The following is a 115343-nucleotide window of genomic DNA, read 5'->3' on the forward strand; positions in this document are numbered from 1 at the left end:
CGGTCGCGCTGATGTGCCAGTGGGCCGGAGTATCGAAGTCCGGCTACTACAGCTGGCGCAGCAGGCCGGAGTCGGCGACTACCACCAGAAGACGCAGACTGGCCCTTTTCATCAGGACTGAGTTCAGTGCCTCGGACGGAACCTACGGGTACCGGCGCATCACCGCGGCCCTGTGGCGCAGGGGCGTGGTGGTGGACCGCGACACGGTGCGCTCCATCATGCGTGAGCAGGGCCTGGTGGCCGCACAGCCCCGCCGAAAGGTCCGCACCACCACCCCGGCCGCGGACCTGGGCTCGCGTCCCGACCTGGTCAAGCGGGACTTCACCGCCAGCCAGCCGGGAGTGAAGTGGGTAGGCGATATCACGTATATCAGAACCTGGGAGGGACTTGTCTATCTGGCGACCGTCCTGGACTGCTGCACCAAGAAAGTGGTCGGTTATGCGATGGCGGACAACATGCGCACCGACCTGATATGCGAGGCGATCGATATGGCGGCCCGCAGGTGCCCGACGAGGAGGGGGAAGACGATCTTCCACCCCAGGCCGCGGCAGCCAGTACACCTCCGAGCAGTTCGCCAGGCACCTGAAAGGCTACGGCATTCATCCTTCGGTGGGCAGGACCGGGGTGTGCTGGGACAATGCCTGGGCGGAGTCGTTCAATGCGACCCTGAAGAACGAAAGAGTCCACCGAATGGCGTACCCCACGAGACGCAAGGCCATCAACGATATTGCCTCGTGGATCGAGCTGATATACAATCAGACGCGTCTTCACTCGGCGCTCGGGTACCGGACGCCCAACGAGGCCGAACACGATTTGGTAAGCAGTAACAAAGCCGCCTGACCAACACAATCAACCACAGTCCGAGACACGCCCGGCAGTCCAGTGGGCGGTAGGCGGGGGAGCCGGCCCACGAGCGCCCCGCGAGTCAGATTTTGGTGTCAGTAGTGGCAGCGATATCGTCGGTGGCGGGCCCGCCCCGACATCGCCCACGGACGTGGTAAGGGGGGCCTCGGCCTTTGCTTCTCCTGAAGAAGCTAGTAAGCATCTCAACGGGTGGGCTCACCGTCTGCCCGCGGGCAGTGAGCTTCCGGAGGGGGTGAGCGTCCACGCCGACGGCAGAGATGTGGAGGGGCTCAGGGCCCCTGGGCACCGGACGATCCACCCAACTCGGGAGATGACGTTGGACGAGTTCCGCAGGAAGTTCGAGTCATTGGATTGGCAGAAGGATGTCAAGATCAAGAAACAATCATGATTACGCTAGCGTCGCCGAGCTTGCGGTGGCGGCTGCGGACAAGGGGTATGAGGCTGAGCGTCTTCTGGGGTCGCCTGGGGCCGTGGAGGAGGTCATGCCGGTACTGAGGGAGTGGCTCGACCCCCATTACCGGCGACGAGCCAAGCCTGGGGAAGGTTCTGCGACCGCCGCTCTCGCTGTGGCGGGTTTTCTCGACTGCTCGCGGATCCGGGAGCTGGCCCCCTCGCTGATGTACTGGACGGACGTTATTGCGGACCGTATGAGGGTGTTGCGGCTGCTGGGGCACCTCGACCACTCCGACATCCGGAGACTCGAAGTCGCCTACGTCAGGGACAAGCTGAGAACCTCGAGTGTTCCTGACTGGGTGGATTACCGGGATGCCGCTGACGTGCTGTATCACTTCGGTTTCTATGATGAGGTGCGCTGGGTCATCGACCAGGCCCTGGCCCACGAGGATCCGCAGATACAGCAGGAAGGTCGCGAGATGGAGGAGGACTTCTCCGCCGCCCTGGAGGCCGGGGGCGAGTAGGCCCGCTCGCGGCCGTAGGGAATGTCCTTCAAGACGCTGAACAATCCGCTTAACGACAAAAGGGGGTGGGCAGCCCGGCCGCGTTGCCGGGTCGCCCGCCGCAGGATGGGAGCACCACCGTGTCAGAACCAAATGACGACAACACCGGCGGGGCCGCCGACCTGGCCCTAGCCGTCATGCAGAAGGATTGCGAGGCCGGGAGCCTTATCTACTTCCACGGGGATGTGGAGCAAATTATTCCGGTTCTGGAGGAGTGGCTGGATCCTGCCCGTCGGCCGCGGGACAGCACGGGGAGGGACCCGGTCATGGACGCGCTGTCCGCGGCGAGGTTCCTCGAGTACGGCGACATCCACAGGGTGGCTCCCTCGTTGATGCCGTGGCTGTACTGCGACCGGTACCGTGTGAGGGTGGTGGAGCTGCTGGGGCACCTCGACCACGCCGGTGTCCAAAGGATCGTGGTCCCCTGGGTCAGGACCAGGCTCACCACCAGTACGGGTGGTCTCGGCCCGTCGGACTACCGGGTATCCGCCGCTGCCCTGGAGCATCTCGGCCTCTACGACCAGGCGCGCTGGGTCGCCGACCAGGCCCTGGCCCACGAGGACCCGCAGATCCAACAGGCCGGACACGACATCAGGCAACAGCTCCCGACCACACCGGGTAACCACACCGAGTAACCATGGACCCAACCACCAGCAGACCACCAGAGGAGATGAGCTGTCCAGTGTTTCTCGGACAGTGGTGGAAAAAAAGACGAATTTGAGAAGCGAGGTTGAATCGGTGGGCTGTCGGGCGGGTGCCTGGGCGGAGTCGTTCAATGCGACCCTGAAGAGCGAGAGAGCCCACGCCGATGGTGTACCCCACGAGACGCAAGGCCATCAACGATATTGCCTCGTGGATCGAGCTGATATACAATCAGGCACGTCTTCACTCGGCGCTCGGGTACCGGACGCAGGGCGAAGCCGAACACGATTTGGCAAGCAGTAACAAAGCCGCCTGACCAACACAATCAACCACAGTCCGAGACACACCCGGCAGTCCAGTCAATCTTGCTAGCGAGTTACGGAATCACGACATCCTCTACGGCGATAGCGGTTCCTCCACCAACATTCAGGGTCGCAAGTGGCCCGGAGGTCCAGGTAAGACATCATTCCCGGAAGAGTGGTCTGATGGCCAGATCATGCACAATGTATCAGACGAACCGACCCGAATGCACTTTGGGGGCAACAGACTGGGCCGGTGAAGTCTTTGTACACCAAAGGCGTCACCCCTGCCCGCGTTGTGAGTGTAGGAAAACGAGAGGGGGTAAATATTAAAGCTGTCGCAGAGCCGGCGGGGCAGGAGATAGTCACCGCATATCCCGTTCCGGGGGGCTATAAATCCTCCAAATCCTTTTTGATTAAGCATCAAAGCCCAAGGATTGTTGGCACTAAAAGGAATCGAAAGGAGAGGCATTTTGACGTCACGCGATATTCGAGACGCCCTCATAGACTGCGTCATTATCGCGGACGAGTTGCTGCCCGGACTGGTTGCGCAGATTTTAGAGTATGTTGCTCACGGAGAATTTGAATTGGCGGCAGATCTTCTGTTCGAGTACGCGGAGACTCCGCCCAAGGATCCGCTGTTGCGCAAAATGGTCAAGTTGGCCGACGAGCTAGATGTGAAGACCGGCCAATACTTTAAGTATTGGCGGACCGCAAATAACTCTCCAAGGGTCTATGGACCAGATAATCCTGTAGCGGTCCGCAACACATCGCTCCCCGTGTCCTGGACGCAGGAGGACGTGGACGCTTGCGTGGACCTTATGTTGGAAGATGGTCTGGATAATTTTAAACAGATTCAACTGACTGGACGAATAGGTGAACCTTTTGCCAAGAACGGCACAAGTCCTCTTTACTGGATTATTGCAGATCTACTGGGAGAACAAGTTAGCATTGTCGCAGATCCCTTGCACGGCAAGGTGATTAGCAATAATCAAGTATTTATAGATGCGTCTTCTGTTGGCAAGCGGGTACGAAATTTGCTGCTACAGGTCGTCAAGAATCCCGAACTGCAACAGGGAGATTTCTCCGTCATGCTTCATCTTATCGGAAATGGGGAGTGGGGCGCCGCTCTCGCCATTCTGTGTACACAACTGTATGAACGAGGAGCCGCTATTGGCAAAGATGAATTACGCATCATATGCGATGCTGGTCAACTTGTTTGCGTCGATGTCGACACCTTATTGGGTGGCCTTGAGCCTTAATTCGTAGAGTGCGCTTAAATGTGATTTTACGGATGGCCTGGAGGTTTCCGGAGGGTTTTTAACGGATTACCGGCGTGATAGACATTAAACAAACAGCCCTCCGAGACTCCTTTCGTGGGTTAATCGATATGGGATTACTTCACGCAGATCGGCATGACGTGGGGAGCGGGGTATTCTCTTCAGATGGGGGGGCGTTCGGACGTCCTGCAAGCCAGCGGGGACTGAGGGCGGGGGCGGTTGTGTGCGCCGTCCGCGGTGTCGGCCTGGATGCTGTCGCGGAGATGGCCAAGCGGGTCGGGGGAGGCGGTGCACGAGTGCCTGTCGCGGTGGCGGAGGGGATGGGCCGGGCCCTCGTGGTGACCGGGCACGCCGTGGGTGAGAACACGATTTGGCAAGCAGTAACAAAGCCGCCTGAGCAACACAATCAACCACAGTCCGAGACGCACCCGGCAGTCCAGTCCACGTCGACGGCGGAGATGTGAATGGGTACGCCGTACGGGGGCACCGGACGATCCACCCTACTCGGGAGATGACGTTGGACGAGTTCCGCAGGAAGTTCGAGTCATTGGATTGGCAGAAGGATGTCAAGATCAAGAAACAATCATGATTACGCTAGCGTCGCCGAGCTTGCGGTGGCGGCTGCGGACAAGGGGTATGAGGCTGAGCGTCTTCTGGGGTCGCCTGGGGCCGTGGAGGAGGTCATGCCGGTCCTGAGGGAGTGGCTCGACCCCCACCACCGAGGAGGAGCCGACTCCAGGGAGGATTACGTGATGGATACGCTTGCTGTAGCGTATTTTCTCGACTGCCCGCGGATCCGGGAGCTGGCCCCCTCGCTGATGTACTGGGCCTACGTTATCAGGTACCGCATGAGGGTGTTGCAGCTGCTGGGGCACCTCGACCACTCCGAGATCCGGCGGGTCGTGGTCCCCTACGTCAGGAATGAGCTGACCACCTCGAGCAGTCTTGAATGGGAGGATTACCAGGATGCCGCTAACATACTGTACTACTTCGGTTTCTATGATGATGTGCGCTGGGTCATCGACCAGGCCCTGGCCCACGAGGATCCGCAGATACAGCAGGAAGGTCGCGAGATAGAGGAGGACTTCTCCGCCGCCCTGGAGGCCGGGGGCGAGTAGGCCCGCTCGCGGCCGTAGGGAATGTCCTTCAAGACGCTGAACAACCCGCTTAACGACAAAAAAGGGGCGGGCAGCCCCCGACCCTGGTGTCGGGGCGCCCGCCGCGGAACTGGGAGCACCACCGTGTCAGAACCAAATGACGACAACACCGGCAGGGCCGTCGACCTGGCTCTCGCTGTTGCGGAGAAATTTTATAAGGGTGGGCATTTCCTGTACTTCTACGGTGATGTGGAGCAAATTATTCCGGTCCTGGAGGAGTGGCTGGATCCCGCCCGTCGGCCGCGGGACAGCACGGGGAGGGACCCGGTCATGGACGCGCTGTCCGCGGCGAGGTTCCTCTCATACAGACAGATCTACAGGGTGGCTCCCTCGTTGATGCCGTGGCTGTACCATGAGCGGTACTACGTGAGGGTGGTGGAGCTGCTGGGGCACCTCGGCCACTCTGATATCCGGAAGGTCGTGGCCCCCTGGGTCAGGACCAGGCTCACCACCAGTACGGATGGTCTCGGCCCGTCGGACTACCGGGTATCCGCCGCTGCCCTGGACCATCTCGGCCTCTACGACCAGGCGCGCTGGGTCGCCGACCAGGCCCTGGCCCACGAGGACCCGCAGATCCAACAGGCCGGACACGACATCAGGCAACAGTTCCCGACCACACCGGGTAACCGCACCGAGTAACCATGGACCCAACCACCAGCAGACCACTGGACTGCCGGGCGTGTCTCGGACAGCTCTGAAAGCGGTCTTTCAGGCTGCTTGTCTTGTTGCTCGGTGCTCCTCCTCGACCTCGTTGGGCGTCCTGTACCCCAGGGCGGAGTGGAGTCGTTTCTGATTGTATTCCAGCTCGATCCAGGAGGCAATATCCCGGATGGCCTTGCTTCTTGTGGGATACACCATCTGATAGACCCTCTCATTCTTCAGGGTCGCGTTGAAGGATTCTGCCCAGGCATTGTCCCAGCACACCCCGGTCCTGCCCGTGGAAGCGTTGATCTCATATCTCCCCAGATGCTGGGAGAACTGCTCGGAGGTGTACTGGCACCCCCGGTCCGAGTGGAATACCGTCTCTCCTCTTGTGTACGGGCACCTGCGGGCCGCCATATCGATCGCCTCGCATAACGGAGTCGGTGCGCATGTTGTCCGCCATCGCATAACCGACTGCTTTCTTCGTGCAGCAGTCCAGGACGGTCGCCAGGTACACGAACCCCTCCCAGGTGCGGATATAGGTGATATCGCCCACCCACTTCACTCCCGGCCTGTTGGCGGCGGGAGTCCCGCCGGACCAGGTCGGGGCGCGAGCCCAGGTCCGCGGCCGGGACGGTGGTGCGGACCTTTCGGCGTGGCTGTGCGGCCTCCAGGCCCTGGGAGCGCATGATGGAGCGCACCGTGTCCGGGCTCGTCTCAACGCCTCTGCGGGCCAGGGCGGCGTGAGTACGGCGGTACCCGTAGGTGCCGCGGGAGCTGTTGAGGACCCACTCGATCAAGGCGCTGAGCTCCTTTCTGCGTCGCACGGTTCTTGATGGCTCCCGGCCCAGCCAGGCGTAATAGCCTGATCGAGACACTTTCAGGCAGCGGCACATCATGGTGATCGGGTAGCTTCCTGTCTACCGCGGTGGATGAACGTGTGCCGGGTGGTTACCGGGACTCCTGCGCGAAGAAGGAAGCCGCTTTTTTCAGGAGCTCGATCTCCATCCTGGCCTCTCGCAGCTCGGCGCGCAGCCTCCTGTTCTCCGCCGACTGCTCCGCACCGACCTCGGAGTCCACGGACTCCGGGTGGTCCTTCCTCCATTTCTTGACCCAGTTTCCCACCGTCTGAGGAACCAGGCCGTAGGACCTCGCCACCTCGGCTATTGTCCGGTCCTTCTCCACGACCTCGCGGACCACTTGCTCCTTGAGCTCACTACTGAATCTCTGCGCCGACATAATCAGATTATACCTCATCTCTCAAAACAGTACTCTTTCCACCACTGTCCAAGAAACACCAGGCACCTCAGTTCGTCCGGGCCTGACCCGCCTTGTCCGTGTGGAGGCTGGGTGTGGAGGCTGGATACGCCCAGGATGTTCACTTTCGAGTTCCACTTCGGCATGTTGTCCTCGAAGAAGGATTCGGGGGGGTCTCCCGGGTACCCATAGGAGGGCAGTGGCTCTATGAGTCCGGGGATCTCGAGGGCAAAGAAATCCAGACCCGTGGCCGAGAAACTGAAATCCCATTGGTACCTCAGGCCCATCGTAGATATGAAGAGAAAGGAGTTTGGGCGGGGGACTATCCAGTAGGAGTTGATGGGCTCTCCGATGGGGCCCTGGCGGTGGCGGGGGTAGGAGTAGTCGAGGTTGTGAAAACCCCTGCCGACTATGAGGCAGGTGTTGCCCTCGTGGAAGTTGTCCGTGCTCCGGTTGTCCAGGAGTAGGAGGATCTCGGCGCGGCGCGGGTCGATGAGGATGTCCAACAAGCCTGCCAAGAAGAGAGTGTTGTCGCCGCCCAAAGGGTCGTCGTATCCCTGCAGTTGCGGCAGTGCCTTGAGGTCGTCTGTCGACAGACGCGGCAGCTGGCGGATCTCGATCGTGTCGGTGCCCATTTGTTCTCCTTCCGGGGAGTGGGGCTAGCCGGTCAACTTGGCCAGAGAGCCGGGTACTGTCCGAACTCCAAGGGTATATGCCATGCCGGATCGGATGGGGAGAGCGTCCTTCCGGTGGCGGAGTGAACGGCTTGGTTGCCCTTATTAAGGTAGTTCACGTAACTGTTAGGATAAGGGTACCTCCCTCCCTTGGGGACCATCACGCGCGTCTCCACCACGTTGGGGCGAAGTCCTGGCGTTCCCTTCGGTACGGTGAACACTGTCCCGGCTCCCCGGTTTGCAGGCCAAGTTGCGGTTCTGGAGATCGCTGCGGGGTATTCCGTTCCATTGAGTGTGACGGTGGCCGGTGACTTGGATGCGGCTGCGCCGCCCGCCAATCCGCCGAGAGCTCCGCGTCTTTGGCGCCGTTCCAGGCGCCTTGGCGGATGCCCTGCCAAACGTCTCCTCCGGTGGCCAGGGAGCCCAGGCCCCCGGTGGCGGCACCGGACAGGGAACCGGTAGCGGCTCCGGAGACTGAGCCGACAGCGCCTTGGGCGAGGTGCTGACCGATGGGAATCATACTGGCGTGCTTGGTGGCGCGGACCATGATGGTTTCACCGACCTTGGTCTTGGCGGCCCACTGGAAACCTTTGCCCGCTCCAAAGCCGATGCCTCCGCCCAGGGCGCCCAGGGCCCCGCTCATGAGAACCTCGCCGGCGTTGACGGGGTAGTCGGTGCAGAGCTGGTCGATGAGACTGGCTCCGCCGCCCAGGACGGCTCCGGCGATGAGCGCGACCCCAGGCCTTGGGCGCCGGGGACGAAGGCCAGGCCGACCCCGGCGACGATGGCCAGGGCGGTACCCCACTTGGAGGAGTTGGCCTTTGGCCTTACGGTAGCCGTCGAGTTCCTCGGCGGTGACGGGGTGCAGGCTGGCGATGTCGAGGTGTGCGATCGGCCGACGTTATCCGTCTGGCGAGAGATTCGCCTACGGCGACTGACCAGGTGCTGTGATGTGTGTTCAGTTGGCCAGGCCGAGGCGGGTTCGGGCTTGGGCGAGAGTGTAACTGTAGGGGGTGCGTGTGCGGTTGGTGATGAGGTAGGAGGGGTTGTGGTAGAAGGATTCCTCCTAGGGGTGCAGTCCTACTGCGGTCGCGTAGCTGGTGAGCATCTGCTCGGTGAAGCGGTCGACGTACCTGGGTCGCTTGTAGGCTTCGAGGTCCTCGTAGGGCTGGATCTCGCCTCGGGTCTCGAACTCCCATTGGTCGGCGTCGTTCTCAATGAGATTGATCGTGCGGATGTAGCCGAGTTTCGCCTCCGGGCCGAGCACGTAGAACTGGCAGCCGCCGAGCCCGTGGGCGGGATTGGCGGCGGGCGAGGCGGTTGCGATGTAGTAGCCGCGCGTTCTCATTGCGCCTGCCAGGTAGGCAATGAGTTCTCCGACACCGTGCCCGTGTGCGTGGCTGTCGAACATGGCAGTCCAGCCTTCCAGCGCTGTGGAGGTCAGCAGGATCTTAGGCCGAGCCGCGACCATCAGAGGCTGAAGCTTCAGGAGATTGCCCTGCAGCGTTCCGTTGAGCTTGGTGGCTCGTCCCCACATGGTGGGGCCCCCTCGGAAGTATCGTGTCACGGCGCGTGCCACTTTCTTCGGCGTGGCGTCCAGGAAATCGATAGAGTAGGTCAGTGGCGCGAGTCGACCGTCGAAAAGCGTTGTCATCACGGTTCTCAGTCCACCTCCCAAAGGTACACTCTGCCAGCGGGGTCGTCGGTCAGGATGTGGTCCGAATGCTCCGAACACCTGTTCGAGATGGTCGTGTCGACCACCTCGTAGTAACGCGTCCCTCTGTGGGTGTACTGAATGGTCGGCACGCTCATTCCCACACGCCGTCCCTGTGCGTTGACTTGCTGCTGATATAGTCGAAGATCATCGGCCTTGATCGATCGGAGATACTCGATCCAGGCGTGAATCCACTCGTTCTGTGTGCGGCTTTCGCCGACTGTGTGGTTCGCTGGGAGTGGCCGAGGAGGGTCGGGATTGATAAGGCTTGTCATTTCTTCGATTCTCATTCACTCAGTCAGACTCAACTTGGCTCGAGTTGGTAATGGGCTGTCATTTTCGCTTACAGTCAACTTTTCGGTCATGCTGAGGGCGGGTTCTGGTGGTTGTGTCGTGGGGGCGGGTCGGGCCAGAAGAAGATGTCGTCTTCCGAGAATTTCATATCCTCACCCAGCTCCGTCAGTACTTGCTTCTCCTCGTTTGTCGGCTCTATCGCCCCCTCGTAGAGACAGACTATGAGAAGCTCGAATGCGACTCCTTCTTCGCCGTGTTTATGCAGGTCCTCGATCTCGGGCTTGATATCTGGGGACCATCGGTCCTGGTAGCGTTCGGCTATATCGACGATGGCCCTGTAGTCCGGACGATATTTCTTGCGCTTGCGGAAGAAGATCATGTCAATTGTCTCCAGTGATGTTGTTCCTCTAAAATGAGGTATACAATGTCAATCATATCATATCTTGAGTTTTTGCCAGGTTGGGATTGTTTGTAGGGCAAGAGCTGTGGCGGTGATGGCTGTGATGCGTGGGAGGATGGCGTGCCGTGTCGCAGGGGTTTGCGGTGTGTGAAGAGGACGGCCCACTCCGGGTGAGTGCTCGCACGCCGTTGATGAAGCGGCTCGGCCGCTTGCTGTACGAGTCTCTGCCCAGGCTCCTTGGTGGGGACGAGGATACCGATTCCGGCTTCCCGGTGGCAGGGTGGGCAGGATGTGGTCGCACGCGGCGGTGACGATAATGGGCCGGGTCCGGTTCGACTTCGCCGGTCCATACGGGGAACCCTGTGGAACTGGCCGGGACGAGGATCGCCGGTCGGATCTGGGTGGTGATCCTCGAGCGCGCCTGGCGGGCCTCGCGGCGGGTACCGGTAGACAGTGGCCGGGAAGGCCTTGATATCGCGGGCCGAAGTCTTCAAGAAGGCGGCCTTGATTATATCGGTGTAGCTGCCAGGATAGTCTGAGCCCCGCGCGTCGCCGCTCGCCACCAGGAACGTGTGTTGTTGCGCCTGCGTTGCTCAACCAGCTGGCCGGACACGGTGCGATTGGTGGACTTGGGAACTTCAAGGGGACAGCAGGAAAACACGCGGGATTTCCAGTACAGGTTGATTCTTCGTCGAAATCGATACTGCACCGGGCCTCGTGGACGGGATCTATGAGGATTCTGTCGAGTGCCAGTCTTCGGTTTAGCCGTGCGATCTCGCCCTTACTGTCAATCGCGACTGGTTTTCTCATTGATTTGAGGGCCGGAAGAGCGGGCTTCTCGATGTTGAGAGTATTGATGATGGAGTGCTTCCTTCTTTTGTCGAGTTGGGTAGTCCAGGTCGACCAGATGGGAGTCGAGAGGGGCGGGCTGTCAAAATACTCAGGATCGCCGAATTCGGACATTGTGAGGGGGACTGAGTGTTGGCGGTTGAATATTGATAATGTCGCCATCGTGAGTTCCTTTCAAAAATTATTGCCATGTGAACTCGTTGTAGTGGAGGATGGATGCGCCTCGGATCTTCGCTTTCGACGTCCAGCGTGGCAGTGGCATGTTCTCTTCGATGAAGGCCTCGGAGAGGTTGTCATCGGGGTTGCTACAGGATGGCAGCGGGTCGATGAGACCTGGGATGTCGAGAGCGAAAAAATCCATACGTGTGGCGGAAAAGCTGAAATCCCAAGAGACGTCTCCTCCCATTTTTGCGATGAAGCGAAGGCTGCCGCGATACGGGATCATCCAGTGGGAGTCGATGGGCACTCCGATTGGTTCTCTCTGACGGCGGGGGTAGGGGTAGTCGAGGTTGCTGAATCAGCGTCCGATCAAGAGGCAGGTATTGGCCCTGCGGAAGTTGTCCGCTTCCCGATTGTCTAAGAGCAAAAGAACTTCGGCTCGGCGCACGTCGATGAGTATGTCCAACAGGCCGACCTTATTGAGAGCCTCGCCGTCGAAGAGTAAGGGGATTCTTTTCCCTGTCAGTCGAGGAAGCGCGCGCAGGACGGTTGGCGTCAGACGGGGCAGCTGGCGAATCTCGATTTTTCGGTATCGGTACAGAATATGAAATGGGTTCCAAAGAGGTTCGTCATAAGAGGCCTGTTGAATTGTCATGTTTTGTTGTTGGTGTTCAGTCGCTCCGATCCAATCTGTTTTGGTTTCGAGCGAGGATGTCGATTGTGGATGGTTCTGTCAATCTGTGGCGAGCGACACGGGTCTCGGTGTCATGTGGATTCGTCGTGATGACGGCTGGATACGCCCAGGATGTTCACTTTCGAGGTCCAGCGAGGCATGTTCTCTTCGATAAAGGCCTCGGAGACCTCGTCCGCGGGGTCGCCATAGGATGGCAGCGGATCGACGAGACCCGGAACCTCGACAGCGAAGAAATCCATGTGTGCGGCGGAGAAATTGAAATCCCACTGCTGTAGTACCCCCATGTTTGCGATGAAGAGGAGGCTGTTGCGGTAGGGGATCGTCCAGTGGGAGTTGATGGGCTCGCCCAAGGGGCCTTGCGCGTGAGGGTAGGGGTAGTCGAGGTTGTTGAAGTCGCGTCCGACCAGAAGGCAAGCGTTTCCCACGTAGAAGTTGTCGGTGGTTCGGTTGTCCAGGAGCAGGAGGATTTCGGCGCGGCGCACATCGATAATGATGTCAAACAGGCTAGCCAGATCGAGCACCCCGTCGGTATGCAAGGGATCCTCTTCCCCCTCCAGTTGTGGAAGGGCCTGGAGGTCGGCTTGCGTTAGACGCGGCAGCTGGCGGATCTCAATCATGTTGCGTCCATTTGGGCATATTTACTCGATGTGGTCTGGATCTTGAGAGGGTGCCACCGATCATTTTAGTCATTTCGGCCAAAACGGTGGATACTGTCCGAACTCCAAGGGTATGTGCCATGCGGGATCTGACCTTGAGACAGATCTTCCTGTTGCCGGGTGAACGGTCTGGTACTTTCCGTTTGGCAAAGCCTTGGAGTAATTCACGTAACCAGTAGGGTGGGGATATCTTCCTCCTGTAGGCGCCATGACACGCACGGTTGTCACGTCTGGATGAAGTCCTTTTGTCCCTGGTGGTACCGGTGGGCTGCTGGGCGTGTCTCGGACGGCCCTGAAAGCGGTCTTTCAGGCTGCTTGTCTTGTTGCTCGGTGCTCCTCCTCGGCCTCGTCCTGCGTCCTGTACCCTAGAGCGGAGTGGAGTCGTTTCTGATTGTATTCCAGCTCGATCCAGGAGGCAATAGCCCGGATGGCCTTGCTTCTTGTGGAATACACCATCTGATAGGCCCTCTCGTTCTTCAGGGTCGCACCCGCCGACTTCCGCCCAAGCATTGTCCCAGCACACCTCGGTCCTGCCCACCGAAGGGCGAGTGCCGTAGTTCTCCAGGTGCCTGGCGAGCTGCTCGAAGGTGTACTGGCACCCCCGGTCCGAGTGGAATACCGTCTCTCCTGTCGTGTACGGGCATCTGCGGACCGCCATATCGATCGCCTCGCATAACGGAGTCGGTGCGCGTGCTGTCGCCCCAATCGCGTACCCGACTGCTTTCTTCGTGCAGCAGCCTGGGACGGTCGCCAGACAGATCGAGTCCCTCCCCGGGTGCGGATACAGGTGGATGTCGCCCACCCGCTTCACCCCCGGCTCACTGGCGGCGGGGACGGTGGCGCCGGGCCTTTCGGCGTGGCTGCGCGGCCTCCAGGCCCTGCTCAGGCATGACGGAGCGCACTGTGTCCGGGCTCGTCTCAACGCCTCTGCGAGCCAGGGCGGCGTGGACCCTTCGGTACCCGCAGGGTAGCGCGGGAACTGTTGAAGACCCACTCGATCAAGGCGCTGAGCCCCTTATCTGCGTCGTGCGGGTCCTGATGGCCGCCTCCCCGTCCAAGGCGCAGTACCCGGACCTGGATACTCTTAGACAGCGGCACACCGACGGTGATCGGGTAGCCTCCTGTCTACCGCGGTGGACTCAGCGCGGGGCGCCTACCGGGACCCTCTGGGCGAAGGAAGGAAGCCGCTTCTGCCCAGGAGCCCACCTCCCAACTCCTGGCCTCCCGCAGCCAGGCGCGCAGCCTCCTGCTCCCCGCCGACCGCTCCGCACCGACCTCGGAGTTCACGGACTCCGGATGGCCTTTCCGCCATCTCCTGACCCAGCCCCCCACCGCCCCAAGGAACCACGTAAGGCCCCGCCACCTCGGCTATTGTCCGGCCCCTTCGCCCACGACCTCAAGGACCACCCGCCACCCCGAGCTCACTGCCGAGTCCCTGTGCTGCCATGAGCCGATTCAACCTCGCTTCTCGAAACCGTCTTCTTTTCCATCACTGTCCGAGAAACACCAGGCACCTCACCCGGCAGTCCATAGTCTGGGTTTTGAAGGGTGTGCGATCGGCCGACGTTGTCCGTCTGGCGGTGATTCGCCTACAGGGCGGTGCTTGTGTGGACTGCCCTGGCGCTGTGGTGTGTGTTCAGTTGGTCAGGCCGAGGCGGGTTCGGGCTTGGGCGAGGGTGGCGGGGTAGCGGATGGTCTCGCCGTTGGTGATGAGGTAGGAGGGGTTGTGGTAGAAGTCCTCCTGCCAGGGGTGCAGTCCTAGTACGGCGGTGTAGCTGGTGAGCATCTGCTCGGTGAGGCGGTCGGTGCGCCTGCGTTTGGTGTAGGCCTGGAGGTCCTCGTAGGGCTGGGGCTGGCCGGTGGTCTCGAACTCCCACCGGCCGGGGAAGTTCTCGATGAGGTCGATGGTGCGGACGTAACCGAGCTGTTGCTCGGGGCCGAGCACATGGAACTGCCGGCCTCCCAAGGACTTGTTTCCGGTGGCCGCGGCGGGCGGGGCGACGGCGACGAAGCAGCCGCGGGCCTTGAGTTCGCAGGCCATGTGTGAGGCTAACTGGCCCACTCCCTGACCATGAGCGTCTCCGTCGAACATTGCTGTCCATCCTTCCAGGGCGGTGGAGGTCAGCAGGATCCGGGGGCGCGAGGCGATGACCAGGGGCTGGAGCTGGAAGAGGTTGTCCTCCAGGGATCCAGTGAGTTGTGTGGCTTTTCCGCCGTGGTGGACCCGCCGGAAGAATCTGACCATGGCTTGCGCCACCTTCTTGGGTGGCACGTCCAGGAAGCCTATCGAGTAGGTCAATGGCGCGAGCCGGTTACCGAACAGCGCTAACATTATTCCTCCTAATCCACTGTCCACAGGTACACGACGCCGTCTGGATCATTGGCCAGAGTACGGTCGGCGTGCCCTGGTCCTCTGCTCGACACGTTCGTGTCAACCTCCTCGTAGTAGCGCGTCCCTTCGTAAGTGTACTGGATATCCGGACGGTTCTGCCCCACGCGTTGCCGCTGGGCGTTGACTTGGTGCTGGTCCACCCGGAAGTCCGTAGCGCCGATCGACTTGAGATAGTTGATCCTATCCTGCACCCATTGGTTCTGTGTAGGGCTCTTGCCAATCCCGCGGGTTGTCTGTTTGGCGCGAGGGGCAATCGGATTAATACCAATGTCGTTGGGGTTTCGCGCCACTGAGGTGCTGGTGCAGACTTTTGCCGTAGCGCCTTTAAACCTGGTCGACGGTCTCGGGGGTCTGCCAGCTGTTCCTCCTGCGAAGCCTGAGATGGCTCCGTCTTTGGCGCCGTTCCAGGCGCCTTGCCAGAAGTCGCCTCCGGTGGCCAGGGCGCCCAGGCCTCCGGTGACGAAGCCGGAGACTCCGCCAGATCCGGCGCCAATGCCGCCTTGGGCGAGGCGCGATCCGATGGCGGAAGTGCTGAGTCGTGACAGGGGGCCGCCTGCCAGCGGCCCGAGCAGCCCGGCGACCTTGGCGCCGATGCCTCCGCCCAGGGCGCCCAGGGCCCCGCTCATGAGAACCTCGCCGGCGTTGACGGGGTAGCCGGAGCAGGCCTGGTCGATGAGGTTGCCGCCCGCTCCCAGGGCGGCGCCGATGGCGATGGCCGCTCCGATACCGGCCGGGCCGCCGAAGACCGCCAGGCCGACCCCGGCGGCGATGGCCAGGGCGGTACCCCACTTGGGGGAGTTGGCCTTGCGGTACTCGTCCAGCTCTGCGGCGTAGACGGGGTGCAGGCCGGTGGGGTCCAGGAGGTTGGCGGGGTTGTTGCCGGCGTAGGAGTAAGGGTTCCCCGTCCAGCCGGCCCCGGTGGTGGGCTCCATGGGGTCGGGGGACAGGAAGCCGCTGGTGGCGGGGTCCAGGACCCGGGCGCCAGTCCATTCCAGGCCGGCGACGCGCACCTCGCCGCCGGCCCCGATGCCGATGGGGCCGGTGGTGGCCTGCGGGGCGGGCGGCCGGTAGGGGTCGGCCGGGTCGGTGGGGCGCTCGGGCCGCCAGGAGGCGCCCAGCCAGCCCGCCCGGGCGTGGGCGGTCAGGGGCCCAGCGCGCACGACGGAGTCCCGGCCGGTCTGGAGCAGGCCGCCGGAGACGTCGTCGAAGAAGACCCGCTCACTGTTGACCCTGGCGAGCCGGCCCAGAGCATCGACCGTGGTAGTGGTGCGCACCACCCGGTCGTGGTGGTGATCGGTGACGGATGCCAGGGTCCACAGGGGCCCCCATTCCAGCTCCCGGCGCCGCCCGTCGGAATGCTCCTCCCCGGTGCGCCGCCCGGAGCGGTCGTAGGTGTAGGTGACGCTCTCCCGGTCGCTGGTGGCCCGCAGCAGCCGGCCGGCCGCGTTGTAGGTGCGCTTCCAGGTGGTCCCGTCCACCTTCTCCAGGGTCAGGCGGCCCCCGGCGTCGTAGGCCCAGGTATTGGTGCCCTTCGGGCCCGCGGCCGCGGTCAGCTGGCCGGAGGCGTCGTAGCTGTACGCGGTGGTGGCCCCGTCGGTGGTGACCGAGGCGAGCCGGCCGTCCTCGGTGTAGTCCATGACCGACGCCGATGAGCCGCCGTCCCCGGTGCGGGTATGGCGCGTAATGAACCCGTCCGTGAAGGCCCACTCGTGGCTCGTGGCCCCGACGGCGGCGCCCACCAGGCGCCCCGCCTCATCGCGCTCCAGCACCGCTGCATCCATGCCCGGGTGCTCGACGGCGACCACCGCGCCGGCGGCGTCGCGCCGGTAGGTCGTGGCCTCCCCATTGGGGGCCGTGACCCTCACCGGCAGGCCATCGGCGTCGTAGACCCAGCTGGTGGAGGCCGCCGACGCGCCTTCGCGGTCGTGGCGCACCAGCAGACCGCGCGGGTCATAGGACAGGGTGTGCGTCACCGCGCCCCCGGGGTCGGCGAAGTCCTCCACCGTGCTGGTCCGCTTCAGCGCATCCCGCCTCGTGCGGGAGACCAGGCGCCCGTCAGCGCTCAAGGAGGACTCCAGACCGGCCTCGTCGTAGCCGACCTCGATGACGTGCCCGTCGGCGTCGACGTTCTTGATGAAGCGCCCCGCGGCGTCGTAGGAGGCGTAGGAGGTGTTGCCCAGCTGGTCGGTCTCGCTGGTGCAGCGGCCCATCGCGTCGAAGGTGCGGTGGGTCACCCCGCCCATCGGGTCGGTGATTCGGACCGCCCGGCCGTTCTCGTCGTACTCGTAGCGGGTGGTGCCGCCGGCCCCGCCCATGGCCGCCACGAGCTGGTCGGCCTCGTCGTAGCGGAACTGGCGCACCCCGTTGTAGGGGTCCCTGGTCTCCACCACGCGGCCGGCCTTGTCATAGGTCAGCGGAAGGTCCCCGATCCCGGCGCGTGGCGCGCGACCACACGACCGCACGCGTCGTAGCGCGTCCAGCCCCGCTCCGCCGTGGGCCAGGTCTCGGAGACGACCCGGGAGTCGACGTCGTACCCCAGCTCGGTGCGGAAGCCCATCTCGTTGCGCACCCCGGCCACGCGCCCGCAGGCGTCGTAGTCGTAGCGCACGCTCGAGCCGCCGGGGCGGCGGACCCGCACCGGGCGGCCCGCCAGGTTGCGCTCAATGGTGGTGCGCCCGCCGACGGCGTCGACGAGCTCCACCGGACGCCCGACGCGGTCGTAGCGGATGGTGACCTGTGAGCCGTCGGGCAGGACGGTGGCGCTCTCGCGCCCCCACCTGTCCATCTTCACGGTGGCGGACGAAGCGGCATCGCCCACGGTGATCTCGCGGCGCGCAGTGCTGTGGCGCTGGAAGGTGCGCACACCGGCGGGATCGACGGTCTCGTTCAGCCTGCCGAGCTGGTCGTAGTGGCGCGTCCACACCCCGCCGGTCGGGTCCACGGTCTGCCTCAGCCGCGACATGGCGTCATGGGTGAGCTCCCACACCGCGCCGTCGGGCAGCCGCACGCGGCTGACATTGCCCAGATCGTCCAGCTCCTGCTCGACCCGGCGCCCCAGCGGGTCGATCGTCGCGCACAGCTCGCCGTGCTCGCCGTACTCCAGGCCCGTGCGCGCCCCCAGCGGGTTCACCATCGCGGTCATGCGACCGCCGGCGGTGTACTCGTAGCTCCAGCGGCCGCCGTCCGGGTCGGTACGGGAGGCCAGCAGGCCCGCCGGGGTGTAGGAGAAGCGCGTGGTGGCGCCGGAGGGCATGATCATCTCCAGCGGCCGGCCCGACCCGTCGCGGACAATACGAGTCGTATTGCCCTCGGCGTCGATGCAGGCCACGAGATCGCCGTGCGCGTCGTACTCGAAGCGCGCCGTCACGCCGGTCGGGTCGGTGGCCTCCAGCAGGAGGCCCGCGTCCCAGACCATCCGGGTCCGCCCGCCCTCGCCGTCGATGATCTCCGAGGGCTGCTGCTGCGCGCCGGTGTAGGACATGGTGGTGCGGGCGACCTCGGTGCCGTCCTCCAGCGAGACCATGTCGGTCAGACGGTCCAGGTCGTCGTAGGTCAGCCGGGTCATGGCCCTCGACGGCGCCAGCTCGGTGATCAGGCGACTGCGCTGGTCGAACTGGCGTACGGTCCGCCGTCTCTCCGGGTCCGTGGACACGACCAGGTTCCCCAGCCGGTCGTAGGCCATGCGGGAGCAGTTGCCGTCGGAGTCGGTGACGCTCAGCAGCCGGCCGCGGGCGTCGGCCACCCACGTGTTCGAGCGGCCGCCGTCCATGTCGGAGACGGCGGTCACGCGGCCGGAGAAGTAGGCGAAGCGCGTGACGCGCCCGAACGGGGACGTCTGGGTGGACACCCGCCCCTGATCGTCGTAGGTGTTGCGGGCCTCGACCACGCCGTCGGCGTCGATCACCGCGCTGATCAGCCCGTCCTCGTCCCACTCGTAGCGGCGCGACCCCAGGGGGCCCGCGGCCTCGACCAGCCGGCCCTCCTCGTAGCGGTAGACGACCCGCCGACCGTCGTCGGCCTGCACGGCGGCAATGCGGTCCCCGTCCCACTCCACGCCGATCTCGTGCCCGCGCACGTGACGGATGCGCACCAGCCGGTCGGCGTCGTAGTCGAAGGTGATCGTGGCGCCGTCGGTCAGGGTGAAGGACGTCGGCCGTCCCTGCGGGGTGAACTCCCAGCGGGCGCCCGCGCTATTGGTGATGACGCAGCCGTCCTCGGTGACGGACAGCCAGAAGCTCTCATGCGCGGCGCGATCGAAGCCGTCCCTCATGCGCGGGAAGACGACCTCTCGCCCGTCCAGCAGCGTCCAGGAAGCGCCGTCGTCGTCGAACCGCAGGCCGCAGCCGTCGAAGGAGGCCCAGCCGGGGCCGTGGCCGCCGACCTTCTGGCTCAGCGAGGAGTAGGAGCGGGTCCAGCCCAGCAGCGCCGTGCCGCCCTCGTAGCGCAGGTCCTCCTCGTTCTTAACGAAGTTGCCGGTCGCGGTGTTGACCGGGTCGTTCGCGTACCCCGACGTCGGGAGGTTGCCGGTCGCCTCGACGGCCGGGATCTCCAGCTGCGGGCGGTGCAGGGACATGCCGTTGGCCTCCAGGCTCGCGGTGATGGCCGCGTCGGACACCGTGGAGATCGTGCCGCTGCCGCCGGCGGCCTCGAAGTTCGACGCGACGATGTCGGTGCGGGTGCAGTCGTCGTCGTTGGCGGTGATGTAGTTGGCGAACCCCACCAGGACCTGGCTGCAGTCCAGAGTGCCCCACTTGCACGTCTCCTGGAAGGTCTCGACCAGGCCGCCCAGCGTGGCCGGGGTGTTGCGGATCTCATCGGTGGCTCCCCGCTCCTCCGAGGTGAAGCTGCGCAGGTCGTCGGGCAGGGCCGAGGACACCCTGGTGATGCTCGTCCCGACGAGCTCCTGGCGCGCGCCCGCGGGCGAGGAGTCGTATGTCTGGTGCATCTGCTCGACGGGATCGGCCTTGGGCGGGTTCTCGTCGCCATGGAACAGGTGCAGGACGTCGATGCTCTCGCCCAGCTTCTCCAGGTCCGAGCGCCTATCGCGCCTGCTCCTCCACTCCCTGGCCGCGTCGATGCGCTCCTGCTCCTGGCGCGCGTCCTCCTCCAGGTCCCGCACGCCGGTGGCCACGTCCCGCAGGCGGCCGGCCAGCAGATCCGCGTCGTTGTTGGCCGTCTGGATGTTGTCGGCCCACAGCTCCGCGTAGTACCCCTCGAACTTGGTGCCGTACCTGGACTTGCGGTTATTGCGCGGCTCGACCTGATCCTCCACCGTGGTCGCCGCCGCATCGAGCTTGGCGGCGAGGTCGCCGCTGACGCCGTAGTCCCACACGACGTCAGATGCCGCCTTAAGGTCTTCAAGGCTCGGGTCGCTCACGTCGGATCCTTCCTGAGGCAGGGCTGAAGGGATCTCACCCAGCCTAACCGAGTCGTCTCCGTATGCCTAGGGGCTTGACTCCGGGACTCCGGGGCGGTCTGGGCCGGGCTGGGTCCCGCCGCCGCTGCCTCCGCCGCCCCCCTCGTCGAGATCGGTCCGGTTCCGCACCGATCTCGGTGAGGGGAGCGGGGCTCCGCCCCTGCCCGGCCTCGCCCGGCTCCGCCCCTGCCCGCCCTTTCGCCACGTGAGCTCATGTGGCAGGCTCAAGTGCATGGCAGGTCCTGACCAGTCTCAACCGGTCTCTTACGGCATCGTGCCCGATCCGAGTCAGCCCGGCCAGGCGGCCTCGTACCCGACCGGGCAGTACCCGCCCGCCGCGGGGCGATATGCGGCGGCTCCCGCGTCTCCGACCGGCTACGGCGAACCGAAGCCTCCTCGGAGGAGGCGCACGGTCCTCGTGGTCTCGCTGGTGGTGGTGCTCGTACTGGCCGTCGTCGCCGGTACCGGAGCCGTCCTGCTGCTGCGCAATAGGGTCGGCAGCAATGACGCCCCCGGCTCCGACAGTACTGCCAGTGCCGACAGCACAGACGCAGCGAGCTCGGGCGGCCGCTGGTCGAGCGCCTGGCTCGACGGGTTCGAGGAGGCGTGGGCTCTGGACGCCCCGCCCGCCTCCGGCAAGAAAAGGGCTATGTCCGTTAAAGTCGCGGAGGACAAGCTCATCCGCACGGTAAGCGCTTCCAAAACCACCACTGTGACGGTGTTTCAACTGGGAGACGGACAACCCGATCAGCTCTGGGAGGAGGATGTCAGTGGCTCGACTCTGTGGATCACCGTCTGGAAGAACTGGATCGTCGTCGGAAACACCCTGGTCGACATCGACTCCCGTGAGCACACCACGGCGCCGTGGGCCGAGAACGCCCTGGTGTCCTCCTCACACGAGAGCGCGATCGCCTGCGTCGACACGACATGCACCATGTGGACCTCCCCGACCGAGAAGAAGTGGGAGGCCGAGCTCCCGGAGACCACCTCGGTTCGCGTCCTAACGGACAGTGAGGTAGGAGGCTATGCCTGGGCCGAGGGCACCGGCAAGTCCCCTGACTACATAGTCGACCTCGATGCCGGAAGCTCCAAGAAGCTGGAAGGTGCTGAAGGAGGGTCGTCGCCCTACGCGCTCGCCGACGGGTGGGTGGTCTACGGGGCCGGCCGGCAGTCAGCGGCCGTTACCCTCTATGAGCCCGACGGTACTCTCCGTGAGACGTTCCTCTCCGATGCCGGTGGATCGGACGACGATTACCCCTGGTCCCCCGAGCCTTTCACCCTTGACCAGGCGCGCAGCTGGCTCAAGGACGGGGACACGTCCTGGGCTCCGGGCACGTACTCCGTCTCACAGACGGATGCGTCATGCGAGTCAATCACCGTTGCCGGTAACGATATCGACCTCGGAGAAGACAACTCGTTGACTGGGCGCAAACGGGGCGGGTGCTCCGTAGCATCTCCGATTCAGGTCATCTATCACGCAGGAGACGGCCAGATCGCCACCTTCTATGAGCATCGGCACCGGGACGATGAGGTCTTCCTCCACCTCGTCGACATGGCCACCGGCCGGGCATCAGACCCGATCCCCCTCGGTGATTACTCGAGCTACGACGTCAAGAACGACGTGCTGATCGTGCACGACGAGGCCGGCGGCATCAAGGCCTACCGACCGGCATAGCGGCCGGGCGGTGCAGCGAGTCCTCGAGAACAGGTTGAGGAGCTGAAAATGGGCCGACCGCCGTCGACCACCCGTCCCGTCGGCTTGTTCTGCGGGCTCGCCGTCGTCGACGTGATCCAGCTCGTCCAGGCGCCGCCCGGCCCCGACGACAAGATCATCGCCCTGGACCAGCTCATCGCCGCTGGTGGCCCGGCCACCAACGCCGCCGTCGCCTTCGCGGCCCTCGGCGGCCGCGCGATCCTGGCCGCGCCCGTCGGCGCCGGGCCCCTGGCCGAGCTCGTAGGCGCCGACCTGGCGGGCACCGGCGTCGAGCTCCTCGACTGCTCTGACTGCTCCGACCGCTCCGGAGGCTCCGACAGCGCCGGACCCGCCCCGGGCCTTTCGGTCTCCTCATGCACCATCACCGCCGGGACCGGCCGGCGCTCCGTGATATCCACCAACGCCCGCGCCGCCGTCGACACCGCCCCGCTCGACCGGCACGCCGCGCGGATGGCCTGCGGGCAGGAGCCCCCGCCCGACGTCGTCCTCATCGACGGGCACAACCCGGCCCTCGCTTGCGCCGCCCTCGACCTGGCGGCCCGCGCGGGCGCGCTCACCGTCATGGACGCCGGGTCGTGGAAGGACCCGGCGGCGGACCTGCCCGCGCGCTGCGACGTCGTTGCGGCGTCGGCCCGCTTCTACCCGCCTGGGCCCGCGGGCCCCGTGACGGCGCCGCAGGACGTCGCGCGCTGGCTGCTCGACGCCGGTGCCCGCGGCGTCGTCATCACCCGTGGGGAGCGCTCGGCCCTGTGGTGGGCGGCCGGCGCCCGAGGCTCCGTCCAGCCGCCGCAGGTCGAGGCGGCCGACACCCTGGGCGCCGGCGACGTCTTCCACGGGGCGCTTGCCCTCGCCCTGGCCGGCGCCCGGCGAGACCAGGTCACCGGGCCCGTGCTGAGTGCCGCCGTGGAGCGCGCCTGCGCCGTCGCCGCGGCCTCGACCACGGCCTTCGGGACGCGCGCCTGGCTGCACCAGGCCTGAATGAGTGGTCCCAACGGGGCGTGGGCCTGGCTCATGGCCCTTCTTCGTCGAGATCGGTCGTACCCCGGCTCGAGATCGGTTCAAGACGCCGGCCTGACGCCGGCCTGACGCCCACCGTGCGCTGCGGCCCTATCAAAAAGGTGGCTCCTACGCACTTTTAACCCTGACCCTCGCCCCGTCCTCGCAGCAGAATCGCAGAATCACGCCGATCTTCGCCGCGCCCAAGACCGCGGCCCACCTTAAAAGTGCGTAGGAGCCACCTTTTTCCGGTCGAGGCCGGCTTCTCGGGGCCTCCCGGGGCTCTCGGAGGGCCCCGGAGAGCCGATGGAGGTCCGGCGGCGGACACTCGCTGAACTTCCGGGACCGAGTTCGACGGAAGAGGCCGCGGAGGTCGGGTCAGGAGCGCCCGCGGCGCCTCAACCCAGCCGGTGCGTGACCCAGTCGATCGCCAGCTGGGCGACCTCGGCGTGCGCAGCCTTGGCGTTGTCGCAGCGCACCTGCTGGAGCCGGCTACCGTCGCGCAGCAGAGGGAAGCCCTCGGTGGCGGCTTCGGCCGTGCCGGGGAACTCGTCGGTCAGGGCCCCGTAGAGCATGAGGATCGGCCACGGCAGCCCCGACATGGTCTTGTCCGGCGACTGCAACGAGACGTCGGCCAGGGTCTCCTTGCTCAGCACGTCCCAGCTGCGCGAGTTGGGGTTGTCGTCGGGGAGGCGCGTCAGGCCGTGGCGGTCGAGCTCGTCGAGCTGGGCGGGGGAGAAAACGTTCTCCCACAGGATGGAGTGCGGGCCCACCACCGCACCCACGACAACGACGGCACTCACCTGCTCGGGCCGGGCCAGCAGCGCGGCGGTCGCCCCGAGGCCGTTTGCGTGGATGGCCTGCCGGGTGAAGCCCCGGTCCGCCAGCCAGCCGCAGACGGCCTGGATGTCCTCGACCTCCCCGGCGAGCGTGATGACGTCGTCGTCAGACTCGCCCAGGCCGGAGAAGTCGAACTGCAGCGTGGTCAACCCCGCCTTCCGGTACCGGGCGGCGAGATCATCGAGACGGTGGGCCAGCCCGTGCCGGTCGGTGAGGAAGTCGTGGGCCAGGACGACGACGCCCTCGGATCGGACGGGCACGTCCCGGTCCGCCTCCAGGGCGGCATCGAGCGCAGGGACGTCCAGCGGGTCGGCTGTATTCGCCACACACAGGGTCGCGGCGAGGGTGATGCCGCGCGCTGTAGCGATACTGATGTCCGTCATGCGGTAAACCTAGGGCAGGCGCCCACAGCGGTCACGGCCCCTGGATGGGGAGCACTTGGATTGCGCTGGCAGCGTGAAGTGTTTACAAGACGCGATCGACCACATACCGACTGCTCGATCATTATCCCGACTGACGGACGCCGGCATCCGACCCGCTGGGGCGCGGTACACTCGTGTTGTTCCATCCAGAGCGGCTGAGAGACCCGGCTCGACGACGCCGCAGCAACCCCATGTGGCGGGTGCTTCCGCCGGGACCGATGGAGACCGAATGACGATCGAGCCCACCGACCAGACGAGCGACGCCGACGGCGCCCTGCCGCAGACGGCGCGCCCTGCCGCACCTGGCGCCGTGCCCGCCCCGCACGCGCCGCAGACGGCGCGCCCTTCCTTATCCCTTGAGCTGTTTCCGCCGCGGCCCGGGCGCCACGTCACCCAGACCTGGGGCGCCCTCGACCGGCTGCTGGCGACGGGCCCCGACTTCGTGTCGGTCACCTACCGCCCCTCCTTCGTCATCGGCGGCACCGGCTCCCGCACTGCCGGCTCCGGCGTCTCCAGCGCCGCCGGCGTCGCCGGCGCGGCCCCGCCTGTGCGCGTGCGCCGCGAGCGCAACCCCGCCGAGGACGTCGTCGCCCACGTGCTGTCCCGTTCCGACGTCCCCCTCATGGCTCACCTGACCTGCATCGGCTACCGCAGGGACAGCGTCGTCGAGATCGTCCGCCGCTTCCTCGACCTGGGCGTGCGCCGCTTCCTCGCCCTGCGCGGCGACCCGCCGCGGGGCCGCGCCGCCGAGGACGTCGCCGGCGAGCTGCCCCACGCCGACGACCTGGTGCGCGTCATCCGCGAGGTCGAGTCCGACTACTTCGGCGACGGCACCCGCCACATCCAGATCGCCGTGGCCGCCTACCCGGCCGACATCGACCACGGCACCGGCGTCGAGGTGCTGGGCGCCAAGCAGGCCGCCGGGGCGGACCTGGCCATCACCCAGGTCTTCTACGACCCCGAGGACTACCTGGCGCTGCGCCGCGCCGCCCTCTACTCCGGGGTCACCATGCCGATCCTGCCGGGGATCATCCCGCTGACCGACCTGAGGCGCCTGACCCGCCTGGAGGCCCTCACCGGCGTCGGCGTCCCGCCCGACCTGGTGCGCACCCTGGAGCGCTCCGACGGCGCGGCCGCGGCCGCCGCTGGCATCGACGCTACCCTCAACCTCGCCTCCGCCGTGCTCGACGGCGGCGCCCCCGGCGTCCACCTCTACACCTTCAACCGGGTGCGCCCGGCGCTCGACGTCATCTCCCACCTGCGGCTGGGCGGCATCCTCACCGGCTCCTCCCCGGACACCGCCGTCCAGCGCGAGGTCCGCCGCGACTACCTCAACGCCACCCCCGGCGGCGACCGGGGGCCGAGCGGTCGAATGCCCGGGGCGGCGAGGTCCTGAGGCGGTCGCCCGCCGCGTCTCGCCGCCCCTGTGACCCGGACCGCGTCCGCGCCGCGCCCGCGCAGGCTCCGCCCTCGAGCCAGGCCGGCGCCTAGGCTCTGGTCGCGTACGCGGTCGTCCCGCACCTTCGCCGATGAACCCCAAGGAAGCAACGCTCATGACCGTCCCCATCAGCCCCCTGCCCGCCGCCACGATCCTCGGCTACCCCCGCATCGGCCCCGACCGCGAGCTCAAGCGCGCCGTCGAGTCCCACTGGAGGGGTGCCCTGGACGTCTCCGGGCTGCGCGAGCGCGCCGCCGCCCTGCGCGCCGCCACCCGCGCCCGCCTGCGCGATCTGGGCCTGACCGGCGCCTCCGCCGTCCCGGCGGACTTCACCTACTACGACCAGGTGCTCCAGGTCACCACAGCTTTCGGGGCCCTGCCGCGGCGCTTCGCGGACCTGCGCGGCGGCGCTGGCGGCGGCGCACAGGGCGCTGGTGGGTTCCCGGGCACCTCCCTGCCGGGCTTCTTCACGGCCGCCCGCGGCGAGGGCGAGCGCGCCGCCCTGGAGATGACCAAGTGGCTCGACTCCAACTACCACTATCTGGTGCCCGAGCTCGACGCCGACACCCCAATCGACTACGTCCCCGGCTTCGGCGCCGTCGACCCCACCGACGGCCCGGTCGCCCAGGTGCTGGAGGCGCTGGGCGCCGGCGAGGAGGCGCCGCGGCCCGTCGTGGTCGGCCCGGTCACCTACCTGCTGCTGGCCAAGGCCGCCGACGGCGCCCGGGCCGGCTTCCGGCCCCTGGACCGCCTGCGCGACGTGCTCGGCGCCTACGGGCACCTCCTGGCCGACCTGTGGGCCGCCGGCGCCGAGTGGGTCCAGCTCGACGAGCCCGCCCTGGTCAGCGACGCCTGGGACGTCCCGCGCGAGGCGGTGCTGGCCGCGCTCGCCGACGCCTACACGTGGATCGCCGCCATCACCGAGCGCCCCCAGGTGCTCGTGGCCGGGACCTACGGGTCACTCGGCGACGCCCTGCCCGTCCTGGCCGGCACCGGCGTCGAGGGGGTCGCCCTCGACCTCGTGGCCGGCCAGACCCCCCCGGCCGACGACCTCGCGCTCCTGGAGGGAAAGACCGTCGTCGCCGGCGTCGTGTCGGGCCGCAATATCTGGCGCACCGACCTGGAGGCCGCCCTGAGCGCCCTGGAGTCCCTGCGCGACGCGCTGCCGACGGGTGCGCCCGTGGTCGTGGGCACCTCCACCTCGCTGCAGCACGTCCCGCACGACGCCGGGCGCGAGACCTCCCTGCCCGACGACATCCGCTCCTGGCTCGCCTTCGCCGACCAGAAGGTCGCCGAGGTCCGCATCCTGGCGCGCGGGCTGGCCGAGGGGCGTGGGGCGGTCGCCGGCGAGCTCGCCGAGGACACCCGCCTGCGCGCCGAGCGCGCCGCCCATCCCGGGGTCAACCGCGGCGAGGTGCGCGCCGCCGCCGTCGCCGTGACGGACGCCGACCGCGCCCGCGCCCCCTACGCCGAGCGCAGGGCCGCCCAGGAGGCGCGCCTCGGCCTGCCGCTCCTGCCGACGACGACCATCGGCTCCTTCCCCCAGACCTCCGAGATCCGCAGGGCGCGCGCCGCCCACCGCCGCGGCGAGCTGGGCGCGGCCGGCTACGAGGACGCCATGCGCGCCGAGATCAGGCGGGTGGTGCGCCTCCAGGAGGAGATCGGCCTGGACGTGCTGGTCCACGGTGAGGCCGAGCGCAACGACATGGTCCAGTACTTCGCCGAGCTCCTCGACGGCTTCGCCGCCACCGAGCACGGCTGGGTCCAGTCCTACGGGTCGCGCTGCACCCGCCCGTCCATCCTGTGGGGCGACATCTCCCGGCCCGAGCCCATGACGGTGGCCTGGAGCTCCTACGCGCAGTCGCTGACCGACAAGCCCATGAAGGGCATGCTCACCGGGCCGGTGACGATCATGGCCTGGTCCTTCGTGCGCGACGACATCCCGCGCGCCCAGGTCGCCGACCAGCTGGCGCTCGCCCTGCGCGCCGAGGTGGCCGACCTGGAGGCAGCGGGCATCGGCGTCGTCCAGGTCGACGAGCCCGCCATCCGCGAGACCCTGCCGCTGCGGCTGGCCGACCGGCCCGACTACCTGGGCTGGTCGGTGGGGGCCTTCCGCCTGGCCACCGGCGGGGCGGCGCCCGCCACCCAGGTCCACACCCACCTGTGCTACTCCGAGTTCGACGTCGTCATCGACGCCGTCGACCACCTTGACGCCGACGTCACCAGCATCGAGGCCTCGCGCTCGCGCATGGACATCCTGCCGGCCGTGGCCGCCCACGGCTTCGAGCGCCAGCTCGGCCCGGGCATCTGGGACATCCACTCACCGCGCGTGCCCAGCGTCCAGGAGTGCACCGAGTTGCTGCGGCGGGCCGTGGCGGCGCTGGGGGTTGAGAAGCTGTGGGTCAACCCGGACTGCGGGCTCAAGACGCGCGCCTACGCCGAGACCGAGGCGAGCCTGCGCCACCTGGTCGCGGCGGCCCGCGCCGTGCGCGCCGGCGCGGGCGGCGCGCACGGCGCCGTGGGCGTCCCCGCGGCGTCGCCCGCGGACGCCCCCGCTCGCGAGATCGGTTGATCTCCGCGTCGAGATCGGTTCACTTCCGGCTCGAGATCGGTTCGTTCGATGGCGAGTCGATCTCGGCGAAGGGGGGAAGGGGGTCAGTGCAGGGCGCGAGCCACCTCGACGGCGCGCCGCACCTGCGCCTCCTCGGTGCGTTGCGGCTCCTGCCACGTCGCTCCGGGTACGGAGCAGCGCATGTGGACCTCGCGCACCCCGCTGGCCTCCACCACCTGGGTCACGGAATCCGGACGCACCGAGCCGGCCGCGACCACGCGGGGTCCGCCATTGTCGTGACCCGCAGCGACCATGCCGCGCAGGGTCTGCGCGCCCTCGACGGCGGTAGCAGCCCCGCCGGAGGTCAGCACGTAGTCGACCCCGAGCCCGCCCAGGTCCCCGTAGGCCTCGATCAGGTCGCGCGTGATGTCGATGGCCTTGCTGAAGGCGACGGGCGCGCCCTCGGCGAGGTTGACCAGCAGGCGCAGCAGACCGCGGTCGATCGTGTGCTCCTCGGTCAGCGCGCCCACGACGAAGCCGAGATCGACCGCCGGGGGCAGCTCCGGCCCGGCCCCGCCGACCCGCTGGGGGCGCGTGAACTCGCTCATCTGCCGCGACAGCGCGGCGATTCGCCGCACGTCGGCCATCATCGCCCGGGCCTCGTCGGCGTCGAAGACGAAGGAGCCGCTGCGCGGGCGGATCATCACGCGCAGGCCCAGGGGCGTTGCCGCCGCTCCGGAGGCCCAGTGGGCGCCCGCCACCGCCCGGCGGTGCTCGATCTCCTCGGCGGCGGCGAAGATGGCGGCCTCGACCGCGCCGATCGACGGCGTCGTCCCGCCGGCGGCGAGGTTGTCGCACAGCTCGGCTCGGTCGGCGCCCGCGCGCGCGGAGACCCGGACGCCTTCGACGTCCTCCACGCAGGTCTCGACGACGACGTGCGACGGCTCCCTCCACGAGAACCGGGAGTCTGCGGCAGAGGGGTGGCGGAGGGAGGGTGCGGCCAGTGAAAGCGTCGTTGCATTCATGGGCTGAGTCTGACATGTCTGGGCACGAGACGGAACTGCCCGCTGGCCCCACGGGGCCCGGCGGGCGGCGCCTGCGCCCGAGGCCTTGAGCCCCGGGTCCGGAGCCTCAGACCTGGCGGGAGCTCGCGGCGGGCTCTCGCGGCTCGACCGTGTCGCTGGCGGCGATGACGTCCGTCGGCTGCGAGACCAGCTTGTCGGTGTCGACGGCGGAGACGTAGTTGCGTCCGCCGAGCAGGACCCCGAACAGGACGAGCAGAGTTGTGCCGAGGAGGACGAGCACCTGGAGGACGCTGATCCCTTCAACGGCGGAACGGATACGGGCACTGCGTGTCAGTGACGCGGACATGAGAGCCTTCCAGTCGTGATCAGGCGGAGCGGGCGCCCCGCTGCTCCACTATGACAGCGAAGCAGTCTGTCCAGTGGGAGGAGCGGCGCTGAGTGTCGGCTGTGAGCCGGTGGCGCCGCCAGGGCCGCGACGCACCGCTGAACGATTGACTTTCAGCACAGGCGCGGGGCGGCGTCGTGCCCGGCCCCGCAGGATGCGGGGCCGACCGACCTGCCCGCCGGCGACCGGGTCAGCCCCGGCCCGTGCGGCGCAGGATGCCGTCGGCGAACGCCGGTGCGACCGGAAGCGTCCCGATCACCATGGCCTGCAGGGCGTGGTAGATGTCGGGCTTGCCGGACCAGGTCCCGCTCGCGGGACGGTTCTTCGAGTCGAGCTCCTCGCGCCACTCGCCCGGGCGCTCGATGAGGTAGGTGCGCGCCCAGGATGCGAACGCGTCGACGTCGAGGTCGTAGGAGGTGTCGCCCGTGCTCTCCCGGAGCGTCTCGGCGGCGCCGATCGCCTCGCACAGGACCCAGTACATGCGCTGCGCCACCACCGGGCGGCCGTCGAAGTCGACCGTGTAGACGAATCCGGGCTCCCCGTCCGGCCCCCATCCCTCAAGCAGCGCCTTGCGGTACATGTGCTGGGGGATGACGTCCAGCCTGGCGGGGCAGGCCAGGCCCCGGGCGGCGCAGGCGGTGCGCACCTCGACCATCAGGCGCGACCACTCCAGCCAGTGCCCGATGGTCGAGCCGAACGGGCGGAAGGCGTCGGCCGGGACGTCCCGGTTGTAGTCCAGCAGCGGCGACCACGACTCGTCGTAGTGCTCGGGGAGGCGGAAGTCGTGCTTCTCGAACTGCTCGGAGATGCGCGAGGTGATGCGCAGCGCGCGCTCGAGGTGGAGCACGTCCCCGGTGGCGGCGTACGCCCCCAGGAGCGCCTCGACCGTGTGCATGTTCGCGTTCGCCCCCCGGTAGGGGTCCACCGCCATCGTCCCGGGCGCGCGGGAGTCCACGACCATCCCGGCGTCCTCGTCCCACCACAGGCGCTCGAAGGCCTCCAGCCCCGCCTCCAGCAGCTCGTCGGCCCGCGGCACCCGGGCCAGGAGGGCGGACGCGGCGGCCAGGACGACGAAGCTGTGGTCGTAGGAGACGAGCGGCCCCGCCGCGGGGGCGCCCTCCAGCGCGACCTGCGATCTCCACGCCCCGGCCTCCCGGTCGCGCAGCGGCCCGTCGAGCAGGGCGACGACGCCGTGCGCCGCGAGGTCGGGCCCGCCCACGTTGTCGGGGTCCCCGCACGCCCCGATCAGGCGTCCCAGCGCGAAGCAGTGGGTCATCCGCCCGGTGATCCACAGGTGGATCCCGCGGGAGGAGTCCACGGAGCCGTCGTCGGCCAGCCAGCCGAAGCCTCCCGGCACCCGTGAGCGGCTTCCGAAGCGCAGGAGCCGGCGGGCCTCCTCGTCGAAGAACCGGCGGGTCGTGGTACTGGTCATGAGTCCTCCTTGACTCGGTGCCTGTCCCGGCGGGCGGCGTCGGGCACCAGGACCTCGACGGAGCTCTCCGCGAGGGCCTTGCCCAGCGCGCCGGTGGGAGCCGTGCTGGTGATGAGGTAGTCGGCGATCTCGAGCGCCCCGATCGTGGCGAACAGGCGGCGGTCGAGCTTGGTGGAGTCGGCCAGGATGGCGACCTTCCTGGCGCGGGAGGCCATCTGCGCGAGCATGGCGGCCTCGTCCAGGTTGGTCGTCGAGATGCCCCCGGCGTCGATGGCGCCGACCCCCAGGAGCGCCAGATCGACGCGGATGTCCGTGGCGACCCCGGACACGGAGCTGGCGAAGACAACGGGTCCCACCGTCACCTGCCCGGACAGGCGGACGTGCCCGCCGATCACGTACAGGTCGCGGCAGGCGTCGGCGCTGATCTCCGCGGGCACGCGCAGCGAGTTGGTCACGACGATGAGCTCGCGCCGGCTGCTCAGGTGCCGCACGAGGGCGAGCGTCGTCGTCCCCCCGTTGATGAAGAGCACGCTCCCGTCGGCGACGAGCTGGGCGGCCGTCAGGCCGATCTGCTCCTTCTGACCGGGCTGGAGCCGCGAGCGGTCGTCCAGCCCGGTGTCGTGCCAGGGGATCGCCGAGTTCGACATGGCGCCCCCGTGGGTGCGGATGATGACCCCTTCGGAGTCGAGCTGGTCCAGGTCGCGGCGGATGGTGTCGGCGGAGACGGCGAAGTGCTCGGCGAGGGCCGCGACCGTGACCTGGCCGTGCCCGACGACGTACTTGGCGACGTCGGCCTTGCGGCCGGCCGGTAGTCGTGATGCATCGCTCATGGGGGCAGCCTAGCGGATGAATGCATGTATGTGCCGATCACTGCGGGTGTGATACGGAAGTTGCGGTCGACAAGCGCAAAAAGTTGCGCTATCGTTTCCATTGGCGGCAGGTTCCAGCAAAGAAGCGCACTATGCCGCGAGTCGGATCAACGATGATGGAGCGAACGATGCGTCGACGTGAATTTGGGCAGCTCGCTGCTGCCGTGGCCGCCATGGCGGCGATGGGCCTCGCGGGCTGCGGCGGCTCTCAGGGCGGTGCGGACGGGGAGGTCACACTCGAGTTCGCGCAGTGGTGGGAGCCCGAGCTCCCCGACGGCGCCTTCCGCGCCCTGATGGACAAGTTCGAGGAGCAGAACCCCGGGATCAAGGTCGAGCTGCTGTCGGGGCCCTACGCCTCGACCAAGGAGCAGCTCGTGGCGGGGGCGGCCGCGGGCACCATGCCCGACGTCGTCGGCATTGACGGCGCCTGGGTCAACGACTTCGCCAAGCAGGGGGCGATCGCCGACCTGACCGCCCTGATGGGGCAGGAGGGCTACGACGACTCCGAGCTGGCCAGCCAGATCCAGTACCAGGGCGCGACCTACATGATCCCGGTGGTGAACTTCGTGTACCCGCTGTTCGCCAACACCAGCCTGCTGACCAAGGCGGGGGTGGCCAAGGTCCCCTCCACCCGCGAGGAGTTCGCCGCGGCCGCCAAGGCCGTCACCGGCGGCGAGGTGTCCGGGTGGGCGCTGCCCCTGTCCCTGGAGGCGCCCAACGGCATCCAGAACGACGTCATGTCCTGGGTCTGGGCCTCGGGCGGCTCGATGCTGACCGGCGACGGCAAGCCGAACCTGAAGGGCAACGCCGACGTCAGGAGCGCCGCGGAGTTCATCAAGAAGCTGTGGGACGACGGCGTCGTCTCACCCGGGGCCTTCACCATGAAGGAGCAGGACAAGGTCGAGGACTTCACGAACGCGCGCACCGGCCTGATGATCGACTCCCTGGCCCACGTCAACACCATCCGCGAGGCCAGTCCCGACCTCGCCTTCGACATCGCCGCGATCCCCGCCCGCAGCGGCTACACCGGCCAGCGCGGCATGCCGTACGCCTCGTGGGGGATCGGCGTGTCCGGGACGACCGAGCACGCCTCCGCGGCCTGGAGGCTCGTGGCCTTCCTCATGGGGGCCGACGTCAACGCCGAGCTCGCCAACGACGCCAAGGCCTTCCCCGGCAACAGCAAGGCGACGCCCGACTTCGTCAACAACGACGAGATGTTCAAGAAGGCCTTCGACATCTGGGGCTCGGGCACGCCCGCCAACGAGTTCACCGGCCTGCCGGTCTCCGAGACCCTCATGCGCAAGTTCGACGAGCAGCTTCAGACCTACCTCAGCGGCGGGATCGACGTCGACACCATGCTGGCCAACGCGCAGGGCGCCTGGGATGAGGAGTTCTGAGCCCGGGTGCGGGGCGCGGCCTCGCAGCGCCCCGGGGGCCCAGGGGGCCGCGGGTGCCCAGGGCGGTGCGGGCGCCCCGGGTTCCGTGGGCGCCCCGGGGGCCGCGAGGGCTGTGAGGACGTCGGGCGCCGCGCCCCGCGCCCTGTCGCGGCGCGAGCGCATCGGGCGCGCCCTGGTGCCCTACGCCTACCTGTCCCCGACGATCCTCCTGCTCGTCGTCCTCATGGTCGTACCGATCGTCATGGTCATCGGCTACTCCCTCATGGACGGCGTCATCACCGCCCGCGAGTCCCACGTCGTGGGGCTACGCAACTACGCCGAGATCCTCACGAGCGCGAAGTTCCGCACCGCACTGTCGAACACGTTCTGGTTCGTGTCGATCAGCGTCGTGGCGCACATGCTGATCGGCCTCGGCTTCGCCATGCTCCTGAACTCCGAGCTGGTCTCGCGCACGACCAGGGCGGTCTTCCGCACGCTGTTCGTGCTCCCCTGGCTCCTGACCATCGCCATCGTCGCGGTCCTGTGGCGGCTCCTGCTCAACCCCAACGGGATCGTCAACGCGATCCTGTCCGGCATCGGACTGGTGGCGAGCCAGCACGAGTGGCTCTCCGACCCGGGGTCGGCGCTGGCCGTGGTCACCGCCATCAACATCTGGTCCGGGTACCCGTTCTTCATGATCTCGATCCTCGCGGGCCTGCAGGGGATCCCGCGCGACCTCTACGAGGCCGCGGAGGTCGACGGCGCCGGGCCCGTGCGGCGGTTCTGGTCGATCACCATTCCCCAGCTCCGGCCGATCATCGTCTCCATGGCGCTGCTGGACCTCATCTGGACATCCCAGCAGTTCGCGCTGATCTGGATGACGACCGGCGGCGGGCCGCTGAGCGCCACCGAGATGCTCTCGACATTCACCTACAAGCTCGCCTTCTCCGAGTACGACTTCGCGGGCGCCTCCGCCAGCGCGGTGATCGTCCTGGTCCTGTCCATGGTCCTGGCGTTCTTCTACGTGCGCAGCCAGAAGGCGAGGGACTGACAATGATCTCACGACGAACCTCAAGGCAACGACGACGGCTGGCGAGCCGGATCGGGGTGTGGGCGGGCCTGCTGGTGGGCGGCGGCTTCGCCGCGTTCCCGGTGCTGTGGATGCTCGTGTCCTCCTTCAAGCCGAACTCGAAGATCTTCTCCAGCCCTCCCAGGATCATCGAGGAGGGGTCCTCGCTGGCGGCGTACACATCGATCTTCCACGACGCGGGCAAGATGCGCTTCTTCGCCAACAGCTACTTCGTGGCGCTGTCGGTGACCGCGCTGACCCTCATTGTGTCCATTCTGGCGGCCTACGCCTTCAGCCGCTTCGACTTCCCGGGGAAGAGGGCGATCAACGTCGTCGTCATCTCGGTGCAGGCGGTTCCGCCGATCACCCTGCTGATCCCGTTCTTCGGGCTGATGGTCGGTCTCAGGCTGTACAACACCTACCAGGGCCTCATCCTGACCTACATGGTGTTCACCCTTCCCTACGCGATCATTATGCTGACCGGCTACCTCAACACGCTCCCGCGCGAGCTCGACGAGGCCGCCAAGGTCGACGGGACGTCCTCGTTCGGGGCCCTGTGGAGGGTCCTGGTGCCGATCTCCGTGCCCGGGGTGGTCTCCGTGGGGATCTACACCTTCATGATCGCGTGGAACGAGTACCTGTTCGCGCTGACCCTCACCAGGACGAACAGCATGCGCACGGTCCCGATCGGGATCCAGCTGCTCATGGGGCAGCACTCCTATGAGTGGAACGAGATGATGGCGATGTCCGTGCTCGGCTCCATCCCGGTCATTCTCCTCTTCGTATTCTTCCAGCGCTACTTCATCGGTGGTATGACCGCTGGATCCGTCAAGAACTGAGCTTGGCGCCCCCTAAAGAAAGGCACAACCCATATGCTGACCACGGGTAACGATATCCTTGCCGTCGCCCATGAGCACCGCTTCGCGGTCCCGGCGTTCAACATCTCGAGCTACTCGATGCTCCGCGCCGTCGTGGACATCTGCGAGGAGAAGCGCTCGCCGCACATCATCGCGATCCACCCCGACGAGCTGAGCCACATCCGCCCGGAGATGCTGGCCTCCATGATCCTGGTCGCGCGCAAGTCCACGGTCCCCACCGCCATCCACCTGGATCACGGCGCCACCTACCAGCAGGTGCTGCTGGCCATCCAGAGCGGCTTCACCTCCGTCATGATCGACAAGTCCTTCGCCCCCTTCGAGGAGAACATCGCCGAGACCTCCCGCGTCGTCCAGGCGGCCCGCGCCGTCGGGGTGTCCGTGGAGGCCGAGCTGGGCACGATCGGGGTCTCGGACAAGTACGGGGAGACCGGCTCAGAGGAGATCCTGTACACGGATCCCGACGACGCGGCCCGGTTCATCGAGGCCACCGGCGCGGACTCCCTGGCCATCGCCATCGGGACGCGCCACGGGCTCTACCCCTCCGAGATCAAGCCCGCCCTCAGGCTCGACCTGCTGGCGCAGATCAAGGAGCGCCTGGGGATCCCCCTGGTGCTGCACGGCGGGTCGAACAACTCCGACAAGGAGATCGCCGGCGCCGTTCGCGGCGGCATCAACAAGATCAACATCTCCTCCGACATCAAGGCGGCCTACTTCCAGCGCATGCGCGAGGTCCTCCAGGACCCCCACCTGCGGGAGCCGAACGCGATCGAGCCCCCGTGCGAGGAGGCCCTGCGCCGGTGCGCGGCGCAGAAGATCGACCTGTTCGAGTCGGCGGGCAAGGCCGACCTGTTCTGAACGAGGACTGAGGGGGGCTGACATGACGGGACGGATCGTTCTCGGGCTCGGCGGGACGGTCGATGACGAGCTGGAGTGGGACGCCGGGGCGTTCCAGCGCCTCGTGGACGGGCACGGGATCCGTCTGGCCGAGATCGAGGACGATCCGCCCTCGGCCGTCCCCGACGAGCGCGGCATCGCGCTGGCAGTCCTGCGGTCGATGCGCCGGGGGCGCGGCTGCGAGTGCTACGTGGCGGACAAGGCGCACCTGCTCGCCTTCGACGCCCGCTTCGACCGCCGGGTGGCGCTGGGCGGGACCTGCGTGCGGGCCGCGCTGGCCATGAACCGGCTCGGCGTCGGCTCCACCGTCCACCTGGTGTCCATCAGCGACGAGGTGCGCCGCCGTCTGCCCCAGAGGGTCGCCTACCTGTGCAGCGCCGAGGAGGACTCGCTGGACCCGCACGTCATCGTCCAGTACCCCCGCGGGGCGGCGGTGCGGCTGGTCGACGGGACGGTCGTGGCCGGCCGTCCCAACCGCGTCATCCTGGTCAATGACGAGCCGAATGAGCGCATGGTGCTCAGCCGGGACCTTCCCGCCGCCCTGCGCCAGGCGTCGGCGGTCCTGATCTCGGGCCTCAACACGATGAAGGAGGCCGCCGACCTGCGCGCCAGGCTCGCGGAGCTCGCCGGCATGCTCCGCGGCGTGCCGCAGGGGGCGCCGGTGGTCTACGAGGACGCCGGGTTCCACGACGAGACCATGCGGTCCCTCGTGCTGGAGGTCATGCCGTCGGTGGCGAGCGTCCACTCTCTCAACGAGGACGAGGCCCGCCACTACCTGGGGCGGCAGGCCGACCTGGCGGAGCCGCAGGAGGTCGCGGCCATGATGGAGGGGCTCCAGGAGATCCTCGGGACGCCGACGGTCATGGTCCACACCAGCCGGTACGCGGCCTGCATCGGCGCCCAGGCGGGCCTGTACCGGGACGCCGCGCAGGCCGGGTGCCTGCTGGCCTCCACCCGCTTCGCCCACGGCGACCACTACGGGCGCGCAGAGTACGACGCCGTCGCCGCCTCGCCGCGCGAGCCGGTCGGGGTCGCACTGGCGGGCGCCGTGGAGACGCGGCGGGCCGGCGTGCTGATCGCGCCCGGCTACGACGTGCGGACGGCGGCCCCCACGACCATCGGCCTGGGGGACGCGTTCATCGGCGGGGTCATGGCCCGCCTGGCGGCGTCTGCTGGCGGGGCGCGGGAGGCCGCCCAGGAGGCGGGCCCCCGGCCGGCGGCCTGACACCGGACCCCCGCCCCCGGCCCGCGCCGCCCGACGGGACCCGGGCGGCGCGGGCCGGTGCCCGCCCGTACCGCCGTCAGGTGCCGAGACCGGTCCGCGGACCGATCTCGAGCCGGAACTCGACCGATCTCGGCGAAAAAGAGCTGGGCGACGGCCGTATCAGATGCCAGACCCGGGCTTGCGGACGTCCCGTCATGTCATACGATTTTTCCGCTCGCAAGGTTAGGTGTACCTACCCTTGAGGTTCCCGCGGCTCACCACCATCCAGGAGGCCCCATGATACCGGAGACCGTCCGCCCCGCCCTCCGACGCGGCCGCAGGCCCGGTGGCGCCGCCGAGCCGAGCATCCCCGTCGGCACGCCCGCCGGGTGGCGCGCCAACGCCGCGTCCTTCGCCCTCACACTGGTCTCCGGACTCGCCCAGGGCTGGGCCCTCATCGGCGCGGGGCGCGGCCTCGGCGCGCTCCTGCCAGGCGCCGCCCCCGACGCCTGGCGCCACCACCTCGCATCCGCCGCCGCGGCCGCCGTCGTCGCCGGTGCGGGCCAGCTCGCCGCCGAGGCGGTCGCCCGCGCCGGCGCCGCGCAGCAGGAGGGCGCGATCCGCGCGCGCCTGCTCGACCACATCTTCGCCCTCGGCCCCGCCCGCGCCGCGCGGGGCCGCTCCGGCGCGAGCGTCTCCCTGCTGACCGACGGCGCCGAGCGCGTCGCGCTGTACCGCCAAACCTTCCTGGCCCCCACCGTCGCCGCGTGCCTGTCCCCAGCCCTGGTCCTGGTGCTGCTGGCCGCTGCGGTCGACTGGGTGCCGGCCGCCGTGCTCGCGGTCGCCGTCGTCCTCGTGCCCGGAACCATTATCGCCCTCCACTCCAAGATGCGCCGCTCCTCGGCGAGGTCGCGCGCCCAGCGCTTCAGGCTCGCCGCCGAGTACCTCGACGCCATCCAGGGCCTGACCACTCTCACCCTGGCCCGGGCCGCCCGCCGTCGGGCCGCCGACCTGCGCCGTGCGGGCGAGGACAACCGCCGCGCGGTCATGGGGCTGCTGGCCGGCAACCAGTTCGTCATCCTCGTCACCGACTGCCTGTTCTCCCTGTTCTTCGTCACCGCCGCCGTCGGCATGGCCCTGAGCCGCCTGGCGTCGGGCGCCATTGGGGTCGGCGACGCCCTGGCCATCGCCCTGGTCAGCTACGTGCTCCTCGAGCCCCTGGACCATGTGGGCGCCTTCTTCTACATCGGCATGGGGGGCATGGCCAACCAGCGCGTCATGCGCCGCCTGCTGGCCGCCGAGCGCCCCGGCGGCGCCGCCCCCGACGACGGCCTGCCCGTGTCGGATAGGGCCGACGACGGCGGTCCCGCACTCGCCCTCAAGGGAGTGACCGCCTCCTGGACGGACGGCGGGTCGGGCGGCGCGCCCGTACGCCAGCGGGCCGGTTCAGGCCGTGGCGGGGCGGGCGGGGCCCACCCGGGAGGCGGTGCCCACCCGGGAGGCAGTGCCCACCCGGGAGGCGGTGCCCACCCGGGCGGCAGACCGCACGGCCCGACGGGGCCGGGCCCGGCTGGCTCAGGCTCGGGCACCTCAGGCCCGGGTAGGGCGGTCCCGGGCACCTCAGGCCCGGACAGGGCGGCCCAGCCCGCCGGCGCCTCCGGGGCCGTCCTGACCGGCGTCGACCTCATCGTGGAGGCCGGCGAGCACGTCGCCGTCGTCGGCCCCTCCGGCGCGGGCAAGTCCACGCTCGTGGCCCTGGCCGGCGGGGACCTGCTGCCCGCGGCCGGCACCGTGCGCGTGGCCGGCACCGCCTCGACCGCCGAGACCCAGGAGGCCGTGCGCGCCGCCAGCGCCGTCGTCGCCCAGACGACCTGGCTGTTCACCGGCACCATCGCCGACAACCTCCGCCTGGCCGATCCCGCCGCCACCGACGAGCGCCTGTGGCAGGCCCTTCAGGCCGCCAACCTCGCCGAGGAGGTCCGCCGCATGCCCGAGGGCCTGGGCACCCGCCTGGGGGAGCAGGGGCTGGGGCTGTCCGGCGGCCAGGCGCAGCGCGTCTCCCTGGCCCGCGCCTTCCTCGCCGACCGGCCCCTGCTCATCCTCGACGAGCCCACCAGCCAGGTCGACCTCGACTCCGAGGCCCAGATCGTCGAGGCCATCGACCGGCTCGCCCACGGCCGCACCGTCCTGACCGTCTCCCACCGCGCGGGGGCGCTGACGGCCTCGGACCGGGTCGTGCGCGTCGCCGACGGCCGGGTGCGGGAGGTGGGCCCGAGCGGCCCCGGCGACGGCTCGGCCCGGGGCCCGGCCCGCGGCTCCGATGGCGGTTCGGACGGCCCGTCTGCCGGGGGCGCCTCGGACTCCGCGCCCTCCGGGAGCGCCCAGACCCCTGTGTCCTCTGGGAGCGCCCAGACCCCTGTGACGAACACGACGAAGGAGGCCTGAGCCATGACCGCTGCGAAGGAGCAGGAGCCCACCAGGATCTCCGCCGTCGGGCCCGCCGCGCACCCGGCGGGCGCCGAACGCCGCCCCGCCCCGCCCCGGCCGGTGCTCATCGCCTGGCTGCTGCGGGTCACCCGCCCCGTCCTGAAGCCGCTGCTCGGCTCCACCCTGTGCCGCATCACCGACCTCCTGCTGGGCGTCGGGCTCTTCGCCCTGGGCGCCCACGCCGTCGTCGCCACCGGACAGGCGCTCGCCTCCGGGGCGCCGGTGCCCTCCCCGTGGCCCGTGGTCGGCGCCATGGCCGCCATGAGCCTGGCCAAGGCGGCGCTGCGCTACGGCGAGCAGTTCATGGGGCACTTCGTCGCCTTCAAGGCCCTCGAGCTGCTGCGCGGCGAGATCTTCCGCGCCCTCATCCCGCGCTCCCCGCGCGTGAGCGCGACCTCCCGCTCCGGGGACCTGCTGGCCCGCGCCACCAAGGACGTGGACCGCATCGAGGTCTTCTTCGCCCACACCTTCGCCCCCATGGTCTCGGCCGTCGTCGTGCCAGCCACCGTGCTGGTGGTCATCGGCGCCCGGGTCTCCTGGACCCTGGCCGCGGTCGCCCTGCCCTTCCTCCTGGGCGCCCTGGTGGCCGCGCCCCTGGCCGGACGGCGCCGCGGCCTGGCCTCCGCGCGCCGCACCGCCGCGGCCCGGGCCGCGCTCACCCAGCACCTGACCGACTCGGTCCAGGGCCTGGGCGAGGTCGTCGGCTACGGGCGTACCGCCGAGCGCCTGGCCGAGATGGCCGCCCTGGACGACGATGTCGCCCGCGCCGGCCGGCCCGCCGCCGCCTGGGCCGCGGTGCGGCGCGGCGCTGTCGCCCTGCTCGTGCTCGCCGGGCCGCTCGCCGTGCTCGCCGTCGGGGCGCCTCGGGTGCAGTCCGGGGCGGTGGGCGCCGCCGCGCTCGCGGCCGCCGTGGCCGCCCTCGTCCGCCTGGCCGAGACCGCGCGGGCGGTCGAGGAGCTCGCCGGGGCGCTGTCCGCCTCCTTCGCCGCGGCGGAGCGGGTCTACGCGCTCGTCGACGCGCCCGTCGAGGTGCCCGACGGCGACCGCGAGCTGCTGGCGCGCCCCGCCCACGACGTCATCTGGGAGGACGTCGTCTACACCTACCCGGGGGCGGGGTCGGCGTCGCTGCACGGGGTGAGCCTGCACGCGGCCGAGGGGGAGTGGACCTGCCTGGTGGGCGTGTCCGGCTCGGGCAAGACGACACTGGCGGGGCTCGCGGTGCGCACCGACGTGCCGCAGTACGGGCGGGTGCTGATCGACGACGTCGACGTGGCCGAGCTGACCGGCGACTCCCTGCGGCGCGAGGTCGCCCTGGTCTCCCAGCGGGCGCACCTGTTCCGGGCCTCGGTGGCCGACAACGTCCGGCTCGCCCGGCCCGAGGCGAGCGACGAGGACGTGATCGGCGCCTGCCGGGCAGCCTGCGTCCACGACGACGTGATGGCGATGGCGTCCGGGTACGACACGCTCATCGGGGAGCGCGGCGCGTCGGTCTCCGGCGGGCAGCGGCAGCGCCTGGCGCTGGCCCGCGCCCTGCTGGCCGGCCCCAGCGTGCTGATCCTCGACGAGTTCACCAGCCACCTGGACCCCGGGCTTGACAACGCCGTGCGCGCCTCTGTGCGCCAGTGGGCGCGCGGGTGCACGATCATCGAGATCACCCACCGGCTGGCCCACGTGGGGCAGGCCGACCACGTCGTCGTGCTCGACGGCGGGCGGGTGGTCCAGGACGGCGCGCCCGACGAGCTCATGGGCGAGGACGGCCCGCTGCGCCGCCTCATGGACCGCGGGTGACCTCGCTTACTACGCTCCTTTGTCCCTTACTACGCCCCTTTCCGCCGTACAGTAAGGGACAAAGGAGCGTAGTAAGCGGTCGCGGCCTCGACGGGCTCAGGTCGGGTACATGAGTGCTCGGGCCTTCTTCCACCGGGCCTCGGTCTGCGGGGTCGGCTCCCACTTGCCGTCGGCACTCAGCACCCACGGTTCCGGGTCCTCGGGGGTGAGCACCTTGCCGTCCTGCACCGCGATGCCGTGGTTGGTGAAGGCGACGTCGACGCCGACGTCCCGGTAGACGATGTACCTCTTGCGCCAGGGCACGAGGATCCTGGTGAGGACGAAGGGCGCCTCCCAGTCGGCCGGGGGCGCGACGCCCAGCACGCGTATGAGCTCACGGCGGTCCGTCACCAGCGTGGGGCGCACGACGGTGACGGCCGGGTACTTCGGTGCGAAGTCCGCGTAGACGGCGACGGTCGCCCGATCGGCCGAACGGGCGAACTTCGCGTCCATGTTGTGCTTGAGGGCGATCGCGATAATGTCGAGGACCTCGGGGACACTGCTGGTGAGGACGGTGGTTACCTGCGGCAAGGTTCAGCTCCCTGTGATGGCTGGAACCGAAGTGCGGTCACGGGAGGCCGGGAGCGGCCGGAGCCGAGTCTGTGCCCGCGTTCTCCAGGACTCGCGCGATGTTGCCTCTGGACTTGTCGAGTGTGCGCAGCATGTCGAGCAGCCCGGTCCAATCGGCTTCCTTATCCATATCGGTGTCCATATCGGTCTTCTGCTCGGTGTCGGTGGAAACGAGAAAGCAGCGGCGGCGCCCACATCCCCTGGTCTCGCCATGGTGCGTTGCTGCGAGCCGATCAGTATCGTCCCCGAGCTTCCGGATGCCGTCGTGACCGATGAGGACGCCGAGTGGAGTGGGCGGCGTGCGGGAGGTGACTGGGACGGCGACATCCGCCCGCAGGCGCCGACAGGTGACGAGGGCGAGTCGCGGCCCGGTCTCATCGGCGAGTGCTCGCAGCAAGGCCCTGGCGGCCTCCGAGCGGGTTTCGGCGGACATTGTCGCCGTATAGACGTACACCTCCACATACTCTTCAAGCCCGAGGCGCGTCGGACTGACGGTCATGGAGCCGGCGAGCGTGCCCCGTGAGTCGTGACCGACCAGCGCCAGGTGCGCGACGGGCATGTGCCGGCGGGCGAAGGTGGTGAGCGCAGGGCGGTCCCAGGCGGAGCCGACGGGCTCACAACCGCCCCAGAACAGCGTGGCTCCGGGAAGAAGACGCTCGGTGACGAGCTCGACGACTCTGCCGAATGACATGCCAATGCGTGCAGGATGATAGATCGAGGCGGCGACGCCGACGGCGGGTATCGTCGGGGAGGGCCTGCTGAAGACCTTGGAGATGATGGCCTGATGGTCCCGGTCCGTCCTGAGCGCTGCGGAGACGCTCTCGAACCAGCGGCCGGAACGGAGGTCTCGGAAGCCGGCACCGAGTTCCTGGACGAGAACGAGTGCGCCGGCGACGGCGGTGAGGCGGTCGAAAGCCGGGGTGACGACTCCTCCCTCAGGGATGACGATGACATTGCGTCTGCGCTGCCCGGAGTACTTGCGGAGCAGGTCGGCCAGCGGTTCGGTGAAGGCCTGCACGTGCTCGCACAGATAGGTGACGACAGCACCGTCCTCAGCGCTGTCGATCATGGGATGGGACCCGGCGAGACGTGACAGAGACAAGTCGCGATCACCTCTTGAGCTGGACACGAGCGGAGCCGACAGCAGGGCCAGCCTAGCCGGTTGGTTCCGGGATGGGACCTCCGATGCACTTGGAGCCGCGAGTGGGCTGGACGTTTGGGGCTTGCCTGGAACGGCCGTGTGACGAGCTGCTGTCAACGTTGGGAGCGCGCGTTGCCTGGACTTCCCACCCCAGCCGGTTGGGCACGCTGCGCTAGGCTCTTGCTGTGAGAGTGGGATGGTCGGGATGGAGAGCGGCGCTAGTCTTGTGCTGTCCGATCTCGCCGTGGTCCCGGTGGTTGCGGGCACTCCTCTTCCAGACCGGCGCGCTTCTCATGGCTGTGGGCGAGCCGCCCAGCGCCATTGTCACTGCGACGGTCGCGCCCGGGGCGCAGCCGGGCGGCCGGACCTGGCCAGAGAAGCGGACTCGTCGTGTTCACCCGTTGAACGAATATGATAGTTGTCGCTATGACGATATTGGAAGGGTGCGAGCGGGCGAGTCTGTGCTGGTGCCGGTATCTCGTGATTGTGGGGACCGGTGCGAAACTTTGCGCAAATGTCCGCATTGATGTGTGTGCGGGAGCGGCTGGTTGATAAATGATGCAATCAGAAGTTGCTGCGGTCGCCCTTAGGTGCGGAGCGGGGGAATCCTAGTGGAAGGAATGTGATGGGTTCGCGTGGCCTGGGTGCGGATGAGACGTTCGCTCGCGCTGAGGAGATGGTGCGGGTGTGGTTGGCCGAGCAAGGTTGTGAGCGGGTTGAATTCGAAGTCAATGCGCTGGGGGAAACTGAGCAGTGGTGTGCGTGGCTGATCAGGGGTGGTGAGCGCGAACGCGTGGTTTCTCCCGCCAAGGTTTCCTTCTCGATGACATTCGACCTGCGCAAGGCTCAGTTTGTTCGTGGTCGTGGTGCGTGGACGTGGTCGCGTTTGTGGATGGATGTTTCCGATGGTGTGCTGCACCAGGAGTGCGACTGGGTGCGTGTCCCCATGTACAGCTACAACTTGCCTTCGCTGGTGGCGTGCAAGAAGGAGATGGACCTGTTCCCCCGGGACGAGGAGCTCCTGCCCGACTGGTTGCGTGAGGGTGCGGAGCGGTGGCGGACCGAGCTGGTGCCGGTGGCGGCCGATGAGGAGGCTGAGCGCGCTGCCCGTGAGGCTGAACTCGTTCGGCTGGTGGACGTGTCGCGGCGACGCGCTGCTGCCGAGGTCGAGGCGGCATGGGGCCGTGCCGTGGAAGGGCTGCTGGGGGGTGGTGTGCTGAGGCTGCCGTCCGGGACGGTGGACGGCGTGGTGCCTGTGTCCGAGGGTGTGGGGCTGGTGCGGGCGTGGGCCGAGCTGGGGTGGTTGGCGAGCACTGAAGCGGCGTTCGGTCTGTGTGAGCGGCTGGGGTGGGTTCGCAAGGCGCGGTTCGATATTGCGGACCACTACTGGACGGCAGTGGATCAGGACAGGGCGGGCGCCTGGGTGGAGGCGAGCGAGATCACGGGCCTGTTCTACTCGGTCAAGATCGCCTTGTCGGAGTATCTTCTTCGCGTGCGCCGAGGAGATCCGGTGTATAAGGAGTACCTGAAGGCCCTGAGCGATGTGTACGGGGAGCCGGTTGGGCGGAGGACCTGGCGGCTCGACAACGGTGCCGAGGTGGCACTGAGCGCGGATGCTGCACAGCTGAGTGTCCTTGTGCGGTCGCCGCGGGCGACCGAGTATCTGACCGATGATGTAGAGCTTCGGGAGATCGAGGGCGAAGTGGATATTGATTTTGATGATCCGGCTCTGTATATCCGGGCTCCCTCTGAGGCACGAAGCGAGGTCGTGCGTGTTGACGGCGACGTCCTGGAGTGGTCGTAGGCTGAGGGGGAGGGGAGGGCGTAGTGCCTCGGGCGCCTCTGGTGGGCTTTGGGCAAGCGTGGGCTCGGGCCAGGTAGGCCCTTACGGGAAGGAGTGTTGTGTACTCTGAGGAATCAGGCAGTACGCTGCCGGTGGTCGTCCCGGTGTGGGTCGGGGACTACCTGGAGGACGGTCTGCGGCTTCTTGACGAGGAGGTGCCGGGCTGGCCGCTCATGCGGCTCCCCACCGATCGTGTTTGCTGGCAGGGTGAGGGCCGCACAGGCCTTGCGGGGCCCCCGCGGGGAGTGCTTCCCATGCCCACATGGTTCATGGTGCCCGATGACCTTCCATGTCCCAGGTACTTCTACCCCCTGCCTGAGCGGCGGGCGTGGGGCAGGCGTATCAATTGGATCTCGAAAGACGTGCGGGGCTTCCGCGGGCGGGCTACCGCTGTTGTCGACGGCATTGCGGTGGATGTTCAGGAGGCCTGGGGAAGGCGGGCGTGGGTCTGCGACCGAGAGGAGGCGGCCGCCGGGGGTGGCGGGGCAGGACGTCCTCGTCTCGCCTGCGCCGTGGACGTCTCGGAGCTCGACGGTGTCGTCATGAGTCGGGTCCCGCTCACCCTTTTCAACAACAATGCCGAGCGGCAGGGCCGCAGCTGGAAGGAGCCGGGCTTCCCGGGTGCCCGTCTGGAGGTCGGCGCCGCGCAGACCGGGGCGGCTGAGCGCGCTGGTGCCGAGGGCGGTGCCTGGGAGCCTGGAGGTGCGGCGGGCGGTATGGATGATGCCGGCGGCCCTGTGACCGTGCTGGCGCCTCCGCGCGGACCGCGCCGCCCTTCGCCGTCGGGGCCGGTGCCCGCCGCGGCGGAAGAGGCGCATGCGCGGGCGCAGGAGTATCTGGCCCGGTGGCTCGCCGATCACGGAGGCTCCCGGCTGGAGATCACCCTGGCCGGCCTCGGGACGCTGCTGCAGGCGGGGGTCCGGGTCACGATCGACGGACGCCAGAGGCTCGTGGCGCTCCACGGGGCGACCGCCGGTGCCGTCGAACGGCTGCGCGAGGCCCGGGCCGAGCCCGGTCGCGGGGCGTGGACCAGTGCGCGGCTGCGGATGGGCGCCGCAGACGGCGTCCTGCACGCCGACTACGACTGGCTCGCCCGCCCCCGTTTTCAGCACCCGGGGGTCGCGCCGGTCGAGTACGCCAACGAGCTCAGGTTCTTCCCACGCGACTCCGACAATGTCCCCACCTGGATGGCGGTCGGGGCCAGCGCGTATGAGGACGTCACCCCGCACCCGCCTGCTGAGAGCCCGGAACCACCCTCCCCGCCGGCTGGTCCGGTGGCCGCAGCGGGCCGGCCCGGGCCCGAGAGCCGACTGCCGGGGAGCGCCGCGCCCCTCGTGGACCCCGGACGCATGCTGCGCAAGATCGAGGGCCGGTCCGTCACGGACCTCACCTGGTGGCCCACCGGCATGGTCGTCGACCCCGCCTTCGGCCTGCGCGCCGGGGGAGACGGCCTGGGGCTGCACGCGGGGGACTTCTGCGCTGACACCGGCTACCAGGCCGTGCCCCGCCCGGACGGGCGCTGGGTGCGGGTGGCGCCCCTGAGCGCTCCCTGCCCGGAGGGCTTCTCCAGGTCACGGGACCTGGACGCCTGGGAGGACCCCGGCCCGGTCACGGCGGGGACCCGGCTGGAGACGACGGGCGTGGTCAACGGCGAGCGCGTGGAGGTGGTCGGCGTCGTCGACGGCACCGCCTGGGTCCGTGAGACGGGCAGCGGGCGCCCGGCCCCCGTTCCCGTGACGGACCTGCGGGCGGTGCGCGTGGGGGTGCGCTGCTTCACCTGCGCGCCCGAGGGCGACGGGCACGCGGGCGCCCACCTGGACCTCGGCGGGCGGTGCGCCGTCGTGGCATTCCTCCCGGACGCCACCGGCCCCGGCCCGCGGACACTGCTCCTCGACTGGCCGGACGGGTGGACCGGCCCGCTCATGGCCGGCACGTACGAGTGGGTGGACGGCCTGCTCTGGCAGTCCTACCTCGCGCCGAAGGTTCCTCCCCGCATCAGGCAGGAGACCCTCATCGGCTTCGCGCCCTTCACCGCCCGGTGTCCCAACGGCTTCGCCCCGGACCGGCCGAACGGCTACGGGCTGCCGGGCCGCTGGGCGGGAGTGCTGCGGAAGGAGGAGGTCGTGTCGACCGACCGGCTGGTGGTGCGGGCGCGCGCTTTCTGGCGCGGCGCGCCCGCAGCGGTGCGGGCGGTGGTCGGTACCGCCGCCCGCCTGTCAATGCGGGCCCCCGGCGGTATGACCGTGCAGGCCTGGGCCCCGGTGTGGGAGCTCGAGGACGTCGCCATGCGACTGACACCGATCCGCCACGACCCGGGACAGCCCTGGTCCTTCCTGAAAGCGCTCGGGCTGGACCCCGACCTGCCGGCGGGCCAGCCCGTCCAGGCCTCGCTGCCGGTGGGCACCTGGGTCGAGCCCTCAGAGGGCCTGGTCGTGCCCAGCATGGCCGGCGATGAGGCGTGAGCGGGCCCTGGGGCGCGCCTCGCCCCGCTTTCGCCGAGATCGGTTCATTTCCGCGTCGAGATCGGTTCCCGGACCGATCTCGAGCCGGAATACGACCGATCTCGGCGAAAAGGGCTCAGACGTCCTCGACGTCCTCGTAGCTCTTGGGGTCCTCAATGGGCTCCAGGTGGGCCGACACCCGCAGGTTCGGGTCCACCGCGACCAGCTCGTCGATCACGCGCTCGGTGAAGTCGTGCCCCTCCTTCACGCTCCACGTGCCCGGCACCAGCACGTGCATGTCCGCGAAGCGCCGGTTGCCCGCCTCGCGCACCCTCACCGCGTGGAAGCCGATCCGCCCGTCGTCGTGGTACCGCTCCAGCACCGCCTCGATCCGCGCCTGCGCCTCCCGGCTGGGCGCCACGTCCATGAGACCTCCCACCGACTCCTTGATGAGCTTGAACCCGGTCCACATAATGTTCAGGCCCGCCCCCAGGGCGACCACCGCGTCGAGCATGGGCGAGCTGAAGAGCGCCACGAGCCCCACGCCCACCAGGACCGCCACGGAGGTGACGACGTCGGTGGCCAGGTGCCTGGCGTCAGCCACCAGCGTCGCCGAGCGCTCGCGCTTGCCCACCCGGTGCAGCACCCAGGCGGCGGCCCCGTTGACCACCGAGGCCCCCACGGAGATGAGCAGGCCCACGCTCAGCCGTTCGGGCATGACGGGGACGATGAGCCGCTGAATCGCGGAGATGATAATGAAGGCGGCCGCCACGAAGATCATGACGCCCTCGATGATCGCCGAGAAGTACTCGGCCTTGGAGTGGCCGAACTGGTGGTCGTCATCGGCCGGCTTGATCGAGATCTTCAGGACGATGAGCGCCACGACGGCCGCCACCAGGTTGACCACCGACTCCGCGGCGTCGGAGAGCAGCCCCACCGAGCCGGTCAGCCAGGCCGCGAAGGCCTTCAGGGCAATGGTCGCCACCGCCGCCCCGATGGACAGCCAGGCGTAGGCGCTCAGATCCTTGGGCGGGGCGTAGCGGGTCGATGGCATTCCCCGAGTCTCGCCGATACCGGCCCACCGGGTCCAGCCGCGACCGAGGTGAGTGACTCCCGGGGCTACGGGCGTCCCGGACCGATCTCGGCGCGGAAGTGAACCGATCTCGACGAAGGGGGGAAGGGGGGACAGAGGGGTCGCGGGCCCGGGCCGCGTCGCGAGGGCGCCGCTGCCGCGCGGGGCGCGGGGAAATCACGGGGTGTCGGTAGGGTGGCGGCGTGCTCCCCGCCCAGCTCGCGGTCCCGGACACGCTGCCGGAGACCTTCCGCATCCTCGACCTGTCCGGCGTGCTCCTCAACGGCATCCTCGGCGGGCTGATCGCCCGGCGCAAGAACTTCGACCTGGTGGGCTTCGTCGTCCTGGCCATCCTCACCGCGACCGCTGGCGGCATCCTGCGGGACGTCATGATCCAGGCCGGCCCGCCCTTCGCGCTGACCGACCCGTACTACCTCTACACCGCCTGCGCCGGCGCCCTGGTCGCCTGGTGGGTGCCCTTCACCTCCCGCCTCGCCCACCGCTTCCTCGTCGTCGCCGACGCCGTCGTCCTGGGCACCTGGGCCGCCACCGGCGCCGCCAAGGCGCTGGACAACGGGCTGGGCGTCATGCCCGCGCTGCTGCTGGGCTGCCTGACGGCGGTGGGCGGCTCCATGATCCGCGACGTGTCCGTGGGGGAGACCCCGGCCGTGTTCGGCGGCAACAAGCTCTACGCCGTTCCCGCCCTGTGCGCAGCGGGGACGGCGGTCGGCGTCGTCCGCGGGGGCCTTCCGGAGGCCTATGCGCTGCTGGCGGCCACGCTGGTCGGCGCCAGCACCTGCCTGCTGGCCTACTGGCGCTCCTGGCGGCTGCCGGTGGCGGGAGACCGGGAACGACGTCGTGCCGAGCGGCTGGCGGCCGGCGATCCGACCCTCGCCGCCCGGGCCCGGGGTCTGGCGGGCCGCTACGGCGGCACGGTGCGCTCGGGCTGGCGCCGGGCGCTGCTGTCGCGCCGTCAGGCGCCCCGGCCGCTGCGCCGGCGCAAGCCCCTCGACGTCGAGGACCTGTGAGCGGGCCGGGAGCGAGTCCGCCGATCCGGGCCCGGACTCAGTCGATGGGGCGGACCTCGGCGTCGTCGACGTGGACGGCGGGAGCCGGGGCGGTGCGCTCCGTCGGGCTGCGGAAGAGGCGGTCCTTGACGGCGTCGGCGACCTTGTCGGTGACGGCCTCGCCCTGCCGGCGCACGAACTGGCCGGCCCGGGCGGACGCGGCATCGACCTTGTCCCGCACGAAGGGGCGCTCGGCGACCCGCGACGCGGCTCGGGAGGCGGCGGACTTCAAGCGCTCGTACTGGGCGCGGCCGGCCCGCGTCCCCAGCACGTAGCCGGCTCCCAGGCCGATGATGAAGGGCAGCTTGCTGGCCATGGCGATCTCCTCACGCTGGTGGCGGTACCGGGGCAGAGCCTACTGGCCGCGGGATGCTCCGGGCCCGGACTGTGTCGGACCGGACGTCGCTTACTACGCTCCTTTGCTCCTTACTGTACGGCCGTAAGGGGCGTAGTAAGGAGCAAAGGGGCGTAGCAAGCGTTCCGGCCAATCATCTAGGCCCTGCTCGTGGTCAGATGAGCTCAGATGAGTTCGGGTGAGCGTGGTCCAGGCGGGCACCGCGGGGCGGGGGCGCTGGTCGCAGCGTCCGGGGTAGCGGAAGCCGACGGCGCGCATGCGGGCGAGACTGGCTCTCAGGCCGTCGGGTGCGCCCGGGTCGGGGGTGATCTTCAGGGAGATCTCGACGTCGCTGGGGCGCTCCCGCTCGGTCCACGGCAGGCAGTCGATCCAGCAGCCTTCCGGAGTCACCGGGGCGGCGAACATGTCCTGGGTGAGCTCGTCGGGCACTGTGGTGCAGGGCTGTAGGGCGTAGGTCGTTATGAAGGCGTCCGCCTGGTCCCAGTCCAGGCGGTTGCCGCTGGTCGGCTCCCCGGCCACACCCCCAGGCGCCGCGCCCGCCTGCTCGCTCCTCGCCGTCCCTGGCCGTCCCAGCCGTCCCTTTTCGTCGAGGTCGGTCGGGCTCCGCGTCGAGATCGGTTCGTGGAGGCTGGTGGGCGCCTGCGGGCCGCCCCTGGTGGACTGGAGTCGGTCGTCTCGGTGACTGGCTCCGGGATAGGGGGAGACCGGCTGGGCGGCCGGCGGCGGCCACTCCCTCAACGTCCTTATCTGGGGCGCGCGGGGGAGACTCACGTCCGTCCTGCTCCTCCCACAGGTGGTCCGTCGGGGCGCCGTCGTCAATGAGCTTGCGCACGGCGGAGATGGCGGTGGGCGCATCGACAATGTGTCTACGGTCGAAATCTCCGGGCTGCCCTCCCGCGACAAGCTCGGATGAGCCCTCCGCCCGCGGGTCGCCGACCAGATTGAAGAAGTTCCAGCTGTCCCTGGTGAAGTAGGCGATGACGCGCCCCTCGTTTCCTCCGCCAATGCCGACCTGAACGCCGTCGCCCTCAATGGTGACGGCGGTGCGGGCCACTTCGTCGAGCATGCCGGTTCTGTCCGTGGCGAGCGAGGAGGACTCGCCGCGGACGGCCTTCTGCTCTCCGCCGTCGTCCCAGGATACTTCCAGGTTCTTGCTCATATTCTGATCATTCTGCTCGGCGGCTCGGTACGCGCGGGGTCGTCTGGGACGAGGCGAGCCCTCTGCGGGGGCTTCGGGGCCGGGGCGCGTGCGGCGTGAATCAGGGCACGAGGACGTCTTGGAGGTTCAGGTTCCAGGATCCGTCGGGGCGTTGGGTGGCCTTCCACTGGGCCTCGAGGTCGGAGCGCCCCTCCTGGACGGTCCACATGGGGCACTCCAGGAAGTAGCTGCCGTCGCGGGTGAGGATGCAGTACACGAGGCGGGCGAAGTCCTGCGGCACGGGCAGGTAGGTGCGCCCGTACTCCTCCAGCACCCGGTCGACATCGCTCCACGCGCTCCGGCTGTCCGGGGCGGCCTGCTCCAGCGCCTCCCAGCTGCGCGCCGCCAGGAGGTCCATGCACCGCCGCAGGGGCTCGACGACGCTGTCCGGAATCGGGTCGCCCTCGGACGCACTTTCCGACGGCGGCACCCGCGGGAGGCCCTGATCGCACCGCGACTGCGCCTGCTGTATCGGTGCTTCGAGCGAGGTGATCCGCCACAGGCCGTTGGGGTCCCTGGCGGCGGTGCCGGTCAGTTCCAGGTCCAGGGCCCCGGTCCGGCTCCACAGGGGGCAGGCGAACCGATAGCGTCCGCCGTCGTCCGATGCCGGGGAGCAGCGCAGGATCAGGGCGAGGTTCTCGGGCAGCGCCAGCAGCTCCCGACCCCGGGCCTGCTCCTCGACCGCGGCCCGCACCTCTTCCCACCGGCACCCCGCCGGGACGATCCCGCCCAGGGCGTCCCACCGGCCGGCGGCCACAAGATCAACCACGATCCTGACCGCCATCGAAAGTCCGGAGGGCCCGGGGAGCCCCGGCGGGGACCAGCCGCCGCTCATGCTGCTCATGCCTGTCCCACCCGCTGATGCCTCCACCTCAGGCCCGGGGCGCGGACGGGCGTCGTCATGGCCAGGCCCAGACGCCCCATGAAGTAGGCGTCCGCCGCGGCCACGGCCTCGGTCACCTCCGCCTCGCCCAGCCCCGCGGCCCGCAGCGCGTCGGCCGCCACCTGCCGCTCATCGGCGTAGCAGGTGCCCACCGCCGCACCCTGCACCAGCGCCGCCCGGTACCAGGAGGTCCCCGGCACGTTGGGCGAGCCCTCCAGGTCGATCGCGGGCGCCCGGCCGCGGCAGTAGCCCGCGGTGCCCCTGACCCCGGAGTGCCTGATCACCATGTGCATCCGATACGTCCCTCCATCCGCTCATCCATCTTCATCCGATTATCCGGACACCCCGCGCGCTCAGCCCATGACCACGCCGACGAGCCGCAACCGCCAGGCGCCGCCCGGCCCGCGGAGCGCCTCGCCGTGGACCTCCAGGTCCGCCACACCGTCCTCCACGGTCCACAGGGGGCACGCCAGCCGGATCCCGCCGTCGCCCCGGGGCCAGCACTGGACCACCGAGACGAAGTCGTCGGGCAGCGGCAGACACGTGCGCCCAAAGGCCGCCAGGGCCTCGGCCATGCCCGCCCGCGCCCCCGGGTAGACCTCCGCCACCCGGGCCACACCCTCCCAGTCCGCCGCGGCGACGCGGTCCACCATCACCCGCACCGGCTCCACGAGCCCGCCCGGAAGACGCCCCCCGCCGGCGGCGCGGCCGCCACACCCGGACCCGCCGGCACCACCGCCGCCGCCGGCACCACCGCCGCCGTCGGAACCGCCGACGCCGGCGGCCCTGGTCCCGAGTCCGGTACCACCGGCCCCGGGCCCGGACCCGCCGTCGTCGTCCGCCGCGCCGACACGATGGACGACGCACCGCCAGCCGCCGTCGGGGCCCCGGCGCGCCACCCCGCCCACCCCCAGGCGCGAAGGACCCCGCGACGTCCACAGGGGGCACCAGAACCCGTACCCCCCGCCCACGAGCGCCTCGCACCGCACAATGAGATCCAGGTGCATCGGCAGAAACAGGAACCCCACCCCCTCGGAGCCCGTCCCAGCATCCATCTCAGCATCCATCTCGGCGCCCACCCGCACCCAGTCGACACCCCCGGCACCCCCGGCACCCCCGGCACCCCCGGCACCCCCGGCACCCCCGGCACCCCCGGCACCCCCGGCACCCCCGGCACCCCCGGCACCCCCGCGCGCCGCGGTCTCCACCTCGCCCCACCGCCGCTCGGCCACCCGGTCCACCACCCGCCCAACAGCCCCCGCAAGCCCCGACGGCGCCTCCACGGTCATCGGCTCCTCCCGCTCCTCAGCCATCCAGGCATCTCACCGCGCCCACCGGCACCGCGCCCTCACGCGCGGAGGATCTCGGGAGGCAGCAGCCGGGCCAGCTCGTAGCCGTCCGCGCCGACGACCACGGGCACGTCCGCCTCGGCGAGCGTGCGCGCCTCCGGTCCCAGGCCCATGGGGTGGGCGAGCTGCGTGCCCGCCAGCACCTGCTCGGTCGGCGTCAGCCGGCGCACCGCCACCGCAGCCACCCGGTCGGAGTGCTCGCGGGCCGCCTCGCCGTAGATGAGCGGGTCGTGCTGGCCGTCGTCGCCCACCAGGAGCCAGGTCACGTCGGGCAGGTCGATCATGAGGCGCCGCAGCTCGGTGCGCTTGTGCTCGATCCCCGAGCGGAACAGGCCGGTGTTGGTCGGTCCCCAGTCGGTCATGAGCATCGGGCCCGCCGGGAAGCCGTGGCGCTCGAAGAAGGAGCGGTGGGTGGGCACGACGTTCCACGCGCCGGTGGACAGGTAGATGACGGGCGTGCCCGGGTGCGCCTGCTTGACCCGGGTGAGCAGCGCTGCCATCCCCGGCACCGGCTCGCGCGAGGAGGTGTACTTCACCAGCTGGTTCCAGGCGGCGACGAACATGCGCGGCACGTGCGAGACCATGGCCGTGTCATCGATGTCGGAGACGATGCCCAGGCGCGGCCCGGGCGCCACCACCAGGATCCGGGTGCTGACCGTGCCGGCGCCGGTCGCCTCGATGCGCGCCTCGTGCCAGCCGGCCCCCAGCCCGTGCCCGCGCACGACGACGTCGACGTAGCCGTCGTGGTCCGCCCGGGTGCGCACGCTCACCGCCCCGAAGCGGATCGTCACGGGCAGGTAGGGCACGGGCGCGTCCACGAACAGGCGCCAGCCGCGCTGGGCCTCCAGGAGGTTGGTGGCGGCCAGCTCGCGCACGTCCCGCACACCGCGCGCCGTCATCGGCATCTCCTCGGGCACCGAGCGGAATAGCGGGCCCTCGGCGGGGGCGTCGCGCGGGCGCAGCACCATGCGCGCGAGCACCCGGGCCATGTCCGACGGCGCCGCCCCGCCGTCGTCCCCCACGGTGGCGGGGCTGTGGGCCGCGCGCCCGGAGACGGCGGGACCGGCGGAGCCGTAGCCGTCGTAGGCGATGACGCGCGGACGCCAGCCGCGCCGCTTGAGTACGGGGATCATGTCCCGGTGGAACCGGTCCTCAACGGCACGGATGACGTCGAAAAGTGGCACGGGCCGATCTTACGGGGCTCGGGGCCCGCCCGTGGCCCGCCGGGCCCCAGCCGGATGGAGCGCTCCGCGGCGCGCGCGCACGCACGAGGCGCCCCGCCACCGCCCACAGCGTGGCTCCGGTCGCCAGCGCCCACCAGGTGTAGGACGAGCCGACGACGGTGACGGCGAAGGGCCACTCCTTCTCCAGGTGGTTCTGCCCCGGGAACCACCACTGCATCGCCAGGGCGAACACGGCCGCGCCCGTCAGGGTGGTGGTCGCCAGGGCGGGGGAGTACCAGCGCCACGCCGCCGTCGCCAGCGCCATGAGGGCGGGCAGGCACCACACCCAGTGGTGTGACCAGGAGATCGGCGAGATCAGCAGGCCCGCCGCCATGGCGGTGCTCACCTGCAGCAACAGGACGAGACCGCCGTCGGGCGACCGCGCTCCGCCGAGGGCCGCCAGGGCCGTCAGCCGGCGCAGCAGCAGCCAGGCCCCCAGCCCGACCACGACGACGGCGAGCGCCCACGCCGGGTTCCAGGCCTGCTCGGGCAGCCAGCGGGCGGCGGCGCCCTTGAGGTTCTGGTTGCCGGCGTACTCGGGGAAGCCCGCGCGGGAGGGGTCGAGCATGGCGGAGAAGAAGAACTGCGCGGACTCGGCGGGCCACACCGCCCAGCACAGGGCCGTCGCCCCCGCCGCCGTCGCGACCATGGTGGCCGCGGCCCGCCACTCGCGGCGCGCCACCAGGACGAGCACCGCGATCGCCGGCGTCAGCTTGAAGGCCGCCGCCAGCCCTGCGCCCGCACCGCGCCAGCGCGCCCCCTCGGGCGCGGCCAGCAGGTCGACGGCGACCAGCGCCATAAGGATCGCGTTGACCTGCCCGTACTCCATGGTCTTGTAGATCGGCTCCAGGAACAGCACCCCGGCCAGGGCCAGCCACGGCGCCGTCGCCAGCGCGACCTGGCGCTCGGCCCCCAGGGCGCGCATGGTCGCCCACGCCGTCGCCGCGGTGCACACCGGTGTGGCCAGCACCATGATCACCTGGGCGGCCCGGTCGCTGCCCCAGGTCAGGGGGCTCAGCGCCCAGGCCGCGAAGGGCGGGTAGGTGAAGGGCCACAGGTGCTCGCCGGGGTTGGCGTACCAGTCGTACAGGCTCCCGCCGGCGTGCCACTGGGCGACGGCGTGGTAGTAGACCCATGCGTCGAGCTTGAACGTCGGGACGCCGTCCTTGCCCCACAGCCAGGGGTAGGCGCTCGACAGAAGGGCGGCCCAGCCCAGGGCCTGGGCCGGGCCGGAGATCAGCAGCCGGAGCGCACCGAGGCGGGAGCCGGTCGTCTTGTTCCGCGTGCTCTCGTCCACCCGCCGGAGTCTACGGCGCCGCCCTCGGACGCTCCTCCTCGGCGCGAGAGCGGCCCGGCTCCACGCTCCTCGATCCTCCGCCGTCGAGATAGACATTTTCGTACGAGGTCGGCGGTGACACCGTCTATCTCGTACGAAAATGTCTATCTCGACGGGGTTCAGCGGGGCAGGCTGGCGTGCGCGCGCGCCCGGCGCAGGACCCGCAGCCCCGCCAGGGTCGCCGCCGTGGCGAGCCAGGCGCACCCGGCGGCCAGCAGGTAGCCGCCGTGAGCGCCCTCGGCGTCCACCACGCGACCGCCCAGCAACGAGCCCAGCGACACCCCGACGCTCAGCGACGTGCTGATCCACGCCAGCCCCTCGGTGAGCTGGGAGGGCGCCACGGAGACCTGGACGATGTTGTTTCCGGTGGTGATGGTCGGGGCGATCGCCATGCCGGTGGTGGCCATGAGCGCGCCGAGCACCACCAGCCCCGGCGCGAGCGGCAGGAGCGAGGCGCCGATGGACAGCGCCGCGGTGCCGGTCAGGAACTGCTTCCACAGGGGCCACCTCCACGAGCGCGCCCCGTAGACGAGCGCGGCCACCAGCGACCCCGCCGACCACGCCGCCAGCAGGGCTCCCGAGGCCGACTTGCGCCCGGCCTCCGTGGCGAAGGCCACCGAGGCGACGTCGCTGGCGCCGAACATGGCCCCGGAGAACAGGAAGGCCACGAGGACGACGAGCACCGCGCCGTGGCGCACCACCGGCCTGTTCGGGCGCCGGGCGCCGTCATCCCCGGCGGGCCCCTCCCGCGGCTCGCCCGGCGCCTCCGCACGACGCCGGCGCCGCCGGTGGGGCGTGGGCTCGGTCCGGCGCTGCGACAGGAACCACAGCCCGCCGGCGAGTTGGAGGGCCAGCGACGCGATCCAGCCGGTGGTGACCGGCAGAGCCGGCGAGGTGCACAGGGCCGTGGTCAGGACCGGCCCGATAATGAGGGCGACCTCGTCGAGGGCGGCCTCGAGGGAGAAGGCCGTGTGCACGTCCTCCGGGCGGGTGGTCACCGTGGTCCACCGCGAGCGCACGAGCGAGCCCATGGAGCCGGACAGGCCGCCGGCCGGCGCCGCCAGCGCCATGAGGACCCGCAGGTCGGCGTGCGCCCGGGCGGCGAGGATGAGTCCGAGCATGGACGCTCCGGAGACCGTCAGCGCCGGCACCATCACCCTGGACTGCCCGTGCTCGTCCACCAGCCGCGCCAGCAGGGGCGCGCCCACGGCGGCCGCGACGATGTTGACCGCGGAGACGGCCCCGGCCGCCGAGTAGCTGCCGTACAGGGCCTGGACGGCCAGGATGGTGGCGATCCCCTGCATGGACATGGGGAACCGCGCCAGGAGCCCTGCGACGGAGAAGGCGGCGGCGCCGGGGATGCGCAGGATGCGACCGTAGGTGGAGGACATGGGTCGGTGGGCCTGTCTGGTCGGTCGTGGGCCGCGCCCACGGGGTGATGAGGGACGGCAGCGCTCCTGGGGGCAGCGCCGTTGAGCGGCCGGCGGGTCGGACGGCCGGCGGACGCGGGGCGGTGCCGGCGTCCGCGCCGGTCGGTACGCCGGATCGGTGCCGGCCGGTGCTGGTCAGTGCTGGTCAGTGCTGGGCGGACTTGGACGTGCCCCGAGAGTCGTCGCGGGACACCTTGAAGCCCTGGCCGGTGATCTGGCTCCAGCACTCGACGCCGTTCTCCGAGGAGGTGCAGGCGAAGGAGTCGTTCTTCGCGGCCGAGCCGTACTGGAGCTGGGCGCCCGCGCTGCTGAAGGAACCGCCGCAGCTGCTGGTGGCGCTGCCGTCCTTCTTGACGGTCCAGGTCACCGGTGAGCTCGCGGAGTTCCTGCAGGAGGCGTCCGTGGGCGTGAAGTTGTGCTCGTTGATGGTGCAGGTGACCGAGTCCTCCGTCAGCGTGCAGGTGATATTGCCGCTGGGGGCGGTGAAGGCGGACAGCTCGATGGCGTTGGCCGGAGCGGGCGCCGTGATCTTCGGCGTCGGGGTGGCCGAGGGCGTCGGGGCGGCCGAGGGGGAGGCCTTCTTCGAGGGGGCGGCCTTGGAGGGCTCGCTCTGCGTGGTCGCCACGGAGCTGTCGGCCGAGTTGTCGTCGGCGGAGTCACCGCCGCCGTGGTTCGACAGGATGAACCACACGACGACGGCGACGACGGCGACGATGGCGACGGCGCCGAGGATCCACAGCCACAGGGTCGGACGGGGCCCGGTCTCCTCCTCGGCCGCCTCGCCGACGCCGAACACCCCCTCAGGGGCCTGCTGGGCGGACTGGGCGGACCGGGCGTACTCCGGCTGGACGGGCTGGTACTGGGGCTGCTGGAAGGTCTGCGTCTGCTGGGCGTACTCCGGCTGGACGGGCTGGTACTGGGGCTGCTGGAAGGTCTGCGTCTGCTGGGCGTACTCCGGCTGGAAGGGCTGCTGGCGCTGGGTCTCGGTGAGCGACTGCTGCTGGGGCGGGGACTGGGGGGACTGCACCCCGATCTGCCCGGGCGCCAGGATCTGGGTGGCGCCGTCGGCGGGCGCGGTCGTCAGAGGCTGCGCGGGACCGTAGCGGCGCGCCAGGGCGGCGTCGACGGCGGGGTCGCCGAGCGTGCCGAGCCACTCCAGGAGCGCCGGATACGTACGTGGGTTCGTTGCGATATAGGGGCGCAGACCCGGATAGTTGTTGGCGAGCTCGTGCAGCTTTGTGAGGTCCGTATTGGGATTGCTCGCTGCGGCGACGAGGTCGTCCTGAGCCTGAGACATGAGGTGAGTCCTCCACGAGTTCACGGTTCCCGCCGTGCGCACCTGGTGCCGTATGGACGTTGTTCGTAGGGAGACGGGGCGGGTCGCCGGTGGGTACCGGTCTCCAAGAGCGTACCTGAGGTGAGCCGAGTTGCGCCCGTGACGGTATCGTCGGCGCCATTCAGCCGTCGGCCGCGCTCGCACCCCGGCCGCCGTCCAGTATAGGAGACGTCTATGAGCGAGATCTCGGCCGCGCCCCGGCCGCAGGGCGAAGCCCTCGTGCCCGTCGCCGGCGCGGCCACCGACGTCGGCCGGTCGCGCCCCGTCAATGAGGACGGCTATCTCGCCATGGCGCCCGCCTTCGTCGTCGTGGACGGCATGGGCGGGCACGCCGCCGGGCGCGCCGCGACCCGCGCCGCCCTGGGCGCCCTGGCGTCGCTGGCCGGTGCCGCGGTCACCGACGAGCGGGTCATTGTCGAGGCCATGCTCGCAGCCGGCGAGGCGGTGACCGCCATCCCCTCGCACGCGGCCCACCGGCCCGGGGCCACCGTGGCCGGCGCCGTCCTGGCCCAGCTGCCCGAGGGGCTGACGTGGATCACATTCAATATCGGCGACTCGCGCGTCTACCTCATGCGTGACGGGGCCCTCACGCAGATGTCCCGCGACCACTCCCAGGTCCAGGCGCTCATCGACGCGGGCCAGCTCACGCCCGACCAGGCCCGCCATGATCCTCGGAAGAACGTAGTCACCCGGGCGCTGGGGGCCGGCCTGAACCAGGAGGCCGTCCCCGACATGTTCACCGCGTCCGCCCAGCGCGGGGACCGCCTGCTCGTCTGCTCCGACGGGCTGACCGACGAGCTCGACGACGAGGCCCTGGTCACCGTGCTCGGCGCCGGGATGCGTCCGCAGCGCACCGCCGAGGCGGCGGTCGCCGCCGCCCTCGAGGCCGGTGGCCACGACAACGCCACTGCCCTGGTCGTCGACCTTGTCCCGGAGTCGGCGCTATGAATGACGCGGGCGCCGGCGGCGAGGCCGCCCCCAAGCGGGTCGCGGGCCGCTGGGGGGAGGCGCTCCTGGCCCCGGAGGCCCCCCGGGACGTGGAGCGGGCGGTGCTCGCGGCCCTCGGCGGCTCGACTGGCCTGTCGGCTCCGCCGGCTGCGAAGGGACGGCACGCCTGGGGGCCGGTGGATCTCAACCGCCCCACGCCCGCCTCCGCCGTCACCGCGGACGAGCCCGCCAGCACGACCCGGCTCCGCTGCCCGGCCGATGCGCCGCCCGCGGCCGTCCCCGAGACCGCCGGGACGTACTCGGCCGTCATCCCGCCGACCTTTCCTCCGCAGGCCCACTCGCAGCAGGTGCCTGCCGCTGCGGAGCCCCCGCCGGTCGCGCGCGCGGACGCGGCCCCCCTCGGCTCGACGGCGCCCGCCGGCGCACCCGGGCTCGCAGGCGCCCTCGGACCCGCAGGGGCGTCCGGGCCGGAGCCCGCCGGTTCTACGGCCCCCGCCGGCCCGGACGCGCCGGAGTGCCCGAGCGGGGCGGAGACCGGCGTGTGGATCGACCCCGACGACCTGCCCATGAGCGTCGAGCCCGGCGCCGACGCGCTCGCGGACGGCGAGGCCCCGCGCACCGCGCCCGCGCGCTCCGCCGACCCCGCTCCGTCCGGTCCCCCTCCCGAGCCGATTCCGCGCTACCCCGAGCCCGAGCCGGGGTCGGGGCGCCGTCGTCGGCGTGCTGCGGCGCCCCCCGCGTCCGGGCCGGCCCCGCCCCGTGCCGCGGAGGGGGACGGCGGCCCCGGTTCCGGGCGGCGCTCCTCCACGGCGCCGCTGCCTCCGGGCGGGGCGCCTGCGCCCGAGGAGGCGGCGCAGGCTGCGTCCTCAGGGTCCTCAGGGTCCTCGGGCGCCACCGGGACCCTCGTCCGGGAGGCCGAGTCCGTCCCCATGATCACCTCGGCCATCTGCGTGGCGGGTCACGCCAACCCGCCGGACGCGCAGGTCTGCCTGTGCTGCTCGGCGCCCCTGAGCGGGCGGCTCATCCCGGTGCCGCGGCCGGTCCTGGCCATGATCACCCTGCCCACCGGGACGAGCGTGCCCGTGCGCGGCGACCTCGTCGTCGGGCGCGCACCGCGTCCGCAGCCGGGGGGCGAGCCCGGCGCGTTCCTCCTGGAGGTGCCCAGCCCCGCCCACCTGGTCTCACGCTCCCACCTGCTGATCACGACGGCGGGATGGAACGTGCTCGCCCGCGACCTGGGCTCCAACAACGGCACGGTGCTCCTGCGACCGGGGTTCCCCGCGGTCCTGCTCGCAGCCGCCCTGCCGACGCCGCTGTACGTGGGAGACTTGCTGGACGTCGGGGACGGCGTCATGCTGCGGGTCGAGCCACCCATCTAGGCGCCCCCCTCTCACACTGCTCCTGAATCGCAAGGAGGCCTCATATGAGCGACCTGACCTGGACCGAACGCCCGGAGGTCGATCCGGACCGCCCCGACGAGCTGGTCCTCGACTTCTCCGGGGAGGTGCACCGCATCGGCACCGACGAGACCTTCGTCATCGGTCGCGGCGGGGACCTCGACATCGACGACAACCCCTACCTCCACCGCCGCTTCCTCGTGCTGGCCCACGAGGGCGGGCTGTGGTGGATCGCCAACGAGGGCACGCGCCTGTCGGCGACGCTGACCGACGGCGACGGGCTGGTCCAGTCCCGGCTCGCCCCGGGGGCCCGCCTGCCCCTGGTCTTCCAGCGCATTATCCTCACGTTCTCGGCGGGACCCACGACCTATGAGATTGATCTCATCACGGCCGGCGAGGACCGGTTCTCCGGCATCGACGGCGTTCACCAGTCCACGGGTCAGACCACCATCGGCGCGGCGCCGATGACCAAGTCCCAGCTGCTGCTCGTCCTGGCCCTGGCCGAGCCGGTGCTGCGGCGCGCCGGCACCGGGGCCGCCGAGATCCCCTCCTCGGCCGCCGCCGCCGCGCGCCTGGGATGGCCGCTGACCAAGTTCAACCGCAAGCTCGACAACGTCTGCGAGAAGCTCGACCGCGTGGGCGTGCGGGGCCTGCGCGGCGGGCGCGCCGGGGGCGCCGCCTCCAACCGCCGCACCGCGCTCGTGGAGCACGCTGTGGCCACCCTCATGGTGACCGCCGAGGACCTCCCCATGCTCGACCAGGAGCACGCCGCCAACGAGATCGCGGCGCGCGAGGCCGGCACGAGCACGGCCTCGGTCGGCGTCGACAAGCGCGCCGGCGCCGAGGACGGAAGAAGATGAGTGGCGTGGCCGGCGACGACAGGACCACCGCGGGCGGCGGACGGGCCGGGGACGGCCCGCCCGCGGGGAGCGGGCACTGGAGGCCCCTGCGCGTGACGGCCGGCGACTCCGCGGGGGCTTCCCCCGCGGGCGCGCCGGCTTCCGCGGGTGCACTCGCCGACGGCGACCGGGCGGCCCCGCCGCCCGCGGTCCCGGGCGCCGATGGCGGCGGCAGCGGCGGCATCGCCAGCAGCGGCGGGCGGCAGCGCGACCGCCCGCGTCGCCGTCGGGGCGGGGCGGTCGTCGTCGTCCTGCTCGTGCTCGTCCTGGCGGTCGGGGGGGCGTGCGCGGGCGCGGAGCTCTACGTCCGCTTCCGGGTCGCCTCCACCGTCCGCTCGGCGATGCCCGGGCTGTCCTCGGACGCCCGGGTCGCCACCGAGGGTCTTGTTCTGCCTCAGGTCCTGAGGGGCGAGCTGGACTCCCTGTCCGTGACCGCCGGCGAGCTGGAGCTGGCCTCCAAGGGCGGCGCGGACGGGCAGGACGCGGACGCCGGCCCCGATGGCTCCGCCCGGGGCGGTCTCAGGCTGCTCGACGCCGATGCCTCGCTGACGTCCGTCGGCCTGTCGGACCCCTTCCCGGCCGGCCGCGTCGACGCCACGGCGTCGGTGGGCTGGGACCAGGTCGCGACCATGGTGGCGGCCGCGGCCCCCAACATGTCGGCCGTCACCGTGCAGGCCGGCTCCGCCGGCTCCGACGACGCCCCGGGGACCGTCTCCGCCTCCGCCGGCGTGCTGGGGCTCGCCGCTTCCCTGACGATCGTGCCGTCGGTCACCGACGACGGCGGGCTGCTCCTGGACGTCACGTCGGTCACGGTCCGCGGCGTCGAGCTCGGCACCGACGCCACGGTCTTCGGCCGTCCCGTCCTGTCCTATGTGGGGCTCGACACCCATGAGATCAGGATCGGCGCCGACTCGCTGCCGCAGGGGCTGAACCTGACCCGCGTCTCGGTGACCGACAAAGGGCTGAGGCTGACCTTGTCGGGATCCGACGTCGAGCTCGCCGATCTGTGAGCCGGGGCGTCGGGCTCCCCATCGATCGGCCTGGGCTCAGCCCGGCGTCTCGTATAGCCTTCCGATGGTGCTGCCGTCACCTCTCCGGCGCATGAGGAGTTTCATGAGCAACCAGCCAGTTCAGTCCTACGGCGTCACGGCCGACCCCGGCCGGCAGGCCGTCATGCCGCCAACCGTGTCTCCCGGGGCGACACCCGCGCCGTCGGCGCCGGCGGTGCCCGCGGTGCCGCAGGCGCCGTCCCACTCCGCTCCCGGGCGGCGGGAGAGGACCTCCCAGCCCTCGGCCCCGCGCGGCCTGTCCCCCAACCCGGCCGGCCCCTCCTATCCCGCTCCCACCGCCACCCTGCCCAGCAACAGGGCGCTGGCGCGCAAGGCGGAGCGCGCCTCCCGCTCCAACGCCTCGCCCGAGGCGGACGTCGAGCGCGCCTCCGAGCTCCTCCACCGCGTGGCCGACACCTTCACCCAGCGGGTGGTCGGCCAGAAGCGCCTGCGCCTGGCGCTGACGTCCACGCTCATCGCGGGCGGGCACATCCTGCTGGAGTCGGTCCCCGGCCTGGCCAAGACGACGGCGGCCCAGACGCTGGCCGCCGCGGTCTCCGGCTCCTTCCACCGCATCCAGTGCACCCCCGACCTCATGCCCAACGACATCGTGGGCACCCAGATCCTCAACTACGCCACCGGCGAGATGACCACCCAGCTCGGGCCGGTCCACGCCAACATCGTCCTGCTCGACGAGATCAACCGCTCCAGCGCCAAGACCCAGTCGGCCATGCTCGAGGCCATGCAGGAGCGGCAGACCTCCATCGGCGGCGTCGTCTACCCCCTGCCCCACCCCTTCATGGTGCTGGCCACCCAGAACCCCATCGAGGAGGAGGGCACCTACGTCCTGCCCGAGGCGCAGATGGACCGGTTCCTCATGAAGGAGGTGCTGACCTACCCCAAGCCGGCCGAGGAGGCCGACGTCCTGGACCGCATCTCGTCGGGGGCCTTCGAGGAGGCCATCACGACCCTGCCCATCTCCACCGACGACGTCGAGTGGCTCCAGGGCGTCGTCGAGCGCGTCTACGTGGACCCGGTCATCAAGCAGTACATCGTCGCCCTGGTCAACACCTCCCGCGGCGGCGGCCCGCGGCCCGTGCCCGGCCTGGACAAGCACGTGCGCGTGGGCGCCTCCCCGCGCGGCGGCATCGCCCTGATGAAGATCGCCCAGGCCGTCGCCCTGCAGGCGGACCGCACCTACGTCACCCCCGACGACGTCGGCCTTCTGCGCCACGCTGTGCTGCGCCACCGCCTGGTGCTGACCTACGACGCCCTGGCCGACGACATCGCCCCCGAGGCGATCATCGACGCCATCTTCGCCGCGGTGCCGACGCCCTGACCGGGCGCAGGACTCACGCTCTCGGTGATCAAGCGATGAAGACGTCTTCCCAGGCCTCCCCGGACGCGCCCGAGGCCCCGCCCCGGCCCTCCATGGGGCGCGGCTCCCGGGTGGCGCGCGTGCGCGGCCGGCTGGCGCTGCCCACGCTGCGGCGCGCCACCGGCCTGCTCGACGGGCGCCACAAGTCGGTGCTCCTGGGCCACGGCCAGGACTTCGACGACCTGTCGCTCTACCGGCCGGGCGACGACGTGACCGACATCGACTGGAAGGCCTCGGCGCGCATCGGCCAGCCCGTCATCAAGCGCTACCAGCGGGAGGCCAACCTGCCCCTGGTCCTGGCGGTGGACACCGGGCGCACCATGGCGGCGCAGACGCCGGCCGGCGAGGACAAGCGCGAGCTCGCCCTGGCCGTCGCCGAGATCTTCGCCTACCTGGCGCGCATGCGCGGGGACCCGGTCGCGCTCGTGGCCGCCGACGCCGACCGCCAGGTCTCGCGGCCCCCGCGCTCCGGCTCCGAGCACGCCGAGACGCTGCTGACCCAGCTGGCCCACCTCTTCAACGACCTGACCGACTCCGACGGCGCGGCGCCGGGCGCCGGCCTTCTCGCCGCGGGGGCTCCCGCCTCCGACCTGGTCACTCTTCTCGACCGGGTCTCCATCTGGCACCGCAGACGCAGCCTGGTGGTGCTCATCACCGACACCGCCCACCCGGACCCGGTCCTCGCCCCCCGCGTCGTCGACCTGCTGCGGCGCCTGTCGGCCCAGCACGAGCTCATCGTCATCCAGATCGAGGACGACGACCCGCTGACCCCCGGGCGCGGGCGCGCCCACGACGTCGAGCTCTCCGGGGAGGTCCCCGCCTTCCTGCGCGAGGACAAGCTGCTGGTCGTCCGTCTGGCCCGGCAGGTCCAGGCCAGGCGCATCGCCGTGACCGCCGCGCTGGACGCCCGCCGCATCGAGTACGTCACCGTTGCCGACGACGCCTCCATGGTCGACCGGATCGCCGACCTGCTGGCCCGCCAGCGCCTGGCCTCCTCCAGAGGGAGGCGCTGAGCCGTGCAGATCAACAGCCCGGTGCTCATGCCGGTGTGGATGATCATCGTCGCCGTCGTCGGCCTGGTCCTGGTCGCGGCCTGGCTGCTGCGGTCCCTGCTCGTCACCCGCCGCGACCTCAGCCGGGAGGTGGGCGACATCCCCATGGCGCCTGCCGAGCGCGGCCGGTGGGGCGACCGCGTCGAGTCCGCCAAGGCGCGCTTCGCCTCCGGCGAGATCGACCTGCGCGGCCTGCACCTCGAGCTCGCGTCGATCCTGCGCGGCTTCGCGGCCGCCCGCAGCGGCGAGGACATCACGACCGCGACGGTGCGCGAGATCCTGGACATGTCCGACACGGCCGGCCCGCGCGACATCGAGGACCGGCTCAGGCTCGTGCGCCGTCACCGGCGCCCGCTCGACACCAACCCGCTGGGGCACGTCGGCGAGCTGCTGGCGGTGTGGGAGCAACCCTCCTTCGACCGCGACCCCGAGGCCGCGGCCGAGGAGGCCGTAAGCGAGGCGAGGGAGGTAGTGACCCGATGGTGATGACCTGGCTGGCGTGGGTCCTGATCGGTCTCGGCCTGCTGGTCGGCGTGCTCGCCGCCACGGGCAGGATATCGTGGCCGCCGGACGGCCGGGGCAAGGACGGGCCCAGGCGCGTGGCCAACTCCGCGGTGCTCCTGGCCAGCCCGCTCGTGCGGGCCCGGGTGCGCCGACGCCGGTTCCTGCACGCCCTCCTGGCCGTCCTGGCGGTTGTCGGCCTGGTCGCCGCCTCGCTGGTGGCGGGGCGGCCGGTGGACCGCGCCGTGCGCAGCAGGGCCCTGGCCAGCCGCGACATCGTGCTGTGCCTGGACGTGTCCACCTCGATGCTCTCGGCCGACGTCGAGATCCTCGACACCTTCGGCAAGCTGCTGGACACCTTCGAGGGCGAGCGCGTGGCGCTGGTCGCCTGGAACACGACCGCTCAGACGATGGTGCCGCTCACCGACGACTACGACCTGCTGCGCTCACAGTTCGAGGAGGCGGCCGACGCCCTCGACTTCCGGCCCAGCCATCTCAACCCGATGTCGGACAAGTACATCACGACCTTCAGCGGCACGATGCCGCAGGGCGTCCGGGCCTCCTCCCTCATCGGCGACGGGCTCGCCTCGTGCAGCCTCGCCTTCGACAACAACAAGGTGGAGGACCGCTCGCGCTCGATCGTGCTGGCCAGCGACAACCAGGTCGTCGACCCGCTGAACCAGCAGATCTACTCCCTGAACGAGGCCGCCGACCTGGCCTCCCAGGAGGACATCCGCCTGTTCTCCCTGTTCGGCTCCGATCCCAGCACCGTGGACCCGTCCCTGACCGGGATGACCTTGCAGCAGGCGCGCGACAACCTGAGATCCGTGACCGAGAACCACAGCGGCTTCTTCTACGAGGTCGATGACCCCGATGCCGTCGAGGGGATCGTCAAGGAGCTGGAGTCCGACCAGGCCACCGTGCTCGAAGGCGACACCGAGGTGCGGGTCACCGACGTGCCCCAGACCCCGGCGGCGTATCTCGTCGTGGCCGTCGCCGTGCTGCTGGTCCTGACCGCCTGGAGGCGCGCATGAGCTTCGAGCCGATGTTCAACAGCGGGGGGTGGCTCCTGGTCGCCGTCGTGGCCGTGCTCCTGGCGGCGGCGCTGGCGTGGTCGGCGCGCTGGCTCCTGCGCCCCGACGCCGATCCCGGTTCGAAGTGGACCTGGGGCAGGCGCGTGGCGCTGGCGGTCGTGACGGTCCTGATCATGGCCGGACCCAGCGTGCCCGTCACCCAGACGCGCTCGACGTCGAATATCGAGGTCTACCTCGTCGTGGACCGCACCGGCTCGATGGCGGCCGAGGACTGGGCCGGCGGCCCCGACAACGGCGGGGGCACGAGGCTCGACGGCGTGCGGCAGGACCTGATGGCCATCCGGGACGCCTTCGCGTCCGCCCGCTTCTCCATTATCGCCCTGGACACGGCCGCCGCGCGCGAGCTCCCGCTGACCTCCGACATTGACGCCGTGACCTCGTGGATCAACTCCCTGCAGCAGGAGCAGACGGCACGCTCCAGCGGGTCCTCCCTGGAGCGGGCTCTGCCGCAGCTCTCCCAGGACCTGCGCGCCAGCTCCGAGAACTCCCCCGAGGCGGCCAGGCTCGTCTACGTCCTGTCCGACGGGGAGCCCACCGACGACGGCGCCGCCGCCTCGGATGCCGGCGCGGCCGGGCTGTCGTGGAGCCAGGTGGGCTCAATGGTCGACGGCGGCGCCGTTCTCGGATACGGGACGCTCGACGGCGGCCAGATGCGCGAGTTCGAGGTCGGGCAGACCCCCGATCCCAGTGCGGAGCCGACGTACATCACGGATCCGGACACCGGTCAGCCCGCCGTCTCCAAGCCCGACACCTCCGAGCTCCAGAACGTGGCCTCCGGCCTGGGCGTGCCCTACTTCCAGCGCACGGGCGGCAGCGACGACGTGCCGACGCGGGACTTCACCAGCGTCAATGTGACCGAGGTGTTCTCAGACGGCCGGGAGCGCTCGCACAGGCACACCTACTTCATCTGGCCCCTCGGGATCGTCGCCGCCATGCTGCTGATCCTGGAGATGGTGGAGCTGGGGCGCGCCGACCAGGCCGCTGCGCACCTGACCCGCTCCGTGGAGGGCGACGACGCTGCGCCGGGAGACGCGGGTCCGGGCGGTCCTGCGCCGGGAGGCCCGCCGGCCGGGCGCGCCGGCGGCCGGGCCGTCGCCGTACCGGCCGGTCCAGGCGCCATGGTGCGGGCCGTCCCGGTGACGGGCGTCGTGCCCGTGGCGGCCGCGCCGGGCGGCCCCGTGCCCGGCGCTCCTGTGCCGGGCGCCGTCGCGCCGCCCGGCTACCCGGGCGGCCGGGCCGCCGGACCGGGCGCACCGACGGGAGGACCGCGATGAGCGCGCCGCAGGTCCCCTCTGCGCCCGAGGGCAGGGGCGGCGAGATCGGGACGGGCTCGCCCATCGTCTCCTCGGATCCCGACGGGGCCGAGGACCCGCGTCGCAGGGCGGCCCGGCTCCGCCGTCGTCGGCGCCTTCTGGCCTGGGGCGGCGCGCCGGCGGCGGTCGTGACGGTGGTGTCGGTCTGGATGGGCTTCGTCTTCCTCATGACGCTGGCGGCCAACCGGGCGGCGATCGCCGGGGACTACCCCACCGCGGTGAGCCGCTACGAGACGGTGGCGAGGGCCGATCCCTGGCTGGACAAGTGGCGGGTCCACTACAACCTGGGAACGGCCCGTCTGCTGAACAACGATGTCGACGGCTCCATCACCGAGCTGGAGGAGGCGCTCACGACCGCGCCCGCGGCGGGCATGGTCGCCGTCCAGCTCCCGGACGGGACGGAGACGCAGGTCCGCGATCCCAGGGCGCCCGAGTGCCTTGTGCGCGTCAACCTGTACATCGCCTACCTCTCACGTGCGAGCGGCGCCGCCGAGGCGGGTGACGAGGCCGGGGCGAAGGCCGCCCAGGATCAGGCGACAGCCGCCGCCGGGGAGTGCGAGGTCCCGCCGCCGCCGGACTCCTCGCCCACGCCGAGCCCGGACCCGACGAGCGACCCGTCGAGTGACCCGTCGGGCGAGCCTTCCAGCGGCCCGTCCGGCAAGCCCTCCGACGACCCGTCGAGCGGCCCCTCCAGCTCGGCCTCCGCGAGCCCGGGTGAGACGCCGACCCCCGTCAGCGAGACGACGTCGCCGGCAACGCCCAGCCCCTCGCCGGGCGATTCGCAGCGCGAGAAGCTCAAGGACCGCAATGGCCGGGCCAACGGCGACAGCACGGGGGGCCCCAAGGGCAACCGCCAGTGGTGACCGGCGGAGGCCGGCCTGGACGACCGGCGCTCGCCCCTTTATCGAGATCGGTCGAGTTCCGCGTCGAGATCGGTTCGGGAGGCCCCGGCTCGCAATCGCCTCTCAGATGATGGCGGTGCTGGGGCGGCCGCTCGGTCGGCTGCGAGGTCCCGCGGGGTACGGAAGGCTGCAACCTTCGGCTCGTACCTTGGGGCTCGCGGTCGTCGGTCTGCTCCTCGACCGCGGTGCCCGGCAGCCCGACCCGCTGGCACCGCCCCGATGGGCACCGCCTCCCGCCGGTGCGCCCTCTCGGGCGTGCGGGCGTCGACGACGGCGCAGTCGGGCCGCCCTGCGGCGCGGGTTCCCGGCGTCGTTGGCCTCTGAGAAGGCGGCGGCGCCTCGGACCGGCCCCGGCGCGGAAGTGAACCGGTCTCGGCCCGGAAGCGGGCCGAGACCGGCGGATGAGAGCGGGTGCGCGAGCGAGCCGGTCGCTGCGATCAGGCCTGAGGCTTGTTGGCGAGCAGGTCGCGGATCTCGGTGAGCAGCTCGACGTCGGTCGGCTCGGCGGGCTTGTCCTCCTCGGCCTTGGTCATGCGCTCCTTGAGCTTGTTCATCGGCAGGACGATGGCGAAGTAGACGGCGACGGCGACCAGGAGGAAGTTGACCACCTGAGTCAGGATCGTTCCCGGCTGGATGTAGCTGCCGTCCGCGAAGATCTTGAACTGGCCGATGGAGTCGAAGTTCGGCTTGCCGATGATCTGCCCCAGGATGTCCAGGATGACCTTGGTGATCGCGTCGACGATCGGCTTGAAGGCGTTGCCGATAATGACGGCGACGGCGAGCTCCAGGGCGTTGCCCTGCGAGATGAACTCCTTGAATCCCTTGAGCATGGGGGACCTTTCCTGGCTGGGCGAGGGCGCAGTGCGGCCGCTCGCGGAAGGATGGAAATAAGAATCCGGCAGCCCGGATGGGCTGCCGCCGCGGCACAGTGGCACCGAACAAGAGTCAGGGGCTCAGCACGACACCAAGAGCGCCGTTCGTGGCCGCGCTAACAATAAGGCTAGCGTTTGCTGCGGGAACGGCAAGAGTTATAAGTGTGACCTTCCTCCCCGCCGCCCATCTGCTGTCCTCGCCTTCGGTCGACGATAGGACCACGCGTGCATTACGGCATAAAACGTCCGTGCTCGGGCCCGCGTGGAACGTGCCCGTGCCAGCGGAGCCGTCCGTCCCCTGGACCGCGACCTCCCCGATGACGTCCACGTGCGCACCAGGTTCGGCCAGCTGCGCCCCGACCTCCACCGGGACCTGGACCAGCCGCTCGCCGTCCCCCAGGCCGACGGCGAGCGCCGCACTCGTCATCGAGACGGTCACCACCGTGCCCTTCTCCAGCCTGATCGCCGCCCGCGAGCCGATGACCTCGGGGCCCGCCAGGCCGTCGTCGGGAAGGGCATCCGGTGGCAGCGCGCGGGTGGCGAGGTCCTCGGCCGCGATGACCTCGCCCGCGCTGATGGGCCGCGCGGCGACGAGCACCTTCCGGCCGGGCTCCGGTCCGGGGCGAAGCACGTTGAGGGCCAGCACCGCGGCGGCGCCGAGGCACAGGGCGACCACGAGGTGGCGGTGGCGCCACAGGGCGAGCGATGGTCGGCGGATTCTCGGGCGGGAGGACGCGCGTGCGCTGCGGGAGGGGGCGTCGGGGGAGGAGCGGCTGCGTCGGAACATGTCTTCAGGGTGAGGCCTCCGGGCCGGAAGCGCACCTGTGGTTCCGAAACCTGTGGACAGCGCCGCGATCCGAGGAGGCGGACCGGGCCTGTGGAGCCCTGCGAGTGGCCGCCCGACGCCCCGAACCGATCTCGGCGCGGAAGTGAACCGATCTCGACGAAGGGGGTAACGGGGGGACGGGCTCCTCGCGCCTCCTCGCGCCTCAGCTCCCGGCGGCGAAGGCCGAGCCCTCCAGCAGGAACCAGGCGGACGGGGTGATGACGGCGTCCACGACCTCGTCGTGCTCCTCGGTCGGCAGCGGCCCGGGGACGAGCTCGTCGTCGTACACCATGGCGAAGACGCCGACGCCGTCGCGGCGCAGCGGGAGCATCCTGTCGTACCAGCCCCCGCCCTGGCCGAGCCGGCGGCCGCCGCGGTCCACTGCCAGGGCCGGGACGACGAGGGCGTCGGCCCGGGCGATCGCCTCGGCGGGCAGGGCCTCGCCGCTGGGCTCGGGGGGCCGCCCGGGCGCCCGCTCGGCGAGATCGCGCGCGCCGCGGAAGTCCCCCCACGACCGCGCCAGGTGCGGGCCGAGCACCGGCAGGAGCACGGAGACGCCCCGCTCGAGAAGACGGTCGAGCAGCTGCCGGGTGCACGGCTCGTACCCGACCGAGACGTACGCGGCCACCGTGCTCGCGCCGTCGAGGGCCTGCAGGGCGTGCTCGGTGAGGGCCTCGCAGTCGGCGTTGTGCCCGTGCTCGCAGCGACGGTGCCTGGAGCGCCGGTGGGAGCGCAGGATCGCGCGCAGCTCCTCCTTGGCGTCCTCCGTCTCCGATGGCGTCAGCGAGGCGGTGTCGGGCAGGGCGGCGGGCTCGGCGGGCTCGGCGGGGTCAATAGTCATGGGCTCATTTTTCTCGGGCCGGGGGAGCGGGACAACCACGATCCCCCCCGCCGCCGCGCCGCCCGGCCCGGCCTGCCCGGGGACGGGCCGTGCATGCGCGTAGCCTGGGGACGACATGCCCGGGGCGCCAGGCTCGGGCGGGACACGGAGGAGCCAACCCCATGCGCACCGTTGCCGAGCACCTCGCCGCGTGCCTCGAGACCGCCAAGCCCGCCGCGCCGCTCGACGTCGTCCTGCTCGACGCCGTCGGCTGCGTGCTGGCCGAGGACATCGTCGCCGATCTCGACCTGCCGGCCGTCGACCTGGCCGGGCTGGACGGCTACGCGGTGATGAGCGCGGACCTGGCCGCCGCCACCGAGGCGGCGCCGGTGACGCTGGAGGTCATGGAGGCCGTCCGGGCGGGCGACATGCGCCCCACGCGGATAGTGCCCGGGGCCGCCGTCCTGATCGACTCCGGGGCGCCCATGCCCAGGGGCGCCGACGCCGTCGTGCCCTGGATGCTCACCGACCGCGGGCGCACCCGGGTGCGGGTGCGCGCCGCCGCGGGCGCCGGTCAGAACGTGCGGCGCCGGGCGGGCGACGTCGCGTCCGGCACGACGGTGCTGCCCCGGGGCCTGCGCGTCTCCGCCCGCCAGATCGCCCTGCTGGCCGGCATCGGGCGCTACCGGGTCAAGGTCGTGCCCGCGCCGCGGGTCGTCATCGTCTCGATCGGCGACGAGCTGGTCGAGCCGGGCCAGTCGCGGGACGTGGGCGAGGTCTTCGACGCCAACGGCCACGCCCTGGCCTCGGCCGTCACCGACGCCGGCGGTCGGGCCTTCCGCGTGGCCGCCGTGCCCGACGAGCTGGGCGCCCTGGCCGAGACCATCGAGGACCAGCTCGTGCGGGCCGACGTCCTGATCACCACCGGCGGCCTGTCGGTCGGGCAGGGCGACACCGTCAAGGACGTCCTGTCCCCGCTGGGGTCGGTGCGCTTCGACGCCGTCGCCATGGCGCCGGGCCGGCAGCTGGGCCTGGGCACGGTCGAGGACACCCCGATCTTCTGCCTGCCGGGGGACCCGGTGAGCGCGCAGATCGCCTTCGAGGCCTTCGTGCGCCCGGTCCTGCGGCAGCTCGCGGGACGGCGGGACCTGCACCGCTCCTCCCTGCCGGCGGCGATCTCGGCGGGCTGGCGCTCGCCGGCCGGCAGGCGCGAGCTCGTCCCGGTCCTCCTGACCGGCTCGCCCTCGCGCGGTTACGCGGCCGCGCCGACGTCCCGGCCGGGCACGACCAGTCTGCTCGGCCTGGCGCGGGCCAACGCGCTCGCCGTGGTGCCCGAGACGACTGGCGCGGTGGTCGCCGGGGACACGCTGCACTGCCTGCTGCTGGACGCCTGAGCCGTGCGGGGGTTCCCGGGTTCGCTGGGCGCCGGGGTGCGCGCTGCGGTGCGACGACGACGGCGCTTCGCCTGGCCCGCGACGCTGACGGCCTCGGCGGTCACCGAGCGGGGGCTCGCCCGCGGGCCCGAGACGGTCAGGCTGCGGGCGGTGCGGCGGGCCGACGAGCGGGCCTGGTGCGCGCTGCGCCTGGCCGACGACGCGCGGCTGACGCCGTGGGAGGCGACCCTGCCCGCGGGCAGCCCCGAGACGCTGCGGCCCTTCCCGGCGTACGTGCGCCAGCAGAATCGGCTGGCGCGCCGAGGGGCGGCCATGCCCTTCGTCGTCGAGGTCGATGGCGTGCTCGCCGGCCAGGTGCCGGTCGCGCCCATCCAGTGGGGGGCGTTCTCCTCGGCGACCCTGGGGTACTGGATCGGCGGGCGCTGGGAGGGGCAGGGCGTCATGGCGCTGTCCGTGGCCATGGTCCTGGACCACCTGCTGGGTCCCGAGGTCGGGCTGCACCGGGTCGAGATCAATGTCCGCCCGGAGAATGCGCGGAGCCTGGCGCTGTGCCGGCGCCTGGGGCTGCGCGAGGAGGGGCTGCGCCGGGGGCTGATGAATATCGATGGCGCCTGGGCGGACCACCTGAGCTTCGCGGTCGTCGCGGAGGAGATGGGGAGCGGCCCCGGATTCGTGGGGCGCTTGGGGCGAATGTGACTTCTGGTATTCAAGGGGCTCAGGAGGTGGTTTAGGATTGCGATTTCGATCGCCCTGCGCCAACACGCCGGGTTTCTGGCTACCGGGGCGGCCCCGGCCCGCCTACGGTTGAGGGGTGGGAATCGAGGTTTGGGTGCTGGTGGCGCTCGTGGCGATTCTTTCCGCGTACCTTCTGCCGTTTCTGGTCGGGCGCCGGGAGGCGATGCGCCGGTCCAACGCCGACGACCGCTACTCCTCAGAGCTGCGGGTCCTGGCCACGGGCGACGCTCTCGCCTCGGACGCGTCCGACGAGGAGTGCGACGGCGGCGGGCGCGCGCAGATCTTTCGACGTCGACCGGAGGTGAAGGCCATGAACAGGCCCGCCGTGAGGAATGTGCGAGCGCTGCGCACCGAGCGCGAGCTGATCCGTGCGCGTCAGGCCCATGAGGAGGCGCGCGAGCGCCGCCGTGTCGCCGCCTCCCACCGCGCCGCCGTCGCCTGCACCATTACGGGGGTCCTGCTCGGCCTGGTCGTGGTGTGCTCCCTGACGGCCCTGCCGTGGCCGAGCCTCGCCGTCCCGGGGGTGCTCCTGCTGGTGTCGCTGGGGGCCGGGCGCCGTGCCGCGCTCGCCTCGGCGGCGCTGGACCGGCGCGAGCGGCGCCGGATCGCCGAGCTTGAGGACGAGCTGACCGACCTCACCGGGGAGCGGCCCGCCGCCCCGGCGTCGGTCCACCCCATCGCCTCCAAGGACAAGGGCAGGGACGAGCGGGCGGCCTCGCCGCGCGCGGCCGCCGAGCGGACGACGGCGGAGCCGGTCGCCGGCGATGAGCCGGCCGACTCCGCGCCGGCCAGGAGGACTGCGGCGGCCGCCAAGCGCAAGGCGTCGCCCGCTGCGAGGCGGGCGCCCGCGGCGAGCGAGGCTGCGGAGCCGGTGGGCTCGGCGGCCGAGACGAGCGGGGCTGCGGCGTCAGCCGCTGAGGCGGCGCGGACGGCCGAGCGTGCGGGCGCGTCCGCCGCCGGGGCGCCGTCGGCGGACGGGACGAGACGGAGGCCCGCGGCCGAGGAGCCCGCCGAGCCGGCGGAGCGTCCGGCGGCTCGCAGCGGCGAGGGGGCGGCGGTCCAGCAGGCCCTCAGGGCCGTCGCGTGGCCGGTCACCGAGCTGGAGGCCGACGACGGGCCCTCCGAGCCGGCGCCTGAGCCGGCGTCCGGGCAGGCCGGCCCCGAGCGGGACGCGACGCCCGCGCGCAGGCGGAGGACGACGACAGGCGGCGCGGGGCAGGCGGCCTCCACAGCGCGCGAGGCCGTGCGGGAGGCCGCGCCCGCGACCCCGCCGCAGGGCTGGCACCCGGTTCACGTGCCCGCCCCCACCTACACGCTCGCGGCCCGCGCGCCTCGGCGCGCCCTGGAGGAGCTGGAGGAGGAGTCCTACCCGTCCGCGCCGGTGCCGGCGCGGCCGAGCAGCCTGCGGACGCTGCCGACCGAGGGCGTGGAGAAGGAGGAGATCGAGTTCCACCCCATCGACCTGGACGCGGTCCTGGAGAAGCGCCGCGCGGCCGGAGCCTGAGCCGGGGCTGTACGCCCTGGCTCGGGCTGGACGGCGGTGGCGCGGGTCACGGAGCGCTGAGTTGCGGGCGGCGGCGGCCGCGGTGCTACGATCGTCCCGCACCCGGGGCTATGGCGCAGTTGGTAGCGCGTCTCGTTCGCAATGAGAAGGTCGGGGGTTCGAATCCCCCTAGCTCCACCACGCGCAACGGGCCCGCTCCGCCCGACGGTGGGGGCGGGCCCGTGTCATGCCCGTCGAGATCGGTTCATCTCCGCGGTGAGAGAGCGCTTCCGGGCGCGAAGGCCCCGGCACGCTGCGGCCCCGCCGGCCCTGCCGCCGGCTCCCACACGGCTGTGAGGATGTGCCGGCCGTGAACCGTCCACCGCCCGTTGAGCCGTTCGATTGTGCGACCGCCGGCATGGTGTCCGACTACGAGCAGCCGCCCCGTGAAGGTGCCGTCGTCTGAGCGGACGGTCAGCTCGCAGTCGGTGAAGTCGAGCCAGGTCCGGGTGAGCGGGAACCAGGCCTTGTAGATGCTCTCCTTCGCGCTGAACAGCAGGCGGTCCCACGCGACATCCGGCTGGGCGCCGGCCAGGCGGGCGATCCGGCGCGGTTCGGCGGCGACGGCGACCATCTCGGCCACGCCCTCCGGCAGCGGCTCATTGGGCTCCGCATCGATGCCCAGGGCCAGGATGTCGCTCCTGCGGGCGACGGCCGCGGCCCGGCAGCCTTCGCAGTGGGTGAGGCTTCCGACCACCCCCGCGGGCCATCGCGGTTCCCGGTCGGGGCCCGGGAGGATCGGGGCCGGCGGCTGTCCGAGGCGGCGCAGAGCCCGACGGGCGCAGTCGCGGACGGCGGCGAATTCGGCGCGGCGTCTGGGCACGGCCTTCGCGACGACGGCGCTCTCCTCGGGGAAGAGGGCGCCTGCCGGCGCGTCATGCGGCGTCTGCTCGACCTCCACCGCCGTGGGCAGCAGCTCCCTGAACCCGCCCGTCATCGTACCGGCGCCCATGATCTCCTCATCCGCCCTATCCGCCTTGTGCCGGCGCGCGACCTGTCGCGCGCAGCCTGGACCGCAATTTTACGACTCCCTGTCGTTATCCGCGCTGAAAAAATTATAACCGGTATCGATCGTTTCCTGCGGTTCCGTCTTTCGCGGGTCGGGCGTCGCGTTCCGGGCCCCGCGGGGTGTCCGGCGTTTGAGAGGCCTTGACGGTGCGGGCGCGGTCGGCTACCATTTAGTTACACATTGTAACTATGTGATGCCGGCGTGTGCGCCGCACATTCTAAAAGGAGTCGTAGCGTGAGTACGGAGACGCGTAATGAGGATGTTCGCGAGAATCCGCATGGCGGTTCGTCGCCTCGGGAGTCTGCTGCGTCGACAAGGCTGGGCACGAGGGACCTGATTACTCTCGGCGTCTACAGCGTGCTGTACATCGTGGTCATGTTCATTGCGGGGATGCCGTTCGCGTTCAGTCCGGTGCTGACCTATGCGCTGCCGGTCTCGGCTGCGTTCTTCTGCGCCCCCGTGTACCTCCTGCTGGTGGCGAAGGTCCCCAGGCGCGGGGCGGTCGCGATTCTCGGCGCAGTAGTCGGCCTGGTGCTGTTCGTCACGGGCATGTTCTGGCTGTGGGCGGTCGCGGCGCTGGTGCTGGGCGTTGCCGCCGGAGAGGTCGCCGCGCTCGGGCGCTTCCGGAGCCCGGGCCTGAACACGGTCAGCTACGTGGTGCTCGCCCTCGCCCCGCTCGCGAGCTACGTCATGGTCTGGATCAATCAGCAGTCCTACCGCGCCTATCTCGTCGGGAAGGGCACCGACGACGCCTACATGAACACGATGATCGCGGCGGCGAACCAGTGGCTCCTGGTGGCGATCGTGGTGGGCACTCTTCTCGCAGCCTGGCTCGGCACGCTGCTGGGACGGCGGATGCTCGCCCGCCACTTCACGCGCGCCGGTATCGTCGCCTGAGCCGACGACTCGAGTGGGTAGGGATAATCAGGGGCGGTGGGGCCTGCGCCTCGACCCGCGCACCAAGCTGATCGTTCTCGTGCTCATCAATCTCGCGCTGACGATTGCCGTCCACCCGGGCTACGCCCATATCCTCGTCGCCGCCGCCGTCATCTTCGCGACAGTCTCCGGAAGGCCGAGGACGGCGCTGATCGCCGCGGTCGCCTATATTCTTGTCGCGGGTGCGCAGATTCTCGGGGAGAGGTACCTTCCGGCCGCAGCGCAGCTGTTCGTGGTCACGTTCTTCCAGATCATCGGCAAGGTGTTCCCCGCCGGTATCATCGGGGCGGTCATTATCCAGACCACCCGTGTCAACGAGTTCGTCGCGGCTCTGACGCGGTGGCGCATGCCGCGCGTCCTGATCACGCCGTTCGCCGTCGTCTTCCGCTACTTCCCGGCGATGCGGGAGCAGGGGAGGAACCTGCGGGACGCCATGGCGATCCGCGGCCTGAGCCCGACGCCGCTCTCCCTCCTCCTCCATCCCGTCGACGTCACCACGAGGCTCTATGTCCCGATGCTGGTCGGCGCCACGGTGATCGCGGACGAGATCGCCGACGCCGCGCTGGTGCGGGGCATCGACAATCCCGCTCCCAGGACCTGCCTGGTGGACCTCGCGTTCGGCGCGGCCGACGTCGTCGTGATTCTCGCTTTTGTCGGCCTGTGCGCAGGGGGGATGGTCAGATGATCGAGTTCTCGCACGTCTCATTCCGCTACGCCGCCGCATCCGCCCGGGCGCTTAAGGACGTCTCCTTTAGGGTCGGGGCCGGGGAGCTCGTGGTCGTCACCGGCCGCAGCGGCTGCGGGAAGAGCACGCTGATCAACCTCGTCAACGGGCTCCTGCCCAGGCACGATCAGGACGAGTCCGGCGGCGGCGTCACGATCTGCGGTCGCGACGTCTCGTCCCTGGAGGGGTACGAGATCGCGCGCCTCGTGGGATCGGTCTTCCAGAACCCCAAGTCGCAGTTCTTCAACCTCGACACCGACAGCGAGATCGCGTTCGGGCTCGAGAACGCCGGGGTCCCCAACCCCGCGCTCCGGGACCGCGTGGAGAAGACCGTCGCCGAGGTGGACATTCAGGAGCTCGCGGGCAGAAGCATCTTCGAGATGTCCGGCGGGCAGAAGCAGCAGGTGGCGATCGCCGGGGCCTACGCCCTGGGGCCGGAGATCTTCGTGCTGGACGAGCCCTCGGCGAACCTCGACCACCAGGCGACCATCCGTCTCACGGGACTGCTCCGCAGGCTGAGGTCGCAGGGCAAGGCCCTGCTGGTCTCCGAGCACCGCCTCGGATATCTTTCCGACCTGGCGGACCGCTACATCGTGCTCGACGCCGGGGTGGTGGCCGGCAGCTACTCCGCGGACGAGCTCAGGGCGCTGTCCCCGCAGCGGCGGCACGCAATGGGGCTGAGAGCCTTCAACCTGGCAGAGGCGACCCGGCGCAGAGCGCGTCCCGCCGACCTCGACGGCAGGCCGCCCGCTATCGAGGTGACGGGCCTGACGGTGTCCTTCCGCGACCGCACCGTGCTCAATAACGTCTCCCTGCGGCTCGCCCCCGGGGAGGTCGTCGGGCTCATCGGGGACAACGGCGCGGGGAAGACCACGCTCGTGCGCACCCTGTGCGGGCTGCAGAAGGCGGGTGCCGGGGCGTTCGCCCTCCAGGGGAGACCTGTTCGGCAACGGGACCTCAGGGGCAGGGTCTTCCTCGTCATGCAGGACGTGAACTCCCAGCTCTTCGGGGAGACCCTCGCCGAGGAGTGTGCCATAGGACTGCGGCACCCCTCGGAGTCGGACATCGACAGGGTCCTGGAGCGCCTCGACCTGCTGGAGCTGCGCGACCGCCACCCGCTCTCGCTCTCCGGCGGGCAGAAGCAGCGGGCGGCACTCGCCAGCGGGCTGTGCAGCGCCCGGAGCGTCCTCATACTCGATGAGCCCACCAGCGGGCTCGACCGCGAGTCCATGGTCTCCATCAGCGACCTGGTCCTTACCGCCGCCGAGGCGGGCACGGCCGTCCTGGTCGTCAGTCACGACGCCGAGTTCCTCGCCCTTGTCTGCACGCGGGTCGAGGAGCTGCGCGGCGGAGCGCTCCAGCCGCCGCCCGAGGGGGCGGAGGACCCGCCCGCCCGGCTCAGGGAGTTCTTCGGCAGAAGCAGGGGAGACACGACAGACGGACCGGACCCGGCCAAGGACGCCGAGGCCGTGGACACCGCGCACGGCAGCAGCCGGCTGCTGACGCAGACCAAGGAGGTACCGTGAAGTTCTGGGATCTGATCGGCCCCGTGCGCGGGCTGGTCGTCAGCGGCATGACGCTGCAAGGACTGGGCGCCGTCGCCGGCCTGGTTCCGATGGTCGCGAGCGTGCAGCTCTCGACCGCCCTGGTGAACCGGGCGCCGGCGGACGAGACCTGGCGCTGGCTGTGGGTGGCGCTGGTCGGGATCGCGGTCAGGACGGCGCTCATCGGCGCCGGGCTGATGCTGACGCACCTCGCGGACGCCCGCCTGAACCGTGACCTTCGCGTCCGACTGACCACCCACCTGGGGCGCATCCCGATCGGGGAGGCCTCCCGGCGCTCCTCGGGGCGGGTCAAGAAGCTCGTCACCGACGACGTGCACGAGCTGCACACCCTGGTGGCGCACGCGGGTGGCGACATGGTGGTCGGAGTCGTCACCGCGGTCGCCGCGCTCGCCGCGCTCGTCCTGTACAGCTGGCCGCTCGCCCTGGTGGCTCTGCTGCCGCTGGCGGGCTTCCTCATCGTGTTCGGCTCCATGATGGGCAAGGCCGCCACGCAGTTCCGCGACTGGGACGACGCCAAGGCGCGGGTCAGTAACGCGACGGTGGAGTTCGCGCACGGGATCGCGGTGGTCAAGACGTTCGGGCAGGCCGGGCGCGCGTCGGCGGACTACCGCCGGGCGGTGGACGACTACGCGGACTTCTTCGGCAGGCTGATGGTGCCGATGGTCGGGGCGTCCTCGCTGGGGCTGGCGATCGTGTCGGCTCCGAGCGTGCTCGCGACCATGGCGCTGCTGGGCCTACTCCTCCTCCATCTGGGATGGGTGGACTTCACCGGGTTCGTGGCGGGCCTGGTGCTCGGGGTCGGACTGGCCGGCCCGCTCACGCAGATGGACTCCTACGACGTGCGACTGCGGGCTGCGCGCGAGGCCGCTGGGCGGATCGGCGAGTTCCTGGCCACCCCCGTGCTGCCCGTTCCGGATGCCCCGGCGGCGGCCGAGGGCGGAGAGGTCGTCCTCGACGACGTCAGCTTCGCCTACGACCCGCACGGGCCGGACACGCTGTCCCAGGTCGCCATGAGGCTTCCCGAGGGCACGGTGACGGCGCTCGTGGGCCGCTCGGGCGCGGGCAAGTCGACCCTGGCAGCCCTCGTGCCCAGGTTCTGGGACGTGCGGGACGGCGCGGTCCGGGTGGGCGGGCAGGACGTCCGCGACCTGGAGGCCGCGGCCCTGTACAGGAGCGTCGCGTTCGTCTTCCAGGGCACCCGCCTCGTGCCCATGAGCGTGCGCGACAATATCCGCCTCGCCCGGCCCGGTGCCGACGACGACGAGGTCATGGCCGCGGCCAGGGCCGCGGGCATCCATGACCGTATCGCCGCCCTGCCCCGGGGGTACGACTCCGTCGTCGGGGTCGATGCGAGGTTCTCCGGCGGGGAGGCGCAGCGCGTCACCATCGCCCGCGCCCTGCTCGAGGACGCGCCCATCCTCGTGCTCGACGAGCCCACCTCCTTCGCCGACCCCGAGAACGAGGTCCGTCTCCAGGGGGCGGTCGCGCGCGCGGCCGAGGGCAGGACCGTGCTGGTCATCGCCCACCGGCTGGCGTCGATCACCACGGCGGACCAGATCGCGGTCATCGACGCGGGCAGGGTCGTCGAGGTCGGCACCCATGCGGAGCTGCTCGCACAGGCCGGGGTGTACCGCAGGCTGTGGCAGGCCCGTCACGTCGAGGGGAGCGCAGCATGATCCGTACGCTCGCCAACCTTGTGCACGTCGCCCGCGGAAGCGTCCGCCTCCTCCCGTTCCTCGCACTGGTCATCGCCTTCGCCCTCGCTCAGGGGCTCGCCTTCCTGACCGTCATCCCGGTCGTCGACGCCGCCGTGCGCGGCGACATGCACGCGGCGTGGTCCGCTGCGGGAGCCCTGGCCGCGGCCGCGGCCGCGGCCGCACTGCTGTACTTCCTCCAGGCGCGCACCGGGTACGGCATCAGCCTGGGGCTCATGCACAGCCTGCAGCACCGCATCGGCGACCACGCCTCCGTCCTGCCGCTGGGCTGGTTCGACCATGCCCGCGCCGGAGAGCTGGCACAGCTCAGCAGCAAGAGTGCCGAGGACGCCGGCTCGGTGACGGCGCACCTCCTGCAGCCGATCGTCTCGGCGGTCCTCACCCCGCTGACCGTGGTCGTCGGCCTGCTCTGGTGGGACTGGCGCGTCGCCGCAGCCGGCGCCGCCTTCCTCCCGGTCGCCGCGCTCATCGGGTGGCTCGCCCCCAAGCGGACCGCGCGGCTGGACGCCGTCCTGGACCGGCGCACCGCCGAGGTCAACGAGCAGGTCGTCGACTTCGCGCTGGCGCAGCCCGTCCTGCGTGCGGCCGGGCGCACCGTCGGGAGCTACCCGCCCCTGGACGAGTCCCTCAACCGGCACCACCGGACGTCGGAGAGCATATTCTGGCGCACCATCCCCGGCGTGCTTATCAGCACGGTCGCCGTGCAGCTCTGGCTGGTGCTCCTGCTGGTCACCGCGGTCGGCCTCTCCCTGACCGGCCGCCTCCAGGTCCCGGCGACCGTCGGGCTGCTCGTCGTCTGCGTCAGGTTCGTCGGCCCGCTCGCGGAGCTCTCGGAGTACACCACCGCCATGCGCACCGTCGGGGACAGCCTTGAGCGCATCCGCGCCCTCCTCGACACGCCGACGTTGCCCGAGCCGGCCAGCCCCGTCCCCGTGGCGAGAACCGGTCTGTCGGTGGGGCTCGACGAGGTCAGCTTCAGCTACGGGGCGGGGGACGTCCTCCACCGGGTGTCGTTCCGGCTGGAGCCGGGGACGTTCACCGCCCTGGTGGGACCAAGCGGATCGGGCAAGACGACCGTCCTGCGTCTGATCGCCAGGTTCTGGGACGCCACCAGCGGCAGCGTGCGCCTGGGCGGGGTGGACGTCCGCGAGCTCGGCTCCGAGCAGGTGATCGAGCGCGTGGCGGTGGTCTTCCAGGACGTCTACCTGTTCGAGGGCTCGATCCTGGACAACGTCCGCGTGGGCCGCCCGGAGGCGAGTGACGAGGAGGTCGCGGAGGCGATCCGCGCCGCCCGCCTCCAGGAGGTCGTGGACCGTCTTCCGGACGGGCTGGACACGCCGGTCGGCGAGGGCGGCGCCCGGCTCTCCGGCGGCGAGAGGCAGCGGGTCTCCATCGCCCGCGCCCTGCTCAAGGACGCGCCGATCGTGCTGCTCGACGAGGCCACCGCCGCGGTGGACACCGAGACCGAGGCGGCCCTCGCGGACGCCTTCGCCGCCCTGGCCACGGGCCGCACGGTGATCGCGATCGCGCACCGGCTCGAGACCATTACGGGCGCCGACCGCATCCTCGTCCTCGACGACGGGGTCATTATCGAGGACGGTGACCACGAGTCCCTGGTGAGGGCAGGCGGACGCTACGAGGCCTTCTGGCGCGCCAAGGTGAGCTCGGCGGGCTGGCAGATCGCCGAGGGCGCCGAGAGTGCGAATGGGTAGGGCCGGGCCGTGGCGCACAGACCGACTCCGGAACGGCGTCGTCCGGGCCGTCCCAACCTGATCAACCGGGAGATCGTCGCCGATGCCGCCATCGGGCTCATCGCCGAGTCCGGTGTCGAGGCCCTCACATTTCAGAGCCTTGCGGCTCGCCTCGGAGTCAAGCATCCGGCGCTGTACCGTCACGTCGACGGTCGCTCCGGCCTTCTGCGCGCTGTCGCGGACCGCTTCATGGAGACCACCGAGTGGCCCGAGCCGCGGGGCAGCTGGCAGGACTACCTCCGTGACGTCGCGGCCGCCATCGACACCGCGTGCGGCCGGTATCCGGGGATGATGGACCTGATCTACAACCAGGTGTGGCCCATGCCCGAGCGCCTCATCCGGGCCGCGCTGGAGATGACCGAGAACCTCGTCGTCTTCGGGTTCCCCCGGCGGCTCGCGCTCGTCGCGGCCGATATGGTGGCCGACTTCGCCGCGGACAGCCGCATCCGGCGCGACCGGATCGCCCAGTACACCGAGCAGTGGGGCGGGTTCACGCAGGCCCTGGCCCCCGATGGGCCCGACGGCGCCCACGACGCCGGGCTGCGCGCAGCGTTCGACGCCCACTTCTCGGCCGGCCCCGACGCATGGGCGGACGACAAGCTCGAGATCATCCTCGCCGGCATCGAGGCGAGGCTCGCAGCGGCGGACGCGCGGAAGACACAAGTGACATGAGGCAACCAGTTGTATAAGGTTTGCCTTACCTGTCGTGCCGGTTCGGTCGAGCACGAAGCACGCCCCATGAGACGAGGAATCCCTGATGACTGGTGCCAGCTCAACCGAGGCGTCTCGACGTCTCTCCCTGGAGACGATGCGGGACGACCTGGCGAGAGTGCTGGGGATGCCGGCCGAGTCGATCTCTGATGACGCCGACCTGATCGGCCTCGGACTGGACTCGATGCGCGCCATGCGGCTCGTCGCGCAGTGGCGGCGCCGAGGCGGCCGGGTGCGCTTCGCCGACCTTGCCTCCGCCACCACGCTCGCGCAGTGGTGGGAGGTGGTCTCGGCCGCTTCCGGTCCTGCGGCGGCCGGCCCCGGGCCGGGCGGACCGTCGTCGGCCCGCCCCGATCGCATTCAGCGCAGCGGCGGCTGCACGACGGCTTCCGAGGCGCCCGTCGACTTCTCCGCCCGTCTCGCAGCGCCCTTCCCGCTCACGCCCGTGCAGCACGCCTACTGGGTCGGGCGGCGCGACGATCAGGTGCTCGGAGGTGTCGGCTGCCACGCCTATCTGGAGCTCGACACCCCGGATACCATTGATCCGGCGCGGCTTGAGGCGGCGGGTCGGGCGCTGGTGGCCCGGCACGAGATGCTGCGTGCCCGCTTCCTTGACGACGGCACCCAGTCGATCAGCGATCAGGATGCCTGGCCGGGCGTCACCGTCCACAGGATCGGGCGCCCGGACGACTCGCTCCGCCTGCGGGAGCGTCTGTCGCACCGCCTCCTGGATGCCTCCCGCGGCGAGCTCTTCGACCTTCAGCTGAGCCGATTCGAGGACGGAGGCTCGCGCCTCCACGTCGAGGTCGATTTCCTGGCGGCTGACGTGGTCGGTCTGCGCATCCTGCTCGACGACCTGGCCGCCCTCTACCTGAGACCCGACCAACCGCTCGCCCCTCTGCGGCTCACGTTCGCCGAGTACCAGCGCCGGCACCTGGAGCGCCTGCGCATCGATCGCGATCGGGATCATGAGTGGTGGCGGGAACGGACCGCGGATCTTCCCGGACCTCCGCAGCTTCCGCTGGCCGTCGACCCGGCCCGGGTGGGACGTCCCCGATTCGTTCGCCGCGAGTCGTGGCTGCCGCGCTCGGCGTGGGACGCCGTGACCGGGAAGGCGCGGGCCGCCGGAGTCACTCCGGCGATGGTGCTGGCGGCCGCGTACGGCGAGGCGCTCGGCCGGTGGAGCTCGCAGCGGCGATTTGTGCTCAATCTTCCCGTATTCGCGCGAGACGAGTCGCTGCACCCCGACGTCGCCCGCCTGGTCGCGGACTTCACCGACCTGCTGCTGCTCCCCGTGGACCTGACGGAGACCGCCGGATTCGGCGACCGGGCGCGGGGCCTGCAGCGCAGCTTCCGCGACGCCGCTGAGCACACCGCATACTCGGGCGTGGAGGTGCTGCGGGACCTCAGCCGGTACGGCGAGGCCGGCAGCGGGGCGGCGGTCTTCGCATGCAACCTCGGCAACGAGCTGATCACCGACTCCGTTCGGCAGGCATTCGGCAAGCCGGGGTTCATGATCACCCAGACGCCCCAGGTGTGGCTCGACCATCAGATCAACGAGTACCCCGATGGCCTGCATCTCGCACTGGACGCGGTGGAGGAGCTGTTCCCGCCCGGTGTCCTGGATGGGATCTTCGACAGTTATGTGGCGCTGCTCAATCGGCTGCCGGACTCGGACTGGGGGCAGCCGGTCATTATCGAGCTCCCCGGCGGGCAGCAGCGGGTCCGTGCGGCCGCCAATGCGACCGGGGAGCCCGCCGCCGGCGGACTGCTGCATCGGGCGTTCTTCGAGCACGCTCGGACGGATCCGGACCGCACTGCGGTGATCTGCGGGGAGCGCGAGCTGAGCTACGGGGACCTCGCCGACCAGGCGCTCAGGATCGGCGCGGCGCTGCGCCGTCGGGGAGTCCGGCCGGGCGATGCGGTCGCAATCACCATGCCGCGCGGCGCGGCGCGGATCGCCGCGGTCCTCGGAGTCCTTGCGATCGGCGGGGCGTACGTCCCGGTCGGGCTGGATCAGCCGCCGCACCGCCGCTCCCTGGTGCTGGAGCGCGCGCAGACCCTCATCACCTGCGCTGAGAGCCGGACCGGCCTGCTCGATCACGAGTCGGCGCTGACAACCGCCGAGGCGCTGACGGGGCAGCCCCTGCCCGAGCCGGTCGAGTGCGATCCGGCTGCAGTCGCCTATGTGATCTTCACCTCCGGTTCGACCGGTGAGCCGAAGGGCGTGGAGGTGTCGCACCGGGCCGCCTGGAACACTATTGACGACGTCGTGCAGCGCTGGGGCGTGGGGTGCGCGGATCGCGTACTGGCGGTGTCCGCGCTGGAGTTCGACCTCTCGGTGTTCGACGTCTTCGGCATGCTCGGCTGCGGCGGCTCGCTGGCCGTGGTCTCCGAGGAGGACGTCAGGGACGCTCAGGCCTGGGCTCGGCTCTGCGACCGGCATCGGGTGACCGTGTGGAACTCGGTGCCGATGCTGCTGGAGATGCTGCTGGCGGCCTGCCAACAGCGGCCCCTGCCGGAGGACCTGCGACTCGCGCTGGTCTCCGGGGACTGGGCGGCCGTCGACCTGCCCGCCCGGCTCCGCGCGGCCTCGGATGATCGCTGCAGACTTCAGGTGCTCGGCGGCGCCACGGAGGCGGCGATCTGGTCGAACTTCTTCCCGGGGGACCGGGTGCAGCCGGGCTGGCCGGCGATCCCCTACGGGCGGCCGCTGCGCGGCCAGCGGTTCCGCGTGGTCAACGACACGGGCGAGGACTGTCCGGACTGGGTCGCCGGCGAGCTGTGGATCGGCGGTGCGGGAGTCGCCGTCGGCTATCGCGGCGACGAGGAGCTGACCGCGGACCGCTTCGTCCGCACCGGTGCGGACCGGTGGTACCGGACCGGCGACCGGGGCCGCTACTGGCCCGACGGCACGCTGGAGTTCTTGGGACGAGTCGACACCCAGGTCAAGATACGCGGCCATCGCATCGAGCTGGGCGAGATCGAGGCCGCGCTGGAGTCGGCGCCGCAGGTGCACCAGGCGGTCGTGGTGGCGCCCGGTACCCGCACGAATCGGCGACTGGTCGGATTCATCGCTCCCGCGTCGGCAGAGCCGGGCCGCGTGAAGGAGCACCTGAGCCGGCGGCTCGCCCCGTACGCGATACCGGCGGTGATCGTGCCGGTCGACGAGATGCCGTTGACCCGCAACGGCAAGATCGACCGCGCTGCGCTGCGCCGGCGGGCGGAGGGCCACGCGGCGGAGCCCGCGCGCCTGCCCCCTCGGGGACCGGTCGAGGCCGAGGTCGCCGACCTGTGGGCGACGCTGCTCGACACCCCGACCGTGCTGCGCGGCGACGACTTCTTCGGCCTGGGCGGGGACTCGCTCATCGCCACCAGGCTCATCGCCGAGCTGCGTCGTCGTCACTACACCGGCGCCACCCTGAGCGGGCTGTTCGGCAGTCCGGAGCTGTCGGAGTTCGCGGCCCTGCTGACCCCGGGCGACGGCGCTGCGGAGCACGCCGGGGCAATGGCGGTGACCTCCCGCCCCGAGGAGCGCTACGAGCCCTTCCCCCCGACCGAGGTGCAGCGCGCCTACCTGGTAGGACGCTCCGACCGCTTCACCCTCGGCGGGGTCGGCTGCCACTTCTACACCGAGCTCGACGGGGACGACATCGACCTGGACCGGCTCACCACGGCCTGGAACCGGCTGATCGCCCGTCACGACACGCTGCGAACCGTCTTCACGGAGGACGGCATGCAGAGGGTGCTTCCAAAGGTGCCGCGGTTCAAGATCAGGAGGCTCGAGAGCCCCGAGCAGCTGCGGGAGCAGATGGCGGACCAGGTCCTCGACCCGACGCGGTGGCCGCTGTTCGACGTCCGGGCGTGTCCGACCGACGACGGGACCCGGATCGGTCTCAGCTTCGACAATGTGCTGCTGGACGCGCTGAGTCTGATGACTCTTCGTGCGGAGCTGGACGTCCTGTACTCGGACCCGGAGGCTGCGCTTCCGCCCATCGGGATCACCTTCCGGGACTACGTCACGGCGATGCGGCCCACGCCGCCGCAGCTCGAGGGAGCCCGCCGGTACTGGAGCGCCCGACTGCCGCAGCTGCCGCCGGCCCCCCGGCTGCCGCTCGCAGCGGACCCGGCCGACATCGGCAAACCGCATTTCGTCCGCCGCGAGGCGGAGTTCGACGCCGGCACCTGGGGCGGGCTGCGGGAGGCGGCCCGACGCAGCCGGATCACCCCGTCCGTGGCGCTGGCCGCCGCGTACTGCGAGGTCCTCGCGGCCTGGAGCGGCCGGCCCGACCTGACGCTGACCATGACGCTGTTCGACCGGCGCGAGGTGCACCCGCATATCGATCGCGTCCTCGGCGACTTCACCTCCCTGCTCCTGGCCGCCTACCACAGCGGGCCGGACAGGCGGGCGTCCGCGACCGCCCTGCAGGAGGACGTCGCCGAGGGGCTCGACCACAGCGAGGTCCCGGCGGTGTGGGCGCTCAGGGAGCTGGCCCGCCGGAGCGCCGGGGCGGCGACCGCCATGCCGGTGGTCTTCACCAGCATGCTCGGCGTCGGCGCCTCCGGGCCGGCCGCGGCGCCGTTCGCCGTCGAGACCTGGGGGATCTCCCAGACTCCGCAGGTCTGGATCGACTGCCAGGTCGGGGAGGCCGACGGCCGGCTGCTGATGCGCTGGGACGCGGTCGAGCAGCTGTTCGACCCGGCCGTGCTCGATGAGATGTTCGCCGCGTTCACCGCGCGCGTGGCGGCGACTGCCGACGACGACTGGTCGCGGCCCCTGGACATCGCCCGCCCGGTCGCCGGTGCGGGGCCGAGCGGCCGCACGACCGCGGCAGAGCCCCGGGTCGAGCCGGGTCGCCCGCGTCCCGGCGTCGAGCGCGCAGTGTCCGACCTGTGGAGCGAGCTCCTCGGCGTTGAGGTGGCTGATCGGGCCGCCAACTTCTTCGTGCTCGGCGGGGACTCGCTGGCGGCGACCAGGCTGGCCGATCTGGCTGAGCGCCGCCTGGGGGCGAGCCTGTCGCTGAGAGAGTTCTTCGCCGCCCCGACAGTGGCCGGATGCGCGCAGGCGATGACCCTTCCCCAGGAGGAGGACATGGAGGAGGGCGAGCTGTGAGGTGCGGGTCAGATCGGGCTGACCGGCTGCGGCGCCGCGGAGTCGATGAGCCGAGGGGGCCCCAGTCGTGCCGTGAGGTCGGCCCAGACTCGGGACACCGCCAGGCCCCACTGCGCCGTCGTGCGCTGGGAGGGCTCTGCGGAGATCTCCTCGCGCAGCCTCCGCAGCGCCGTGCCGACGGCGTCCGGCCACACCCGTGTGAAGACCTCCCGGTAGGTCCGGGTGCGCCAGTCGCCCAGCAGTCTCGTGCTGGCGACGTCCAGCCGCGGGTTCGCAGGCCCGTCCAGCACCAGACGCCCCTCCTCGTCGCGGGGCGCATACATCCGGGGGTTCCACAGCACCGGACCGTGGCTGTCGGCCAGAGTCAGCACCCCGCCCTCGAAGCCGAGCGCGAGCCGGTGCAGCAGCAGCGCGTAGTTGTCGCGGTCGGCCGGGTTGATCTGGTTCTGCACCCGCAGGGCGACCGGCACGCCGGCGATCGCCGCCTGCACCGATTGGAAGGGCTGCTCGCTCCGGCAGGCGCGGGTCACCGCCGCATCAGCCGCCGTCGGTTCTGCGAAGGCCCACGGCCGTACACCGCCCAGCGCGCGACCGATCATGTCGAGCAGCGGATACAGGACCTGACTGCTGCACGCCGCGTCGACGAACAGCACCGGCTGCTGCTCCCGCAGGCGCTGCGCCGCGGCCAGGAAGCAGCGCACGGGCTCGACGTCGGGGTAGAGCGTGCTCACATGGTGCACGGCGCCGCCCTGCCGCGCGGCTCGCAGGCACTCGACGATCTCTGCGGGATGCAGCGGATGCTCCTGCAGCACGTGGATCCCCCGTCGCAGGAAGGCCTGAGCGATCTCCGCCCCGGGGCCCCCGTTGACGGCCGAGCCGATCACGACGCACGCCATATCGACGTCGTCGCCGACATCGGCGACCGATGTCAGCATCGGGACGCCGTGCTGCTCGGCCAAGGCGCGAGTCGTGCGGCTCCCCCGGCCCAGGATGCCGGCCAGTGCCAGATCCGGGTCGGAGCGGACCGCATCGAGATAGATCCGCCCGAATGAGGTTCCGGCGACCACGACCTTCATCACGTCATTCATCCCCAGGACCACTTCCCTCAGCGCGTCCTCCTGCGGACACGTCGCAAGGGTACACCGAGCCGTTAGGAGCTCGTCCGCTATGACAACCGATACATTCAGTCATGTCGATCCCGTTGATCCCGTCAGCCTGATCGCCGAGCTTGAGGACGCCGGGGTCGAGCTGTGGGAGGACAACGGCCGGATCCGGTTCAGAGGACCGAAGGGCGCGTTGACCGAGTCGCACAGGGCGGTGCTGCGCGCCGCCCGCGAGCAGGTGATCGTCGCGCTGCGCGAGGCGGCCGCCGCGGGGCAGGTGCACCCGGACCCGGATGGCCGCTACGAGCCCTTCCCGCTGACCGACGTCCAGTCGGCCTACCTGCTGGGACGCTACGACACCTCCGGGCTGGGAGAGGTGGGCTGCCACAGCTTCGCCGAGGTTCATTACCCGGAGCTCGACCCGCAGCGGGCGGAATGTGCATGGAACCGACTGATCGGACGGCACGACATGCTGCGTTGCGTGGTGTCTCCCGACGGCTATCAGCAGGTGCTGCCGGAAGTCGATGAATATGAGATCCCCGTGATCGATCTGCGTGAGGCCCCAGCGGCGGAGCAGGCGCCCGCGTTGGCCGCTGTCCGGGCAGAGCTCGACCACAAGATGAGCGATCCGTCCAGCTGGCCGCTGTTCGACCTGAGGATCACCCGTACCCGCGAGGACGACATTCTCCACATCTCGTTCGACGGCCTGATCGCCGACTGGAGCAGCGCCGCGCTGCTCATGCGCGAGCTGGAGGCACTGGTCTCGGACCCGGGTGCCGAGCTTCCGGAGCCGGCGATCACGTTCCGCGACTACGTCCTCGCCGAGCGCCGGCTCCGGGACGGCGGCCGCTACCGCCGCGACCGGCGCTACTGGCTCGATCGCGTGGACTCCCTGCCCCCGGCGCCCGAGCTGAGCTACTCGCCCGCAGGAGACCGGGAGCCGCGATTCGTCCGACATCACCGGCGGCTGCCGTCCCCGCACTGGCAGGCCCTCTCAAGAGCCGCTCAACGGCGCAGCATTACGCCGGCGGGCGCCGTCCTCGGCGCCTACGCCGCCGTGCTGCAGCGGTGGAGCAGGAGACCCGCGTTCACACTCAATCTGACGCTCCTGAACCGGCTCGACCTGCACCCCGACGTCCGGCTGCTCGTGGGAGACTTCACCTCGGTCAGCCTGCTCGCCGTCGACGACCCGGGCCATTCCTCGTTCGCCGCCCAGGCGGCCGCGCTTCAGGGCCGCCTGGCCGACGACCTCGGCAGGAGGCTCTTCTCCGGCGTCGAGGTGCTGCGGGAGCTCGCGCGGCGCAGAGGCAGGGACGCGGCCGTCATGCCGGTCGTGTTCACCAGCGGCATCGGCGTCGGCCCGGCGGCGGGGACCGGTGCAGGCCGGCAGGGAGCCGGACTGACCCAGACGCCGCAGGTCACCCTCGATTGCCAGGTCACGGACGACGAGGACGGACTGCGGATCGACCTCGACACCCGCGCCGGGGCGCTGCCGGACGGACTCGTCGCGGATCTTGCCGACGCCCTGCTCGACCTCCTGACACGGCTCGGCGAGGACACGGCCTGGGAGGAGCCCGTCAGCGGCCCCGACCTGGTTCCGCTGCCGCAGTGGCAGCGGACCGAGCGGCAGCAGGCCAACGCCACCGCAGCGCCGATCGGCTCGGCGCCGCTCCATGCGGCCGTGCTCGACCGGGCGTCGCGCACACCGGACGCGCCGGCGGTGATCTTCCCGGAGGGCGCGCTGACCTACGCCGAGCTCATCGGCTGGGCCGGGCGGGTCTCCGAGCAGCTGCGGGAGGCCGGGGTCCAGCCGGGCGACAGCGTCGGAATCGTCATGGACAAGGGCGTCGAGCAGATCGTCGCGGTCCTGGCGGTGCTCCTCGCGGGCGGCGTCTACCTTCCGATCGATACCACCTCACCGCTCGCACGCCGGAACCGGATGCTTCTGGCGGCGGGTGCACGGGTGTCACTCACGCAGAGCCGGATCGAGATCGACACCTCGGTGACGACTCCGATCACTGTGACGGCTCCCCACACGGTCCCCCGAATCGCGGACGTCATCGACGCAGCACATGCCACCGCCCCCGACGCGCTCGCCTATGTGATCTTCACCTCCGGATCCACCGGCGATCCCAAAGGCGTGATGATCAGCCACGCGGCCGCCTGGAACACCGTCGCGGACATGAACGCCCGTTTCGGCGTGAGCGCCGCCGACCGGGTGCTCGGCGTGGCTCAGCTCGGCTTCGACCTGTCCGTGTTCGACATCTTCGGACCACTGTCGGTGGGCGGTGCACTCGTTCTCCCCAAGGCGGAGCGGCGATCCGACCCCTCGCACTGGGCGAGCCTGGTGGCCGAGCACGGCGTCACGCTCTGGAACAGCGTCCCGGCCCAGATGCAGATGCTGGTGGACCACGTGCAGACCCGGCCGGACGCAGTGAGGTCGTTGCGGCTCGTGCTGCTCTCCGGCGACTGGATTCCGGTGCCCCTGTCGGAACGAGTGCGTGCGCTGGCCCCCGAGTCCGTCCTCGTCGCTCTCGGCGGCGCCACCGAGGCGGCGATCTGGTCGATCCATTATGTGGTGGACAGGCCGGTGCCCGCCGGCGCCGCCGGCATCCCGTACGGCAGACCGCTGTCCAACCAGGGCTTCAAAGTCATCGACACGGCGGGCCGGGACGCCCCGGTGTGGGCGCCCGGCGAGCTGTGCATCACCGGAGCGGGACTCGCCCGCGGCTACCTCAACGACCCCTCGCTCACCGCCGAGCGATTCCCCGACCTGGACGGCGAACGGACCTATCTCACAGGGGACCTGGGCCGCTACCTGCCCGGTGGGGACATCGAGTTCCTCGGACGTGAGGACACCCAGGTCAAGATCCGCGGTCACCGGATCGAGCTCGGCGAGGTCGAGGCGGTGCTGCGCGACGCGCCCGGGGTCCAGGACGCCGTCGTCACCATCGCCCGGCATCCCTCCGGAGAGGGCATGCTGCTCGGCTTCGCTCAGCCGCAGCCGCGCGAGCCGGACCTCGAGGCCGTCCGACGGTATGCGGAGGCGGTCACTCGAACGGTTGACCGGACCGCGCCGCAGACGGAGCCGGAGGCCCTGGCCCGGTACGTCGGCTCGGTGCGCTCCACCGCACTCGGGTCCCTGCTGAGCGCGCTCCAGGCCCGCGGACTGTTCCCCGCGGTCGGGTGCCGGCACACCACCGACGAGATCGTTGAGACTGTCCACCCGGCGGCGCACTACCGGTGGCTGGTCCGACGCTGGGTGGATGCGCTCGTCGACAACGGAGTCCTGGAGCGCTCCGGAGCCGGCTGCACTCTGGTGCGCCGGCCCGATGCGGACTGGGCGCAGGTGGCGCAGTCCGTCCGGTCCGGCCTGTGCACCCAGGGCCTCCTGGACTACCAGCTCGCGTGCGCGGAACACCTCCCGCAGCTGCTCAGCGGCGAGGCAAGTCCCAGCGAGCTCCTGTTCCCGCAGGGATCGGACAACGACGACCCGTTGGAAATCGCCCACGCGATCTACCGCGACGACATCACCATGCGCTGGCTCAACCAGGCCGTCGCCGTCGCCGCGCACCGCGCTGCGGCCAACCGGGCGGCAGGGGGCTCTGCGGGCTCTGCGGGCTCTGCGGGCTCTGTGGGCTCTGCGGGCTCTGCGCCCGTGCGGGTGGTCGAGGTCGGCGCGGGCACGGGATCGACGACGGAATCGGTGCTCCCGGTTCTCGCCGGATTCGACGTGGACTACCTCTTCACCGATATCTCCCCGCTGCTCCTGTCCGAAGCCGCCACCCGATTCGGCTCCCGGATCCGCACGGCGCGACTGGACCTGAACGAGGATCTGCGCGAGCAGGGCTATGCGCCCGCCACCGCCGATATTGTCATCGCCGCCGGAGTGCTCGGCTCCACCCGGGATCCGGCGGACGCGCTCGCCCGGGCCGTGTCGATGCTCATGCCCGGCGGCGTCCTGGTGCTCACCGAGCCTGTCGCCCCGCAGCCGCAGATCCTCCTCACCCAGGGGTTCCTCATGACTCCGCACGACGGCGACCTCGACAACGGCGAGGTGCCGCTCCTGAGCGCCCCGGAGTGGCGGAAGACCATCGCCGGCGCAGACGCGCGGCTGATCGCCGAGCTGAGCGCTCCGGAACCGCTGGGGATGACGGCGTTCGTGCTCATGGCCGCACCGGGGCTGGCGCCGCTGCGGCCCGATGCGCTGATCGCCCGCCTGTCGGAGAACCTTCCCGACTACATGGTCCCCGCGCAGATCCAGGTCGTGCCCGAGATCCCCCTCACGAGAAACGGCAAGGTCGACCGTGCCGCCCTGGCCGGCTGGGCCGTGAGCCCGACCGCGAGCCTCGGTGCGGCGGCAGACGGACCGGCCGACGAGCTCGAGGAACGGGTTGCGGCACTCTGGTCGAGCGCGCTGCGGCGAGACGGGCTCGGACGGCACGACAGCTTCTTCGATCTCGGCGCCGACTCGCTGATCATGGCGCGCGTCGCCGGCCGGATCAGGGAGGAGATCCCGGAGGCGGAGGCCGTTGAGTTCGATGTCCTGCTCCGGACCATGCTCAACGAACCGACCCTGGCCGCGCTGTGCGCGCTGATACGCACGCCGATGCGCCCGGATCCCGCTCCAGAGGCGTCCGCCGCGGAATCGGCGGCCGAGCACGGGCGCCGTCCCGCGCCGGCCCGCCCCGAGGCGGGCGTCAGGGCGGAGGGCAGCAACGCGCTCCTGGTCCCGTTCGGCGACGGCGGCCAGGGGCCGCTCAGAGTCATCTTCCACGCCGCCCTGGGGACCCTGGACACCTTCCAGACACTGGGAGGGCTCCTGGCCGAGCAGCGGCTTGGTCCCGTTGTCGGCATCGCCGTCGCGGACTGGGACCGGTACTGCGCCCAGGACCCGGCGGAGCTCGTCTCCCGGCTGGCCGACGACTACACGGACAGACTGATGTCCCAGCCGGCGAACCAGTTCCAGCTGGTGGGTCACTCCCTCGGCGGGCTGCTGGCGCTGGAGGTGGCCCGCCGGATGCTGGAATCGGGCCTGCCGGTCGCCGACCTCACCCTGATCGACAGCGTGCCGATGCTCGTGTCCACCGATGACGAGCTGGCTCTGGAGGCGGTGTTCGTCCCCAATCTCAGGCTCGACCCGGGCGAGGTGGTGCTGGGCGGCGTCGACTCCGCAGACGTATTCCGCGCCTTCATGCAGATCCAGGGGCAGAGCTCCGGCCACGTCCCGGCCGGGGCCCTCGCCGAGGTCGGCGGCGACCCGGGACTGGATGCGGTGGCCGCCGCCTTCGCCGAGCGCTCGGCCGTCCCGCAGGAGCGCCGTCTGGCCGCATACGCGCAGGCGGCCGCGGCGAAGGCGTTCACCGACGTCGAACCGGAGCTCGTCCCGGCCCTGTACCGGGTGTTCAGACACAGCCTGCTGGGGTCCACCGTCGACCTGGACCCCTACCTGGGCAGTATGACGCTGCTGCGCGCCTCGCAGCGCCAGTCCTTCGGGATCATCTCGGGAATGGAGGACCTGGCGGTCCCCTACTGGACGCGGACCTGTCTGGGGGACCTCACCGTGATCGACATTGACGGCCACCATCTCTCCTGCATCGAGGAACCGCATGTATTCCGGGTCGCAGAGCTTCTCGGGCGCGCTGTGAGGGCGGAGCAGTGAGCGATATCGCCGTCGGTGTGCTCGGCGCCTCCGGCGATGTCGGCACGCACGCCGCCCGGCTCCTGCACCGGGCGGGGGCGGACCCCATATGCCTCGGCAGCCGCGACCTCCGCCGTGCGCGGCGGGTGCTCGCCCATGACCTCGACGGCGTCGGCTGCGCGATGGCGGTCGACGCCGCCGACGAGCGGTCCCTACTGAAGTTCGCGAGCAGGTGCCGGGTCCTGGTCAACGCGGCGGGCCCGTCGTGCGAGGTCGGCCGGCCGGTCGCGCGCGCAGCCCGCGCAGCCGGCGTCGACCTTGTCGATGCCGCCGGCGACGAACCGCTGCACGCATTCCTGACAGGGCCGGGCGGAGACCCGCCGGCCGAGAAAGGGCGCATCGATGTCCTGTCGTGCGGCATGCAGCCCGGGCTGACGGGGATCCTGCCCCGGTTGCTGGCCTCACCCCTGGAGCGCGCGGTGTCGCTCGTCGTGTGGTTCGCCGTCGTCGACCTGTTCACCCGGGCCGCGGCGGAGGACTACCTCGAAGGGACCGCCCGGAAGCTGACCGAGCCGCTGGCGGCCTGGCGCAACGGGCGACGGGTTCCGCGCGCCATGCGCCGCTCGTCGGACCCGGTCGCCGTGCCGGGCATCGATGGGCTCTTCACCGACCTTCCCGTGCTGACGACCGAGGCGGAGCGTCTGGCGACCCAGCTGGAGCTGGTCGATGGCACGTGGCACACGCTCATGGCGCAGGGGCGGGTCGCAGGCGTCCTCGACCGGCTGCACGCGCTGGAGCGCGGCGAGGCCCGTGAGGCGCTGTGCCTGGCCAGCAGGATCGACATGTCGGCCCGCAGGCCGGCGGCCGCGCTGCTGGCCGAGGTGCGCGGCCCCGGCGGCGCCCGGGGCGAGCCGCCGCGCATTCGCAGCGGGCTGCTCCGCGGACCGGGAACGGGCGCGCTCGCGGGGGCCGCGACGGCGGCCGCAGCACAGGCGGTGCTCGCCGGTGAGGTTCCGCCGGGCCTGCACTACGCCGCGGAGATACTCGATCCCGCACGCACCATCGACCGCGTGTGCGCGGCTCCGGGTGTCGAGGTCCGCGTCGTCGACGGCCCCGTTGAGCTGGTGGATCCCGTTGAGGAGGGGGAGCTGTGATGGCGGTGCACGATCACCGGCTGCGGGTCGTCGGCGAGCTGCCGGCCCCCACCGCCGCGATGCTCCGGGACGCGGGATACAGGTTCGCCCCCGACGCCGGGCTGATCTGGGCGGCGCCGGGCGCCGCGCCCGAGCTGCCCGACGGCGCCTGCGAGTCGGCATCCCTCGTCGTTCTCCAGCCGCCGGTCCGGGCGAAGGACTACGCGCAGGTGCTCCGGGCGGCCCGGGCCTCCGGCGTCCCGGTCCGGATCGCCGATCCGGGGCGCCGCCTGGCTGCTGTCGGGCACTTCGTCCTCGCCGCGGGCGCGCTGCGCGGCCTCGGCCCGGTCGCCGCTGTGGAGGCCTCCGCCGACGCCGATCAGATCTATGGGCTCCTGCACATGATCAACGATGCCCTCGGCCGGATCCGCCTGGGCGAACGCGATCCCTCATCCGGCACCTGCTCGGGCACGATCGGCCCTGCCCGACTACGGATCAGGGTGGAGCAGCGCCAGGTCCTGCGGATCACCCTGCTGTGCGCGGCGGGCGAGCTCATTCTGCCCGGGCCCCACGGCCCGGCGCTCTGGCAGCCGCTCCGGGGCGCCGCGGAGCCGGTGGCGCCGGTTGCGGCACCCACGGATCCCGCCGAGGACCTGCGAGAGGCGGTTCGGGCCGAGCTCCGCGCCCCCGAGTCCACGGCTGCGGCGCTCGGCCGGGCGCAGAAGGAGATGTCGTTGTGCCGGCTGGCCGACCAGCTGACCGGATGCCGCCACGACGCAGAGGCCTCCTCCGCCCCCCGGCCGTCCGGATCCCCTCGGCTGGTGCATGCCGCCGATCTTTTCGCGGGCCCCTGCGAGAAGGTCCTGCCGGCCCCCTTCGCCGAGCTCGCTCGGCAGACGGCCGATGCTGCCGGAAGCGCCGCCGTCGACCCCCAGCAGGTCGACGGACTGGCGCAGGCGGCCGCCGTCACCGACGCGTTCAGCCGCGCCGCCATGTATGAGGCGGTCCTGCCGGCGCTGCCGGCGGCCTCGGTGCCCGAGGCGGTCGCAGCGCTGGATACCAGTCCCCGACACGCCTGGCTGGTGCGTCGCTGGCTGGCCGCTCTGGTCGACAGCGGCGCACTGCGGTCGGATGAGGGGGGATCGCTGTCGGCGAGTGCGGAGCCCACTGCGGTGAGCGGAAGAGCGCTCTCCGAGGCGTATGCGCGCCTCGGCTTCGATCCGCTGATGGCCCGGCTCCACGGCGATATAGCGGCTCGTCTCGGCCAGCTGATTCGCGACAGGACGACAATCGAGGAGATTCTCTTCGCAGGCCGGGATATTGTGCCGGCACTCGCCGCCTACCAGGACAACGTCGCCAGCCGGTACCTGAACGCCGCGCTCGCGGACGCCGTCAGCCGGGTCGCCTCGGCGGGGCCGCTCGGACGCCGCCTGCGGGTCGTCGAGCTGGGGGCCGGTGCGGGCGTCTGCACGGCGGCCGTGCTCGATGCGCTGCGAGAGACCGAGGCCGACTACCTTGTGACCGATATCTCCCCGACGCTCCTGTCTGCCGCCGAGGAGCGGTTCGGGGCGGCGGTGCGCCTGGGCCTCCTGAATATCGATGCCGATCTGATCGACCAGGGCTGCGGCCTGCGGCCTGGAGCCGCCGACGCCGTCGTCGCGGCCAACGTGCTCCATAACGCCGCGGATATCGGCCGCAGCCTGCGACGGATTCGTCGGGTGCTGAGACCCGGCGGTGTGCTGGCGGTCGTGGAATCGACTCGTGACTCGCACGCCGTGCTGACCTCCATGGCGTTCCTCCTGTCCCCGCCCGAGGGCGCGCGCGCCACGGACGAAGTCTTTCTCGACCGGCAGTCCTGGCGGCATGAGATGGCCGGCGCCGGTTTCGCCGTCGCCTTCGACCTGCCCGGGCAGCACAGCCCGCTCGCACTGAGCGGCCAGCACCTCGTCCTAGGAGTGGCCCTGTGAGCGATCACCCGAGCATGGCCGTCTACCGGCCCGACCCCGATGCCCCCGCGGCCCGAGTGCTCGCTGACCTCGAGCGCCTGGCCGTCACCCGGGCGGAGCTGCCCGGCCGCCTCGTGCGGGACATGCTTGTCGATCCGGCGTGCGCGCTGACCGACCTGTCGGCGCTGGAGACGATCACGTGCACCGATGACACGCCGGTCCCCGCCGACGCGGGCGACTTGCTCGGTGCGAGCATCGAGCGCCGCCAGGCGCCCTGCGCAGCCCCTCCGCAGGCGGAGCCGATTCCCGCCGTCGTCCGCGCTCGGCTGCGAACCGGGGCCGAGCGCGCCGGGGACGCCGAGATGAGCGGAATAGCGCTGGGGCCCGCGCTGCAGATGGCCGACGACCTCGATCGGGCGGCACTGCTGACAATGCTGCACGCCCTGAGGATTCCCGCATCGGGTGTCGACGTCGGCGAGGTGATGGCTCCGGTCGTGCCCGAGTACCGTCCCCTGGTGCGGCGCTGGCTGGCCGCCCTCGGGGACCACGGCCTCCTGGAAGGCGCCGGCGGCCGGGGAGGGGCGCAACGGGTGCGGGCCACCCGGGCGGTCGCCGCGACCGATATCGCCGAGTCGTGGGATCGCGTCGAGCGGGGCTGGCGGCAGAGCCTCTCACCCGATTCCGCCCTCGACGGCGCGCCCCGACCGGGAACGGGCTCCAAGACCCTGGCCTACGCCCGCGCCAGTGCCGACAGGCTCCCGGAGCTGCTTCGGGGCGCGGTGTCCCCGATGTCGCTCCTGTTCCCCGACGGGAGCCCCGAGGTCGCCCGAGCCCTCTACCGGGAACCGCCGGTGGGCCGATACCAGCTCGCGGCGGTGGCCGGCTTCGTCTCGGAGCTGGCCGAGGCGGTGCCGGGTGACCGCCCTCTTCGTCTCCTGGAAGTCGGCGGCGGCACCGGCGCCACCACCGAGCGGGTCCTGGCCGCCCTCGACGGCCATCCTGTCGACTACCTGTTCACAGATCTCAGCGACTACTTCCTCACGGCCGCACAGGATCTCTTCGGGACGGGCCGCTTCCCCGCGGCCGCTATCCGTGTGGGGAGATTCGACATCGATGGCACTGATGGCACTGATGGCACTGATGGCGCTGACGACCAGGGCGTCGGTGGCGGTTTCGACGTCGTACTCGCCGGAGGCGTGCTCAACAACGCGCGGGACACCGATCGCTCACTGCGGCTGCTGACCGCGCGGCTGGCCCCAGGGGGATGGCTGCTCATCACCGAGCCGACTCGAGAAGTGCAGTGGATCGCGATGTCGCAGGCCTTCCTGATGACTGCGGCCACCGATGAGCGGCAACGATCCGGGGAGACGTTCCTCTCCCACCGGCAGTGGCTGGCCGCATTCGGCCGGATCCGCGAGCTGGACCTGGTCCTCGACCTGCCGCCGACCGACCATCCTCTCCGCCGGGCCGGGCACCGGTTCTTCGCGCTTCAGCGCAGCAGCGCACCAACGGCGTCCGGAGCGACCCGGTGACCGGCGCATCCGCGCGCTCCCACGGCTGGCTGAGGTGCCGGGAGCCCCGCCCGGGCGCGCGAGCGCGGCTGGTCTGTTTCCCGCACGCCGGGGGGTCGGCCGGCGGATACCTGCGCTGGTCGTCCGGCCTGCCCGACGACGTCGAGGTGCATGCCGCCCAGTACCCCGGGCGTGGGGACAGGTTCAACGAGCCGCCCCGCTCGCACATGTCGGAGCTGGTCGACCCCCTCGTCGAGGCCCTTTGCCCGAGACCCGGGGCCCGACTGGCGCTGTTCGGCCACAGCCTCGGAGGCACGATCTGCTACGAGGTCGCGGCCGGGCTCCAGGCGCGCGGGTGCCCTCCCGATCTCGCCGTCATCTCCGGTCAGAAGCCGCCCTCGCTGCACCGCCCCGGGGACCTCCATCGCAGGAGCGACCAGGCCCTGCTCGCGGACCTCCGGCGCCTCAATCCGCGCAATGCCGACGCCTTCGACCAGCTCGAGCTGATGTCGCTGCTCCTGCCGATGATCCGGGCGGACTATCGGGCGATCGAGACGTATCACCCGCGTGCGAGACCGCCCCTGAGCTGCCCGTTGCTGATCATGGTCGGCGAGTCCGATCCCGAGCTGTCGGCGGCCGACGCCGAGGCCTGGTCGGATTACACCTCAGCCCATATCGAGGTGAAGAGATTCGCCGGAGATCACTTCTACCTCGAATCGAACCGGGAGGCGGTGCTCACCCACCTCGGCCGGGCGCTGGCACGAATCCCCTCTGCAGGAAGGAGTCGCACCCATGACAGTTTTTGACCACGTGCGAAAGGACGGCCCGGAGCGGCTCGCGGATGAGTTCGTGGGGTGGCCGGACGACTTCGCGCAGCGCTATCGCCGCAGAGGCTGGTGGGCCGGACGGACGCTGGGGGAGGAGCTCAGAACCTGGGCCGACCGTCGTGGAGAGCACACGGCCGTCGTCGCTCATGACGGCCGGCTCACCTACAGGGACCTGGACTCGCGGGCCGATGCGATTGCGGTCCGCCTGCAGCGGCACGGCATCGCCCGCGGCGACAACGTCGTCCTGCAGCTGCCCAACAGCGCGGCCTTCGTCGCGGTGCTGTTCGGACTGCTGCGCGTCGGAGCCCGCCCCGTCATCGCGCTGGAGGCCCACCGCCGCTCCGAGATCGAGCGCTTCTGCCGGCTCACCGAGGCGGTGTCCTACCTCTGCCCCGATGTCGTCAACGGATTCGACTACCGGGATCTGGCCGATCAGGTGGCGGCCGCGGTCCCAGCGCTGCGGAGCACACTCGTCGTCGGAGAACCCGGCCACCATCAGCGCCTGGACACCGGTCCGGCCGCGAATGACGAACCGATCGGGGTGCCCGAGCGGGCGGCCTCCGGCGATCTCGCCCTGTTCCTGGTCTCCGGAGGGACCACGGGACAGCCCAAGCTCGTGCCCCGCACCCATGACGACTGGTCCTACAGCGGCCGGGCGATGGCTGAGACAATCCCGTACGACTCGACCACGGTGACTCTCGTGGGCCTGCCCATCGGCCACAACTGGCCGCTGACCCACGGGATGCTCGCGACCTTCCACGCCGGCGGCACCATGGTGCTGGCCCGCACGCCGGATCCGGGCGAGTGCTTCGAGCTGATCGCTCGCGAACGGGTGACGGACACGGGCCTTGTGCCCGGAATGGCGCTGCTCTGGATGGATGAGGCGCCCTACACCGATGCCGACCTGTCCAGCCTTCGGCGGCTGGCGATCGGCGGCAGCAAGCTCGATCCCGAGCTGGCCCAGCAGGTGGAGCCGGCGCTCGGTGTGCGCCTGCAGCAGATGTTCGGCATGGCCGAGGGACTGATCGGGTTCGTCCGCGATGACGACCCGCCCGAGATGACGGTGCTCAGCCAGGGGCGGCCACTCTCCCCCGGAGACGAGATTCGCGTGGTCGATAAAGCGGATCGCGATGTCCCCGAGGGCGAGGTCGGCGAGCTGCTCACCCGCGGTCCCTACACGATCCGAGGCTATTACCGGGCGCCGGAGCACAACCGTCGCTCCTTCACCTCCGACGGATACTACCGAACCGGGGACCTGGTCAGGCTGCTGCCGCACGGCTTTGTGGAGTTCACCGGCCGGATCAAGGACCAGATCAACCGGGGCGGCGAGAAGATCGCGGCGCAGGAGGTGGAGAGCCACATCCTCGCCCATCCGGCTGTCCGGCAGGCAGCCGTTATCGGTCTGCCGGATCCCGTTCTCGGCGAGCGCTGCTGCGCGTGCATAGTCCCCACCGGTCCGGCCCCGGACCTGCTCGAGCTGCGGGCCTTCCTCACCGACCGGGGCGTCGCCGCATACAAGCTGCCGGACCTGTGCCGGGCTCTCGGCTCCTTCCCGGTGACGGCGCTCGGCAAGACCGATAAGGCGGCGCTCGTCGCCGTCGTCGGGAGGGGGCGCTGATGAGCGATCACGTCCTGGATCTGCTGACCGGGGGCTGGAAGGCGCGCGCGGTCGCATCTGCCACGCGTTCCGGAGTATTCGACGCCCTGTGCCGGGAACCCGCCGACAGCGTCGAGCTGGCGCACCGTCTGGATCTGCATCAGCCCACTCTGGACAGGCTGCTTCGCCTGCTTGTAGCCGTGGACCTGCTCGCTACGGACCCGGATGGGACTCATCGTCTGACAGATGCCGGGGCCGTGCTCGTAAGCGATCATCCGTCCTCCCTCCGGCGACTGGCCGAGCTGTACGAGGAGCAGTACTTCGATTCTGCGTGGAGGCAGTTCGGAACGGGGCTGCGAACGGGAGAGAGCCCATTCGCCGCCGCATTCGGTGAACCGGTTTTCGACTATCTGGACGAGCATGCGCAGGAGGCGTCGCGGTACACCGCGGCGATTGGTGAGGGCGCGCCGCACGGGCGGGTCCTGGCCGCTGCGGCCGGGCTGGGCGCGCCTCGTCATATCGTCGATGTCGGTGGGGGTGACGGCCGCATGCTGACGGGGCTGCTTGAGGTTCACGCGGACGCCCGTGGCACGCTCCTCGACCGCCCGGACGTTGCGCGGCGGGCGACAGCAGCCTTTGACCGGGCCGGTATCGCCGACAGGGCGGTGGCGGTAGGCGGCGACTTCTTCACCGACATGCCGGAGGGTGCCGACGTCTATGTGCTGTCTCGAGTGCTGCACAACTGGAATGACGAGACGTGCCTGTCCCTGCTGCGGGCGATTCGCAGGGCGTCTGGTCCGGACGCTCGGGTGCTGATCGTGGAGCGGATGCTCCGCGATAATCCGCTGAACTGCCACGGGGACACGCTGGCGTCACTCTTCGACCTGCACATGTTCGTGATGACAGAGGGTCGTGAGCGCACAGAGAGCGAATACGCCTCGATGGCTTCTGCCGTCGGGTTCCGGCCCCGCCCCGCACTGCCGCTCGTGCTAGGTTTCTCGGTGCTCATCGCGGGTCCTTGTGGCGGCGACGGCTGTGAGTGCTGAACTTTGTCCTGCGCGGCCTTGGGGCGGGTCGAGCGGTGATCACCTTTTCAGGCATGGCGGTGAAACGGAGATTCTGATACTGTTCCCCGGTGCCGTTGTGGTTCAGGGGGGTTGGCGGACAGACGTGAGCGATCGGAGGCGGTATGGCATATGATCGTGTCGTGCTGGTGCACGGGGGAATGCTTGGCTCGTGGTGCTGGGAGAAAGTTCTTCCTCTCCTGGGCTGCGACGTGGTGGCTGTAGACCTTCCCGGACGATCAGGGGCCGCTCCGATACCGGCGACATTCGATAACTGGGTCGACACAGCGATACGGGCGACAGCTGGCAAGTCGCTGATCGTTGCGCACTCGCTTGGCGGGCTCGTTGCAGTGGCGGCCGCCAGTCGGGCCTCCGATCGAGTCGCGGGTATCCTGTTCGTCTCAGCTCTTGTTCCTCCGCAGGGGTATTGCTGCTGGGACTTGCTGCCGAAACCGCTCTATCTGGTCCGTCGCCCACTGCGAATCGGAGAACCGCGGGTCGTCATGCCCAAGATGGTTGCCCGGTTCCTCCTGTGCAACGGCCTGAGCTCTGCCGATCGGGACACGATACTGTCGCGGCTCGTGGGAGAACCGGGCGCCGTGCTGGGAACGCCAGTCGAGTACCGGCTCGATGATGGCATTGATCTGACGTACGTGCACACAACGCATGACCGGGCTGTCACCCCGGCCCAGCAGCGTCGTTACGTCGCACTGCTCCCGGACCGCACCCGTCGGCTCCGGCTCGACTGCGGACACAGCGCGATGTACGCCAAGCCCGCCGAGCTTGCTGAGATCATCTGTCAACGGTTGTGAGGACGGAATCTATCCGACTCCATCCGACTCTGCGCCGGTCGTGGGGGAGTCCCCGACCCCGTCGAGGGCTCCCCCAGTATCGAATGTCGCGATTTTCTGGGCGAGAGGGCACCCCGACCCCGTCGGGGGCTCCCCCTAATTACCCACTCTGCGCCGGTCGGGGGGCACCAGCCTGGTTCTCGCGCAGTCGGGCGGTGCCATGAGGCTCGAGCCGTGGTCGGGCCAGGGCCTCCGCCCCGAGGCTGCGGACGGGGGCCATGCGCCCTACGGCCCCACCGGTCGAGCGGGGGCGGGGCATCGTCATCACCACCGACGGGCCGTCGGGCATCCGGGTGTCGGCCCACCGGTCGAGCGGGGGCGGGGCCGGCAGGGCAACCGCCGGCCCCGCAGCTCGGACGAGGGCGGTGCCGCAAGAATCTTCCTCGCGGTCTCGGTTGCGCGCTGCCGCCGGCCCCCGAGGTCGATCGCAGCGCTTGACAGAGTCGCGGAGCCGTCCCCTGCGTGCTGTACGTCATAGTGGGCCGAGTTGACGGGCGAACCGTCGTGGCGGTTAAAGTACTCTGCGTTGCCACGTCGGGTCACAGCCCGGGTGGTGGCGCCACCGGAGGAGATTGACGGGCTGCGGCGGAGCGATCCGGCGCGGCGGCGGTCTTCCGAGAGCAAGTGACGAGGGCCGCAAGGTCCAGAGCTTGACTGGCGGAGACGAATCTGCTTAGTCTAGTCCGGTGCCTTATGGGGCGGTGGTCGGCTCAGGCCGGTCGGTTGCCTCTTGTGGGTGTGTTGTTTGAGATCTCGATAGTGTGCTTGTTTTTTGTGCCATGGTTTGCCTGCTTTTTGGTGGGTGGGCTTGTTTTGTCTGGTGGTTTTGTTTTCTGGTTGTGGTTGCTGCTGTGTGCTGTCCTGTGTGGGGTGGTGTGTGGTGGTGGTTGTGGCTGGTTGTTGTTTTTTGGTTTGTTTGTTTTTTTTTGGAGAGTTTGATCCTGGCTCAGGACGAACGCTGGCGGCGTGCTTAACACATGCAAGTCGAACGGGTCTGCCTTGTTTTTTGCGGGGTGGGTCAGTGGCGAACGGGTGAGTAACACGTGAGTAACCTGCCCCTCACTTCTGGATAACCGCTTGAAAGGGTGGCTAATACGGGGTGTTCTGGCTGTGCCGCATGGTGTGGCTGGGAAAGATTCACTTTTGTGGTGTTTTGGTGGGGGATGGGCTCGCGGCCTATCAGCTTGTTGGTGGGGTGATGGCCTGCCAAGGCTTTGACGGGTAGCCGGCCTGAGAGGGTGGGCGGTCACACTGGGACTGAGATACGGCCCAGACTCCTGCGGGAGGCAGCAGTGGGGGGTATTGCACAATGGGCGGAAGCCTGATGCAGCGACGTCGCGTGAGGGATGGAGGCCTTCGGGTTGTGAACCTCTTTCGCCGGTGAAGAAGGTCCTGTTCTTTGTGGTGGGGCTGACGGTAGCCGGGTTATGAAGCGCCGGCTAACTACGTGCCAGCAGCCGCGGTAATACGTAGGGCGCGAGCGTTGTCCGGAATTATTGGGCGTAAAGGGCTTGTAGGCGGCTGGTCGCGTCTGCCGTGAAATCCTCTGGCTCAGCTGGGGGCGTGCGGTGGGTACGGGCTGGCTTGAGTGCGGTAGGGGAGGCTGGAACTCCTGGTGTAGCGGTGGAATGCGCAGATATCAGGAGGAACACCGGTGGCGAAGGCGGGTCTCTGGGCCGTTACTGACGCTGAGGAGCGAAAGCGTGGGGAGCGAACAGGATTAGATACCCTGGTAGTCCATGCTGTAAACGTTGGGCACTAGGTGTGGGGGGTCTTTCCGGGTCCTCCGCGCCGTAGCTAACGCTTTAAGTGCCCCGCCTGGGGAGTACGGCCGCAAGGCTAAAACTCAAAGGAATTGACGGGGGCCCGCACAAGCGGCGGAGCATGCGGATTAATTCGATGCAACGCGAAGAACCTTACCAGGGCTTGACATGGGCCGGCTGCTCCTGGAGACGGGGGCCTCCCTTTTTGGGCCGGTTCACAGGTGGTGCATGGTTGTCGTCAGCTCGTGTCGTGAGATGTTGGGTTAAGTCCCGCAACGAGCGCAACCCCTGTCCCGTGTTGCCAGCGTGTTGTGGCGGGGACTCGCGGGAGACTGCCGGGGTTAACTCGGAGGAGGGTGGGGACGACGTCAAATCATCATGCCCCTTATGTCCTGGGCTTCACGCATGCTACAATGGCCGGTACAGTGGGTTGCGATGTCGTGAGGCGGAGCGAATCCCTTAAAGCCGGTCTCAGTTCGGATCGGTGTCTGCAACTCGACACCGTGAAGCTGGAGTCGCTAGTAATCGCAGATCAGCAGTGCTGCGGTGAATACGTTCTCGGGCCTTGTACACACCGCCCGTCACGTCATGAAAGCCGGCGACACCCGAAGCCCGTGGCCCTGTGGGGAGCGGTCGAAGGTGGGGCTGGTGATTGGGACGAAGTCGTAACAAGGTAGCCGTACCGGAAGGTGCGGCTGGATCACCTCCTTTCTAGGGAGCCTTTAGGGAGCTTTTAGGGAGCTTTTGGGGAGGCTGCTGGGCTGGCTGCCTCCTGTCCTGCCGGGTGTGTGCTGGCGTGTGCCGGCCGGCTGCTGGTGGGGTGGGGGGTGTGGGGTCTGTCTGCTGGTTGCGGGGGCTGCTTGGTGTGTGCTGGGTGGTTCCTGGTGGGTTGGCTGTGGTGCGGGGGACGCGTCCTGTGTGCTGTGGTGTGTGCTGCGCTGTGTGTGTGGCTGCTGTGGTGTGCGGGGTGTCTGCTGGTTGCCTGTGGCTGTCTGCTGGTGCGTGCGTGCGTGCGTGTGCTGGTGGGGGCGGGGGGCTGGTGGGGGTGCGCTGTCGGGTTCTGGGGCGGTGCGTCCCGTTGGTGGCTCTGTCGTGGCTGGCTGGTTGCCTGCTGCTGTCTGCCTGTTGTGGTTCCTGCCGGCTTTGTGGCTGGTGGGGGCCCCTGGGGTGGGTGGTGGGTGGGTGGTGGCTGGCTGGTGTGGGCGGGTTGGTTGTGATCTGTATAGTGGACGCGAGTATCTTTGTTCTTTGTGTGTTTTGTTGGGTTGTGCTTGTTTTTTGGGCGTTCGGTGGATGCCTTGGCATCAGGGGCCGATGAAGGACGTGGTGGCCTGCGATAAGCCTCGGGGAGCCGGCTGGCGGGCTGTGATCCGAGGGTGTCCGAATGGGGGGACCCGGCGCGGGTCGTGCCGCGTCACTCGTGCCTGATTTGTGTAGGGTGCGGGGGGTTACGCGGGGAAGTGAAACATCTCAGTACCCGTAGGAGAGGATATTCCGTGAGTAGTGGCGAGCGAAAGCGGATGATGGCTAAACCGTTGTCGTGCGAGACCCGGCGGGGGTTGCGGCGGCGGGGTTGTTGGGGCGTGCCTGTTTCCTGCTGCCGCCGTGGTGGGGGGCGTTGTGCTGGCTGGGTAGCTGAACCGTCTGGGACGGCGGGCCGTAGCGGGTGAGAGCCCTGTAGGCGGAACCTGGCTGGTGGCGTGTGGGCGTGTTCCCGTGGTAGCACGGGGCTCGTGGAATCCTGTGTGAGTCTGCCAAGACCGCTTGGCTGCCTGAATACCTCCTGGTGACCGATAGCGGATGAGTACCGTGAGGGAATGGTGAAAAGTACCCCGGGAGGGGAGTGAAAGAGTACCTGAAACCGGGCGCCTGCGAGCCGTCAGGGCCCTGCCGTCCTCCTTGTGCTGCGGCTGTGCGCCGCCGGGGGGTGGTGGGGTGGTGGCGTGCCTATTGAAGAATGAGCCTGCGAGTCGTGCTGCGTGGCGAGGTTAACCCGTGTGGGGGAGCCGTAGCGAGAGCGAGTCCGAACAGGGCGGTGGAGTTGCGTGGTGCGGACCCGAAGCGGGGTGATCTACCCATGGCCAGGTTGAGGCGCGTGTAAGAGCGCGTGGAGGACCGAACCCACCTGGGTTGAAAACCGGGGGGATGAGCCTGTGGGTAGGGGTGAAAGGCCAATCAGACTCCGTGATAGCTGGTTCTCCCCGAAATGCATTTTGGTGCAGCGTCGCGTGCTTCCCGGCGGAGGTAGAGCTACTGGGTGGCTGAGGGGCCCGTGAGGGTTACCGGGGTCAGCCAAACTCCGAATGCCGTGCGGGTGGAGCGTGGCAGTGAGACCGCGGGGGATAAGCTTCGTGGTCGAGAGGGAAACAGCCCGGACCGTCGGCTAAGGCCCCTAAGCGTGCGCTAAGTGGGAAAGGATGTGCGGCTGCGGTGACAGCCAGGAGGTTGGCTTAGAAGCAGCCATCCTTGAAAGAGTGCGTAATAGCTCACTGGTCGAGTGGTCGTGCGCCGACAATTCAGCGGGGCTCAAGCGCGCCGCCGAAGCCGCGGACCCGCCCCCCTGCTCAGGTGCGGGGGCGGGTGGTAGGGGAGCGTCCTGCGCTGGGTGAAGCCCGGGGGTGACCCGCGGGTGGACGGTGCGGGAGCGAGGATGCAGGCATGAGTAGCGAGACCGGGGTGGGAGTCCCCGGCGCCGAGAGACCAAGGGTTCCAGGGGCAGGTTCGTCCTCCCTGGGTGAGTCGGGACCTAAGGCGAGGCCGACAGGCGTAGTCGATGGATGACGGGTTGATATTCCCGTACCGGCCTTGTACCGACCATGCTGACGCGCGGGTGCTAACCCACGCCGCCGGCCACGAGACGGTCCGCGGGTCGCCTTCGGGCGTCCCCGGGGGCCTGTGGCGGGTGGTCTGGGGGTCCTCCGTGCTGGTAGGCAAGCGTGTTAACAGGGGTGACGCACAGTGGTAGCCCGGCGGGCCTGATGGCTTGGCCCGTTCAAGCGCGCAGCCCGGCCCCCAGGCAAATCCGGGGGCCTGCCCCCCCTACCGGGGGGGCGGGGGCGAGGCGTGATGGTGACCCCGCCGCGGCGCGGCGGGGGACAGCAGGGTGATCCTGAGGTGCCGAGAAAAGCCTCGACGCGATGGTGCGGGCCGCCCGTACCCCAGACCGACACAGGTGGTCCGGCAGAGTATGCCTAGGCGGGCGAGCGAACCGTGGTGAAGGAACTCGGCAAATTGCCCCCGTAACTTCGGGAGAAGGGGGGCCCGACCCCTGAGGCCCCGCGCGGGCTGGGGGGAAGGGCCGCAGAGAGCAGGGGGGAGCGACTGTTTACTAAAAACACAGGTCCGTGCGAAGCCGCAAGGCGATGTATACGGACTGACGCCTGCCCGGTGCTGGAAGGTCAAGAGGATCCCTCAGCCCCCTTCACGGGGCGAAGGGGTGAGTTCAAGCCCCAGTAAACGGCGGTGGTAACTATAACCATCCTAAGGTAGCGAAATTCCTTGTCGGGTAAGTTCCGACCTGCACGAATGGCGTAACGACTTCCCCGCTGTCTCCACCACGGGCTCGGCGAAATTGCACTACGAGTAAAGATGCTCGTTACGCGCAGAAGGACGGAAAGACCCCGGGACCTTCACTACAGCTTGGTATTGGCGTCCGCCACGGCCCGTGCAGGATAGGTGGGAGACCGTGATGCCGCCGCGCCAGCGGCGGCGGAGTCGTTGTTGAGATACCACTCCGGCCGTGGCGTGCGCCTGAACCTCGGCCCGTGACCCGGGCCAGGGACAGTGCCTGGCGGGTAGTTTAACTGGGGCGGTTGCCTCCCAAAGAGTAACGGAGGCGCTCAAAGGTCCCCTCAGCCTGGTCGGCAACCAGGTGGCGAGTGCAAGCGCACAAGGGGGCTTGACTGCGAGACCGACAGGTCGGGCAGGTGCGAAAGCAGGAGCTAGTGATCCGGCGGCCCCGCGCGGGCGGGCCGTCGCTCAACGGATAAAAGGTACCCCGGGGATAACAGGCTGATCCTGCCCAAGAGTCCATATCGACGGCATGGTTTGGCACCTCGATGTCGGCTCGTCGCATCCTGGGGCTGGAGCAGGTCCCAAGGGTTGGGCTGTTCGCCCATCAAAGCGGCACGCGAGCTGGGTTTAGAACGTCGTGAGACAGTTCGGTCCCTATCCTCTGCGCGCGCAGGAGACTTGAGAAGACCCGTCCCCAGTACGAGAGGACCAGGACGGACGAACCTCTAGTGCGCCAGCTGTCCCGCCAGGGGCACCACTGGTTGGCCACGTTCGGACAAGGATAACCGCTGAAAGCATCTAAGCGGGAAACCACCTTCAAGACCAGGTCTCCACAGGAGCACACCTCCTGGAAGGCCCCCAGAACACCACTGGGTCGATAGGCCAGACGTGAACACCCGGCAACGGGCGCAGCCGACTGGTACTAACAGGCCAACACAAACACACCCACACCCCCCCCACCCACGGGCCAAGACCCACAAACACAAGGGAGGGGACCAAACACCAGGGAAACACACCGCGTCCACTATACGGCCCACAACCAACCCACCCACCACAACCCACCAACCACCACAACCACACCACAACAACCACACCACAACACCACACCACAACCACACGACAACCACACCACAACACGCACCCCACCACAGACCCCTCGGCGGCCACAGCGGGGAGGACACGCCCGGACCCATCCCGAACCCGGAAGCTAAGACCCCCAGCGCCAATGGTACTGCGCCCAACCAGACGCGGAAGAGCAGGACACCGCCGAGACCACACAAGAGAAAGACCCCTGCCGGGGCGGCAACGCGATGACGCGGCCGCCCCGGCAGGGGCCTACACACACCACACGAACCACCACCACACATCACAAAGCCGGATAAAAACCAGACAAACGAACCTGAGCCGAACCGGCGGACGACACATGCGCAGCCCCCTGAACATCAGCGACGGTTGACGCTGCAAAGGCGTATTCACATTCCGGCCCGCCCCACTCGGACGCCCGGGGCGCCGCGGGCCCGGGCCGACCCCGCTCATGCCGTCCCCCGCGTCCCGCATCGCCTGGACATCGCCTGGACGCCGAGGTGCCCCGCGCCTACCCGCATCCCGCGCCGATGACGCCGCAGGCGACCGGCGGGCCGACCAGACAGTGCGGCGGGCGAGCCGTCGCGCCGCACCGCATGCCGGTCCGCCACGCCCCTGGGCAACGCGGCGGGAGAACCGGGACCAGGCGGATTATTCCATCAGAGTGCCACATGATCGCAGGGATCTGCTCGACACATGCGGCGCCGTGACCCTCCAATGTCATGACGGGCTCCCGACCCTGCGCGCCGACGAGAGCGTCAGACCCCGACCCCGCGCGCCCACACGCACTCTCCCCGTGAGCCGGCTCCGGCCGCGGAAACCGCACGAGTCGGCGACCACGCCCCCGCAGCCACGGCGTTCCGGCGTCCCCCGCAATGGAACACGACCGGACCGATCTCGAGCCGGGGCTGAACCGATCTCGACGACAGGGGACGGGCGGCGGGGCAGGGGCGCGGGACGCCGATCCGCCGAGTCCGGATCCGGGTGGATCCGCCGGGTTCAGACCCAGGAGGTCATCAGCATGTGCCAGTGCCAGAACTCGTAGGACACCGTCTGTCCGGTCCACAGCGGCCACCACAGCAGCGCGAACACGATCGCCGCGAGCACGACCATCGCGGTCAGCACGACGCCCTCACCGTGAAGCCGCCAGGTCGGCACCCCCGTCCACTCCGGAGACAGCCGCATTCGCGATGGGCGCGCGCCGAAGCCCAGGTAGGCGCCCAGCGCGCCCCGCGGGTGCGGCCTGCCCTCACCGATCCACCCGACCTGGATGAGGCGCTTCTCGTGAGCCGCCTCGTGGGAGCCCGGGACAGGGGCGAGCATCCCCATCGCCGAGCCCAGGGCGAGCACGAGCACCAGCACCACGAACGGGACGAAGGCCACGGTGTAGAACGTGAAGATCGTCCGGTTGCCGTACAGGAACCAGGGCAGGTACAGGCCCACGTAGCCGATGAGCGCCACCCACACCCTCCAGTCCCGGTTCTCGAACGCCAGGATCACCACCGCGAAGACCAGGGCGACAATGGCGGACCACCACACCGGGATATTGCCGATGGAGGTGATGGCCTGGGCGCAGTGGGCGGTGCCGCAGCTCTGGCCGGAGAGCTGGCTGCCGGTGGGGAAGTAGAAGGACGTCGGCCTCCACTGCACGAGCCAGCTGATCGGCTTGGACATGTAGGGGTGGGTGCTCTCGAGGTGGACGTGGAAGTTGTAGGCCACCAGGTGGTACTCCACCAAGTCATTGAGGGAGTCCGGCAGCCAGGAGCGCGCCACCGTGCCGCCCGCGGCCCGCTGGGCGGCCGCCCACCCGTGCTCATAGGCCTTGGGATGCAGGAACCAGGACCACCAGCTCGCCGCATAGACGGCGAAGGCGATCGGGACCACGCGCAGGAAGTCGCCGACTCCTCGTGCGATGACGCCCTCCAGGAACCAGGTCTTGACCTTCGCGCGATACAGCGCCGTGGTGTCCCACACCACCACCAGGATCCCGATGGCCGCCAGCAGATAGAGCCCCGACCACTTGATCGAGCAGGTCAGGCCGGCGGCGGCCCCCACTGCCAGCAGCCACGGTCGCAGGTGCGCCCTCGGCGCGAGATGACCCGCGGCCGTGCCCGCCAGGTCCCGGGCCAGCCTTGCACGCGACCACTCCCGGTCCCGCACCAGGCAGTACACCGTCAGCGTCGCGAACAGCCCGATGAAGATATCCAGGAGACCGATGCGGGACTCGGTCAGGTTCACGCCGTCGATGGCGAGCAGGAGCCCGGCCAGCCCCGCCAGCAGGGGCGAGTGCGTCAGCCGCAGCGTCAGACGGGTCAGCAGGACGACGGTGGCCACACCCGCGAGCGCGGGCACGACTCTCCACCCGAACGAGGACTCCGGCCCGAACACCTGCATGCCCAGGCCGATGAGCCACTTGCCGAGCTGGGGGTGGACGACGAAGGAGCCCTCCGTCGTGAGCCCCGAGAAGTCGCCCCGCGCGAACAGCTCGTCGGACTTCGCCGCCCACGTGGACTCGTACCCGTTGTGCCACAGGGCATAGGCGTCCTTGACGTAGTAGATCTCGTCGAACATGAGCGAGTGCGGGTGGCTCAGCCCGACCAGGCGCATGAGCGCCGCGAGAATCCCCGTGACGGCCGTGGCGATCCAGCCGTTGAGCCTCACGGCTGCGGGCAGGCTCCAGTCCCCGGGCTGCAGGCCGAGCCGGGTGCGCAGCTCGTCCTCGGACCGCCTGGCCCCCGGGACCGGGCCGCCGGCGGCCTCCGCGTGCGGGGCGCCGGTCTCGCCCCCGGCCTCCGACGCCGAGTTCTCGACGGCGGTCCAGCGGGGCGCCTCCCCGGACTCCTCCGCCCAGGTCGCCTCCTGAGGCTCCTGTGCGGATATCACGGGAACGGGGCTGTCGACGGGCCATGGGTCGCTGGCTGAGGCGCCCGAGGCGCCGTCTGGCGAATCAACCGAATCAACACTGCGCGAGGTCACGGTTGTGAGTCTAGGCGTGCCGCCATACTGGGGGCCATGAATGACGACACCCGGGCGGCGCGGGCCGCGGCGCCGCAGGGGTCGGGCTCGGGCCCGGCCGCTGCGCCCGATTCCTGCGACGCGCCGAGACGCGGCGCCATCACCCTGGCCGCCACCCCCATCGGGAACGCCGGGGACGCCTCCGCCCGTCTGCGGACCGGGCTCGAGCGGGCCGACGTCGTCGCCGCCGAGGACACCCGGCGCCTGCTCGCGCTCGCCCAGCGCCTCGGCGTGCGCGTGGGCGGGCGGCTGCTCGCCCTCCACGAGCACAACGAGCGCGCCCGGGCGGCCGAGCTGATCGACCAGGCGCGCGCGGGCCGCAGCGTCCTGGTCGTCTCCGACGCCGGCATGCCCTCGGTGTCGGACCCCGGGTACCGGCTCGTCGTCGCCGCGGCCGACGCGGGCGTGCCCGTCACCGTCGTGCCGGGCCCGTCCGCCGTGCTGGCGGCCCTGGCCGTGTCGGGCCTGGCCAGCGACCGCTTCACCTTCGAGGGCTTCCCGCCCCGCAGGGCCGGGGAGCAGCGCCGCGCCCTTGCGGCCCTGGCGGCGGAGCGGCGCACCATGGTCTTCTTCGAGTCGCCGCGACGCACCCACCGGACCCTGGCCGCCATGGCGCAGGTCTTCGGCGCCCAGCGCCCGGCGGCGCTGTGCCGGGAGCTGACCAAGACCCACGAGGAGGTGCGGCGGGCGAGCCTGGGCGAGCTCGTGGAGGCGAGCGCCGACGCCGTCCTGGGCGAGGTCGTCATCGTCGTCGCCGGGGCGCCCGCCCGGCCGGTCGACCCGCAGCCCGCTGCCCGGGAGGCCCTGAGGCTCGCCGACGGCGGCATGCGCCTCAAGGCGGCGGCCGGACAGGCGGCCGGGCGGGCGGGCCTGCGCCCCAACGAGGTCTACCGCGCGGCTCTCGCCCTGCGGGACCGTCGGGCCTGAGACGGCCCCGACGACGGCGGACCGGGATACAGTATGTGTCATGACAGATACTGCGGGCAGCCGGGCCCTGATCATCGTTGACGTCCAGCCGACCTTCTGCGAGGGCGGTGCGCTCGCCGTCGCCGG

General features: G+C 70.3%; 87 protein-coding genes, 1 tRNA gene, 3 rRNA genes, 3 pseudogenes and 1 riboswitch (2 of these 95 only partly in view). Of the genes and pseudogenes, 55 read left to right on the forward strand and 39 right to left on the reverse strand.

Features of this window, described 5'->3' with window-relative positions; translation table 11 throughout:
- From AIF0345_RS16600 to AIF0345_RS02260, 7 genes and pseudogenes are all read left to right on the forward strand, one after another.
- Positions 1 to 524 (forward strand): annotated as a pseudogene (locus AIF0345_RS16600) (IS3 family transposase) (its annotated part extends 25 nt beyond the left edge of the window); the annotation flags it as partial.
- Positions 525 to 597: 73 nt separating this feature from the next.
- A complete protein-coding gene (locus AIF0345_RS02235; protein WP_285297877.1) occupies positions 598 to 840 on the forward strand; it encodes an integrase core domain-containing protein in 243 nt (80 codons plus the stop codon).
- A 437-nt stretch (positions 841 to 1277) separates the two neighbouring features.
- Positions 1278 to 1781 carry a hypothetical protein gene (locus tag AIF0345_RS02240; protein ID WP_285296996.1) on the forward strand — a complete coding sequence of 168 codons (504 nt, stop codon included), beginning with the start codon at positions 1278 to 1280 and terminating at the stop codon, positions 1779 to 1781.
- A 119-nt stretch (positions 1782 to 1900) separates the two neighbouring features.
- Complete coding sequence (locus AIF0345_RS02245) at positions 1901 to 2455, forward strand: hypothetical protein (protein ID WP_285296997.1); 555 nt, start codon at positions 1901 to 1903, stop codon at positions 2453 to 2455.
- A gap of 779 nt (positions 2456 to 3234) precedes the next feature.
- Entirely contained in the window at positions 3235 to 4023 is a 789-nt protein-coding gene (locus AIF0345_RS02250) for a hypothetical protein (RefSeq protein WP_285296998.1), read from the forward strand.
- 632 nt (positions 4024 to 4655) lie between these two features.
- A complete protein-coding gene (locus AIF0345_RS02255; RefSeq protein WP_285296999.1) occupies positions 4656 to 5159 on the forward strand; it encodes a hypothetical protein in 504 nt (167 codons plus the stop codon).
- 123 nt (positions 5160 to 5282) lie between these two features.
- On the forward strand, positions 5283 to 5837 hold the full coding sequence (locus tag AIF0345_RS02260) for a HEAT repeat domain-containing protein (protein WP_285297000.1): 555 nt from the start codon (positions 5283 to 5285) through the stop codon (positions 5835 to 5837).
- 69 nt (positions 5838 to 5906) lie between these two features.
- Here AIF0345_RS02260 and AIF0345_RS02265 read toward each other — a convergent pair whose 3' ends face one another.
- The 16 genes and pseudogenes from AIF0345_RS02265 to AIF0345_RS02325 all read right to left on the reverse strand — a co-directional run bounded on the left by AIF0345_RS02265 (position 5907) and on the right by AIF0345_RS02325 (position 20306).
- Positions 5907 to 6257 (reverse strand): integrase core domain-containing protein, encoded by a 351-nt coding sequence (locus AIF0345_RS02265; protein WP_285297001.1) that lies wholly within the window; start codon positions 6255 to 6257, stop codon positions 5907 to 5909.
- Positions 6151 to 6405 (reverse strand): DDE-type integrase/transposase/recombinase, encoded by a 255-nt coding sequence (locus AIF0345_RS16605; protein ID WP_353962058.1) that lies wholly within the window; start codon positions 6403 to 6405, stop codon positions 6151 to 6153. The genes AIF0345_RS02265 and AIF0345_RS16605 overlap by 107 nt, the downstream gene beginning before the upstream one ends.
- 94 nt (positions 6406 to 6499) lie before the next feature.
- Positions 6500 to 6739: pseudogene (locus tag AIF0345_RS16610) on the reverse strand (IS3 family transposase); the annotation flags it as partial.
- Positions 6740 to 6791: 52 nt separating this feature from the next.
- On the reverse strand, positions 6792 to 7079 hold the full coding sequence (locus AIF0345_RS02270; protein ID WP_285297002.1) for a transposase: 288 nt from the start codon (positions 7077 to 7079) through the stop codon (positions 6792 to 6794).
- A 14-nt stretch (positions 7080 to 7093) separates the two neighbouring features.
- The gene (locus AIF0345_RS02275) at positions 7094 to 7732 is read right to left on the reverse strand and encodes a hypothetical protein (protein ID WP_285297003.1); all 639 of its coding nucleotides are present in this window, start codon (positions 7730 to 7732) and stop codon (positions 7094 to 7096) included.
- A 1105-nt stretch (positions 7733 to 8837) separates the two neighbouring features.
- Positions 8838 to 9428, reverse strand: coding sequence for a hypothetical protein (locus AIF0345_RS02280; protein WP_285297004.1), 591 nt, complete (start codon positions 9426 to 9428; stop codon positions 8838 to 8840).
- Between the two features lie 5 nt (positions 9429 to 9433).
- Entirely contained in the window at positions 9434 to 9760 is a 327-nt protein-coding gene (locus tag AIF0345_RS02285) for a hypothetical protein (RefSeq protein ID WP_285297005.1), read from the reverse strand.
- Positions 9761 to 9846: 86 nt separating this feature from the next.
- Positions 9847 to 10158 carry a MafI family immunity protein gene (locus tag AIF0345_RS02290; protein ID WP_285297006.1) on the reverse strand — a complete coding sequence of 104 codons (312 nt, stop codon included), beginning with the start codon at positions 10156 to 10158 and terminating at the stop codon, positions 9847 to 9849.
- Positions 10159 to 11209: 1051 nt separating this feature from the next.
- Positions 11210 to 11494: a hypothetical protein gene (locus AIF0345_RS02295; RefSeq protein ID WP_285297007.1), complete on the reverse strand. Its 285-nt coding sequence runs from the start codon at positions 11492 to 11494 to the stop codon at positions 11210 to 11212.
- A gap of 51 nt (positions 11495 to 11545) precedes the next feature.
- Complete coding sequence (locus AIF0345_RS02300) at positions 11546 to 11842, reverse strand: hypothetical protein (RefSeq protein ID WP_285297008.1); 297 nt, start codon at positions 11840 to 11842, stop codon at positions 11546 to 11548.
- A gap of 110 nt (positions 11843 to 11952) precedes the next feature.
- A complete protein-coding gene (locus tag AIF0345_RS02305) occupies positions 11953 to 12498 on the reverse strand; it encodes a hypothetical protein (RefSeq protein ID WP_285297009.1) in 546 nt (181 codons plus the stop codon).
- A gap of 345 nt (positions 12499 to 12843) precedes the next feature.
- A complete protein-coding gene (locus tag AIF0345_RS02310) occupies positions 12844 to 13047 on the reverse strand; it encodes an integrase core domain-containing protein (protein WP_285297010.1) in 204 nt (67 codons plus the stop codon).
- 308 nt (positions 13048 to 13355) lie between these two features.
- A pseudogene (locus AIF0345_RS16615) lies at positions 13356 to 13487 on the reverse strand (hypothetical protein); the annotation flags it as partial.
- Positions 13488 to 14173: 686 nt separating this feature from the next.
- Positions 14174 to 14869, reverse strand: coding sequence for a hypothetical protein (locus tag AIF0345_RS02315; RefSeq protein ID WP_285297011.1), 696 nt, complete (start codon positions 14867 to 14869; stop codon positions 14174 to 14176).
- Positions 14870 to 14877: 8 nt separating this feature from the next.
- A complete protein-coding gene (locus AIF0345_RS02320) occupies positions 14878 to 17319 on the reverse strand; it encodes an RHS repeat-associated core domain-containing protein (protein WP_404975966.1) in 2442 nt (813 codons plus the stop codon).
- Positions 17320 to 17339: 20 nt separating this feature from the next.
- Entirely contained in the window at positions 17340 to 20306 is a 2967-nt protein-coding gene (locus AIF0345_RS02325; RefSeq protein WP_285297013.1) for a DUF6531 domain-containing protein, read from the reverse strand.
- 271 nt (positions 20307 to 20577) lie between these two features.
- On the opposite strand from AIF0345_RS02325, the gene AIF0345_RS02330 reads away from it, so the two are divergent.
- Both AIF0345_RS02330 and AIF0345_RS02335 read left to right on the forward strand, forming a co-directional pair.
- Entirely contained in the window at positions 20578 to 22020 is a 1443-nt protein-coding gene (locus AIF0345_RS02330; protein ID WP_285297014.1) for a hypothetical protein, read from the forward strand.
- 48 nt (positions 22021 to 22068) lie between these two features.
- Positions 22069 to 23037, forward strand: a complete 969-nt coding sequence (locus tag AIF0345_RS02335; protein ID WP_268918117.1) for a PfkB family carbohydrate kinase — start codon at positions 22069 to 22071, stop codon at positions 23035 to 23037.
- Between the two features lie 416 nt (positions 23038 to 23453).
- Here AIF0345_RS02335 and AIF0345_RS02340 read toward each other — a convergent pair whose 3' ends face one another.
- The gene (locus AIF0345_RS02340) at positions 23454 to 24278 is read right to left on the reverse strand and encodes an alpha/beta hydrolase family protein (RefSeq protein WP_268918116.1); all 825 of its coding nucleotides are present in this window, start codon (positions 24276 to 24278) and stop codon (positions 23454 to 23456) included.
- A gap of 178 nt (positions 24279 to 24456) precedes the next feature.
- A riboswitch (SAM riboswitch) is annotated at positions 24457 to 24542 on the forward strand.
- 4 nt (positions 24543 to 24546) lie between these two features.
- Between AIF0345_RS02340 and AIF0345_RS02345 the strand changes: the two genes are divergently transcribed.
- Positions 24547 to 25713, forward strand: coding sequence for a methylenetetrahydrofolate reductase (locus tag AIF0345_RS02345; protein ID WP_268918115.1), 1167 nt, complete (start codon positions 24547 to 24549; stop codon positions 25711 to 25713).
- 157 nt (positions 25714 to 25870) lie between these two features.
- Positions 25871 to 28327, forward strand: a complete 2457-nt coding sequence (metE, locus tag AIF0345_RS02350; protein WP_285297015.1) for a 5-methyltetrahydropteroyltriglutamate--homocysteine S-methyltransferase — start codon at positions 25871 to 25873, stop codon at positions 28325 to 28327.
- 83 nt (positions 28328 to 28410) lie between these two features.
- Here the strand turns inward: metE and AIF0345_RS02355 are convergent, their stop codons facing one another.
- From AIF0345_RS02355 to AIF0345_RS02370, 4 genes are all read right to left on the reverse strand, one after another.
- Positions 28411 to 29331, reverse strand: coding sequence for a copper homeostasis protein CutC (locus AIF0345_RS02355; RefSeq protein WP_285297016.1), 921 nt, complete (start codon positions 29329 to 29331; stop codon positions 28411 to 28413).
- Positions 29332 to 29437: 106 nt separating this feature from the next.
- Positions 29438 to 29677 carry a hypothetical protein gene (locus AIF0345_RS02360; protein WP_043563753.1) on the reverse strand — a complete coding sequence of 80 codons (240 nt, stop codon included), beginning with the start codon at positions 29675 to 29677 and terminating at the stop codon, positions 29438 to 29440.
- A 229-nt stretch (positions 29678 to 29906) separates the two neighbouring features.
- Entirely contained in the window at positions 29907 to 31148 is a 1242-nt protein-coding gene (locus tag AIF0345_RS02365; RefSeq protein WP_285297017.1) for an AGE family epimerase/isomerase, read from the reverse strand.
- Positions 31145 to 31978, reverse strand: coding sequence for a DeoR/GlpR family DNA-binding transcription regulator (locus AIF0345_RS02370; protein ID WP_285297018.1), 834 nt, complete (start codon positions 31976 to 31978; stop codon positions 31145 to 31147). The genes AIF0345_RS02365 and AIF0345_RS02370 overlap by 4 nt, the downstream gene beginning before the upstream one ends.
- A 167-nt stretch (positions 31979 to 32145) precedes the next feature.
- Between AIF0345_RS02370 and AIF0345_RS02375 the strand changes: the two genes are divergently transcribed.
- The 7 genes from AIF0345_RS02375 (at position 32146) to AIF0345_RS02405 (ending at position 41713) form a co-directional block, all read left to right on the forward strand.
- Positions 32146 to 33414: an ABC transporter substrate-binding protein gene (locus AIF0345_RS02375; protein WP_043563758.1), complete on the forward strand. Its 1269-nt coding sequence runs from the start codon at positions 32146 to 32148 to the stop codon at positions 33412 to 33414.
- The gene (locus tag AIF0345_RS02380) at positions 33401 to 34444 is read left to right on the forward strand and encodes a carbohydrate ABC transporter permease (protein WP_285297019.1); all 1044 of its coding nucleotides are present in this window, start codon (positions 33401 to 33403) and stop codon (positions 34442 to 34444) included. The genes AIF0345_RS02375 and AIF0345_RS02380 overlap by 14 nt, the downstream gene beginning before the upstream one ends.
- Before the next feature lie 2 nt (positions 34445 to 34446).
- A complete protein-coding gene (locus AIF0345_RS02385) occupies positions 34447 to 35301 on the forward strand; it encodes a carbohydrate ABC transporter permease (protein WP_268918388.1) in 855 nt (284 codons plus the stop codon).
- A 33-nt stretch (positions 35302 to 35334) separates the two neighbouring features.
- Positions 35335 to 36195: a ketose-bisphosphate aldolase gene (locus AIF0345_RS02390; RefSeq protein ID WP_285297020.1), complete on the forward strand. Its 861-nt coding sequence runs from the start codon at positions 35335 to 35337 to the stop codon at positions 36193 to 36195.
- A gap of 22 nt (positions 36196 to 36217) precedes the next feature.
- On the forward strand, positions 36218 to 37459 hold the full coding sequence (locus AIF0345_RS02395) for an ADP-dependent glucokinase/phosphofructokinase (protein ID WP_285297021.1): 1242 nt from the start codon (positions 36218 to 36220) through the stop codon (positions 37457 to 37459).
- Between the two features lie 276 nt (positions 37460 to 37735).
- Positions 37736 to 39883 (forward strand): ATP-binding cassette domain-containing protein, encoded by a 2148-nt coding sequence (locus AIF0345_RS02400; protein WP_285297024.1) that lies wholly within the window; start codon positions 37736 to 37738, stop codon positions 39881 to 39883.
- 3 nt (positions 39884 to 39886) lie between these two features.
- Positions 39887 to 41713: an amino acid ABC transporter ATP-binding/permease protein gene (locus tag AIF0345_RS02405; RefSeq protein ID WP_285297025.1), complete on the forward strand. Its 1827-nt coding sequence runs from the start codon at positions 39887 to 39889 to the stop codon at positions 41711 to 41713.
- 96 nt (positions 41714 to 41809) lie between these two features.
- Here AIF0345_RS02405 and AIF0345_RS02410 read toward each other — a convergent pair whose 3' ends face one another.
- Positions 41810 to 42283, reverse strand: a complete 474-nt coding sequence (locus AIF0345_RS02410) for a hypothetical protein (protein WP_285297026.1) — start codon at positions 42281 to 42283, stop codon at positions 41810 to 41812.
- A gap of 37 nt (positions 42284 to 42320) precedes the next feature.
- Positions 42321 to 43391, reverse strand: coding sequence for a DUF6177 family protein (locus AIF0345_RS02415; RefSeq protein WP_285297029.1), 1071 nt, complete (start codon positions 43389 to 43391; stop codon positions 42321 to 42323).
- Between the two features lie 697 nt (positions 43392 to 44088).
- On the opposite strand from AIF0345_RS02415, the gene AIF0345_RS02420 reads away from it, so the two are divergent.
- Complete coding sequence (locus AIF0345_RS02420; protein ID WP_285297878.1) at positions 44089 to 45267, forward strand: DUF6301 family protein; 1179 nt, start codon at positions 44089 to 44091, stop codon at positions 45265 to 45267.
- 581 nt (positions 45268 to 45848) lie between these two features.
- Positions 45849 to 47768, forward strand: a complete 1920-nt coding sequence (locus AIF0345_RS02425; RefSeq protein ID WP_285297030.1) for a hypothetical protein — start codon at positions 45849 to 45851, stop codon at positions 47766 to 47768.
- A 115-nt stretch (positions 47769 to 47883) separates the two neighbouring features.
- On the opposite strand, the gene AIF0345_RS02430 is transcribed toward AIF0345_RS02425, so the two are convergent.
- The gene (locus AIF0345_RS02430) at positions 47884 to 48801 is read right to left on the reverse strand and encodes a cation diffusion facilitator family transporter (RefSeq protein WP_043562448.1); all 918 of its coding nucleotides are present in this window, start codon (positions 48799 to 48801) and stop codon (positions 47884 to 47886) included.
- 221 nt (positions 48802 to 49022) lie between these two features.
- Here AIF0345_RS02430 and AIF0345_RS02435 point away from each other — a divergent pair, with 221 nt between their 5' ends.
- The gene (locus AIF0345_RS02435; protein ID WP_043562449.1) at positions 49023 to 49847 is read left to right on the forward strand and encodes a trimeric intracellular cation channel family protein; all 825 of its coding nucleotides are present in this window, start codon (positions 49023 to 49025) and stop codon (positions 49845 to 49847) included.
- Between the two features lie 37 nt (positions 49848 to 49884).
- Here AIF0345_RS02435 and AIF0345_RS02440 read toward each other — a convergent pair whose 3' ends face one another.
- The 9 genes from AIF0345_RS02440 to AIF0345_RS02480 form a co-directional block, all read right to left on the reverse strand.
- Positions 49885 to 50202 carry a hypothetical protein gene (locus AIF0345_RS02440; RefSeq protein WP_043562450.1) on the reverse strand — a complete coding sequence of 106 codons (318 nt, stop codon included), beginning with the start codon at positions 50200 to 50202 and terminating at the stop codon, positions 49885 to 49887.
- 93 nt (positions 50203 to 50295) lie between these two features.
- Positions 50296 to 50760 (reverse strand): hypothetical protein, encoded by a 465-nt coding sequence (locus tag AIF0345_RS02445; RefSeq protein ID WP_285297031.1) that lies wholly within the window; start codon positions 50758 to 50760, stop codon positions 50296 to 50298.
- Between the two features lie 740 nt (positions 50761 to 51500).
- On the reverse strand, positions 51501 to 52283 hold the full coding sequence (locus AIF0345_RS02450) for a DUF7668 domain-containing protein (RefSeq protein WP_285297032.1): 783 nt from the start codon (positions 52281 to 52283) through the stop codon (positions 51501 to 51503).
- Positions 52280 to 52609, reverse strand: a complete 330-nt coding sequence (locus AIF0345_RS02455) for a hypothetical protein (RefSeq protein WP_285297033.1) — start codon at positions 52607 to 52609, stop codon at positions 52280 to 52282. Before AIF0345_RS02455 ends, AIF0345_RS02450 begins: the two co-directional genes overlap by 4 nt.
- Positions 52610 to 52675: 66 nt before the next feature.
- Positions 52676 to 53635, reverse strand: coding sequence for a DUF7668 domain-containing protein (locus tag AIF0345_RS02460; RefSeq protein ID WP_285297034.1), 960 nt, complete (start codon positions 53633 to 53635; stop codon positions 52676 to 52678).
- Positions 53636 to 53670: 35 nt separating this feature from the next.
- Entirely contained in the window at positions 53671 to 54855 is a 1185-nt protein-coding gene (locus AIF0345_RS02465) for an App1 family protein (RefSeq protein WP_285297035.1), read from the reverse strand.
- A complete protein-coding gene (locus AIF0345_RS02470; RefSeq protein WP_285297036.1) occupies positions 54824 to 56191 on the reverse strand; it encodes a glycosyltransferase 87 family protein in 1368 nt (455 codons plus the stop codon). Before AIF0345_RS02470 ends, AIF0345_RS02465 begins: the two co-directional genes overlap by 32 nt.
- Before the next feature lie 158 nt (positions 56192 to 56349).
- The gene (locus AIF0345_RS02475; protein ID WP_043562456.1) at positions 56350 to 57621 is read right to left on the reverse strand and encodes an MFS transporter; all 1272 of its coding nucleotides are present in this window, start codon (positions 57619 to 57621) and stop codon (positions 56350 to 56352) included.
- Between the two features lie 184 nt (positions 57622 to 57805).
- A complete protein-coding gene (locus AIF0345_RS02480; RefSeq protein ID WP_285297037.1) occupies positions 57806 to 58957 on the reverse strand; it encodes a variant leucine-rich repeat-containing protein in 1152 nt (383 codons plus the stop codon).
- 213 nt (positions 58958 to 59170) lie between these two features.
- On the opposite strand from AIF0345_RS02480, the gene AIF0345_RS02485 reads away from it, so the two are divergent.
- From AIF0345_RS02485 to AIF0345_RS02530, 10 genes are all read left to right on the forward strand, one after another.
- Positions 59171 to 59944 (forward strand): PP2C family protein-serine/threonine phosphatase, encoded by a 774-nt coding sequence (locus AIF0345_RS02485; RefSeq protein ID WP_273168482.1) that lies wholly within the window; start codon positions 59171 to 59173, stop codon positions 59942 to 59944.
- The gene (locus AIF0345_RS02490) at positions 59941 to 61323 is read left to right on the forward strand and encodes an FHA domain-containing protein (RefSeq protein ID WP_285297038.1); all 1383 of its coding nucleotides are present in this window, start codon (positions 59941 to 59943) and stop codon (positions 61321 to 61323) included. Before AIF0345_RS02485 ends, AIF0345_RS02490 begins: the two co-directional genes overlap by 4 nt.
- Positions 61324 to 61367: 44 nt before the next feature.
- Positions 61368 to 62201 (forward strand): FHA domain-containing protein, encoded by an 834-nt coding sequence (locus AIF0345_RS02495; protein ID WP_043562459.1) that lies wholly within the window; start codon positions 61368 to 61370, stop codon positions 62199 to 62201.
- Complete coding sequence (locus AIF0345_RS02500; protein WP_285297039.1) at positions 62198 to 63250, forward strand: LmeA family phospholipid-binding protein; 1053 nt, start codon at positions 62198 to 62200, stop codon at positions 63248 to 63250. The genes AIF0345_RS02495 and AIF0345_RS02500 overlap by 4 nt, the downstream gene beginning before the upstream one ends.
- 103 nt (positions 63251 to 63353) lie before the next feature.
- Positions 63354 to 64628, forward strand: coding sequence for an AAA family ATPase (locus AIF0345_RS02505; RefSeq protein ID WP_285297040.1), 1275 nt, complete (start codon positions 63354 to 63356; stop codon positions 64626 to 64628).
- A 35-nt stretch (positions 64629 to 64663) separates the two neighbouring features.
- Positions 64664 to 65680 (forward strand): DUF58 domain-containing protein, encoded by a 1017-nt coding sequence (locus AIF0345_RS02510; RefSeq protein ID WP_043562462.1) that lies wholly within the window; start codon positions 64664 to 64666, stop codon positions 65678 to 65680.
- A gap of 3 nt (positions 65681 to 65683) precedes the next feature.
- A complete protein-coding gene (locus AIF0345_RS02515; RefSeq protein ID WP_268918368.1) occupies positions 65684 to 66205 on the forward strand; it encodes an alpha-amylase in 522 nt (173 codons plus the stop codon).
- Positions 66199 to 67254 carry a VWA domain-containing protein gene (locus AIF0345_RS02520; RefSeq protein ID WP_268918367.1) on the forward strand — a complete coding sequence of 352 codons (1056 nt, stop codon included), beginning with the start codon at positions 66199 to 66201 and terminating at the stop codon, positions 67252 to 67254. Before AIF0345_RS02515 ends, AIF0345_RS02520 begins: the two co-directional genes overlap by 7 nt.
- Positions 67251 to 68588, forward strand: a complete 1338-nt coding sequence (locus AIF0345_RS02525; protein WP_285297041.1) for a vWA domain-containing protein — start codon at positions 67251 to 67253, stop codon at positions 68586 to 68588. The genes AIF0345_RS02520 and AIF0345_RS02525 overlap by 4 nt, the downstream gene beginning before the upstream one ends.
- Positions 68585 to 69490, forward strand: coding sequence for a tetratricopeptide repeat protein (locus AIF0345_RS02530; RefSeq protein ID WP_043562466.1), 906 nt, complete (start codon positions 68585 to 68587; stop codon positions 69488 to 69490). Before AIF0345_RS02525 ends, AIF0345_RS02530 begins: the two co-directional genes overlap by 4 nt.
- A gap of 476 nt (positions 69491 to 69966) precedes the next feature.
- On the opposite strand, the gene mscL is transcribed toward AIF0345_RS02530, so the two are convergent.
- The 3 genes from mscL to AIF0345_RS02545 all read right to left on the reverse strand — a co-directional run bounded on the left by mscL (position 69967) and on the right by AIF0345_RS02545 (position 72068).
- The gene (mscL, locus tag AIF0345_RS02535; protein WP_043562467.1) at positions 69967 to 70359 is read right to left on the reverse strand and encodes a large conductance mechanosensitive channel protein MscL; all 393 of its coding nucleotides are present in this window, start codon (positions 70357 to 70359) and stop codon (positions 69967 to 69969) included.
- Between the two features lie 115 nt (positions 70360 to 70474).
- Positions 70475 to 71188 carry an SAF domain-containing protein gene (locus AIF0345_RS02540; protein WP_404975967.1) on the reverse strand — a complete coding sequence of 238 codons (714 nt, stop codon included), beginning with the start codon at positions 71186 to 71188 and terminating at the stop codon, positions 70475 to 70477.
- A gap of 202 nt (positions 71189 to 71390) precedes the next feature.
- Positions 71391 to 72068, reverse strand: a complete 678-nt coding sequence (locus AIF0345_RS02545) for a 5-formyltetrahydrofolate cyclo-ligase (RefSeq protein ID WP_273166056.1) — start codon at positions 72066 to 72068, stop codon at positions 71391 to 71393.
- A 161-nt stretch (positions 72069 to 72229) separates the two neighbouring features.
- Here AIF0345_RS02545 and AIF0345_RS02550 point away from each other — a divergent pair, with 161 nt between their 5' ends.
- From AIF0345_RS02550 to AIF0345_RS02565, 4 genes are all read left to right on the forward strand, one after another.
- Positions 72230 to 73441: a molybdopterin molybdotransferase MoeA gene (locus AIF0345_RS02550; protein WP_285297042.1), complete on the forward strand. Its 1212-nt coding sequence runs from the start codon at positions 72230 to 72232 to the stop codon at positions 73439 to 73441.
- Between the two features lie 3 nt (positions 73442 to 73444).
- Positions 73445 to 74137, forward strand: coding sequence for a GNAT family N-acetyltransferase (locus AIF0345_RS02555; protein ID WP_043562470.1), 693 nt, complete (start codon positions 73445 to 73447; stop codon positions 74135 to 74137).
- A 115-nt stretch (positions 74138 to 74252) separates the two neighbouring features.
- A complete protein-coding gene (locus tag AIF0345_RS02560) occupies positions 74253 to 75680 on the forward strand; it encodes a hypothetical protein (RefSeq protein WP_285297044.1) in 1428 nt (475 codons plus the stop codon).
- 104 nt (positions 75681 to 75784) lie between these two features.
- A tRNA-Ala gene (locus tag AIF0345_RS02565) sits at positions 75785 to 75860 on the forward strand.
- A gap of 64 nt (positions 75861 to 75924) precedes the next feature.
- On the opposite strand, the gene AIF0345_RS02570 is transcribed toward AIF0345_RS02565, so the two are convergent.
- Positions 75925 to 76671: a 4'-phosphopantetheinyl transferase family protein gene (locus tag AIF0345_RS02570; protein WP_285297045.1), complete on the reverse strand. Its 747-nt coding sequence runs from the start codon at positions 76669 to 76671 to the stop codon at positions 75925 to 75927.
- Positions 76672 to 76962: 291 nt separating this feature from the next.
- Between AIF0345_RS02570 and AIF0345_RS02575 the strand changes: the two genes are divergently transcribed.
- The 7 genes from AIF0345_RS02575 to AIF0345_RS02605 all read left to right on the forward strand — a co-directional run bounded on the left by AIF0345_RS02575 (position 76963) and on the right by AIF0345_RS02605 (position 89243).
- On the forward strand, positions 76963 to 77625 hold the full coding sequence (locus AIF0345_RS02575) for an MptD family putative ECF transporter S component (RefSeq protein WP_285297046.1): 663 nt from the start codon (positions 76963 to 76965) through the stop codon (positions 77623 to 77625).
- Positions 77626 to 77638: 13 nt separating this feature from the next.
- On the forward strand, positions 77639 to 78349 hold the full coding sequence (locus AIF0345_RS02580; RefSeq protein ID WP_285297047.1) for an energy-coupling factor transporter transmembrane component T: 711 nt from the start codon (positions 77639 to 77641) through the stop codon (positions 78347 to 78349).
- Entirely contained in the window at positions 78346 to 79914 is a 1569-nt protein-coding gene (locus AIF0345_RS02585; protein WP_285297048.1) for an ABC transporter ATP-binding protein, read from the forward strand. Before AIF0345_RS02580 ends, AIF0345_RS02585 begins: the two co-directional genes overlap by 4 nt.
- Complete coding sequence (locus AIF0345_RS02590; protein WP_285297049.1) at positions 79911 to 81629, forward strand: ABC transporter ATP-binding protein; 1719 nt, start codon at positions 79911 to 79913, stop codon at positions 81627 to 81629. Before AIF0345_RS02585 ends, AIF0345_RS02590 begins: the two co-directional genes overlap by 4 nt.
- Complete coding sequence (locus tag AIF0345_RS02595; protein WP_268918472.1) at positions 81626 to 83380, forward strand: ABC transporter ATP-binding protein; 1755 nt, start codon at positions 81626 to 81628, stop codon at positions 83378 to 83380. The genes AIF0345_RS02590 and AIF0345_RS02595 overlap by 4 nt, the downstream gene beginning before the upstream one ends.
- A 9-nt stretch (positions 83381 to 83389) precedes the next feature.
- Positions 83390 to 84091: a TetR family transcriptional regulator gene (locus AIF0345_RS02600; RefSeq protein ID WP_052374932.1), complete on the forward strand. Its 702-nt coding sequence runs from the start codon at positions 83390 to 83392 to the stop codon at positions 84089 to 84091.
- 85 nt (positions 84092 to 84176) lie between these two features.
- Positions 84177 to 89243, forward strand: coding sequence for a non-ribosomal peptide synthetase (locus AIF0345_RS02605; RefSeq protein WP_285297050.1), 5067 nt, complete (start codon positions 84177 to 84179; stop codon positions 89241 to 89243).
- 8 nt (positions 89244 to 89251) lie between these two features.
- Here the strand turns inward: AIF0345_RS02605 and AIF0345_RS02610 are convergent, their stop codons facing one another.
- Positions 89252 to 90331 (reverse strand): Gfo/Idh/MocA family oxidoreductase, encoded by a 1080-nt coding sequence (locus AIF0345_RS02610; RefSeq protein WP_285297051.1) that lies wholly within the window; start codon positions 90329 to 90331, stop codon positions 89252 to 89254.
- Positions 90332 to 90410: 79 nt separating this feature from the next.
- Between AIF0345_RS02610 and AIF0345_RS02615 the strand changes: the two genes are divergently transcribed.
- The 11 genes from AIF0345_RS02615 to rrf all read left to right on the forward strand — a co-directional run bounded on the left by AIF0345_RS02615 (position 90411) and on the right by rrf (position 111464).
- Positions 90411 to 96008, forward strand: coding sequence for a non-ribosomal peptide synthetase (locus AIF0345_RS02615; RefSeq protein ID WP_285297052.1), 5598 nt, complete (start codon positions 90411 to 90413; stop codon positions 96006 to 96008).
- Positions 96005 to 97141, forward strand: coding sequence for a saccharopine dehydrogenase NADP-binding domain-containing protein (locus tag AIF0345_RS02620; protein ID WP_285297053.1), 1137 nt, complete (start codon positions 96005 to 96007; stop codon positions 97139 to 97141). The genes AIF0345_RS02615 and AIF0345_RS02620 overlap by 4 nt, the downstream gene beginning before the upstream one ends.
- Positions 97141 to 99087: a class I SAM-dependent methyltransferase gene (locus AIF0345_RS02625; RefSeq protein ID WP_285297054.1), complete on the forward strand. Its 1947-nt coding sequence runs from the start codon at positions 97141 to 97143 to the stop codon at positions 99085 to 99087. Before AIF0345_RS02620 ends, AIF0345_RS02625 begins: the two co-directional genes overlap by 1 nt.
- Positions 99084 to 100598 carry a class I SAM-dependent methyltransferase gene (locus tag AIF0345_RS02630; RefSeq protein WP_285297055.1) on the forward strand — a complete coding sequence of 505 codons (1515 nt, stop codon included), beginning with the start codon at positions 99084 to 99086 and terminating at the stop codon, positions 100596 to 100598. The genes AIF0345_RS02625 and AIF0345_RS02630 overlap by 4 nt, the downstream gene beginning before the upstream one ends.
- Positions 100595 to 101383: a thioesterase II family protein gene (locus AIF0345_RS02635; RefSeq protein WP_285297056.1), complete on the forward strand. Its 789-nt coding sequence runs from the start codon at positions 100595 to 100597 to the stop codon at positions 101381 to 101383. The genes AIF0345_RS02630 and AIF0345_RS02635 overlap by 4 nt, the downstream gene beginning before the upstream one ends.
- Positions 101370 to 103022 carry a (2,3-dihydroxybenzoyl)adenylate synthase gene (locus AIF0345_RS02640; RefSeq protein ID WP_285297057.1) on the forward strand — a complete coding sequence of 551 codons (1653 nt, stop codon included), beginning with the start codon at positions 101370 to 101372 and terminating at the stop codon, positions 103020 to 103022. The genes AIF0345_RS02635 and AIF0345_RS02640 overlap by 14 nt, the downstream gene beginning before the upstream one ends.
- Positions 103022 to 104047 carry a methyltransferase gene (locus tag AIF0345_RS02645; protein WP_285297058.1) on the forward strand — a complete coding sequence of 342 codons (1026 nt, stop codon included), beginning with the start codon at positions 103022 to 103024 and terminating at the stop codon, positions 104045 to 104047. The genes AIF0345_RS02640 and AIF0345_RS02645 overlap by 1 nt, the downstream gene beginning before the upstream one ends.
- A gap of 161 nt (positions 104048 to 104208) precedes the next feature.
- Positions 104209 to 104877 carry an alpha/beta fold hydrolase gene (locus AIF0345_RS02650; RefSeq protein ID WP_285297059.1) on the forward strand — a complete coding sequence of 223 codons (669 nt, stop codon included), beginning with the start codon at positions 104209 to 104211 and terminating at the stop codon, positions 104875 to 104877.
- Between the two features lie 962 nt (positions 104878 to 105839).
- Positions 105840 to 107390 (forward strand): 16S ribosomal RNA (locus AIF0345_RS02655).
- Between the two features lie 555 nt (positions 107391 to 107945).
- A 23S ribosomal RNA gene (locus tag AIF0345_RS02660) occupies positions 107946 to 111138 on the forward strand.
- 209 nt (positions 111139 to 111347) lie between these two features.
- Positions 111348 to 111464: ribosomal RNA gene (gene rrf / locus AIF0345_RS02665) — 5S ribosomal RNA — on the forward strand.
- The 16S, 23S and 5S rRNA genes sit together here, the layout of an rRNA operon.
- Before the next feature lie 810 nt (positions 111465 to 112274).
- Here the strand turns inward: rrf and AIF0345_RS02670 are convergent.
- The gene (locus AIF0345_RS02670) at positions 112275 to 114158 is read right to left on the reverse strand and encodes a dolichyl-phosphate-mannose--protein mannosyltransferase (protein WP_268918418.1); all 1884 of its coding nucleotides are present in this window, start codon (positions 114156 to 114158) and stop codon (positions 112275 to 112277) included.
- A 129-nt stretch (positions 114159 to 114287) separates the two neighbouring features.
- Here AIF0345_RS02670 and rsmI point away from each other — a divergent pair, with 129 nt between their 5' ends.
- Positions 114288 to 115217 (forward strand): 16S rRNA (cytidine(1402)-2'-O)-methyltransferase, encoded by a 930-nt coding sequence (gene rsmI / locus AIF0345_RS02675; protein WP_285297060.1) that lies wholly within the window; start codon positions 114288 to 114290, stop codon positions 115215 to 115217.
- A 40-nt stretch (positions 115218 to 115257) separates the two neighbouring features.
- Positions 115258 to 115343, forward strand: partial view of an isochorismatase family protein gene (locus AIF0345_RS02680; protein ID WP_285297061.1) — the 5' portion only. Its footprint extends 499 nt past the window's final position; only the first 86 of its 585 coding nucleotides appear in the window; it begins with the start codon at positions 115258 to 115260; its stop codon lies beyond the right edge, outside the window.

It is taken from the genome of Actinomyces israelii, from assembly GCF_030253495.1.
GTDB lineage: Bacteria > Actinomycetota > Actinomycetes > Actinomycetales > Actinomycetaceae > Actinomyces > Actinomyces israelii.

Excerpts from the sequence above, each read along its gene's own strand:
- AIF0345_RS02505 (WP_285297040.1), top strand. The coding sequence starts at position 63,354 with ATGAGCAACCAGCCAGTTCAGTCCTACGGCGTCACGGCCGACCCCGGC.
- AIF0345_RS02525 (WP_285297041.1), top strand. The coding sequence starts at position 67,251 with ATGAGCTTCGAGCCGATGTTCAACAGCGGGGGGTGGCTCCTGGTCGCC.
- AIF0345_RS02315 (WP_285297011.1), bottom strand. The coding sequence starts at position 14,869 with ATGTTAGCGCTGTTCGGTAACCGGCTCGCGCCATTGACCTACTCGATA.
- mscL (WP_043562467.1), bottom strand. The coding sequence starts at position 70,359 with ATGCTCAAGGGATTCAAGGAGTTCATCTCGCAGGGCAACGCCCTGGAG.
- AIF0345_RS02370 (WP_285297018.1), bottom strand. The coding sequence starts at position 31,978 with ATGAGCGATGCATCACGACTACCGGCCGGCCGCAAGGCCGACGTCGCC.
- AIF0345_RS02645 (WP_285297058.1), top strand. The coding sequence starts at position 103,022 with ATGAGCGATCACGTCCTGGATCTGCTGACCGGGGGCTGGAAGGCGCGC.
- AIF0345_RS02405 (WP_285297025.1), top strand. The coding sequence starts at position 39,887 with ATGACCGCTGCGAAGGAGCAGGAGCCCACCAGGATCTCCGCCGTCGGG.
- AIF0345_RS02495 (WP_043562459.1), top strand. The coding sequence starts at position 61,368 with ATGAGCGACCTGACCTGGACCGAACGCCCGGAGGTCGATCCGGACCGC.
- AIF0345_RS02415 (WP_285297029.1), bottom strand. The coding sequence starts at position 43,391 with ATGATCGACAGCGCTGAGGACGGTGCTGTCGTCACCTATCTGTGCGAG.
- AIF0345_RS02380 (WP_285297019.1), top strand. The coding sequence starts at position 33,401 with ATGAGGAGTTCTGAGCCCGGGTGCGGGGCGCGGCCTCGCAGCGCCCCG.
- AIF0345_RS02395 (WP_285297021.1), top strand. The coding sequence starts at position 36,218 with ATGACGGGACGGATCGTTCTCGGGCTCGGCGGGACGGTCGATGACGAG.
- AIF0345_RS02520 (WP_268918367.1), top strand. The coding sequence starts at position 66,199 with ATGGTGATGACCTGGCTGGCGTGGGTCCTGATCGGTCTCGGCCTGCTG.
- AIF0345_RS02595 (WP_268918472.1), top strand. The coding sequence starts at position 81,626 with ATGATCCGTACGCTCGCCAACCTTGTGCACGTCGCCCGCGGAAGCGTC.
- AIF0345_RS02550 (WP_285297042.1), top strand. The coding sequence starts at position 72,230 with ATGCGCACCGTTGCCGAGCACCTCGCCGCGTGCCTCGAGACCGCCAAG.
- AIF0345_RS02640 (WP_285297057.1), top strand. The coding sequence starts at position 101,370 with ATGACAGTTTTTGACCACGTGCGAAAGGACGGCCCGGAGCGGCTCGCG.
- AIF0345_RS02450 (WP_285297032.1), bottom strand. The coding sequence starts at position 52,283 with ATGAGCAGCATGAGCGGCGGCTGGTCCCCGCCGGGGCTCCCCGGGCCC.
- AIF0345_RS02375 (WP_043563758.1), top strand. The coding sequence starts at position 32,146 with ATGCGTCGACGTGAATTTGGGCAGCTCGCTGCTGCCGTGGCCGCCATG.
- AIF0345_RS02585 (WP_285297048.1), top strand. The coding sequence starts at position 78,346 with ATGATCGAGTTCTCGCACGTCTCATTCCGCTACGCCGCCGCATCCGCC.
- AIF0345_RS02425 (WP_285297030.1), top strand. The coding sequence starts at position 45,849 with ATGAGTCGGGTCCCGCTCACCCTTTTCAACAACAATGCCGAGCGGCAG.
- AIF0345_RS02485 (WP_273168482.1), top strand. The coding sequence starts at position 59,171 with ATGAGCGAGATCTCGGCCGCGCCCCGGCCGCAGGGCGAAGCCCTCGTG.
- AIF0345_RS02310 (WP_285297010.1), bottom strand. The coding sequence starts at position 13,047 with ATGCTTGGGCGGAAGTCGGCGGGTGCGACCCTGAAGAACGAGAGGGCC.
- AIF0345_RS02385 (WP_268918388.1), top strand. The coding sequence starts at position 34,447 with ATGATCTCACGACGAACCTCAAGGCAACGACGACGGCTGGCGAGCCGG.
- AIF0345_RS02290 (WP_285297006.1), bottom strand. The coding sequence starts at position 10,158 with ATGATCTTCTTCCGCAAGCGCAAGAAATATCGTCCGGACTACAGGGCC.
- AIF0345_RS02570 (WP_285297045.1), bottom strand. The coding sequence starts at position 76,671 with ATGGGCGCCGGTACGATGACGGGCGGGTTCAGGGAGCTGCTGCCCACG.
- AIF0345_RS02500 (WP_285297039.1), top strand. The coding sequence starts at position 62,198 with ATGAGTGGCGTGGCCGGCGACGACAGGACCACCGCGGGCGGCGGACGG.
- AIF0345_RS02330 (WP_285297014.1), top strand. The coding sequence starts at position 20,578 with ATGGCAGGTCCTGACCAGTCTCAACCGGTCTCTTACGGCATCGTGCCC.
- AIF0345_RS02345 (WP_268918115.1), top strand. The coding sequence starts at position 24,547 with ATGACGATCGAGCCCACCGACCAGACGAGCGACGCCGACGGCGCCCTG.
- AIF0345_RS02530 (WP_043562466.1), top strand. The coding sequence starts at position 68,585 with ATGAGCGCGCCGCAGGTCCCCTCTGCGCCCGAGGGCAGGGGCGGCGAG.
- AIF0345_RS02480 (WP_285297037.1), bottom strand. The coding sequence starts at position 58,957 with ATGTCTCAGGCTCAGGACGACCTCGTCGCCGCAGCGAGCAATCCCAAT.
- AIF0345_RS02545 (WP_273166056.1), bottom strand. The coding sequence starts at position 72,068 with ATGACTATTGACCCCGCCGAGCCCGCCGAGCCCGCCGCCCTGCCCGAC.
- AIF0345_RS02340 (WP_268918116.1), bottom strand. The coding sequence starts at position 24,278 with ATGACGGACATCAGTATCGCTACAGCGCGCGGCATCACCCTCGCCGCG.
- rsmI (WP_285297060.1), top strand. The coding sequence starts at position 114,288 with ATGAATGACGACACCCGGGCGGCGCGGGCCGCGGCGCCGCAGGGGTCG.
- AIF0345_RS02615 (WP_285297052.1), top strand. The coding sequence starts at position 90,411 with ATGACAACCGATACATTCAGTCATGTCGATCCCGTTGATCCCGTCAGC.
- AIF0345_RS02275 (WP_285297003.1), bottom strand. The coding sequence starts at position 7,732 with ATGGGCACCGACACGATCGAGATCCGCCAGCTGCCGCGTCTGTCGACA.
- AIF0345_RS02390 (WP_285297020.1), top strand. The coding sequence starts at position 35,335 with ATGCTGACCACGGGTAACGATATCCTTGCCGTCGCCCATGAGCACCGC.
- AIF0345_RS02460 (WP_285297034.1), bottom strand. The coding sequence starts at position 53,635 with ATGGCTGAGGAGCGGGAGGAGCCGATGACCGTGGAGGCGCCGTCGGGG.
- AIF0345_RS02430 (WP_043562448.1), bottom strand. The coding sequence starts at position 48,801 with ATGCCATCGACCCGCTACGCCCCGCCCAAGGATCTGAGCGCCTACGCC.
- AIF0345_RS02270 (WP_285297002.1), bottom strand. The coding sequence starts at position 7,079 with ATGTCGGCGCAGAGATTCAGTAGTGAGCTCAAGGAGCAAGTGGTCCGC.
- AIF0345_RS02400 (WP_285297024.1), top strand. The coding sequence starts at position 37,736 with ATGATACCGGAGACCGTCCGCCCCGCCCTCCGACGCGGCCGCAGGCCC.
- AIF0345_RS02605 (WP_285297050.1), top strand. The coding sequence starts at position 84,177 with ATGACTGGTGCCAGCTCAACCGAGGCGTCTCGACGTCTCTCCCTGGAG.
- AIF0345_RS02610 (WP_285297051.1), bottom strand. The coding sequence starts at position 90,331 with ATGAATGACGTGATGAAGGTCGTGGTCGCCGGAACCTCATTCGGGCGG.
- AIF0345_RS02490 (WP_285297038.1), top strand. The coding sequence starts at position 59,941 with ATGAATGACGCGGGCGCCGGCGGCGAGGCCGCCCCCAAGCGGGTCGCG.
- AIF0345_RS02540 (WP_404975967.1), bottom strand. The coding sequence starts at position 71,188 with ATGTTCCGACGCAGCCGCTCCTCCCCCGACGCCCCCTCCCGCAGCGCA.
- AIF0345_RS02360 (WP_043563753.1), bottom strand. The coding sequence starts at position 29,677 with ATGTCCGCGTCACTGACACGCAGTGCCCGTATCCGTTCCGCCGTTGAA.
- AIF0345_RS02265 (WP_285297001.1), bottom strand. The coding sequence starts at position 6,257 with ATGGCGGCCCGCAGGTGCCCGTACACAAGAGGAGAGACGGTATTCCAC.
- metE (WP_285297015.1), top strand. The coding sequence starts at position 25,871 with ATGACCGTCCCCATCAGCCCCCTGCCCGCCGCCACGATCCTCGGCTAC.
- AIF0345_RS02440 (WP_043562450.1), bottom strand. The coding sequence starts at position 50,202 with ATGGCCAGCAAGCTGCCCTTCATCATCGGCCTGGGAGCCGGCTACGTG.
- AIF0345_RS02420 (WP_285297878.1), top strand. The coding sequence starts at position 44,089 with ATGGGTTCGCGTGGCCTGGGTGCGGATGAGACGTTCGCTCGCGCTGAG.
- AIF0345_RS02625 (WP_285297054.1), top strand. The coding sequence starts at position 97,141 with ATGGCGGTGCACGATCACCGGCTGCGGGTCGTCGGCGAGCTGCCGGCC.
- AIF0345_RS02335 (WP_268918117.1), top strand. The coding sequence starts at position 22,069 with ATGGGCCGACCGCCGTCGACCACCCGTCCCGTCGGCTTGTTCTGCGGG.
- AIF0345_RS02355 (WP_285297016.1), bottom strand. The coding sequence starts at position 29,331 with ATGAATGCAACGACGCTTTCACTGGCCGCACCCTCCCTCCGCCACCCC.
- AIF0345_RS02300 (WP_285297008.1), bottom strand. The coding sequence starts at position 11,842 with ATGACAATTCAACAGGCCTCTTATGACGAACCTCTTTGGAACCCATTT.
- AIF0345_RS02305 (WP_285297009.1), bottom strand. The coding sequence starts at position 12,498 with ATGATTGAGATCCGCCAGCTGCCGCGTCTAACGCAAGCCGACCTCCAG.
- AIF0345_RS02285 (WP_285297005.1), bottom strand. The coding sequence starts at position 9,760 with ATGACAAGCCTTATCAATCCCGACCCTCCTCGGCCACTCCCAGCGAAC.
- AIF0345_RS02510 (WP_043562462.1), top strand. The coding sequence starts at position 64,664 with ATGAAGACGTCTTCCCAGGCCTCCCCGGACGCGCCCGAGGCCCCGCCC.
- AIF0345_RS02365 (WP_285297017.1), bottom strand. The coding sequence starts at position 31,148 with ATGACCAGTACCACGACCCGCCGGTTCTTCGACGAGGAGGCCCGCCGG.
- AIF0345_RS02455 (WP_285297033.1), bottom strand. The coding sequence starts at position 52,609 with ATGGTGATCAGGCACTCCGGGGTCAGGGGCACCGCGGGCTACTGCCGC.
- AIF0345_RS02475 (WP_043562456.1), bottom strand. The coding sequence starts at position 57,621 with ATGTCCTCCACCTACGGTCGCATCCTGCGCATCCCCGGCGCCGCCGCC.